The organism is Brevibacterium sp. MGP-B1, assembly GCF_057766545.1.
The window spans coordinates 3,090,489-3,205,331 of the sequence record NZ_CM173407.1; the positions used below are offsets into that span (position 1 = coordinate 3,090,489).

Sequence of the window (114,843 nt, forward strand, 5' to 3'; positions counted from 1 at the left end):
AAGTTGAATCAGGAGCTAGGAAGGTGACGAGGATGTCAGCAACTGTCCGCGAATTGGTCGACGAAGCCTACGACCGGCGTGAGTCCACCTGGAGGGCCGCCCTCGAGACGGTCAACGACTGGGTCGAGTCCGTCCGCGCTCCATCCGCACTGCTCTCCGGGGATCGAGTGCGCGTCGTCGACGGTCGGATCAAGGATCGGCTGCGCACGGGCGAGAAGCTGCGCCGCAAGCTCGCCGATGCCAACGACGAGATCCACGAATCCGTCGAGGTCGAGAACCAGGTGATCGATGTCGTCGGCGCCCGCGTCATCTGCCGCACCGAACGCGAACAGTCGGCTCTGTGGGACCTGCTCACCGAGGTGAGTGACGACACCAACCTCTCCATCGCCGAGGTGCGCGACTACTCCGCGACCCCGAAGCCGTCTGGATACCGCGGCCGCCACCTCATCGTCGAGGTTCCCTTCGACTCCGAGCCTTCCGTCCTCGTCGAACTCCAGCTGCGCACGATCATGCAGGACGCGTGGTGCGTGCTCGCCGAGGAGCACCTCTTCAAACCCGGGCAGGCCCTGAGATCCGATGCCCAGCAGGAACGGCTGTCGGTGATCCTCGCAGGGCTGTTGGCGCAGGCCGACTCCGTGGCCGGCTACATCGCCGATGACGTCGGCGCGTATCTGGGCATGGGCAATTCCGCCCCGCCCCGAGCCTTCGCCGAGGCGGACGAACCGACCGATCCGGCCATCGAGGTCACGATCCGCGAACTCAACCACTCCTATGTGCTCGCCGCCGACGAGGTGGGCCGCCACGGCATCATCCGCTTGGAGACGCTCGGGCTGACTCCCGACAACCCGGAGCGCTCTGCGTTCCCCCATCCGGGCGACAAGCTGCAGGTGCGCATGGACGAGTCGAACAACACGCGCTACTTCATCCCCGTCGGCCACGACCGCTGAACGGCGGCGCATCAGCCCGGACCGGCTTCGCTCAGTCGCGTTCGACGCATCTGACCCCACCGGCACAGGCACGCCTGCGAACCCAACAGCCCGGCAGGCGCTGCACCGACTAGACTTGCGTCCTATGGGAAAGAAGTCGAAGCGCTCCAAGGAAGAACTCATCGCCAAACGCCTCGCCAGGGCGCAGGCCACGGCATTCGTCGCACGTCCGTTCGCGGACCTGCCGTTCGAAGCCGACCTCATCTGCCTGCGTGAGCTCGTGCCCGCGGCCACCGCGACCGCGAAGCTCACCGAGGAATACGGCGGCCACGAAGTGACCATCACCTCCCTGCTTCCTGCCGCATGGCAGGCCTGGCGTCGCGACGACGGTGAGATCCTGGCCGGAATGCAGGTGCCCGTATCCTCGACCGACGCCTCCCGCGACGTCGCCCGCGGCCTGCTGGCCGCCGTCGACGCCGAACCCGGCACCTCCATCGAGGCGACGACCGAACCCGGTGAGGGCCCGCGCCTGCAGGACATCCTCGACACCTCTCACCCGTTCGACGTCCGCGTGCTCGAGAACTTCGACTACTGGGCCCTCCCCGAAGCCGAATCCGACGCCGACGTCGCCGCCGCCCTCCAGCAGGCCAACGACTCCGTGGCCCCGACCGAGAAGCTCGCCTCCGTCGACTCCGCCTACTGGACCGAGATGTCCGGCCGCACCTACGTTCGCTGGGCCCGCCCCGAAGGTGAGGACCGCGTCGTCGATGCGATGGCCTGCCTGCAGGCAGAGAACGCCAACGACCTCGGCGGAATCGGCACCTTCCTCGGCTACTTCCGCGCCCACGGCATCATCGTTCCCGTCTGGGAACTCGAGTTCGGCACCCAGGTCGACGACGTCGAAGAGACCATCGCCGCGTTCGGCAAGCGCCTCGACGAAGCGCTGAACACGACCGAGCCGATGAGCACCGAGGCCCGCCGCGTCCGCTCGGGCATCGTGTCCCGCCAGCTGACCATCCACTGATATCCGTCACCACTCCATCACCGAGGCGGGACCCGAAAACGGTGCCCCGCCTCGGTGATGGTGACGGACAGGAGAACCGACATGAGCGCACAGCCGCACCCCGCCCCCGAGGCGGTCGCCGCCATCATCCCCGCGATGAACGAATCCCAGCGGATCGGTGCCACCGTCGCTGCGGCCAAGCAGATCCCCGGGGTCGACATGGTCCTCGTCGTCGACGACGGATCGGCTGACGACACGGGGACTCGGGCCCGCCGGGCCGGTGCCGAGGTCATCACCCACCCGAAGAACAAGGGCAAGGCTGCGGCCATGATGACCGGGGCCTTCGCTCTGCGCAATCGGGAGATCTCCGACGCCGATCCGGGCGTCGACCCGCACCACCGGGCGCTGCTGTTCATCGACGGCGACCTCGAGGACTCAGCGATGAACACCGCTCCCCTGACCGAGCCTGTGCTCGCTGGTCGGGCGGACATGACGATCGCGATCCTGCCCGCGCAGAAGCGCAAGGGTGGGGGCTTCGGCTTCGTCGTCGGACTGGCGAAGAAGGGCATCGCCGAGCTCTCCGGATTCGAAGCCACCCAGCCCCTGTCGGGCATGCGCTGCCTGTCGAGAGAGGCCTTCGATGCGGCCCTGCCGTTCGCCGCAGGCTGGGGCGTCGAGGCGGCCATGACCATCGACGTCGTCAACGCCGGACTGCGCGTGGAAGAGGTCGAATGCGACCTCCACCACCGCGTCACCGGCCGCGATCTGAAAGCGCAGCTGCACCGTGCCGCCCAGTATCGCGACGTCGCCCGCGCGATCCTCGTCCGCCGCCTCCGCGCGAAGCGGAATGGCGGGACGCCGGGCGGCGGCGCCTCCTCCACCCCCGCCGATTCCGGGTCGTCCGAATCCACGCAGAATTCCTCCGATCCACACAAGGAGACCGGCAAGTGAACCTCAACCGTTTCGCGTACCTCGGCCCTGAGGCCACTTTCACCGAGGCGGCTCTGCTCAGCTTCCTCGACTCCCGGAACCTGCGCGCCGAGGCCACGACGCACCCGATGCGCAATGCCCCCTCGGCACTCGACGCGGTGCTCGAGGGCGACTGCGATGCTGCTGTGGTGCCGATCGAGAACTCACTGGAAGGCGGAGTGCCCGCCACGATCGATGCGCTCACCGAGAACGGACGCCTGCAGATCATCGCCGAGGTGGTCGTGCCCGTCCGCTTCGTCCTCGCCGTCAAGCCCGGCACCACCAGGGAGGAGATCTCCTCCTTCGGTTCGCACCCGCACGGCGAGGCGCAGGTGCGGGCGTTCATGAACGAGAACTTCCCCGAAGCCGTCTACCTGCCGACGTCCTCGACTGCCGCGGCTGCCAGGGACCTGGCCAATGACGCCGGCGACCATATGGCCGCCGTCTGCCCGGCCCTGGCCGCGCAGCGCTATGGACTCGAGATCGTCGCCGAGGACATCGGCGACCGAAAGGACGCCGTCACCCGATTCGTCGTGGTCACCCTCCCGGGTCCTCTGCCCGCCCCGACCGGCGCGGACAAGACGACCGTCGTGGCGGCCCTGCGCTCGGACCGGGCGGGTTCGCTGCTCGAACTGCTCGAACAGTTCTCCAGCCGCGGGATCAATATGTCGCGCATCGAATCCCGTCCGACCGGTGACGGGTTGGGCCTCTACCAGTTCTCGATCGACCTGCTCGGACACATCCACGAGGCACGCATGGCCGAGGCCCTGCAGGGTGTCCACCGGGCGGCCCTCAAGCTGCACTTCCTCGGCAGCTACCCGAGCTCCGACGGAGCAGTTGTGCCGGTCGACCCGACGACGACGGATGAGTCCTTCGCCGCAGCCGCCGATTGGCTGGAACGCACCCTCGAAGGCTGATGGACACCGACCGAAATTGCGCCTGACTTCGGACCGCTTGCGCCTCTTCACACCGGGAAAATCTGCAATACTGAAACTTACTGGTAGGTAAGTGTGCGCAGATTGCCAGAATCCGGCCGGTTCTGGGCAATCTGCGCACACTTGACGTCGGTTCACTGGCCGACAGAGACGACAGAGGAGTCGACGATGAGTTCTTTCGACAGCACGGGCTCGTCCCACGCACCTGGTGACGGCGGAGACAGCGCCGGACCCGGTGATCGTTCCGCCCCGGATCGCCGCTCCCCAGATGCGATCATCGTCGGTGCCGGACTCGCCGGTCTCGTCGCCGCCCACGAACTCACCAAGGCCGGCAAGCGCGTGCTCATCCTCGACCAGGAGAACCGCGCGAACCTCGGCGGACAGGCGTTCTGGTCCCTCGGCGGACTCTTCCTCATCGACTCTCCCGAGCAGCGGCGACTGCGCGTCCACGATTCGCTCGAGCTCGCCAAGGACGACTGGGCCACCTCGGCGGGATTCGACCGCGACGAGGATCATTGGCCGCGGAAGTGGGCGGAGGCATACCTCGAGTTCGCGGCCGGGGAGAAGCGCCAGTACCTGCGTGACCTCGGCTTACGCCTGACACCGATCGTCGGTTGGGCCGAACGCGGTGGGTCCGGTGCGGGTGACCACGGCAATTCCGTGCCCCGGTTCCACCTCACCTGGGGCACCGGCCCCGAGGTGGTCCGAGTCTTCCGTGAACCCGTCGAGACCGCGGAGGCCGCCGGACGCGTCGAGTTCGCCTTCCGTCACCGCGTCGACGAGCTCATCACCGACGGCGGAGCCGTCGTCGGGGTCCGCGGGCGGACACTCGCCCCCAGCCACACCGCCCGCGGAGTCGAATCGAACCGCGACGAACTCGCCGACTTCGAACTCCGAGCGCCCGCAGTCATCGTCACCACCGGCGGCATCGGTCACAATTTCGAACTGATGAAGAAGTACTGGCCGGTCGACCGCCTCGGCGAGTTCCCGGACCCAATGCTCGCCGGAGTGCCCGCTCATGTGGACGGACGGATGCTGCAGATCGCCGAGGATGCCGGAGCCAGCCTCATCAACCGGGACCGGATCTGGGCGTATACGGAGGGCATCGAGAACTGGAATCCGATCTGGCCGAGGCACGGAATCCGCATCATTCCGGGACCGTCGTCGATGTGGTTCGATGCCGAGGGCAATCGGTTCCCGGCGCCGAACTATCCCGGCTTCGATACGAATCGGACGATGCGCACGATCCTTGAGACCGGGCACGACTATTCATGGTTCGTGCTCAATGAGTCGATCATCCGCAAGGAATTCGCGCTCTCCGGTTCGGAGCAGAACCCGGACCTCACGGAGAAAGACATTCGGATCACGCTCGATCGCGTGCGCTCCTCCGATGCTCCGGGACCGATCGAGGCCTTCAAGAAGTACGGCTCCGACTTCGTCGTGGCCGAGACCACCGAGGAACTGGTGGCGGGAATGAACGAACGCTCCCGCGGACCGGTCATCGATCACGACCACCTCGTTGAGCAGATCCGGCAGCGGGACCGGCAGACCGAGCACGCTTTTTCGAAGGACGCGCAGGTCCAGGCCATCCACAATGCGCGGTCCTACCTCGGTGACAAGATCGTGCGTGCGGTCAAACCGCACAAGATCCTCGACCCTGCACACGGTCCGCTCATCGCGGTGCGTCTGAGCCTGCTGTCACGAAAGACCCTCGGCGGGCTGGAGACGAACCTCGACGGGCAGGTGCTGGCGGGATCCGTCACTGGTGACAGCGCAGATGGCAGAGACTCGAACACACCGATCCCTGGCCTGTACGCCGCCGGCGAGGTCACCGGTTTCGGGGGCGGCGGAATGCACGGGTACAACGCGCTCGAGGGAACGTTCCTCGGCGGGTGCATCTTCTCCGGCCTGCGCGCCGGACGCGCTGCCGCCGAGCAGGCGGGCCGTGCGGTGACATCTTTGCGACGGGAAAGCGGGTCTGCACAAGGCGGAGGAGCGCACACATGACCGGCAGCGCGCGTTCAGCCCTCACCGCCTTAGTCACCGGCGGCACCTCGGGAATCGGCAGGGCCGTCGCCGAGGCGCTGGCGGCGAAAGGCTGCACGGTGCTGGCAACCGGCCGGAACCCGGACCGCACTTCCCCTGCCGATCGGATCCCCGGTGTCCGCTATCTTCCGTTGGACCTCACCGACCCGGATGGTCCGGACCGGCTGGCCGCAGAGCTCGAGGAGCTCGGCCTGCTCGACGGCATCGACGTGCTCATCAACAATGCCGGTGAGAGCCAGTCGGGTCCGTTCGAAGAGCTGCCGGCCGATGCCGTCGAACGGCTCTTCCGCACGAACGTGTTCGGACCCGTTCGACTGAGCCAACTCGTCCTGCCCGGGATGCGTGCGCGGCGGGCGGGACGCATCATCATGGTCGGGTCGATGCTCGCCAGCTTCCCTTTGGCCCACCGCAGTTCGTATTCTGCGGCGAAGGCGGCTCTGCGCGCTTTCGCCACGGCGGCTCGGCAGGAGCTCTCACCCTTCGGCATATGGGTGAGCACCGTCGAACCGGGATCGATCGCCACAGGTATCGGGCTGCGGCGGACGAAGTACCTCGAAGAGGGGTCGCCCTATACGCAGGACGTGACCACGATGCTCGAGCACCTCGACGCCAACGAGCGCGGCGGCATTCCGGCCGCCAAGGTTGCGGCCACGATCGTCGATGCGATCATCGCGCCGAGGCCACGGGAGTTCTACGCCGTCGGCAGCAGAGCACCGCTGCCGTTCCTGCTCAAGCGTGCGCTCCCGCGCGAACTCGTGTCGAAGATCGTCGCCGCCCAGCATGGCCTCAAGCGGTGACAGGAACCGCAGCCGGCTCAACCCCAGCCTGAGCTGCGGGCAAGACTGACACGATCGGCGGCCTGGCCCCAGGGCAGACGTGCACCTGCGGCTCGAACCGGAACCGCCTCTGAGCGCTGGCGCCCTACTGGAACCGGGACGGGACGAGGTGCTGGGTGGTCGAGATGCCGAGCACCCGCTGCTGCCGGGACAGGTTATATGTCCGGTCCGACTGCAGGTATCTGACGAGGAAGAGCTTCGCTCGGTCCCCGCGCTTGAACACGCCCTTGATCTTGAGTCCCAGCTTCGCCGACACCAGCGCCTTGTCCTTCGCGACACCCTCGATGACGACCTGGTCATAGCCCATCCGAGCGAAGTGAGTGACCACGGCCTCTTTGAGCCGGTACGGAATCGGATCACCGATATTGAAGGGCCCCGCTGCCGAAGGCACGTCGAGGCAGGCAAGCGCGGCCCGCACCACATTGTCGACGTGGGTGAGGGTGATCTTCTGTCGTCCGCCGCCCGGCAGCCGCAGCACACCTTTCTTCGACATCCGCGACAGGAACGGCATAAGCATCGTCTCCCCCGGACCGTAGACAGCCGCGGGACGCAGGATCGCAGCATCGGGACGGAGCCTCATCACGAGCTGCTCGGCGAGAGCATGGGTGCGAGAGTACGCGTCGGCGAAGTCGTTGGGATCCTTCGGCCCGGCTTCCTCCCACAGCTCGGCGTGGGGTTCGGACTCGGAGTACACCGTCGTCGAGGACACGTGCACGATGCGGGCCTTCGGAAACGCATCGAGGACATGACGTGTGCCCGTCACCTTCACGCTGTAGAGAGCGTCGTCATCGGCGCTGACGGAGGCGATTCCAGCACAGTGGAAGACCGCGGTCACATTCTTGGCCAGCGAGGTCACCGAGGCGGACGCGGGTTCGGTGATGTCCCAGTGCTGGAAGTTCACCCCGGGGATCTCGGGATCTCGCCGGGACAGCGCGTAGACCGTTTCGTCCCTTTCGGCGAGCGCTCGTGCAATGGCACCACCGATGAAGCCGCTGGCTCCGGTCACTATCACCGCCACGAGGTTCCCTCTCTCATCTTCACGCCCACCGCCTCAGCGGCGGTGTTGCCACTGCGGCTCCCTCTTCGTCAGAAAGGCGTCGATCCCTTCCTGCGCATCGGCCGCGACGGCATTGTCCGCCATCGCCTGCGACATCCGCGCATAGGCGTCGGCCACAGGCAGCTCCCGCTGTTCGTAGAACGCGGCCTTTCCTAGGGCAACTGTAGCCGACGAGGCGGACGCGACTTTGAGAGCCAATTCCAAGGTGGCGGACTCGAGGTCGGCGTCGGCGACGACATCGGAGACGAGACCGAACTTCAGCGCATCCTCGGCGGTCACGAAATCACCGGTCAGCAGCATCCGCATCGCCTGCTTCGCCGGCACCGCACGCGACAGGGCCACCATCGGAGTCGAACAGAACAGACCGATCTTCACTCCCGGAGTTGCGAATCTGGCGGACTCGGCGGCAACGGCCAGATCGCAGGTCGCCACCAGCTGGCAGCCGGCCGCCGTGGCCACACCCTGCACCTGCGCGATGACCGGCTGCGGGATGGATTGGATGAGCTGCATCAGTCGGGCACAGGCGTCGAACGTGGTCTGCTGCGTCTCCAGATCCGCCCCGCGGATCTCGGTGAGGTCATGACCGGAGCTGAACACATGACCGGCGGTGATGAGGATGACCGCGCGCACATCGGTGCGCTGCCCCACCTCGGTGAGGGTGTCGATGAGGTCTTCCATGACCGCCAGCGACAGTGCGTTGCGCGTGGACGGCCGGTTGATCGTCACGGACGCGACTCCGTCGTCGAGCTGCGCGAATACAATTGATTCCGACATAGCCTCATTCTGCCAAAGGTCGCCGGGCCGGCGCGGAATCTGCGCAGACGATTTCCGCCCGCCTCCGGACACATCCGCCCCGGTGGGAGCGGTTCGGAGGGACTGGCATGACCACATTGCTGATGATCATCGGATTCGGTGCCGCCACCTCGGTGGTGGTCGGATTGGGGCAGAAGCTCAAGCTTCCGTGGCCGGCGCTCATGGTCCTCATCGGCATCGCCGGTGCGTTCATCCCCACCTTCGCCGAGGTGGCCATCGATCCGGAGCTCGTCCTCCCTCTCTTCCTGCCGCCCCTGCTCTTCGCCGCCGCACAGAAGACATCGTGGGCGCTGTTCGCGATCCGGTGGCGCACTATCCTCGGTATGTCCGTGGCTCTCGTCGGTGTGACCGTGGCCGCCGTCGCCGGGTCCGCGGTCTTCCTCATCCCCGGAATCACCATCGCCGCGGCCATCGCGCTCGGCGCCATGCTCGCCCCACCCGACCCGGTCGCTGTCGAAGCCGTGGCCAGCACCGTGTCGATCCCCCGCCGCATCATGTCGACCCTGCAGAGCGAGGGCCTGTTCAACGATGCTGCCTCCCTGGTCATCTTCCAGACCGCGATGGCCGCGGTATTGGCCGGCACCGAGGTGGACTACGCAGATCTGGCCGTGTCGTTCGTCGTCTCCGCCGTCGTGGCGATCATCGTCGGCCTGGTGCTGTCCTTCGCCGCCTGGTGGGTGATGGAGAAGATCGATCACACGATCGCTCGCTCCTCCCTCATGCTCGTCCTGCCCTTCGGCGTCTACCTCGTGGCCGAGCACTTCCACGCCAGCGGGGTCATCGCCGTCGTCGTCGCCGCCCTCGAAGTTCGCCGCCGCGATGTCGAGGGGAACTCGGCGGAGCGGGTGACGCAGAATTCGACCTGGCAGGTCCTCGAGATGCTCATCACCGGAATCGCCTTCGGACTCATCGGCCTCGATCTGCGTCTCATCGTCGAATCCGAGCATGCCGACCTCGGGCGAGCGCTGCTCGTCGGCGCGCTCATCGCTCTCATCGTCGTGGCCGTCCGCTTCGTATGGCTGCTGCTCGGCACTGTCATCGAACGCAAGCGACGCGAGGAGGATCCGGATGCCGCACCGTTGAGCGTCCGCGATGCCACGCTGATGACCTGGGGCGGGATGCGCGGCCTCGCCACGGTCGCCTTGGCTCTGTCGATCCCGGCCACGACGAGTTCCGGTGCCCCGTTCCCCGGTCGGTCCTATGTCGTCGTCGCGGCCGCGGTGGTCCTGCTGGTCACTCTGGTGCTGGCGGGCCTGAGCTTTCCGACCGTCGTCGCTCTCCTCGGCATCGACGACGAAGCGGAGAAGGAACATCAGGCGACCAGGGACATTGCTCTGCGTGCCTACAAGGCTGCGATGCGCGAGATCAAGAACGATGACAGTCTGCCCGACGACGTCATCGAACCCCTGCGGGCGAGGTTCAAAGTCCTGCACGATCAGCTCAGCGGAACCACCGATGACCAGGCGAGCTCGGAACAGGCGATGGCATTCAAGGAACACCGGGAGCAGATGCTGGCCGTGCAGAAGAAGGCCATGCAGTCCGCCCGTGCCGAGGTGCTCAAGGCCCGGCGCGAACGCGGGACCGATCCGGAGATCGCCGACCGCGTGCTCCACCGCTTCGACCTCCAGTCGGTCATCACGAGGTAGGGGCGGGCCGGCCCCGGCTGGGTTTCCGGGCCGGCCCCGGCTGGGTTTCCGGGCCGGTCCCGACTGGGTTTCCGGGCCGGTCCCGGCTGGGTTTCCGGGCCGGTCCCGGCTGGGTTTCCGGGCCGGTCCCGGCTGGGTTTCCGGGCCGGCCCCGGCTGGGTCGGGACACGCATCCGGGCGGGCCGCCTCGGCGAAATACTTCTCGATTTTCAAAGTTGAGCGGAATAGACTCAACTTTGTCGGTGTTGTTCTTTTCGAGAGCTGGAGTCAGCACAGAATTTGAAAAGGAGATGCGTACATGGACGCACAGATGACAACCAAATCCCGGGAGGCGCTGCAGACCGCGGTCAACGACGTCGTCGCCCGGAAGAACAATCAGATCGAACCGGCTCACCTCGTCGCGGCCCTGCTCGGCCAGCCGGATTCGCTCGCCGCGACCCTGCTGACGAAGGTCGGTGCCGACCCGCAGACCGTGCTACGGTCCATCGAATCCGTGATCAGCGGATTCCCCACCGTCAGCGGTTCCACCGTCAGCCAGCCGGGACTCTCCCGCGCCGGTCTGGAGATGATGAACCTCGCACAGGAGGAGATGACGGCGCTCGGCGACCAGTTCGTCTCGACCGAGCACCTGCTGCTGGCCGCTGCGGCCGGCAAGGACGGTGCCGGTGAGGCGCTGCGCGCGAATGGGGCCAACAGGGACGCACTGCTTGCGGCCCTGCCCGAACTGCGTGCCGGAAAGAAGGTCACCTCGGAGAACCCGGAGGAGACGATGCAGTCGCTGGAGAAGTTCGGCATCGATCTCACCGCCGTTGCCCGGGAAGGCAAGCTCGACCCGGTGATCGGCCGCGACAAAGAGGTTCGCCGCGTCGTCCAGGTGCTCTCGCGCAGGACGAAGAACAACCCCGTCCTCATCGGTGAACCCGGCGTCGGCAAAACCTCCGTCGTCGAGGGCCTGGCCCAGCGGATCGTGGCCGGAGACGTGCCCGAATCGCTGCGCGACAAGACGCTCATCAGCCTCGACCTGTCCGCCATGGTCGCCGGCGCGAAGTACCGCGGTGAGTTCGAGGAGCGGTTCAAGGCCGTGCTCGAGGAGATCAAGAACGCCGACGGCCGGATCATCACCTTCATCGACGAGCTCCACACGATCGTCGGTGCCGGTGCCGGCGGAGACTCCTCGATGGACGCAGGCAATATGCTCAAGCCGATGCTCGCCCGCGGTGAGCTGCGGATGATCGGTGCCACCACGCTGGACGAATACCGCGAGAACATCGAGAAGGATCCCGCCCTGGAACGGCGGTTCCAGCAGGTCTTCGTCGGTGAGCCCAGTGTCGAGGACACGATCGCGATCCTGCGCGGGCTCAAGGAACGCTACGAAGCTCACCACAAGGTCTCGATCAACGACGGCGCCCTGGTCGCGGCCGCGACGATGTCGAACCGGTACATCACCGGCAGGCAGCTGCCGGACAAAGCCATCGACCTCGTCGACGAGGCGGCTTCCCGCCTGCGCATGGAGATCGATTCGGCTCCGGTCGAGATCGATGAGCTCCGCCGTGCCGTGGACCGCCTGAAGATGGAGGACATGGCGCTGGCGAAGGAGACCGACTCCGCGTCGATCGAGAGGTTGAGCGCCCTGCGTGCCGATCTCGCCGACAAGGAGGAGGAGCTGCGCGGACTCGAGGCGACGTGGGAGTCCCAGCGTGCCGGCCTCAACCGGGTCGGTGAGCTGAAAACGAAGCTCGACGAGCTGCGTTCGGCCGCCGAGAAGGCTCAGCGCGACACGGACCTCGAGACCGCATCCCGTCTGCTCTACGGCGAGATCCCTGCCGTGCAGAAGGAGATCGCCGAGGCCGAAGCCGCAGAGGCCCAGGCCGAGGCGGGAGCGGAATCCGATCAGATGGTCTCGGACAAGGTCTCGAGCAACGACATCGCCGAGGTGGTCTCCTCGTGGACGGGCATCCCTGCCGGACGCCTTGTCCAGGGCGAAGTCGAGAAGCTGCTGGGAGCCGAGGGCATCCTCGGTGAGCGTCTCATCGGTCAGAAGAACGCCGTCGCCGCGGTCTCCGATGCCATCCGCCGTTCGCGGGCCGGTGTCGCGGACCCGGATCGTCCGACCGGTTCGTTCCTGTTCCTCGGACCCACCGGCGTCGGCAAGACGGAGCTCGCGAAGTCTCTCGCGGACTTCCTCTTCGACGACGAGAAGGCCCTGATCAGGATCGATATGAGCGAATACGGTGAGAAGCACACCGTGTCCCGCCTCGTCGGTGCCCCTCCGGGCTACGTCGGATACGACGAGGGCGGTCAACTCACCGAGGCGGTCCGCCGTCGCCCGTATTCCGTCGTCCTGCTCGACGAGGTGGAGAAGGCACACCCGTCCGTGTTCGACATCCTGCTGCAGGTCCTCGATGACGGACGGCTCACCGACGGTCAGGGACGCACGGTCGACTTCAGGAACACCATCCTGATCCTGACCTCGAACCTCGGTTCGCAGTTCCTCGTCGACAAGAGCCTGTCGACCGAGGAGCAGCGGTCCAAGGTGCTCGATGTCGTGCATGCGACGTTCAAGCCCGAGTTCCTCAACCGTCTCGATGACATCGTGCTCTTCGACGCGCTCAGCCAGACCGAGCTCGCGTCGATCGTCGATCTGCAGATCTCGCACATGTCGCGCCGGCTCTCCGACCGTCGAGTCTCGCTCGAGGTCACTCAGGGAGCCGAGGACTGGTTGGCGCTCGAAGGCTACGATCCGGCGTTCGGTGCCCGGCCGTTGCGCAGGCTGGTCCAGCGCGAGATCGGCGACAAGCTGGCCCGCGCTCTGCTCGCCGGGGACATCGTCGACGGGGACACTGTGGTCGTCGACCTGCCCGAAGACCCCGAGGCCACCGGCCTGGAGCTGCGCCCCAAGCGGTAAGGCTCACCGCCGGGGCGTGTTGCGCGGATTCAGCCCAGTTTGAGTCGGATAGCTCCTGTTTGAACATGGGCTATTCAACTCAAACTGGGCTGTTTCGCTGACCGCAGCGCGGCACAGCACAGAAATGGGACACCCTGCTCTGGATCGCTCACTTTCTTCGGTGAGCATTTCAGAGCAGGGTGTCCCATTCCAGCATCTGCCGGTTGCTGAGCGCTATGCGCGACGGTTACTTGCCGCGAGAGCCTGCGGACGACCGCGCACGAGTCTTCGCAGACCCGCCCTTGGCAGCACCCGAACCACCGCGAGCACCCGAACCACCGCGACCACCAGCGGAACCGCCACCAGCCCCACCAGCACCCCGCGGTGCCGATGACGTCCACCAATGCCGCAGGTAGGCGCTGACCTTCGCGAAAGAACGGTCGCGGATGAAGATCGCGTCGACGGCGATCATCGTCAGCGAGAACCACGGCAGGCCCATGAGCAGCGCGATGCCCAAGTGGAAGGACAGGATGCCCAGCAGCGCGATGATGCGCGTGTAGCGGTTGAACAGCATGAACGGGAAGGCGCACTGGAAGAGGATCGATCCCCACGAGATCGCCACGACCATCGGCCCCCACGCCGTCATCAGGTCCGACAGCACCGGCCACGTGCCGAACTGCTGAGTGTGCAGCGGGTTGTACACGGCGAATCCGTGCTGCCAGGCCTCGCCTCCGGCCTTGTACAGACCGCCGGACATGTAGATCGCGCACACCTGGAACGCGAGCACGACGATGGCGAGATTATTGGCCATGATGAGCGCCCAGCGCCACTGCCCGCCGTCGTTGTCCGGGAATTCCGGGTTCCGCGCGCGCCGCCTGGCGTCGAGGGACCATCTGCGAGTCGTATCGGCGAAGAGCATGGCGATCATGAACATCCGGTAGGCGTTGTCGCCCTGGTCGCCGGCCCCGTCGTTGAGCTCGATGAAGCTCACCCACAGCACGAGGTAGATCGGCAGGACGATCCTTGTGCGCCACCCGAGGATGATGACGATCGCCAGCAGCGCGAGCCCGATCATCATCGCCGTGAACAGCGGCGGCATCGTCACCGCTCGGTGGAAGAGGGAGAAGAGCCAGATGGTCGGGAAGTCGCTCTTGGGTTCGGCGATCTCACCGTTCCAGGCCGATCCCACACCGAAGGTGTAGTGCCGCGCGCTGAAGTTCGTGAGGATGAGGCCGAGTCCGGTGAAACCGATGAGGATCCGCGTCACCGCCAGCCCATATGTCGCGTGGTACCGGCCGGTGAGCATCTCCTCGAGCCAGTTCCACCCCTGCGCGAGCTTCGTCCACACCAGGGTCGTCACCGGGACCAGCCCGAACTCGGGAGCCGAATCACTCGCCGAGGCGGCCGTGCCGGTCCGCTGGTCAGTGACCTCTGCGTCGCGGTCGTCCCCGCCTGTGCGGGTCGTGTCATCACTGTTCACCGACGCACCTCACTTCGTCCGAGGCACAGAAGTACTTCGTGAATTCCTCTTGGGACTGGTGGTCTTCGACGACGAGTGCGCGCCATCCCACGGGGACGGGTTGGATATTCGGACGCTTGGCGTCTTTGTCGTTGCGTTCGGCGAAAGGCACGACGTTCTGACGGGCGGCCTGGTATTGGACGCGCTGGACGTCGTCGCCCCAGATGGCCTTCGCCACCTGCGTCGCATACGCGGTGGCCAGATGTTCGCTCTCCAGGTAGGCGGGAATCGCGTTCTCCGGGTCGTCGTACTCCTTGAGCTTCGTCTCCAGCCGGTCCACGGAATCGTCGCCCTTGAAGTAGTCGAGTTTGACGATCGCTTTCTGATCGTCGGGCAGCTCTTCCCACGAGCCCTTGATGTCCGAGGCCACTCCGATGCCCAGCCCTGCCGACCGTGGCGGGAACAGCTTGTACGTCGAGTGGTCGAGTTCGACATCGGTGGCCCGCACCCACTGAGTGATCTCTTCGCCGCTGTCGGTCTTGATCACCGCGCGCACGTCGAAGTAGTAGTCGCCGTTGATCGGCTCGGGGGCGAACACGCTCCACGACTGCCCCCACAGCGGGATCATGTATTTGGACAGCAGGTCACCGGGAATCACCTCCCGCATCGTCGACGCAGGGGCGATCCACAGAAAGCTGGCGAAGATATGGAACCCTGTGATCGCCATCGCGATGACCATCAGGGTCCGTTTCACCGCCGAACGTCTCCGAGGTGTGACCTCGGTCGGCTCATTGTCCATCTCGGTTCCGGAATTCTCTTGGGAATACGACTGCTGTCACCGCAGGTCCCGCGCCTCATCGGTCGCTTGGCAGATCTCTCGGTGACAACGCACAGTGACTAGGGTACTTCAGCTGTGGCACTGCCCGCCCGGGCAGCGGCAGAATCATTCGCGGTCATCAGACGCACGATGACTTCCGCACGACGACTTGCCGATTCGCGGCGCACGCCCGAGGTCTACTCGGCCGCCCGCAGCCAGGCCTTGACCGCTTCCGTGGAATCGCCGAGCGTCGGCGGTGCCAGTTCGTAGCTGGGCGGGGTCTCGGACAACCGGATCGGGTTGCGGACCGTGGGGATGACGCGATCACCCTGACCCGCCTCGGCGACGGGCTCGAGGCCCAGCGACGATGCCAGGTCCACACCTTGGGCGATCGAGTTGATCGGCGCGCAGGGCAGCCCCGCCTCGGTGAGGATGTCGAACCATTCCTGGTTCGTCTTCTCACTCAGCGCGGCGATGAGCTCGGGTTCGAGGTCATCGCGGTTGACGTTGCGGTCGGCGAAGTTCGCGAACCGTTCATCGGCCGCCCATTCGGGGTGGCCGAGCACCTCGGCCAGCCGGGCGAACTGTTTGTCGTTGCCACACGCGATGATGATCTGGCCCTCGGCAGTGGGCATCGGCTGGTACGGGTAGAGGCTCGGGTGCTTGTTGCCCATCGCCTGCGGAACCACGCCGCCGGCCACGTACGCCGAGGTCTGGTTCGCCAGCCCGGACAGCGCCGAGGACAGCAGATTCGTCTCGACCAGCTGACCGACCCCGGTGTCCTTCCGATGATTGAGCGCGCCGAGGATGCCGACTGCCGTGTGCAGTCCCGTGATCACGTCGACGACGGCAACACCCGCCTTCACCGGGCCCGACTCCTCGGAGCCGGTGACCGACATGAATCCGGACAGACCCTGGATGAGCAGATCGTAGCCCGGCTGCGGATTGTCGCGGCCGAAACCCGTCACCGAGGCGTAGACGATGCCCGGATTGACCGCGCTGACCGTCTCATAGTCGAGGCCGTACTTCGCCAGTCCCCCGGCCTTGAAGTTCTCCACGAGTACGTCCGCACGAGCGGCGAGCTGCAGGGCGCAGGCGAGGTCGTCGGAGTCCTTGAAATCGAGGACCACGGAGTGCTTGTTCCGGTTCGCCGTGAGGAAATACGTCGCATCATCCCCTCGCCGAGGCGGCGCCCAGTGACGTGTATCGTCCCCGGTCTTCCCCTCCACCTTGATGACCGTGGCACCCAGATCCGCAAGCATCATCGTCGCGTAGGGGCCGGCGAGGACTCGGGAGAAATCGGCCACGATGGTTCCGGCCAGCGGCCCCGTCCCCTGCCGTCCGAATGCTGCGTCTGCTGCTGACACTTGATGCCTCCTTTGGCACGTTCTGCTTGCCTGTTCTTCGCCTGACTATACGGAATCGACATGGCCGCCCTGGCCTGTGGGGTGAGCGTCCGCGGAAACGAGCCGAGAGCCGGGCGGGCGGCAACGAAATCCGTCGACCGCCTCGGCGAGATTCTGGCTACACTCGGCTCAGCGACAGTCCACCAGCGAAGGGACGAACGATGACGTTGCACATGCCGGCGGAGACCGCCGCCCAGGACCGAGTCTGGATGGCGTTCCCGTCCTCCGGCTACGCGCTCGGCGACACGGAAGCCGAGGCCGAGGCGGCACGCGCCACGTGGGCCGCCGTTGCCCGCGCCACCAGCGAATTCACCCCTGTCACGGTCGTCGTGACCAGTGCACAGAGCGATCATGCCAAGCGCCACCTCGGCGAGGGGATCAACCACGAGATCACGATCGTCAACGCCGAACTCGACGATGCGTGGATGCGCGATATCGGGCCGAGCTTCGTCGTCGACGAGGCGGGTGCGCTGCATGCTGTGGACTGGGTGTTCAACGGGTGGGGTGCGCAGGAATGGGCGAGCTGGGATCACGATGAGCACATCGGAGAATTCGTCGCGGGCCTCGCCGGGACTCCCGTGATGTCCTCGGATCTGCGCAACGAAGGCGGCGGATTCCACGTCGACGGTCAGGGCACGGTGCTCGCCACGCGCAGCGTCCAGCTCGATCCCGGCCGCAATCCGGGACTGACCGAAGCCGATGTAGAAGCCGAATTCGCGCGCACGATCGGGGCGAAGAAGGTCATCTGGCTCGACCGCGGACTCCACCGGGACAATCAGACTTTCGGCACCCGGGGACACGTCGACATCGTCGCCGCGATGCCGAGCCCCGGGGTCGTCCTCGTCCACGATCAGCGCAATCCCGACCATCCGGACTACGAATTCAGTCGTGCGCTCAAGGAGCAGTTTGCGGCCGAGACCACCGCCGACGGCACGCCCTTCGAAGTGGTGCCGATCCCGGCCCCCGAGGTGCTGCGCGACGAGGAGGGCTGGGTCGACTATTCGTATGTCAATCACCTCGTCACCAACGGCGGGGTCATCGCCTGCACCTTCGACGATCCGATGGACGCCGAGGCGGCCGCCGTGCTTGAGCGCGTCTACCCGGGGCGGAAGGTCGTCGGGATCGATGCGCGCGAACTCTTCGCCCGCGGCGGCGGAATCCACTGCATCACCCAGCAGCAGCCGAGTCTCGGCTGAGTCGAGTCTCGGCTGAGTCGAGCCTCGACTGAGTCGAGCTGGGACCTGCTGCAGGTCCCACTTTCCAACCCCGGGCCGCGCGTGCCGAGCCGGGATCCCGCGTGCCGAACCCGGGATCGTCGAGAATCTGCGATGACGGCGCGGGTGAATCCATACCCGTACGAGCACGACTCGGTATAAGCTGGATCTTGAGGGCACAGTGCCCGTGCGCTGCCACATCGCTGCCCGGACCTGTGCCGCACAGCAGAGCCGAATACGGTGACGTCGAGTTGCGAAGAGGAGCAAGACCATGAAGAAGAGATTGATTCTCCTGGCCGGTCTCGGAGTCGGATTCATTCTGGGATCACGCACCGGGCGCCAGAGCTACGAACGGCTGAAGGCCCAGGCTCAGGATCTGTGGACCGACCCGCGCGTCCAGGACACCGTCGAGAAGGCCAACCAGTCCATCCGCGAGAAGTCCCCGGCCGTCGCCGATGCCGTGCAGACCGCGGCCGACAAGGTCAATGCCGCCGCTGCCACGAACACTCCCGTCTCCGAATTCGACGGTGACGAGGATTCGGCTGGTGCGAAGGCAGACACGACGGCGAAGAGCACCACGGCCGCGCAGGAAACAGCGAAGTCGAACACCACGGCGAAGCACAAGTCGTCGCCGAAGGCCAAGGACTCGATCACCGATCCCGAGCGTCACCTCGATGACGAAGGTCCGGCCGGAGTCGCCGACGACGACTGAGAGTCGGCGGACTTGCTGAGTCGCCGCGCCCTTCGGTCAGCGCGACTCCGTCCTAGTTCGCTACGGCCCAGAAATAGGCGTATAGCCCGGTTTTGAAACTGGGCTATACGCCTTTTTCTGTGCTGTTTGCGGATCCCACTGCTTTCGACGTCCGCGGCTTCCACCCGCTCCCACCCGCAGCGACGACGACAGCACCCCAGTTCGCGGGTACCACCGCTCCCACCGGCAGCCACGACGACAGCGTCCCCTCGCGCGCTTACAGCAGTGAGCTCGTCAGGCGGGCCACGTTCTCCAGATACTTCTTCAGCAGCGGCCGCGCCTGCCACTCCTCGGCATTGAGCTCGACGGAGTTCGGGGCGTAGTGTTCGGCTTCGAGTTCGTACATGCGCTGCGCGAACTCCTCGTTGACGATGAACATCGTGACTTCGAGGTTCATGGCAAACGACCGTTCGTCCATATTCGACGAACCGATGATCGAGACGTCGTCATCGATGATGAGGAACTTCGAATGCAGCACCGTCGGCGCGTGGTACATGAAGATCCGCACTCCGGCCCGCACCAGGTCGTCGTAGTAGGACTGCTGTGCTTTGTGAGTGAGCGAATGGTCACTCGTCTCACCGACGTAGAGGCGCACGTCGACACCCGAGCGCGCTTCGGTCGTCAGCGCGTGTAGCAGCGACTCGTCGGGCACGAAGTACGGCGAGCACACGACGATGCTCCGGTTCGCGTTGTAGATGAGGTGGTTGAACAGCCGCAGATTGTTCTCGTCTTCGAAGCCCGGCCCCGAGGGCACGACCTGGGCTTGGATCCCGCCGGATTCGGGGGCATTGAGTTCGAAGCTGTCGGGTTCGTCGAGGATCTCGTCGGTCTCCGAATACCAGTCGGTGATGAACACCGCATCGAGCTCTTCGACGACCGGCCCTCGACATTCGAGCGAGAGGTCCTTCCACTGGAAGCCCTTCCGCCGATTGCGTGCTTTGTTGTAGGAGCGATCGATGATGTTTTGGGAACCGGTGAATGCGACGTCGCCGTCGACGATGAGGATCTTGCGGTGATTGCGGAGGTCAGGCCGCTGATACTCACCCCTCCACGGCCGGATCGGCAGCGCCCGGCGCCAGCTCACTCCCGAGGAGTCGAGCCTCTTGACGAGTTCCGAATACCCGGGATAGCCGAGCGATCCGACGTGGTCGATGAGGATGCGCACACTCACACCGCGCCGGTGCGCGGCCAGGAGCGAATCAAGTAGCCGCCTCGTCGTGTCATCGATGGCGACGATGTAGAACTCGAAGTGCACGAACCGCTGTGCCCGGTCGACGGCCACGGCCATCGCATCCATGCAGGCGTGGTTGTCGACGTGGAGATCGAAGGAGTTGCCATGGGTCATCGGCAGTGCGCCGAGGTCGAAGTTGAGCTGCGCGGCGGTGCTCAGCGGTTCGGGCATATGGTCGTAGCGCCCGACGATCGCCTGGTGGCGGATCTGATCGCGGAAGAGGTCATTCATCTTCGCCTGTTTGTCTCGCCGCCGCTTCGGGAGCTTCGCCGAACCGAGCAGCAGGAACGCGGCGATGCCGACATAGGGGATGAGGAAGATCGCGAGCAGCCACCCGAGTGCGACCGACGGCTTGCGGTTGTGCGGGATCCAGCCGAGCGCGATGATGCGGATGATGAGATCGAGCAGCAGAAGGGTGATGATCACCCAATTCGGCCATGCCGAATCGATGTCGATGAACGGATAGATCCCGAAGCTGCTCATAGATCGCCTGTTCAGTCCCGCCCTTGATCGTCACCGGTTGGGTCTTGCACCTCAGGTTGAGGTTCTGCATCGCCCACCATCGTATCCTGATCGGGTTCGCGCCCGGACCGGCGCATGACCTCTGACCACGGGTATCGCCCGTCCGGGCCTGCCCACGCGACCCCGGCTCCGCCTCGGCGAGGGTGCGCGGGCATACTGGGAGGCGACGACTATTGGCAAAAGCGAAGGTGCTGAACGTGATCCGAGATATCAACCCCGAGGGTTCCGACCGTTCGGACAGGGCCGACAGCGCGAGCCGCGGTCCCGATATCACCGACCCCGAGGCGGTCCCGATCAGGCCCGCCGTCAGCGTGCTCATGCTCCGTGACGGGGACGAGGGACTCGAGGTGTTCGTCCAGCATCGTGTGTCGACGATGGATTTCGCCGCCGGCGTCGTCGTCTTCCCCGGCGGCCGCGTCGACCCCATCGACTCCACGATCGCACCGACCATCACCGTCCCCGATCCGCAGGTGCACACCTCCGCATGGTCCGATTCGACCATCGCCGAGGATGCCGAAGGGTGGCGTGTACTCCTCGCCACCGCTGTGCGCGAGGTCGAGGAGGAGACAGGTGCGGTCCTCGACCCGGCCGGGCTCAAACCGTGGGCGAACTGGGTGACCCCATTGGGTCGGCCCAAGCGCTTCGATACGTACTTCTATACGATCGCAGCCACCGAGCTCCTCGCCGCCCAGCATCAGACGACGGAGGCGCACACGAGCGAGTGGCGTTCGGTGACCGGGATTCTCGCCGATGAGGGGGCCGGACGGCTGAAGCTCATGCGCCCAACGTTCGTGCTGCTGCGTGAGCTCGCCGAGTTCTCCACCGTCGCCGAGGCGGTCAACGCCGAGAGGCTCATCGATCCCGTCCGCCCGGAGTTCCCCTCCAATCGAGGTTCTTAACCGGCCCTTCGACTGAGTTCTGCTTCCCGCTCCTGAGTCCAGCACCCCCACTGTTCGCAGCAGGACGCGGACGGCCCCGACCTCACCCTTTGGCGCGAGCCTTCATCGCGGCCAGGCGAGTAGCGACGACCTGCTTCTGCTCGTCGGTGCCCAACAGCGCGGCGAGTGCTTCCTGCTCGGCGTCGAGGCCGGTGGTGAGGTCGGAGTCATAGGACAGGTCGACGAGCCGCTTCGCCCACACCAGCGCCGACCGTGACTGGCCCGCGATCTGCCCGGCCAACTCGAGAGCACGGGCCAGAGGGTCCTCGGCGATCTCTTCGACGAGGCCGATGCGCAGAGCTTCTTCGGCACCGATCGTGTCGGCGGTGACGATGAGCTTCTTCGCCTGAGCCGGTCCCACGAGTCGCGGCAGCAGCTGGGTGCCGCACATATCGGGGATGATCCCCCAATTGAGTTCCATGAGTGAGAGCTTCGCATCGGGTCCGGCCACACGCATGTCCGCACCGAGAGCGATCTGCAGCCCGCCGCCGAGCGCCGCTCCGCGCACCGCCGCGATGACCGGAACCTCGACGAGCGACCACACGTGCACGGCCTTCTGCGCCACGGCCCGGGCCGAACCGAGCCGCTTCCCGATGTCGACTGCGGTGGCCACGGAGTCCGCCGCACCCGACTCACCGGCATCACGCTCGGCCGCTTCCTCAGCCTTCTCGGCCGCTTCCTCAGCGGATGAGCGGGTCGCGGCTCCCGCCTCGGCGATCCGGGCCATCTCGGTGAAGTCGAGTCCGGCGCTGAAGGCACGACCGCGACCGGACAGGACCACGGCCTTGACCTCGCTCGAATCCTTCAGTGCCAGACCCGCCTCGACGAGGTCTTCGAAGACCTCGCGGGTGAGAGAATTGAGCTTCTCCGCACGGTCGATCTCGACGTGGGCGACACCGTCGGTGATCGCGTAGACGGCGGTCGAGTTGGTGGTCTCGGACATGAACTGGCCTTTCGACGACGATGCCGGCGCGGAAGCCACCGGCGGATGAGCAACACGACGAAACCGCAGGCGACAGGCCGCCGACGCCGGCGAGACTGAACGAGCGATCAGCTGCGTTTCTTGAAGCCTAGCGGAGCACCGGTCAGGGTCAAGACGAAGACCACGATGAGGGAGCTCGCGCACATGGCGACGACTCCCGGCCAGGCGAAGTCGACGAAGAGGACCGCCGAGAGCCAGGCGCCGAGGCTCGTACCCAGGTAGTAGACGGTGAGGTAGATGGCCGCGGAACGGGTCGAGTCGACTCCCGGCCGGGCGGCACTCGCCGCCGCGGAAGCACCCGTATGTCCGAGGAAGAACCCGGCGGTGAGCAGCGACATGCCGATGATGATCACCACGAGCGAATCGACGAGCGTCAGCCCCGCACCGGCGAGCGCGATGACCATTCCCGCCAGGGTGATCCGAGTGCGTGAGTACTTCGTGGCCAGACGGCCGTAATACGTGGTCACGACGGTGCCGACGAGGTAGATGAGGAAGAACAGCGCGACCGCGCCCTCGCTCAGGTGCCACGGATCCTGCTGCAGGCGGGTGCCGAGCATCGTGAACGATCCGCCGAAGACGATCATGCACAGGAACCCGGTGAGGTAGATCCGCCACAGACCTCCGCGCAGCGGAATCGCTCGCCGAGGCGGCTGCGCGCTCCCAGCCCCACCGTCGTCGGCGGCGTCGACGGCAGAGTTGGCATCGTCGTCGACGGACCCATCGGCGGCGTCACCTGCGGTGACAGCGTCAGGGTCGGCCGCCTCGGCGAGGGTGGGATTCATGTCGGACGGAGCGGAGTCGTCCGTGTCGAGGACGGCCCGGCTGCGGGCGGTGGAGAAGAGATCGTGGCGCAGCAGCCAGACGACGATGAGCCCGAAGACCAGTGACACGGCCGCAGTGAACGCAAGCCCGCCGTGCCAGCCGAGGAATTCCGATGCCAGCCCGGTGAGCAGCCTCGAGCAGAGCCCGCCGATCGTGTTTCCGGCGATGTAGACCCCGATCGCTCCGGGCAGCGCGGCCGGCGGCAGACGCAAAGAGAGATAGGCCATGGCCGTGGCCGGCACCGAGGCGATCGCCAGGCCCTGGAGGAACCGGACGACGATGAGCAGCTCCGGGGTCGGAGTGAAGGGAAGGACGAGCGCGAGGATCGACGCGACGATCACTCCCGCACCGATCTGGCGGGCATGGCCGATGCGCGGGGCGAGCATGGAGAACGGAATGAGGAAGCAGGCCATGGCCACGTTCGTCGCGGACACAGTCAGGCTTGCGGTCGGACCGTCGATTCCGTAGGCGTCCCGGATCGCCGGCAGCAGACCCTGGGTCTCGTAGAGGACGAGGAAGACGGAGACTCCCGCGAGGAAGACCGCCGCTACGGTACGCCGAGTGCTCGTCGGACTCGGCTCACCTGTGCTCATGAGTCCTACGCTATGCCTCCGATAAGCGCGGCTCAAACGATTCCGGGACCTCGACCGTGTGAGTCCGGACACCGCGGGTGGCTGTGGGCGTGCGGCGCCGGTGTGCCCCCGCGTGTACCTGCGCGATCGCAAGGCACCGCGGGGATGTGGAGGATAACCCCATCGTCGAGGCGGCCCTGCGACTTCTAGGCTGAAGACCAGAAGTTCGACGAGCAGTGAATGGACGTGCCAGCGATGACGGCGACCAGCGAGATTCCCGCACTCAGCGCAGACCCCGCGAACCGCCCTGCCGTGCCCTCTGACTCGCCCATTGCTCCACAGAACCCAGCAGCGCCCTCCCCCGGTGTCACCACCTCGTCCCTGGAATCCCTGGCCCCGCCCGAAAGCCAGCCCGCGGACGTGCCCGGCAACCGCTCCTTCGTCATCACCTGGCTGCTGTCGATGCTCTTCGGGGTCCTCGGTCTTGATCGTTTCTACACCGGCCGATACCTCACGGGCGCGCTCAAGCTGCTCAGCCTCGGCGGATTGGGGATCTGGTGGCTCATCGATCTCGGCATCGTCCTCGCCGGCGGCCTGCGCTATCGGCGGGAGCCGCTGCGCGGTTACGCGCAGGACAAGGAGATCGCGTGGATCGCCACCGGATTCACCCTCATCGTCGCCTATTCGATGCAGGTCGACGAGCTCGTGACAACGCTGCTCAGCGGTCTCTTCTGAGACGATTCAGCCTCCGGTTCTGACGCATCTCGGCAGCTTGTTCTGAGACGGTTCGCCGTCATTTCACGACAGTCTCAGGTCTGCCTTTCCTGAAAACTGCACGTTCTCGGTCTAGGCTCGAGATCAGGACAGTTCAAGGAGGCACAATGAAACGGCAATTCCCCATTGTCCGGATGGTCACCGGCGAATCGGCAGGCAAGCAGATCGCCGGAGCGGCGGCGGCCGCCTCGGCGCTCGGACTCGGCGCACTCGCCGCATGGGATCTCACGCAGAAGAAGCACTCGATCCTGCGCAACTATCCGATCGCCGGGCACGCCCGGTTCCTGTTGGAGTCGATCCGACCGGAGATCCAGCAGTATTTCATCGAACGCAACTGGGACGGGCGCCCGTTCAATCGCGACACCCGCACCACCATCTACGAACGAGCCAAAGGCACTCACTCCGAACACGCGTTCGGCACCGAGCACGATGTCGACCGAGCCGGCTACGAGGCGCTCATGCACTCGAACATGCCGATCCCCAATCCGCCCAGGCCACCGCGCGTGCGCATCGGCGGGGACGAATGCACTCAGCCCTACGACATATCGCTGCTCAACGTCTCGGCGATGAGCTTCGGCTCGCTGAGCAACAACGCCATCCGAGCCCTGAACAAGGGTGCGGCGCTGGGCGGATTCGCCCACGACACCGGTGAGGGATCGATCTCGCCGTATCACCGTGAGCACGGCGGCGACCTCATCTGGGAGCTCGGCACCGGATACTTCGGCGCCCGCAGCGAAAACGGCAGATTCGATCCCAAGACCTTCGCCGAGAAGGCGCAGGACCCGCAGGTGAAGATGGTCTCGCTCAAGCTCTCCCAGGGTGCGAAGCCGGGCATCGGCGGCGTGCTGCCCGGGCCGAAGGTCACCGAGGAGATCTCCGAGATCCGCGGCATCCCCGTCGGCCAGACCTGCATCAGCCCTCCCGGGCACAGCGTGTTCTCGACCCCGATCGAGCTGCTCGAATTCATCCGGCAGATGCGTGAGCTCTCCGGCGGCAAACCCGCCGGATTCAAGCTGTGCATCGGCTCGCGCACGGAGTTCCTCTCGATCGTCAAGGCCATGGTGGAGACCCAGATCCTGCCGGACTTCATTATCGTCGACGGCTCCGAGGGCGGCACCGGTGCGGCACCGTTGGAGTTCGAGGACAATGTCGGTCTGCCTCTGACCCAGGGGCTGATGATCGTCCACAACGCGCTCGTCGGCGCAGGCCTGCGGAAGAAGATCAAGGTCGGCGCCTCGGGCAAGATCGCCACCGGCACCGACATCGTCAAACGCCTCATCCAGGGTGCCGACTTCACGAACTCGGCCCGAGCGATGATGATGGCCGTCGGCTGCATCCAGGCCCAGGTCTGCCACACGGGCAAATGCCCCGTCGGCGTCGCCACACAGGATCCGAGGCGAGCGCGCGCCATCGACGTGCCCACCAAGGCCGAACGTGTGCGCAACTACCACGACGGAGTCGTCGCCGAGGCGGTCCGCCTCATGGCATCGATGGGTGCGGCCGCACCGGACGAGCTGGAGCCCACGATGCTGCGACGCAATGTCTCGGCCTCCGAATCCTGGTCCTATGCTCGCCTCTACGACTGGCTGAAGCCCGGCGAACTCCTTGATGACACCCCCTCGGAGTGGGCCGACGACTGGGCCACGGCCCGCGCGGACACCTTCACCATCCCCCGCGGACACAGCCGCTGAGCCGCCGAGGCGGTCGCTCGGCGCCGACCGAATGGTCGGCACCGGCCGCCTGATCTGTTCCGGAGCCGACCACCTGATCGGCCCGTCATCTCTCGAAAGGATCGCCTATGACCACCCTTGTCCTTCTCCACTCGGCATTGGGGCGGACGTCCGGGATGGATGCCATCGCCGAACGCTTCGCCCTGGCCGGACATGCCGTCCACACTCCCGACGTCTACGCGGGCAGGACCTTCGACGACGCAGCATCGGGAGTCGCTCACTCCCAGGAGGTCGGGTTCTCGACCCTCGTCGATCGGGTGAAGGACGCCTGCGAGGACCTCGGCGACGATCTCGTCTTCGGCGGATTCTCACTCGGAGCCGCGCTCGCTCAGCAGATGGGCAAGAACGATCCGCGCGCCCGCGGCGTCCTGCTCTTCCACGGCGGCGGCTTCCCGAAGCCGACGCGCTGGCAGGCCGGGGTTCCGGTGCAGGCTCATTTCGCCGTCGATGACTCCTGGCGCAGCCCGGGAACGATCGAGACGCTCATGGAGTCTGCGACGAAGGCGGGTGCGCAGGCGGAGTACTTCCTCTACCCGGGCAGCACCCACCTGTTCAGCGACCCGACCACCCCGGACTACCGCGAAGACAGCGCAGAACTGCTCTACGAACGGGCTTTGGCTTTCCTCGACCGGTTCTGAAATCCATTCCCCGACTCCGGGGCCACCCTTGCACGCAGGCCATCGGTTGCCCAGCCTCGTCGACGCTGGCGGGCGCGGCCCGCCCATGTCACGGTCGGCCGCCTCACCCCATGACGAGGCCGTTGTCGACGATGAGGTTCTGGCCGGTCACCGCACGCGAAGCGGGAGAGGCGAAGAACACCACCGCCGAGGCGAAGTCCTCCGGAGTCGTCACCCGTCGCAGCGCACTGGCGGCGGCGATCTGGTCGAAGACCTCTTCGGGCGTCGCCGAGGATGCATCGGTGGTGCGCAGCAATCCGCCGGAGACCATGTTCACCCGCACCCCGGCCGGGCCGAGATCCTTCGCGAACGTCCTGGTCAGCGACAGCAGCGCCGCCTTGCCTGCTGTGTAGTCGTGGTACGGCACGACCGGGTCCTGGAACAGGTTGGTGCCGATGTTGATGACGCGACCGGAACCGAGCTCACGGAAACCGTGCATCGCGGCTTGGATCGTGTTGACCGCGCCCTCGACCGAACCGCGGAACTGATCGGCGAAGTCCGAATAGTCGATCTCGTCGGCCGGTTGGCGCTCATCTCCGTTGAACGAGAAGTCTGCGAGAGCGTTGTTGACCACAGTGGATACGGGAGTACCGAACTCGGCGGCCGCGGTTTCGAACATGGCGTCGACGGCGCGGGAGTCCGTGACATCGGCCTCGATGGCCACTGCACGTCCACCGCGAGCGCGGACCGCCTCGGCGAGCTCATCCGCGGTCTCGGCAGAGTACCGGTAGTTGATGACCAGCGCCGCACCTTCCGGAGCGAAGGCCTTCGCGATCGCAGCGCCCAGGCCGCGCCCGGATCCGGTGACGAGCACGACCTGCTCATCGAGAGGCAGGGCCTCGGAGGTGAATGCCTGTGGGTTGCTCATCGCGTGTCTCCTTCGGACGTCGGTGGGCGGATCCTGACCCCACCATACCCAGGAACCGCCAGCACCGAGGCCGAGCGCCGCGAGACGGTCTGCAGCGCGACAGATGTTGGGTCGATCCACGGTGATGTCGCGGCTCAGAACACCGTGGATCGACCCAACAATCGCGCGGTGGCCGTGTCCGCACCCAACTCAGGCAGGAGCGGACCGCCGGAACGATTTCCTGGTCGATCCAGATCGTTTTCGACGTCCAGAACACCGTGGATCGACCAGCAAATCGCTCCGAACCGCGCGCACATGGGCCACGGAACGTGCTCTGAGCGGCATGAGTCCATAGACTGAAAAGAAGACCACCATTGTCCATCCCCAGGAAGTCACCCTTATGAACGAGCTCGGCGCCGGCATCTCCATCGGAGTCCTCGCGGCTCTCGTCGTCTTCGTCATCTACTTCATCGGAGCGAAGCTCGGACGATGGCAGCCCAGGAACTCCGCCAGTGGAGGCGGCGCCCAGGGCGGCTACCCGCAGACTCAGTACGGTCAGAACCCCTACGGCCAGCCCGGCTACAACCAGTCCGGTCGCCAGTGGAGCAGCGAGGACGAGACCCGCGTTCTTCCCAACAACGCGCAAGGCTACAACGCACAGGGCTACGACGACGACGCCGATCTACCGCGGGCGACGAAGAACGAACTCGCCGCCAACGTCCAGCACTCCGGCCAGATGATCGAGGCCAACCGGCGGGCAGCCACCGCGGCCAACGGCGACACCGTCGCAGTGTTCACCTACATCCTCGGCGCCGCTCTCATCGCCGTCGTCGCCTTCGTGTTCTTCAACAACCTGCTGCTGCCGGCCACCATCGGCGCGCTGACGGGCGCGATCATCTGCGTGGCGCTGTCGGCGACCTACACGATCAAGCACCTGGACTTCTGGCCGGACAATGCGACGATCTCGATCATCAACCTGCTCGTCGCCCTGGCCGCGTCGATCTTCATGTACATCGGGTCCGTGCAGACGGTGCGCGACAACATCAGCCTGTCCACGATCACCGACTCGTTCGACGCCCTGCCCTTCGGCGACGGCTTCTCCGCCTTCGCCGTGGCCATCGGCGACCGGGTGGTGACGTTCTTCAAGGACTTCGGCTTCTTCGGCTTCGTGTTCCTGCTGTTCATGGGCATCGGCTGCATCATCGTCTTCACCCTCGCCGCGAAGTCGCTCGTCGACGTCATGGACTGGCGGATCTTCGCCCAGTTCGGCCACAACGTCACCGATCGTCCCATGTCGTATTCGCGTGCCGTGCGCTTCCAGACGTCGAAGGTCTCACACACTGTGACCTCGCTCGTTCTCGCCGTCATCGCTGTGCTCGCCGCCACAGGATTGCTCTATGACGGCTTCACCTGGTTCACACGCTGATGAACATCTCAGAAACCGGGCGGTAAGATAGGTCCGGAATTCCCCCGTCGTGACGCGTCACGCGCGCGCCTCTGCGGCCGATATCGACACCGACGAACGACCCGAAAAGGGATGAGTACTTCAATTGGCGAATGGCAACGCAACATTTCGGCACTCGAACGTGGCCCTGCTCGGCCTGACCGAGACCCTGGCCCCGAACGAAGTGACCTCGCAGGAATTCGACGAGCGCCTCGCCGATACGCTGTCATCCCTCAACCTGCCGCAGGGTCTGCTCCAACGCGTCGCCGGTGTGTACGCCCGCCGCAACTGGGATGAGCCCCACCAGTTCGCCGATGGTGCGATCACGGCCGGAAAGAAGGCCCTCGCCGAGGCGGGGGTCCCTCCCGACGCCATCGGACTGATGGTCAACACCTCCGTGACCCGCGAACACCTGGAACCGTCTGTGGCCGTCGGCGTCCACGCCGGCATCGGACTCGGCCCCCAGGCGATGAACTTCGACATCGCCAACGCCTGCCTCGGATTCGTCAACGGAATGACCCTGGCCGCGAACATGATCGACGCCGGGCAGATCGAATACGCCCTCATCGTCGCCGGCGAAGACGCCTCCCGTGTTCAGGAGGCGACGCTGCGTCGCCTCAACCGTCCGGGCATCACCCGCGAGGAATACCTCAACGAATTCGCGTCTCTGACCCTGGGCTCCGGCGCTGCCGCCGCCGTCCTCGGCCCTGCCGACAAACATCCGGAGGGCCACCGCATCCTCGGCGGCATCACCCGTGCGGCCACCCAGCATCACGAGCTGTGCGTCGGCGACCACAACGGAATGTTCACCGACACGAAGGGCCTGCTCTCCGGCGGCATGGAACTCGTCGTCGCTGCGTGGGAGGAAGCCCACGAGACCGGTTGGGACTGGCGGGAGATGGACCGCTACGTCATGCACCAGGTCTCCGATGTGCACACGAATTCGATCACGAAGGCCGCGAACCTCGACCCCGACCGGATCCCCGTGAGCTATCCGGAGCTGGGCAACGTCGGCCCCGCCTCCCTGCCCATCACCCTGTCCCGTGAGGCCGAGAACCTCAAACCCGGCGACCGCATCCTGTGCATGGGCGTCGGCTCCGGCCTCAACACCGCCATGACCGAGATCGAGTGGTAGAGACTTCATGAGATTTCCTGCACGGCCGGCCACGACTCCCCCGCAGCTGCCCGAGTGGGACCCCGCCTGGTCCCGAATCGTCGAGGCGGAAACCTCCGACGGGATCCATGCGTTCCATGTGCTCGACACGCTGTCCGCCCTGACCGCCGCCGGGGTGGAGCCGGCGGGCACGATCGTCGCCCTCCACGGCAACCCGACCTGGTCGTATCTGTGGCGCAGGCTGGCACAGGCCACCGTTGATGCCGCACAGAACGGCGGCCGCGCCTGGCGGCTCATCGCCCCCGACCAGCTCGAGATGGGCTTCTCCGAACGGCTCGCCCACGCGTCGATGCCGACCCCGAAGTCTGATGAGGTGCGCCGCATCGCCGATCGCATCAACGATTTCGATGCGGTCGTCTCAAACCTGTTCGCCGAGGTGGCCGCCACCGGATCCGCCACCCACCCGATCGTGACGATCGGTCACGACTGGGGCGGAGTCCTCTCACTCGGCTGGGCTGCCCGGAACACCGACCGGGTGTCCGCGGCCATCAGCCTCAACACGGCCGTCCACCAGCCCGAGGACGCCCCGGTGCCCGCACCGCTGCGCGCGACCCTGGCCGGGCCCATGCTGCCGACGGCCACCGTTCTCACCGACTGGTTCCTGCGCGTGACCCTGGGCCTCGGTGACCTCGATGCCGAGACCAAGGACGCATTCCACGCCCCGTACCGGCGGGCAGAGGACCGGTGGGCGATCGGCAACTTCGTCGCCGATATCCCCGTCGATGACACTCATGCCTCCGATCCCGAGCTCCAGCGCATCGGCCGGGACATCGCTGCTTTCGACAAGTCGGCCCTGCTCGTCTGGGGCCCGAAGGATCCGGTGTTCCTCGAACGCTACCTGCGGGACCTGCGCCAGCGCCTGCCGCAGGCCGATGTGCACCGGTTCGAAACGGCCTCCCACCTCGTCAGCGAAGACCACGATGTCCCCGGTCTCGTCCTCGACTGGCTCGATGCGCAGTTCGATGCGCCCGACGCTGCGAACACCCCCACCGAGGCGGCCCCCGCGAAAGGATCGTCCGGGCGGAAGGGCACGGCCGCCTCGGCGAGAGGATCGGTCCCTGCCGCCGGCTCAGCGTCCGAGCGGTCGGGAACGCCCTCCTCTGCGAGCGGATCGACGTCCGATGTCGCGGACGACTCCGCCACCGGCAACGGATCCGCGGCGGTCCGCGCGGTGACGGCGATCCTCGATGCCCGCCGTGACGACGAGGCGATCGCCTCGGTCGACTTCGCGCAGAATCCGGCGCAGCAGATCACGTGGCGCCATCTGTGGCACGTCACCACGTCGATCGCGAACGGGTTGCTCGACCTCGGGGTGAAGCCCGGGGACCGGGTGTCCATGCTTGTGCCTCCGGGCAACAATCTCACCGCCGCTCTCTATGCGTGCCTGAAGATCGGTGCGGTCGCCGTCGTCGCCGATGCCGGACTCGGCCCGAAGGGAATGACCAGGGCGATCACCTCGGCCGATCCGCAGTGGATCATCGGCGAGCTGCCCGGACTCGCTCTGGCCCGCGCCTTCGGCTGGCCCGGCCGGCGGATCTCCGTGCGTCCGCTCGGACCCGTGCGCTCGCGCGTGTTCAAGGCAGAGACGAGCCTGACCGAACTCTCCCGCACCCCGCACCGGGCCGAGCTGCCGGCCCCGTCACCGGATGCCGACGCGGCGATCCTCTTCACCTCCGGGTCGACGGGACCGGCGAAGGGCGTGCGCTATACGCATGCGGACATCTCCGCGCTGGCGGCCGTGCTGACCAGGACCTTCAACGTCACCGAAGGCACCGGACTGGTGGCTGGGTTCCCACCGTTCGCCCTGTTGGGACCGGCCATCGGAGCCACCTCGGTGACACCGGACATGTCGGTGACGAAACCGAAGACGCTCACGGCCACTGCGATCGCCGATGCGATCATCGCCGGACGGGCCACCATGGTCTTCGCCTCCCCGGCCGCATACACGAATGTCGCCGCGACCGCCGGCGAGCTCGACGAGCAGCAGCGGGAAGCGTGCGCCGGGGTCGAACTCGTGCTCTCGGCGGGTGCGCCCGTGCCGCTGGAGCTTATGGATGCCATTGCCGAGGTATTCCCGAACGCGTCCATCCACTCCCCCTATGGCATGACCGAGGGGCTCCTGCTCACCGACATCGACCGTGACGGCGTGGCCGCCGCCGATGCCACCGGTGGTCTCGGGGTCTGCGTGGGGCAGCCGATCGACGGCGTCGAACTCGCTCTGGCCCCCATCGATGAGTCGGGACGTTCGGCCGGTGAGCTGCTGCAGGGCGCGGCCGCGCAGGGCCGCCTCGGCGAATTCGTCGTCAGTGCCGCCCACATCAAGTCCGGCTACGACAATCTGTGGCACACGACTGCGGATTCGGCGCGTGATGATCTGCACGGTCTGACCTGGCATCGGACGAACGATATCGGCCACATCGATGAGAACGGTCGCGTGTGGCTCGAGGGACGTCTGCAGCATGTTGTCACGACCCCGCGCGGACCGGTCGGGCCCGGAGGCCTTGAAGCGCTCATCGACGCCGATGCCCAGGTCAGCCGCAGCTCCGTCGTCGGCATCGGTCCCGTCGGCACCCAGGCGCTTGTGGCCGTGCTCGATGCCGAGTGCACCTCGCTGTCTCCCGGTCTCGCACCCTTGGATCTGACAGCACGCCTGCGGGAGAAGGTCGCCGAGGCGGTCGGTCATGATCTGACCGCGGTGCTCGTGGCACCCGAGTTCCCCACCGACATCCGCCACAATTCGAAGATCGACCGCTCCCGCCTCGCCGCCTGGGCCGGCAGCGTCCTGGCCGGTGGGCCGGTGCGGGGAAGCGTCTAGAGGCATCGCCGATATCTGCGCCACCCCCGAATCTGCGTCGTCCCCGTTCACGAGGAGCTGAAGTGAGAATCACCGTCACCGGAGCCTCCGGGCTGCTCGGTTCGTCCGTCGCGCGTGCGCTCGTCACCGCCGGTCACGAGGTCACCACTCTGCAGCGTCGCCCCTCAGGGGTCGACGGCGCCGTCGATGTCATCGGTTCGGTAACCGATGCGGCTGCCGTCGATCAGGCCGCCACCGGCGCCGAGGCGGTCGTGCACTTGGCCGCGAAGGTGTCCATGATGGGTGATCCCAAGGATTTCGAGGCCGTGAACATCGGCGGCACTCGCACACTCGTCGATGCGGCACGGGCCGCCGGCGTGCAGCGGCTGGTCCATATCTCGTCGCCGTCGGTGGCACATACCGGTGAGTCGATCATCGGCGACGGTGCCGAACCGGCGTCTCCGGAGTCTGCGCGCGGCGAGTATGCGCGGACGAAGGGCGCCGGTGAGCGGATTGCTCTGGGCGCGGACTCGTCCGACTTCCGGGTGCTCGTCCTGCGTCCGCACCTCATGTGGGGTCCGGGTGATACCCAGCTCACTGAACGGGTCATCGACCGTGCCCGATCGGGGCGGATGCCGGTGCTCGGTTCGGGAGCGGCGCTGGTCGACACCCTGTTCGTCGACAATGCAGTGGAGGCGATCGTCGCGGCGGTGACTGCAGTCGATTCCACCCATGGTGAGGCGTTGGTGGTGACGAACGGTCAGCCTCGGCCGATCGGTGAGCTGATGTCACGCATCGCGATCGCCGGCGGTGCGGCGGAGCCGAAGCTGCGCATTCCGGTGGCACCGGCGCTGGCAGCAGGGTCTGTGGTCGAAAAGGTGTGGGAGTTCGGAGAGCATGACGACGAACCGCCGTTGACGAGGTTCCTCGCCGAACAGCTGTCGACCGCGCATTGGTTCGATCAGCGGCGGACGCAGGAAGTCCTCGGGTGGACTCCCCGCGTCAGCATCGAAGAGGGCCTGCAGATCCTCGCCGCACACTACGCCTGAGGGTTTGCTCGCCTGAGGGGCCGTTGACCTGAGGGTGTGTCTGCCCGAAGGCGACGCCGGCTCAGAGCCGGTACTGGTTGTTCTCCTCGGCCGACGGTTCCTCGCGTTCAGGAGCCTGGGCTTCCTCGGTTTCGTCTTCGGCAGGCTCTCCTTCGGCCGAGTCCGCGGACTCCTCGACCTCGTCCGGCATCTTGCCGGAGAGCGCATCGGCCGACATTCCGGGTTCACCGGTCGGCGGTGCCTCGAGCGAGGAGCCGCTGGCGGATTCGTCGAATTCCTCGGGGTCGAGCGTCGCCGGGTCTTCGGCAGGTCCCTCGAGTTCGGGGTCGGACGCCGAGGCGGATCCGCTGTCACTGACATCGTCCTTGTTCAGCGACGGAGCTGCGGACATGGTCTCGTTCGTCGTATCCGCGACCTGTGGCGCAGCCGTATCTGCAGCCTGTGGCGCGGCGGCGGGCTGAGCAGGGAACGACGGCGGCATCGGCGGAGGCGGGGGCAGTTGGGACGATTCCCCTGACTGCTCGGCCGGCTTCCCAGCGGGTCGCGTGGGTGCAACGTCAGCAGCGCCGGTGTCTCCGGATTCGGTCTCACCGACGCGGGTGCCGGCCGCTTCGGTTTCTCCGGCGTGAGCGTTGGCGGCTTCGGAGCCGCCGAACGGTGCGGATGACGGTGGCTGCGCGGAAGCGACGGGTGCTGCCGGCTGTGCGGGCTTCACGACCACTGCGGGCTTCGCAGCATCGGCGGGGCGTTCCTCATCTTTCGAAGCCTCGTCGCCTTCGGTTCCGTCAGATTCCAGGGACGAGTCCGTCTCGCTGTTCTGCTCAGCTGCGTGCTCGGCCGCGTCGGTCTCAGGCGCTTTCGACCCGGCGGTCGTCGCCTCATCCGGCGCAGCGGTCGCCGCGCCGTCGGCAGCAGCGCTGGTCTCAGCAGTTTCCTCGCCCTCGGTCTTCGCCGCGGCCTCGGCTGCGTCCGAACCCTCAGCTGTCGCACTGTCAGCGGACTCGCTCACAGTGGGAACCGCCTCGGTGGGTGTCGCCTGAGCCGATGCACCCTCGGCGGAAGCCCCCTCGGTGGAAGCCTCCTCGGCTGACCCATCGGCCGAGGCCGCTTCGGACGATCGGGCGGTCGACCCCGGCAGGGCACCGTCGATGCCTTCGAGGCTCACTCCCGCCTCGGCGGCGAGTCGGGCACGTCGTTCGGCACGGGCCTTCGTCCGCTCGTCTTCGCTCTTCTGCGCCTTCGCCTTGGCCTTCGCCGATTCGCCCTTCGGCTGGGTCGGGCGCACGGCCTCCCAGATGAGCAGGACGACGAGCATTGTCAGCCCGACGATGACGCCCATGAGGATCGAACCCCACGGTCGCGCCATCGCGAAGAAGTCGAAGATGGCGTTCAGACCGAACATGACGGCGAGGCCGAGGATCAGTGCAACCAGGAATCTCATATCCCCATTGTGCCCTCTCCTGGTCCGAGTGCAGGGAAATGGGTCCACTTTCGTGCCGGTGGCGATCCCCGAGGATGTGCCCCACCTCGGCATATAACTGTGCCATGCGTCACAATGGGAACATGAACACCACCACCGAGAACTCCGCAGAAAGCTACGAAGGCATCGTGGCCCGCATCGCCGAGGACGCGCACGGCTTCTGGCTCGAGCAGGCCAAGAACCACATCGACTGGGTCACCGAACCGACGAAGGCCGTCGACGATTCGAATGCGCCGATCTATCGCTGGTTCCCCGACGGCGAGCTCAACGTCTGCTACAACGCGCTCGACCGACATGTCGCGAACGGCCGCGGCGACCAGGCCGCCATCATCTACGATTCGCCGGTCACCGACACCGTCCGTTCGATCACTTACGCCGAGCTTCTCGACGAGGTCTCCCGCTTCGCTCGGGCTCTGGCCGACCGAGGGGTGACCAAGGGCGATCGCGTCGTCATCTACATGCCGATGATCCCCGAGGCGGCCGTGGCCATGCTCGCGTGCGCCCGCCTCGGCGCGATCCACTCGGTCGTCTTCGGCGGCTTCGCTCCGAACGAGCTGGCCGTGCGCATCGACGACACCGCCCCGAAAGCCGTCATCTCCACTTCCTGCGGAGTCGAGAAGAGCCGAGTCCTCGAATACAAGCCGATGCTCGATGAGGCCATCGAGATCGCTGAGAACAAACCTGACTTCACCGTCATCGTCCAGCGCGACGAACATCGCTGCGAACTCGGCGAGAACGACCTCGACTACGCCGAACTGCTCGCCCAGACGCCCGAGGGCATCGACCCGGTGACCGTGAAAGCCACCGACGAGCTCTACGTCCTCTACACCTCGGGCACCACCGGCAAACCGAAGGGAATCGTCCGCGACTCCGGCGGATATGCGGTGGCCGGAGCCTTCTCAATGCCGACCGTCTTCGGCCTCCACCCGGGCGACACGATGTTCACAGCCTCCGACGTCGGGTGGGTCGTCGGGCACACATACATCATCTACGCACCCCTGCTGGCCGGCGTCACCTCGGTGCTCTATGAGGGCAAACCCGTGGGCACACCCGATGCCGGGGCCTTCTTCCGCGCCATCGAGCAGCACAAGGTCAACGTCCATTTCACCGCCCCGACCGCCATGCGCGTGGTGCGCAAGGAGGACCCGAACGGCGAGCTGATGAAGAAGTACGATCTGTCGAGTCTGCGCGCGGAGTTCCTCGCCGGCGAGCGCCTCGATCCCGACACGTATGAGTGGACGACGAAGATCCTCGCCGAGGCGACCGGACGCGACGTCCCTGTCGTCGACAATTGGTGGCAGACGGAGACCGGCTGGCCGATCACGGCGAATCCCCTGGGCCTGACTCGGTTCCCGCTCAAGGCGGGGTCCTCGACGAAGCCGACTCCCGGCTTCCACGTCGAGGTCGTCGACCCCGGCGGTCAGCCCGTTCCGTCCGGGGAGGAAGGACTCATCGTCATCCGGCTGCCGCTGCCTCCGGGCACCATGGCCACGGTGTGGGGTGACGACGAGCGGTTCATCTCCTCCTACCTCGCCGCCTTCGACGGCTATTACCTCACCGGCGATTCCGGCTATCTCGATGAGGATGGATACGTCTTCGTCATGGGTCGCACCGACGATGTCATCAACGTCGCCGGCCACCGCCTGTCCACCGGCATCATCGAGGCGGTCGTCGCCTCCCACCCGGCCGTGGCCGAGGCCGCTGTCATCGGCGTCCACGATGACATGAAGGGGCAGATCCCACGTGCGCTGGTCGTGCTCGGGGATTCCGCCGAGGCGGCCGATCCGGACACTGTCATCGACGAACTCGTGGCGCTCGTCCGCAAAGAGATCGGGCCGGTCGCCGCGTTCAAACGTGTCGACATCGTCGCGGGTCTGCCGAAGACCCGATCGGGCAAGATCCTGCGCAAGACGATGCGGCAGATCGCCGATGGCGTCGACGACCCGGCAGTGCCGTCGACGATCGAGGATCGCAGCGTGCTCGATGATCTCGGGACGGTGCTCTCGCGCAGCTGAGCGGTCAGCGGCCCGCACTGTCGCGTGATCGCTGCGCCCGCGGCGATGTCGTGGACACGCAAGCGCACCACGCCGGGAGTCTCGGCGCACAGACGCAGACGCGATCCGGTGCGAACCGTGGAGGTGCGCACCGGATCGCGTCGATGGTTCACGGTGCCGTTCTGTTGATGGACAGCGCGGGTGTGCGGGCCGGCATCGCGTTCTCGGGTGGTCGGGAGAGTGTCTTCGCACGACCCAACGGTCGGCCGCCGGCGGAGAGCACTCCACCGGCGGAGTCACTTATGAGTTGCGCCCCTGTTCGAAGCCCGCGGCGAATCCGCGCTCGAAGGCCTCTTGGACCTCCTGTTCGCGGCTGCGGCGCTCATCGGCCCAGCCGAAGGGGTCGAATCCGCGTCGGCCCGGACCGAAGCCGGGACCGAAGTTCGGGCCGAAACCGCGCCGTCCGCGGCCTCCTGCGCGGCGGCGGTCGCGGTCGCCGTTGCCACCACGGGGTCCATGGGCCTCGTGATGGTCAGGGCCGCCTCGGTGATCGTCATGGTCGTGGGGGTGTTCGCGGTCGTGCGGTCCGTCATGGCGGGCCGAGTCATCGCCGCAGCCGTCGGGACCGAAGTTGTCGACGATCTTCGACAGCGAGGCCTTGAGGTTCTCGAACTCTTCGGAGGTGAGCACCTCTTCGATGCGATCGCCGACTCCGTCGCGCATATCACGGAAGCGCTGGCGCAGCTCTTCGGGATCGATGTTCTTCGACGGTCCCCATCCACCTCGGCCACGCGGCGGACCGTAGGTCACAGGCTCTTCCGGGTAGGCGGCACCGTCGGCGACGACCTCATCGGAATCCCAGCGGCGACGTCCTCGCCGCATACGCCCGAAGTCGCGAGGGTCGAATCCGGAGTCGACCGCAACCGAGCGGAATTCGCGACGCAGCACGTGGCTGAACTCGCGCAGCAGCTGCGGCAGATCGGCGTCGGTGTCTTCGCCCTTGCCGTCGCCGGAATCGGCATCGTTCACGGGCTCAGTGCGTGCGGCCGAATCATTCTCCGCCGCATCGGTCTTGCCCGCTTCGCCCGGCTGTTCGCGATCGGAGCCGAGGCTCGAGGCGCTGCCGGCGACGGTGTTCTCGTCGGTGTTCGGCGAGTCCGTCCGGTCATCGGCACCTGCTGCGCCGGCTCCTCCGGTCGGAGTGGTGAAGTCGTCGTTGTCATCGTTGAAGTCTTTGTTTTCAGTCATGTCATCTCCTTAGTTGTCATCTGACATGTACATGCAGAATGACATGCAATTCAATTGCATGTCAAGTGGCATGTAAAATCGAATCATGAGCACGAACGATGACATTCAGGCGATCGCCGAGGCGCTCACCCGCCTGCAGTGGCGGCGCGGGCCCGGCGGTCCGCGCGGATTCGGCCCCTTCGGCGGGTTCGGTGAGCACGGCGGCCCTGGCCAGCGCGGGGGCTTTGGTGAACGCGGTGGGTTCGGAGACCGTGGTGGATTCGGCGGCGGTCGGAACTCAGACGACTTCCCCTTCGGCGGCAAGCGTCACCCCGGTGGGCCGTTCGCCGCACACGGCCGTGGGCGTGCGCTCATCCGTCTGCTCATCTCACTCGTCCAGGCGGGCACGGCGCTGGGAGTCAGCGCACTCGGCGATGCGATCGGCGTCGATCAGCCGCGCGCGTCCAGGCTCGTATCCCAAGGCGTCGAGCTCGGCCTCCTGCGTCGCGAGGCAGACCCGGATGATGCCCGGCGAACCCTCATCGCGCTGACGGACAAGGGCCGCACGATCACCAACAGATTCCGCGGCGCCCAGCGTGACAACGTCGATCAGGCATTGAGCACATTCACCGAGGACGAACGGGCACAGCTGGCATCGCTGCTCACGCGCCTCGCCGACGCCTGGCCGAAGTGAGTGCCTCTGTCCGTCTGTTCTGACCGGACTGTTCTGACCGGACTGCTGTCCCGGCGGGACGGGCACTCGGATGCGGTAAGCAGTCAGGCCGCGGCTGTCTGCCAGGCGCCTGATCTCAGCCTTCGGCGAGCTGTTTGAGTCTCTTGAGCGAGGCGAGCAGATTCGCCGCGGTCGTCGACTGCGCCCGCGACAGACGCTTCGGATCGCGCAGCTCGGTCCAGTCATAGGTGTGACGAACCAGGACCGAGTCGTCCCCGGTCGGTTCGATCTCCCACACCCACTTCTGACCGAACGGCTCTCCACGCACTTCGGAGGGCTTCCAGGCGATGAGCCTGCCTTCGGCGAAGTCGACGATGTGGTTCTCCCGGTCCACGCCCTTGGTCAGAGTCGTGACGAACGAGCCCCCGGCCCCCTGCACTCGCTGGCCCTCGACGGCCGAGCCGAGGTTGTCATTGCCGTCCCATTCCGGCTGTCGCTGCGGGTCGGCGATGAGTTCGAAGACCGTCTCGGCGGGAGCTGAGATCTCGATCTCGGCGGTGACGACCTTGAGGACCGGGTCGATCGAATCGAAGACGGAAGCATCGGGAGTCTGGTCGGTCATGGAGTCCGGCCTTCGTGTGTGAATCAGTCTCGGCGTCGAGCTGAAGTGCGGAGTGCGGAGTGGATCGGACACGGTCAGAATACACGGACCCGCCGCCCCGGGCCTCCCAGGTGGGGCCCTCCGCGTCAGTCCTCGAGGGCGCGGTCCTGTCGCTCGGCACGCAGGGCTGCCGTGCTGAAGCGGGTGAACATCCGGGAGGAGTCGCTCGACAGCGCCAGCAGCACCGCCACCTGCATGGCGATGGTCGTCAGCGCATACATGTTCGTCGCCAGGTCGCGGTCTCCGGTGAAGTAGTTCGTCATCGACACGATCACGGAGATCGTCGAGAGCGTGAGGATCCACAGCCTGGCCCGGTTGCTGCCGCGGAACACCGCAGTCGACGCGATGACCTGCAGGCACCCGATGAGAAGGCTGACGCCGATGAGTAACCCCGCGACGATGCGGGTGGCCGTGTCATCGCTGACGGCCGCGATGTCCGAGCTGTAGCCGACGACTTCGGACCGCAGACCGTTCCAATCGAGGAGCATACTGATCACATCCCACGCCTGGAAGAGCAGCAGAACGAGCACGAGGGCAGCTCCGACGACGGTCTGCAGCGGGCGCTGACGCCACAGCGTCTTCGTCACTTCGGACACGCTGCGCGAATCGGAGTAGATGCGGGTGGCGTCGAGCGCCAGCTCCAGGCGTTCGGGGTGATCGGCTTCGTCGGCGACCACCTCGGTGACGTCGACGATCGGCAGGTGCCCGTCGGTGACGATCGCATCGCCGCCGCCGTTGCGGGAGTGGTACCCCGTGGAGAAGTCCTTGATCCGATCGACCGCGATCACATCGTTGGCACCGGTGACCGTGTCGACGATATGGTCGCGTTCGACGTCGGTGTTCTCTTCGATCTTGTGGGTGAACTGGAGGGTGAACAGGGAGATGCCGACGGCTTTGTCATAGGTTCCGGCGGCCAGCCAATCGGCTTGGTGCCCGCCGGGCAGCAGCCATCCGCGCGGGCATTTCCAGAACCGCACATGGTGACGCTGGCCCGGATCGCCGTCGACTTCCTGCTGGTAGGCGAAGTCCTGACGGCGACCGAACAGCAGCAGCGGGGGCACCGGCGCCTGCGGGTAGCTGCGCTTCGTCACCGTCGACCGGATGATCTCCCACGTCGATGCGGGAGTGATGCCGTCGGCGAGGATCCACCCGGCTTCGCGCATCGCATGGTGGATCTGGGCTTCCTCACCGCGCCAGGCGAGATTGACCGGATCGCCGAGCAGACCATCGGAGGTGCGAGTGCGGCCGATGAAGTAGTTCGGCACATAGATCTGAGACAGGATGCGATGCAGTCTGGGCAGAGCCAGATAGGACACGACTCCCCAGAACACGAGCAGCGTGAGCACCTGCCACCAGCCGAGGCTGAATCCCTTGAGCAGGATGAGCAGCGCCAGCCAAGTCGAGGCCGCCCCGGCGAACAGGAAGAACAGGTAGTCGAGCACCCCGGTGGGTGTGAAGTGGTGTCGCCGATAGACGAACGGCTGCCTCAGCCGCCGCTTCTGCCCGACCGCCGCACCGGCCGCATCCGTTCCGTCCGTCGTCCCGCCCGTTGTCATGAGGGCCAGTTTAGTGATCCGTGCTCAGCCACCGGAATGAGGAAGACCCGACATCCCTTCGCCGCGGCGGTCGGAACGCGGATTCCCACCGTCCCCTCACCGAGGCGGCCCGACCGGATTCGGTCAGGTTCGTCGCTTGCCCGATGTCTGCTCCCGTCGGCGGCGGTCGAGTGCGGCGAGAGCGGTGGCTGCGAGCTCCGGGCTGTCATCGTCGCTGAGCTCGGCAATGAGGTCACTGCTGCGGTCGCCGGAGATCTCGAGGAGGACTTGGAGCACCCGGAACCGTATCTGGGGATCGTGTGAGTCCGCTTGTCTATGCAGTTCGGTGAGGACCCGTTCGCCGATGTCGGCAGTCGGTCCGGTCGCGTCGACGATGAAGCCGAGGGTCTCGGCCGCCTCGATGTCCTTCGGTCCATTCATCGCCATGTCGAGCAGCACGGGCACAGCTTTCTCATCACCTGAGCGGCCGAGGGTGAGTGCGGCGATGCTGCGGATATCAGGGTCGACATCGTCGAGTCCCTTGTCCAGCGCCTGCCGGATCATCGAAATCGAGCGTGAGTCGAGTTTTGCATCCGGTGTGGTCCTGCGGATCTCGTCGAGGGCCAGCAGTGCATTGCGACGCACTTGGGCAGATGCGTCGTCCATTCCGACCACCACATGAGGCACGGCCTCGGCACCGGCCTGGGCGAGCGCCCACCGCATGGCCCCGGCCGCGTTGAGCACGGTCTCCTGCAGGACCGCCTGCGACAGGGCCTCGATCGGCATTCCTCCGTCGACTCCGCTGCCGAGTGCGGCCTTGTGCCGCTGGATGACATCGCCGGATTCGAGAGAGCGCATGAGATCGATGGTGTACAGGAGCGACTCGCCGTCGGCTCGACCGAGCCGAGCGACGGACTGGAGGTGGTCGAGCAGACGTTGCTCGGCCGCGATCCGCTCACGTGCCTGGTCGATGAGGTCCCCGAGCACTGTGCCGGGGTCGAAGCCCGGCTCGGACAGCACCCGACCGACTTCGGTCAGAGACATCCCGAGTTTGCGCAGACCCTCGAGGTGGAAGATGCGCCCTATATCGGCATCGGAGTACTCGCGATAGCCGCCGGGCGTCCGCTGGCTGGGCGAGACGAGGCCCAATGATTCGTAGTGGCGCAGCATGCGTGCGCTCACACCGGAGCGCCGCGCCACTTCGCCGATGAGCATTGCCACCTCTTCTCTGCTGTCAGCCACTTTATGCCGTAGCTGCCGCTCGTTGAAGGAAGGGATCCGAGACCTCGGCCGTGTGCCGACGGGCTTGCCCCACCCGTCGGCACACGCACGATCGGACCTTCCCTGTGCCGATCTAGACCGTGGCCTCGGACCCCAGTGCGACCACCCGCTTGGCTGCGTCCAAGGCGTGGGCGAAGCCGGCATCCGGGTCATCGAACATGTCCCGGGTCGCCATGGCGTGAGCCCGCACTGTGTCGTCCTCTGCGTGAAGCCTCTCATCGACCACTGACACGAGATCCTCACCGAGGGCCACCAGCGCCCGGCTGAGGCTCTTCTGCATCTCGAGATCCCCTCGTCCCAACTGTGTCACCAGGGCGGATGCCAATTCTTCACGATCTTCACCGGGCACAAGGGCAACGGCGGCTCTCCACGCGCTGCGGGCCACCTCGGTGTCGGCATGCGCGATGAATGCGGTGCCGATCCGGGCCGGGTCCATGGCCGGCCAGGCGCGGACGTCACCGATCTTCGACAGGGTGTGCAGGGATTGGCTGATCGCCTGCGGCAGCGGCGAGTCGAGTTCGGCGACGAGGCGGGCAACGGTGTCGTCGGCGGGCAGCCGAGTGAGCGCCCAGGTGAGCATGTCGCGGACGAAGAAGTCCGGTTCGATGCGGCACCGGGCGATGAGCACGTCGAGGTCACGGGGCTCGGCCCGGGTGCCGATGGCCATCGCCGCTTGCAGGCGCTGCTGCGGGGTCGACGAACTCAGCGCGTCGATCATGGGGGCGCCGGTGTCGTTCCATCGGCCACTTGGCTCGATCAGACGATCGCTGGTGTCGCCCCTGCCGCCGCTGGAGTCATTCCGGCGGCTGTCGGTCTCTGTCGAAAGCGCCGGCTCGGAAATATGGTGGTGTTCGAGTGGATGTGTCATGGTGTCCACCTCCTTGCCACCCAGTGAAGACCCTGACATCGTGTCAAGGTCAAGCGGATCAGACTCATCTCATTCCCAGCCCTGGAGCGGAGCCTCGTATGGACAAGATCGATTTCAAGAGATCGCTGCCGAGTTTCCGCGCGAAGCAGGGACGATTCGACCTCATCGAGGTGCCGGAATCGCAGTACCTCATGATCGATGGCCACGGGAACCCGAACACCTCGCCGGATTTCGCATCGGCGCTGACGACCCTCTATCCGCTCGCCTATGGGCTGAAGTTCCTCAGCAAGCTCGAACTCGGCCGCGACTATGTCGTGCCTCCGCTCGAAGGCCTGTGGTGGGCCGATGACATGACGGCATTCACGAGCGCTCGGGACAAGTCAGCGTGGGACTTCACGCTCATGCTGTTCGTCCCGGACTGGTTGGATGCAGGCCACGTCGACGGAGTCATCGACACGGTCCGGGCGAAGGGTTCGGCGCCCCGCCTCGGCGAGATCCGATTCGACGCTCTGCGGGAGGGAACGTGCGTCCAGACCCTGCATGTCGGTCCCTTCGACGACGAAGGGCCGGTCCTCGAGCGCATGCACACCGATGTCATTCCCGACGCCGGGATGACGATGGCGGGGAAGCACCACGAGATCTACCTCAGCGATGTTCGCCGGACCGCGCCGGAGAAGCTGCGCACGATCCTCCGGCAACCGGTGGCCCCGCAGGATCACCGAGGCTGATCCGGATCGGTGATCTGGACGGGTTCCGACGATGCTGCTCGCCCGTCCTACCAGGGACTCAGCCGCGGCCCGAAACTCAGCCTCCGCTCGTCCAGCCTCCGGACACCGGAGCAGTGGTGCTCGGACCGGGGCCGCCGTCCGAGTCGGAATCGGAGGGTGAGGAACCGACCGACGAGGAGTCCGAGGTCGGCGATGAGCCCGTCGACGACGATTCCGCGGAAAGGAAGATGACGGCGACGAGGATGCCGGCAACGGTCAGGATGCCGACGGCGACGAAGGAGAAGACCACAATGAGGCAGGTCATCAGAGGCGGGCGGTTGTTGCGCCGAACGATTCTCACCATGGTTCAAGCCTAAGCTGTGCGGGGTCATCCGAAATCGGTCCGCACTCGGCTCCGCTCGCACCCTCACCGCCGCCCGGCCGTGACCTTCCTGTGATAAAAACCTCGGCGTTGCCCCATGCACTCTTAAGTTTGTTGCATTATCGTTATATTCATGCCTCGTCTGACCTCATCTCGCAAGGGCCGCCGGTCCATGCTCACTGGTGCTCTCATCGGGCTCGGGGCAGCAGTGATGGCACTGGTCGTGGGCGCCGTCATCATCCTCAATTCTCCCATTTCGTTCGGTTCCACGAAGATCAGGCAGATGCAGATGGCTTCGGTCAACCAGCTCAGCGAACAGCAGATCGACAATGCTCGGCTCATCATCGGCGTCGGCCGCGGGGGCAACTTCGACGACCATGCGATCCGGATCGCCCTCATGACAGCGCTGCAGGAGTCCTCGCTGCGCAACCTGGATTCCGGCGACCGTGATTCAGTCGGCCTGTTCCAGCAGCGCCCGTCACAAGGCTGGGGCGAACCTCATCAGCTCACCGATCCCATCTACGCGGCCAAGGCGTTCTATGGGATCAACCCCGAGGTCGAGAACCCCGGCCTCAACCAGATCGACGGCTGGGATTCGATGTCACCGACCGAAGCGGCACAGTCCGTGCAGCGCTCAGCATTGCCGGATGCCTACGGTCAGTGGGAGACCTTGGCCGACGACCTCCTCGGCTCGCAGGCCGACGTCGAAGCCCTCGACTGAGACGCTGACAGCCCCGACCGCCCGAACCCCGCGACAGCCACGACCACCCCACGGTGCCGGATATCGCATGACCCCGCCGGTTGTCCGGTAATCTGCACTCATGGCTTCCATTCCCGATTCCGTCCCCGTCAATGACGATGTCGAGCAGCTCCTGCTCAACCCCGAGGACCATCTCGAAGCCATCACCGAGACCGCCGACCTCTTCAAGGCACTTGCCACACCCTCCCGGCTGAAGATGCTGCTCGTCCTCACCCACGGCGAGGCCACTGTCACCCACATCGTCGAGGCGACCGGCCTGTCCCAGCCGCTGGTGTCCCAGCACCTGAAGTTCCTCCGCGGACTCCACCTCGTCGGAGTCAATCGGATCGGCCGCGAAGCCTACTATTCGCTCAAGGACGACCACGTCGCCCACATCATCGTCGACGCCATCGCCCACACGATCGAAGCCCACGAACACTGAGTCCCACCCGGGACGCTGCTTCCGCAGCGATTCCTTCGCCGAGGCGGCCCACCGTTCCCAGCCCACCGCGGCGATCCTTCGCCGAGTACTCCTGAACTACCGACGTCGCCGACGTGTCAGAGCCTCGGGTCCTCCACCGACGACCCAGACGATGAGGGCTACCAGGACGGCGCCGATCCACTGACCTGCCTGCAGCCGCTCCCCGGCGATGAGGGATCCGAGCACCACTGCGGACAGCGGTTGGAGCAGCATGAGCGCCGCGGTCATCGGCACCGGCACCAGCGGGCTGGAGATGCTCAGCAGCACCCACGACAGCGCCTGACCGCAGACGGCCAGGGCGATCATCCAGCCCCAACCGGCCCAGCCGAGGTCGAAGTCGAGTCCGCCGAGGGTCAGCCCGGCGACCGCGGTCATCACCCCGGCGGCGATCGTGCCCACCTGGACCGGGGCGACGACGAAGTCTCCGGCGACCTTCCGGCTGTGGCGGATGCCGAAGATGTAGACGCCGTAGAGCACACCGGACAGGACACCGAAGATCGCTCCCCGCGTCGGATTCGCCGCCGTCTCGTCGGTGCCGAACACTCCCCCGGTCAGCAGCATGCCGATGATCATGATCGGCACGCAGCCGATGAACAGCCATCCCGGCCTGGAACCGCCGAACGCCCACACCAGTGCCGGGAATACGATCACTTGAACGCTGATGAGGACCGTGGACACGCCCAGACCGGCGTCGAGCACGCTCTGCGCCCACAGCACATAGTCGATTCCGAGCGCCGCTCCGGAGACCGCGGCGATGAGGATCGCCTTCGGCGGGAAACGCCCGTACCTGCGCAGCTCGAGCACCGCCAACGGGGCGAGCACAATGACCGCTATCCAACACCGCAGGAAGGCGGCGGTGGGGGCGGTCGCCTCGGCGAGGATGACGAACAGTCCGGCCGATCCGAGCAGGACTGCGGCCAGGATGATGCCGAGCACCGGCAGGGCCTTCGGCGTCGGAGGCGGCCCGCCCGCCCGCACATCCTCGGCGCTCATCGGATCCCCTCCACAGAGCTCATCCCACGATGTTCAGGGCTCATCCCATGAAGTCGAGGATGCGGTCGATGGCTTCGGCCGTGCGGTCCGCTCCGACGGCCAGCGACAGGCGCACCGAACGGGAGCCGTCGACGGAGTCGAAGTCGTCACCGGGGGCGAGCGCGACACCGGTGGCCTCGAGCACCTGCCCGCACCACTGGCCGGCGGTGGCAATTCCCGCGCGGTCGAGGATGTCGTCGACTCCGGCGTACATGTAGAAGGCGCCGTCGGGTGGGGCCATCTCGCCGAAGCCGAGGTCGTCACGTGCGCCCAGGACGTGTTCGCGGGCACCGGCGAACGAGGCCACGGCGGCCTCGCATTCGGCATAGGACTCATCCGTGAAGGCCGCGACCGCCGCATACTGTGCCGGGACCGGGGCGCATAGGGAGAGGTTGCCGGTGACGTTCTGGGCCGGGGCGACGAGCGCTTCGGGCAGGATCGCCCAGCCGAGGCGCCACCCGGTCATGCCCCAGTATTTGGAGAACGAGGAGATGACGATCGCAGTGTCGTCGTGGGCGAGTGCGCATTCGCCGCGGGTGCCGATATAGCTGATGCCGTGGTAGATCTCATCGGAGATCACCTGCACCCCGTTGGCCCGGCACCAGTCGACGATCCGGCCGAGCGCCTCGGGGCCGATCATCGTGCCGGTCGGGTTCGCGGGTGAGGCAAGCATGAGCCCTTTGAGCGGGGCCTTCGCATGGGCGGCGGCCAAGAGGTCGACGGTGGGCTGGAACCCTTCATCGGCACCGCAGTCGAGTTCGACGACCTCGCAGCCGAGTGCGGCGAGGATGTTCTTGTACGCGCCATACCCGGGTCGGGCCAGAGCCACCCGATCTCCGACGTCGAAGCAGGTGAGGAACGTCGTCTGAAACGCGCCGGAGGATCCGGTCGTCACGGCGATGCGGTCGGGTGCGATGTCGAGTCCGTACCAGTCGCGGTAGTGGGAGGCGATGGCTTCGCGCAGTTCGGGGATGCCGAAGATCGGCGAGTATCCGAGTCCAGTGCCGTCGGTCATGACCTCGGCGGCACGGGCGAGCACGGGACCGGGCGCGCCCTGGGTCGGTTCGCCCAGGCACATGGCGATGGTGTCACGACCGGCGCGCTGCATCTGCCCGACTGTGGCGACGATGCCCATCGCGGCGAACGGTTTGACGAGCCCGGACCGGGCGGAGGCGGCCGGGATGGTTTTGGCGGAGGCGGCCGGACCGGAAACGGCGAAGGCGCGGGTGGTGGGGTCCGCCTCGGCGGGGGTGGATGAGGTCATCGGTTCACTTCTTCTCACGCGGGAGGCGGCCGAGGGTGTAGAACTCCGGGTTCGGGAGCATTCCGGAGATGTGGGCCATGCGGTTGGACAGGCCGAAGAAGCCGGTGATCGCGGCGATGTCCCAGGCATCTTCGGCGTCGAAACCGTGGTCGGCAAGCCTCTGGTGGTCGGCGTCGCCCACTGCCCACGGTTCTTCGCAGACCTTGACGGCGAAGTCGAGCATGGCCATCTGACGTGGGCTGATATCGGCCTGGCGGTAGTTCGTGGCGACGACATCGGCGATGAGCGCGTCCTTCTGGAAGATCCGCAGCATCGCTCCGTGCGCGACGACGCAGTAGAGGCAGTGATTGATCGCCGAGGTGGCCACGACGATCATCTCCCGATCGGCCTTGGTCAGGTTCCCTGTCTCCTTCTCCATGAGCGCGTCATAGTAGGCGAAGAAGGCGCGGAATTCGTCCGGCCGGCGGGCCAGGGCGAGGAAGACGTTGGGCACGAAGCCCGACTTCTCGGCGACCTCGAGGATCTGGGCGCGGATGTCATCGTCGACATCGTCGATGTCAGCAAGTGGGTATCGCATATCACTCATGCTAGCCCGGGTGGATCGATTCAAGTCGAGCCCGTTCAGCGCGATACAGTGAGGGCGTCAGGTCCGTCCCGGCTTCTGCCGCAGGCCGCTCGCGTATCGAAGGAGATCACCATGACCGCAGACAATGCAGCAGACACCGGTTCGACCGGCGAGGTCCAGCTCGACAACGGAGTGTTCCGGGTGACGAAGTGGACGATCCGCCCCGACGGCGTCATCCCGATGCACAAGCACGAGTACGAATACGTCGTCGTGCCGATGGTCACGGACACGATGCTTGTGCGCAATTCGGACGGCACAGAGATCCGCGCCGAACTCGAGGCCGGCGTCTCCTACACGCGCCCGGCGGGGTCCGAGCACGAGGTCTCGAACCCCGGAGGCGGCGCCGACGTCGTCTTCGTCGAGGTCGAACGCCTCTGAGGCTCGTCGCCTGAGCCCGAGAATAGGTCGCTATCGGATACTTTCTGCGTCGCGAAGTATCCGATAGTGACCTAGTTTTGGCGCTGAGTATCCGATGGTGACCTGCATTTGGCTCCGAACGGCCATCAGCGGGTGGGAATCTCCCAGGTGTGTACGGGCTTCCCTGTCGCCTGGTTCGCGAGGTAGGCGTCCATCATCGCCGTGATGCCCTCGGCGCGTTCGGGTGAGTCCTGCCGGCTTCCGGGCGCGAGGCTCTCGAGGGCCTTCAGCTGCCAGGTCGCACCATTGACGCGGTTCTCCGCACGGCCTTCGATGATCGACATGTATTCGTCGATGACGTCCTTGTCGATGTTCAGTCGCGAGAGTCCGCGCCTGGCCTGCGGTGCGAGCACATCGGTGACGAGGTCGGCCACGCCGATGCGTCCGATCTTCGGCCAGGTCACCCGGGCCTCGATCCCGTCTTTGGCGCAGGCGTTGAAGTTCTCCTCCGCCTCGGCGAATGACATCCGCGACCACACGGGACGGTTCTCCCCGACGAGGAACTCGGCCAGACCGTAGTAGAAGGCGGCGTCGGCAACCATGTCGACAGGTGTCGGACCGGCCGGCAGCAGTCGGTTCTCGACACGGATGTGGGCACCGCCGTCACCGGAGTTGTAGATGGGACGGTTCCAACGCCACACCGTGCCGTTGTGCAGATTGAGTTCGAAGAGCTTCGGTGCGTCGGCGGCACGGAATTCGACGAAGTCCTTGATCTCGGGCAGCAGCGGCGGGAAGTAGCGGACGTTCTCCTCGAAGAGGTCGAAGACGCTGGTGATCCACCGTTCGCCGAACCATACGCGGGGACGCACGCCCTGGTTGACGAGTTCGGGTGTGCGGGTGTCGATGGACTGCGCGAAGATGGGGATTCGGGATTCGTGCCACAGCTTGCGGCCGACGAACAGCGGCGAGTTCGCTGCCATCGCCACCTGCGCCCCGGCGATCGCCTGCGAGGCGTTCCACGCGTCGGCGAAACGGTTCGGCGCCACCTGCAGGTGCAGCTGCATCGACGTGCAGGAGGACTCCGGAGCGATATCGGCGAACTCCGCCTTGTACCGCTCTTCACGGCCGAGTTCGATGCGGACGTACTCGCCGCGGGCGTCGATGACCGAGTTGCTCAGCGCCTCGTAGCGGTTCTCCTCGGTCATCCACTTCTCGTCGGTGAGGAATTCGGTGGTCAGGGTCGGCAGGGTGCCGATCGACACCACCTTGAGTCCGTCTTCCTCGGCGGCCTTCTGCGCTTTCTCCAAGCGATGGGCGACACCGGCCTCCAAGGTCTTCAGCCCCCGCCCGGCCACTTGGAGCACCGGGTGGTTGAGTTCGAGGTTGAAGCCGCCGATCTCGGACTGATACTCGTCATCGAGTCGATCGAGCACCTCCTTGTTGCGCAGGCTCGGCTGATTGTCCTCGCCGACGAGGTTGAGCTCGAGTTCGAGCCCGATCGTGCCCGCCGATTTGAAATCCGCATGACGAAGGTAGGTATCGAAGAGCTCGAGGTTCTCCGCGAGCTTCTCCCGATACAGTGTGCGTTCCTCCGGCGTGTACCGCTTCGAGCTGACTGCCTCACCCATAGGACTAGCAAACCACAGACGGCCGGGTTTGTGCGCGGCCGCCGTCCACAGGCCATTCCGCACGGAGACCGCAATCCTTCCCACGGCGCACCGCGCACCGATTCGGCCGCGGTGTGGACGAGCTGCGCATCGGGTCCGTCCTGCATCATTCGGACACCTGCGTTGTCGGCAACCGGCCTTCCGTAGACTCGCCCTATGACTTCGACCACATCATCTTCGCCCCAGCCCGCTGACTTCGTCGAACAGGCGAAGCGACGTCTGCCCGACATGCTCGCCGACATCGAACGGGTCATCTCCGTCGAGACCCCCTCACACGACAAGGCGGCCGTGGCCGCAGGAGCACGGGACTTCGCCGCGCTTCTGGGGGACCGCCTCGGTGCCGAGGCGGAACTGCTCGAGGTCGACGGCACCGCCCACCTGCGCCTGCGCTTCGGCACCGGGCCGGCCCGCGTCGTCCTGCTCAACCACCAGGACACGGTGTGGCCGCACGGCACCCTCGAACGCATCCCGTTCTCCACCGAGGACGGCATCCTCCGTGGTCCCGGCAGCTTCGACATGCTCACCGGGGCGATCATGAGCGTGCACGCGACCGCGATGGTGGCCGACCACCTCGGCGAAGGAGGGCTGGACGGTCTGTCGATCCTCGTCACCGGTGATGAGGAGATCGGCTCCGTGTCCTCGTCGGACCTCATCCGCGCCGAGGCGGCCGAGGCGAAGGCTGTGCTCGTCATGGAGGCGAGCGCCGGCGGGGCGCTCAAACTCGAGCGGAAGGGCACGAGCAACTACGTGCTGAAGTTCACCGGCAGGGCCTCGCACGCCGGCCTCGAACCGGAGAAGGGCATCAACGCGGGCATGGCCCTGGCCCTGACTCTGCCGTTGGTGGCGGGACTCGCCGACGCCGAGGCGGGGACGACGGTGGTGCCGACCGTGATCAGCGCGGGGACCACGTCGAACACCGTACCGGCCGAAGCCCGGATGGACATCGATGTGCGGGCCCGGACTGCGGCTGAGCTCGAACGCGTGGATGCGCAGATCCGGGAGTTGGCTGCGAAACCGCAGGTGGAGGGCTCGACGACGGAGGTGCTCGGTGGAATCAACCGGCCTCCGTTCGAACCAGAACAGTCGGCTGCTCTCTTCGAGCGAGCGACGGCTCTCGCCGGCGAACTCGGACTGCCCGCGCCGCAGGGAGTGTCCGTGGGCGGCGCCTCGGACGGGAACTTCACCGCCGGTGACGGCATCGCCACACTCGACGGTCTGGGCGCCGTCGGCGATGGGGCGCACGCCGAACACGAACACGCCGTCATCGACGAGATCGCCCCGCGCACCGCTCTGCTGGCTGCTCTCATCGCCGATCAGCTGCAGGGCTGAAGCGGAGCGGCGAGCTGCTGCCTTTCGCTGCTGCCGTAGTTCCCAGACGCCGACAGTGCGCCGGGGCCTCCCCTACGCAGTTAAATGTGCGCAGATTGCCAGTTTCGAGCAGAAAATGTGCAATCTGCGCATACTTAACTGTCGGTAGCAGGGCTTCAGTCGATGGGGTAGCCCGCCGCGCGCATCTGATCCGGTGACTTCAGCGTGAACAGCCAGTCGCGCAGCTGCGGATCCGGCCGAATCGTTGTCCGCGCGTACAGTCGATCCTCGCCGACGAGGTAGTAATGGTAACCGTGCTCGCCGAGGTGGCCCATGAGCTCCCGCGGCTTCGCGCGGTCATCGAGGACTTCGCAGAGGATGTCCGGGTGCAGCGCGGCGAGGAAATCCTGCCCGTGGGCGAAGACGTCGTTCTCACCGCCTTCGACGTCGATCTTCACCGTCACGTGCGGCGCCTCGCCCCGACCTGAAACGTCGGGAACACCTTCCCCGGCGTCTAACTGCGCGTCGCGCCCCGACGCCTCGGCCAGCACCTCGGGCAGGAGCGCGTCGAGGGAGGTGAAGCGCACCTCGGCGTCGGAGTCGAAGTGCATATCGGAGGAGTAGAACGACGGCAGCGCCGATCCTCCGTCCTCGGTGGGCACCTTCATCCAGGTGTCGGGGCTGCCGACTCCGGTCGGGTGGACGGTCACGCGGCTGTTGACGCCATTGCGTTCGACGTTCTTCTCCACACCCGCGACGACGGCGGGGATGATCTCGAAGACGTGGGCGCGCACATTCTCGTTCGCGGCGAGAACGGCCATGGTGAACACTCCGGTGTAGGCGCCGATGTCGAGGAAGACATCCGCATCGGCGCTGAGCGCGACCATGAGGTCGAGGGCGAACGCGTCTTCGGGTTCGGTGCGTCTGCCCCTTCCCCAGTAGAACTCCTTGGCGATCTCGCAGCGGAAGGGCTCGACGAGGATGAAGTCCGCTCCGCCCGCTCTTCCGCGGATTTCGGTGAGTTCGATGGGGGCGGGGAGGCGACCGATCTTCAGCCCTCTGATCCGGGGCGCGATCGTTCGCAGCAGCGGATGGAGCGCCGGTTGCGCAAGGGCCGTCTTGATCGGCAGCTTGAGGCCGAACCAGGACTGTCTGCGCGCGGTGAAAGTGCGCAGGTGATCATTCACGACGGTGGCCCCCTTGCTGACAGGAAGACTTTTGTTCACACTATCAATCGCCGGACCGCCGCTCCAGGGTTCTTCCGGACCTGATTCGCGATACTCGCCGCCTCTTCGCGGACCGCTGGCATAAGGTGGAAGCGAAGACCCATCCGCCCCGTTGCGAAGCAGGAGCCCGGCATATGAAGCTCAAGTCAGTCACCCTCCACCAAGTCTCGATTCCTCTCGTCACCCCGTTCGAGACCTCGTTCATGCGGGAGACGGAGAAGGACTGCTACCTCGTCGAGGCTGTCTTCGACACCCCGCAAGGTGAGATCACCGGGTGGGGAGAGTCCGTGGCGATGATCTCTCCGCTCTACTCCTCCGAATATGTGGCCGCCGGCATCGACGTCACTCGCCGCTGGCTGGCACCGCTGCTCTTCGACGTCGACAACCTCACTGCGGAGACCGTCGGCTGGCACCTGCGTCATGTCATCGGCCACCCGATGGCGAAGTCGGCTCTGGAGATGGCCGTCATCGAGGCTCAGCTCAAGCTCAACAACCAGTCGTTCAAGGACTACCTCGGCGGAGTGGTCGACTCCGTGCCTTCAGGAGTTTCGGTGGGCATTCAGGATTCCGTCGAGGAGACCGTCAAGGTCATCGGCGGCTACCTCGAAGAGGGCTACGCTCGGATCAAGCTGAAGATCAAACCCGGCAAGGACATCGCCCCGGTGGCCGCGGTGCGCAAGGCCTTCGGCGACGATTTCGGCTTCCAGGTCGATGCCAACGCCGCTTACACCCTGGTCGACGCCGCACACCTGCGTCGCCTCGACGAGTATGGTCTCTTGCTCATCGAACAGCCCCTCGGCGAGGCCGATATCCGCCAGCACGCCGAACTCGCGAAGCTCATGGACACCCCGATGTGCCTCGACGAGTCGATCGTCTCCGCCGAGGCTGCCGCGGACGCGATCATGTTGGGCGCCACCTCGGTGATCAACATCAAGCCCGGACGGGTCGGCGGGTTCATCGAGGCGAAGAACATCCATGATCTCGCCGCCGCCCACGGCGTCGCCGTCTGGCACGGCGGAATGGTCGAAACCGGTCTGGGGCGGGCGGCGAATGCGGCTCTGGCCTCACTGCCGGGCTTCACCCTGCCCGGCGATATCTCCGGGTCGAATCGGTTCTTCCACGAGGACATCACCGAGGAGATCGTCATGTACGACGGCAAGGTCGATGTGCCCACCGGCGTCGGCTTCGGCGTCTCCATCGACCCGGCCAAGCTCGAACGCTTCCGCACGGATTCGCTGGAGATCCTGCCCGGACAGTGATCCACCTTCGCCGAGGCGGCCCTCCCTTCGCCGGTCACTGACCGGTACAGGGAAGGCCGCCTCAGTCGTGGGTGTGAGTCTCCTCGGCGGCGTCCTTCGCCCGATCGAACTGGAACGTCGAGTGTTCGATCGCGATCTTGTGGTGCTCCGTCAGGCATTCCTGCAGAGCCTTGAGGATGCGCGGAGCATGCCCGTCATAGAAGCATTCATCCGCGAGAACAACATGAGCGGTGAGCACCGGCAGGTTCGAGTCGATCCGGGTGATGTGGAGGTCGTGGACTTCCTGCACATGCTCGACCGCCTCGAGATGCTCGCGGACCTTGTCGAGGTCGAGCTCCTTCGGCGCCTCTTCGAGCAGGATCGATCCGGTCTCGCGCAGGATGGCGAACGCTCTGGGAACGATGAGCGCCGCGATGACCAGAGCTGCCACCGCGTCAGCGCGCTCCCAACCGACGAGCCAGATTGCCAGGGCGGCAAAGATCACGGCCACCGAGCCGAGTGCATCGGCGATGACCTCGAGGAACGCCGCCTTGAGGTTGAGGGAGTCTTCCTTCGATGAGCTGAGGATGACGATGGAGACGAGGTTGCCCACGAGGCCGATGGCACCGAAGAGCAGCAGGCCCGGGCCGGGCACCTCCGGCGGGACGAAGAATCTCCGGATGCCTTCGATGAGGCTGTAGACGCCGAGCCCCAGCAGCAGGGTCGCCTGGGCACCGGCCGCGAGCACTTCCGCCCGACGGAACCCCCAGGTCTTCTGTCCACCCGTCGGCTTGCTGACCAAGCTCGCCGCGAAGAGTGCGATGCCGATGCCGATGAGATCGACGGCGTTGTGGCCGGTGTCGATGAGCAGCGCAAGACTACCCGTGACCACCGAACCGATGAGCTGAAACACGAAGATCGTCGCGACGATGCCGAAGACGATCCGCAGCTGCCGCCGCGAACCTGAACCATGCGCATGATCGTGAGCCATTGATACCTCCTCGACTCAACACATTAACATATGCACATTTGTTTATGCATCTGATCGACCTCGACAAAGAATCGGAGCACACCAGATCCCGGCTGCGTCTCCCGCAGGTGGATCCACCTCGAAATCGTTCGGGAAATCGAGGTGGATCCACCCGCAGGGCACTTCACCGCCAGGTCGGTCGGCACCTCGGCGTAATCGACGAAAGAAGCGGCCGCCGAGGATGTCCTCGACGGCCGATTCCTGCGTGAGCTGGGCGCCCCTCGCCTAGGGCGGCGGTCAGCCCTGGGAGCCCTTGCCGTCGTCGTCCTGACCGTCGCCCGGCTCATCGCCGTCGGGCGAGGCGCTGCCGTCGCCCGAGTTCGAAGCCGAGCCCGGACCCGCCTCCGAGCCGGCCCCGGACGCGCCTGAACCGCTCTCGTCGAGGCGACGCTTCGCCTCGTCGATATAGGCCTGCACATCGAAGCCGGTGGCCTTCTTCACCTCGTCGCCGATCCGGTCGAGGTCGACGCCGCTGTCATCGAGGAAAGCCTTCGGGTCGAATCCCGTGCCTGTCGATCGCGGACCGGCAGCCGCGTCGTCCGCGACGACCCCGTCGACGATCTCGTCCGAGGCGCGGTCCGCTCCAGATGAACCATCGGGAGCAGTCCCGCCAGGCCCGCCCGAGCCGCCGTCTCCACCGGGCTCGCCCGGACCATCACCACTCGAGCCGGCTCCGCCGGAGCCCTTCGCCTTGGCCACGAGGTCGGTGAGGTCGACACCGGTCGTTCCGCGCACGACCTCGAGGACCTGCGAGAGGTTGTTCGACACGGAGTTCGCAAGTTTCGACTCGCCATCGGTGGACACGATCGAGAGGTCCTTGATGTTCGCGTACGGAGCGACGAGTTCGCCTGCCACGCTCGGCAGCACCTCGAGCACCTTCGACAGCACGGCCGCGTCGTTGAACTGCTTGTAGGCCTCGGCCTGTGCACGCAGCGCCTCGGCTTCGGCCTCACCGCGGGCACGAATCGCATCGGCCTCGGCTTCACCTTCGAGGCGGATCGCCTCGGCGTCCTTCGACCGACGGTGGAGCTCGGCGGCGGCCTCGGCCCGGCCCTGCGCCTCGATCTCATAGGCGCGGGCATCGGCCTCGGCCTGCTGCCGGTAGCGTTCGGCGTCGGCCGGTCGGCGCACCTCGGCGTCGAGCTGTTCGGCACGCAGCTCCGCGGCTTCCTTCGCCACGATCCGGTCCTTCTCGAGCAGCTTCTGCTTCTCAGCTGCCGAGGCCAGCGGGCCGGCGTTGTCTGCCGTGGCCTGTCGCTGATCGGCCTCTTCCTTCAGCGCGGCCCGGCGCAGCGCCAGCTGCTGCTGCTGTTCGGCGATGGCCTGGTCGGTCAGCGCCTGCTGCTTCTGGGTTTCCTCGTTCTGCTGCGCCTGCTCGACGGCCGATGCGCGGCCGGCGTTCGCCTCGGCGATGGCGGCGTTCTTCGCCACTTCCGCGGCCTGCGGACGGCCCCAGTCGCGCAGGTAGCTGCCTTCGTCCTCGACCGCAGAGATCTGGAACGTGTCGATGATGAGGCCCTGATTGTTCATCGAGTGCGCGGACTCTTCCTGCACCTGCGCGGCGAAGGAAGCGCGGTCCTGGATGATCTGCTCGACGGTGAGCGTGCCGACCACGGCGCGCAGGGTGCCGGAGAGGATCTCCTTCGAGTAGTGGTCGATCTGGTCCTGCTGATCGAGGAAACGCTGCGCGGCCTTGCGCACGTCGTCTTCGGTGCCGCCGACCTTGACCTGCGCGACGCCGCGCAGACGCAGGGCGATGCCGTTGATGGAGATGCCGTCGATCTCGACGGAGATCTGCCGCGAGGACAGTGAAAGGATGAACGCCTTCTGCACGATCGGATAGACGACCGAGCGGCCCCCGATGACGATGCGACCGGTACCCGACGCACCCGAGGCGTTCCGACCGGTGATGATGAGCGCCTCGGACGGTGACGCGATCTTGTAGGAGCGCAGGATCACGAACAGGGCGATCAGAATGATGAGGACGAGGACGCCGATTCCTCCGGCGCCGAAGAGCAGGTCCATCAGTGGGCCTTTCATCGCGGTGGGGTGTGCCGACCGACCGATCGCCGGCCGATCCCCTCCATCCTATGCGAGCGCTCTGACACGCGACAGGGCAGAATCTCGCCGAGGCGGCCGTCCCGACCGTCAACCGTGCGGTGGAAGTCCGCCCTCACCCCGCCGCTGCAGTGATCAGGTTCACTTGCCCCAATCGCCTGGAGGGCCTACCAGGAGCAGCCCCGAGAAGACGAGGATGACGAAGATGATACCCAGCCCGATCGCCAGCCAAGGCGAGCGGATGCACCAGGAGGTGAGCTTCTCGAACCAGGTCTGCGGGGTGCGGCCGTTGCGTCCCAGACCCCAATCGCCTTCGAGAGATCCGGTCTTCTCGACGGAGCGTTCGAAGGGAATCGTGGCGTAGGGAACGATCGCCGACCCCAGTCCGGTGGCGATGCGCCGTTTGCTCCACTGCTGCGAGGTGCCGACGCCGATCACGGCGATGACGAAGCAGATGAAGATGAAGCCGTGGATGCCTCCGCCGATCCGCACACCCACCTCGGTGGTGTGGGTGACGTATTTGAGGAACATGCCGATCAGCAGCAGAGTCCATGTCACGGTCTCGGCGATGGCGAAGAAGGTGAAGAAGCGTTTGGGAGTCACAGAAGACCATTGTGCCCGGACAAGGTGAACGACCCCTGAGGAGTGCCGACAGATGAGTCGCTCGATCTCAGATCCGGTTCAGGGCAGACTCAGCTGCGTCATCCGTCCGCCGTCGACCGTATAGACCTGACCGGTGACGAATCCGGCCTCCTCGGCGGCGAGGAATGCCGCTACGGCAGCGACCTCCTCTGCCCGACCTGTTCTGCCGATCGGATGGATCCCTCCGATATCGCTCCGGAAGCGACTCGGATCGGGCGAAGCCGCGATGAAGCGGTCATTGAGCTCGGTGTCGATCCATCCGGGTGCGACCGCATTGCACCTGATCCCCTCATGCCCGTGGTCGACAGCCACGGCTCGGGTGAGCCCATGCAGTCCGGACTTCGCCGCCGAATACGCCGCATGGCCGGGATTCGAACCGAGCCCTTCGATCGAGCCGATGTTGACGATAGTGCCGTGGGTCCGGCGCAGATGCTGCAGTGACGCTCTGATCATGAGGAAGGGGCCGGTGAGATTCACGTCGAGGTTGGACTTCCAGTCCTCGAGCGACATCTCCTCGACTGTCGCTTCCTGCATCATCCCGGCGCAGTTGACGAGGACATCGAGGCGACCGCAACGATCGACCACCTCAGCGACTGCGGATTCGACACCGGACGGATCGGTGAGGTCGACGACGACCGAAGGGAACTCGTCGTCCACCCTGCGCTGTGCGGTGCAGACAATGGCTCCTTCCATCCGCAGACGAACAGCGATAGCGTGGCCGATTCCGGTTCTGCCGCCGGTGACCAGCGCGACCTTGCCCTCGAAACGATTCATACCCCTGCCTTTCCGCCTGTGACGCCGTCCACGATGCGCCATCTGATTCTCACCATGGCCATGGTCATGGTCATCTTCGCAGACGAGAACGGCCCGATGCGGGCCGGTGACCGTCTCCAGTCACCGGCCCACGTCGGACCGTCCGTGCCGTTCAGGGCACGTCGTCTCGGCTGCCGCTCAGCTGCGGCGGCGGCGTGAACCCAGCGTCATAGCCAGCCCGAGCACGATGAGCGCTCCCGCCGACAGAATCAGCGGCAGGGCTTCGTTACCGGTGCGCGGCAGATCTCCTCCGCCGCCACCGTTGCCGCCGTCACCGGCCCCCGGTCCGTCGCCCTCGGCGACGACTTCGAATGACCCCGTCAGCGGATCCCCGCCTTCACAGTCGACCGTGACGTCGTAGGTGCCGATGTAGCTGTCGACCATCGACGCATCGAGTCCGCGGACTCCGAATCGAGCGGTGCCGTCAGCTCCGACTTCGGCGGTCTGCTCGAACGTCTCGATCTTCCCGTTGTTCGGGGTCACCGTCATCGTCGCGGTGGAGTCGGCGGTGCAGCCGGTGGCCGCAACCTGGACTCCCTTCTCGCTGACGAAGTCCGGTGCCTCGATCGTCTTCGGATCGATGCTCAGAGCTCGTTCGTCAGGAGCCTCGGTCGGCGTCTCCGTGGGCGGATCAGTGGGATCCGTGGGCGGAGTCGTCGGATCGGTCGGAGGATCCGTCGGCGCGTCGGTGAGGTCATAGGCCAGCGTGTGGACGGCGAAGCCGATGGCGGGAGCGAAGATGTCGATGGACTCTTTGCTCACGTTGTCGATCGTGTCCGTGGACTGGTGGTAGTTCGTGTCGTGCTTCTCACCGACGGTGCCGCCGAACATCTCAGCTTCCTCTGCGGTCTTCGTACCGTCGGCGCCGGAGAACAGGCCGCTGGCCGGGATGCCGTTGTCGATGAACGCCTGATAGTCCGAACGTCCGGAGAAGTCGGTGCCGACGTTGGGCTGGTCGATATCGGCGAAGTAGTCGGTGAAGACCTTCTCAAGCTCGGCCGAGCCTTCGGGGACGTTGACGCCGTCGGGAATCGGCACATCTGAGCCGTCGGAGTCGAGCGTGCCGACGATGTAGTTGTCGGACCCGATCATGTCGAAGTTCATGTACGACTTGATCTTGCCCAGCTCGGCATCGTCGAGGCTCGCGACATACTCCGTCGAACCGACGAGTCCGACCTCTTCCGCGCCCCACCAGCCGAAACGGATGGCATTGTCGACATCGGTCGGCTGGTCGGCGAGCGCTTCGGCCGAGGCGAGGAGTGCCGCAGATCCCGAGCCATTGTCGTTGACTCCAGGGCCTTCTTCGACACCGTCGAGGTGGGCACCGAACATCTGGACGTTATCGTGGTCGCCGGCCTTGGTTTCGGCGATGACGTTCCATGTCGTCGAGGTCACATACTCGGTCTCGAGCGTGAAGTCGGCCGTGAGCACGGCGGCCGCTGCGGCATCATTGCCGGCCTCAGCTTCGTCGTCCGTCGCCTCGTCTGCGTCGTCGGCTTCACTCGCCTCGCCTCCGCCGGCGAGGCCGCTGCCGGCCTCGGTGCCGTCGTTCTCAGCCGCACCCTCGGCCTCTGCTGCGTCCTCGACCTTGGAAAGGAGATCCTGGCCGACCTTGTAGGTCACCGTCACGGTCGGGGTGCCATTCTCAATCCGCTCGCCGAGGGTGGCGTTGAGCTCCTCGTCGGGATTGTCGGCGTCATTGTTGTAGATGATGAGCGCGGCGGCACCGGCATCGGTGGCGGCCTGCGCCTTCTCGCCGAATGAGCACTCTCCGCGGGAGGCGAGGACGAGCGCGCCTTCAGCAGACTCATCGTAATCATCGGCAGAGCAGCCGAGCTGCCCGCCCGCAAGGTCGCTGTTGTCATCGTCGACCGGCAGGACCACGGGTATGCCAGTCAGCGGTTCTTCGGTCGCCTCGGTGTAGCTTGCGGTGTTGACATCGACCTTCTCGCCGTCGACGACAACCTCGACTGTGCCGTCCTTCTGCTGTTCGTGCTCGAACGCCTGACGCTTCACATCGAAGGCACCGGTCGCTTCGAGGGTGGATTCGACATATTCCACGGCTTCTTCGTAGCCGGGCGTGCCCAGCGCGCGGAATCCTTCGTCCGCGTGCGAGGTGGAGATGTCGGAGATCTTCTGCAGATGCTCCATCACGGCGTCGCCGTTGACGCCCATATCGGTGTGTTCAGTCGGTCCCGCGGTGCCCGCCGCCAGTGCCGGGCTCACGCCGCCGAGGACCAGTCCGGCCGTGGCAGTGACCGCCCGCCAGCTCTTCGTGCGCAACTTCATGGAGTTCCTTTCGCTCCTTTGTCTGTGTCCAGAGGAATCGCACATGACGGCGCGCCGGAAGTGACCGCCACGGTATGACTGTTTGCCCATACCGGTGCCGGCCCATCTACGGCTGCACTTGCGGGGAAGCTCGATTCTGACGTTTCGCCATGATTCGTCGTTGGTAACGAATCACATGCTTCTATAACGAAACGGTGACACAACTCACATTGGTCATTAATCTAACGCACCCCAGCGGGCTTTCGTATTACGAATTGATAACAACCGGTCACTGATTGATTTCGCACGCGCGGACTGTCTGCGGTTCACATGCGGATTCTCTGCGGCGACTGCGATCACATCACCGGGCGCTCCCACGACGCCCCGGCCTCACCTGCTGCCCGCCCGCGCGCATCCCACCGCGCAACCCTGCCCGATGTCGCAGCCCCTCACCGCCGCCCACCCAGTGCCGGAATCAGACCGCACGACTAGACTTGGACCAGTGACGACCAACGATTCCGCGGGAGGGACTCCGCCCGCCGCGCCCGACCGGCGGACCATTCGCCGCTGGCAGCGCTACCTCGCCAACGAACGGCTCGAGGAACGGGTGTATCGCAACCTCGCCGAACGCCGCAAGGGCGAGGACCGCGAGATCCTGCTCAGCCTCGCCACAGCGGAATCCCGGCATCAGGAGCATTGGATCTCCCTCCTCGGTGAACACGCCCAGAAGCGCCGTTCCGCCGATCTCGTCACCCGTTGCCTGGCGTTCCTCGGCCGCATGTTCGGCTCTGTGTTCATCCTGGCCCTAGCTCAGCAGTCCGAGACGAGTTCGCCGTATGACGAGGAAGAAGCCGCCTCGGCGGAGATGGCCGCCGACGAACGCATTCACGCCGAGGTGGTCCGTGCCCTGGCCGCCCGTTCCCGCGCTCGCCTGTCGGGGAACTTCCGTGCCGCCGTCTTCGGTGCCAACGACGGCTTGGTCTCGAACCTCGCCCTCGTCCTCGGCGTCGGCGCGGCAGGAGTCTCGAACACCGTCATCCTGCTCACCGGCGTGTCCGGCCTGTTGGCCGGTGCCCTGTCGATGGGGGCCGGCGAATACATCTCGGTGCGCTCCCAGCGTGAACTCCTAGACGCCTCCACCCCGGACCCCGAGTCCCGGCACGCTCTGGCCGATCTCAACATCGACGCCAACGAGCTCGCCCTCGTCTTCCGCGCCCGCGGAATGGAAGCCCGCGAAGCCGAGGCCCGCGCCAACCGCACGATCGCGGCTGCGAAGAACAAACAGGCACCGAGGCTGCCGAACCTCGACTCCGACGTCGACCGTGACGAACTGGGCACCGGCCTCGGCGCCGCCCTGTCGAGCTTCTGCTTCTTCTCCTCCGGCGCGCTCATCCCGATCCTGCCCTACATCTTCGGCATGTCCGGGCTGCCCGCCGTGTTCCTGTCCGCCGGTCTCGTCGGCATCGCGCTGCTGTTCACCGGCGGCATCGTCGGACTGCTCTCCGGGAAATCGCCCGGCCCCCGCGCCCTGCGCCAACTCGGCATCGGCTTCGGTGCCGCCGCCGTCACCTACGCCCTCGGCCTGCTCTTCGGAGGTACCGCATGACCGATCCGCTCATCCTCGTCGACCCCACCGAAGCGACGTTCGAACTCACCGACCTGCGTGCTGCCCAACTGCCCGTCACGGACCTCTCCGCTCATCGCGGGGATGGGATCTTCGAAACCGTACTGGTGAGCGTGGACGCGCACGGTGCCACCGTGGTGTCGCGGGAACGGCACTTCACCCGGTTCCGCGCATCCGCATCGGCGCTGGATCTGCCCGATCCGGACCAAGGACTGTGGGATCGGGTCATCGATTCCCTCATCGCCGAGGTGGCCGCCGCCGATCCCGAGAATGTCGAGTTCGGGATCCGCTACGCCCTCTCCCGCGGGGAGCAGGACGCGAACGGCGCATTCCGGGGCCGCGGGTGGGCCTTTCCCGTGCCCGTGGACGACCACATCCGTGCAGCTCGGGAGCAAGGTGTCACCGCCGTCAGTCTCGACCGCGGCTTCGACGCCTATATCGGCAGCAAGGCCCCGTGGCTGCTCATCGGCGCGAAGACTCTGTCCTATGCGGTCAATCAGGCCGCCGGCCGGTATGCCGCGGCCAACGACGCCGATGAGGCGCTTTTCGTCTCCCATGACGGAATCGTGCTCGAAGGACCGACCGCGAATCTCATCATCCGCCGAGGCGACCACCTGCTCACTCCGAATCCGGAGGCGGGTCTGCTGTCGGGAACGACGCAGCGCCTCATCTTCGATCATGCGGAGGATCTTGGTCTGCGCGCCGAATATGCCGACCTGAGCCTCGACGACGTCAAGGCGGCGGATGGGGCTTGGTACGTCTCGTCGATGCGGACGGCGGTCGCGCTGCGCGAACTCGACGGGAACGCGATCTCAGTTGATCAGACTCTGACCGACAGGTTCCAGGAGATCATCCGCGGACGGTGAGGCCGTGGGAGCCGCCGGCTCCGAGCGGCGGCAGGCGCCTTCGGGGATGCACAGCTCTGGGGTGGCCGGACTCTGGGCGCCTTCGGGGATGCGCTGCCCCGAGCCCTCAGGCTCGGGGCAGAGCGTCGGCGGGTTTCGCCGAGGGGAGAGTGAAGGCGAGAACGAGCCCGAGGATGCAGGCGGCGCAGCTGATCAGCCACACCGGCCAGAAGACGCCGGACATTCCCGGCAGCAGCGCAAGCAGGAATCCGAGGGCGCCACAGACGAACAGTCCGGTGACGACGCGCGTCTTCCACTTCCTCAGCATCGTGTGCCTTTCTCTTCACGTTTCGACCCAGACCTTCCCTTGCCCGATCGAAGCGTGCTCTCACGCTATCTCTCCCGGTCGGCCCGGCACATCCCCCAAAAGTATGAAATGAGCGAACTTTCTCGACCTCGTTCAATCGCGGGTGGCCTCGCGCGCATCGTCCTGCGTTAGTGTTGACTTCGACGGAATACGTTCCCGCGACTTGTGAGAGTCGTGGGACTCAATGTTCAAAGGAAAGGACACGAGCATGGGAAAGCTCGCTTGGCAGATCATCGGCGTGGGAGCGCCCATCGCAGCTGCATTCGTCGCTCGCAAGACCCTGACCTTCGCGTGGGAGAAGTCGACGAAGCGCCCGGCGCCGTCGAACCCCGTCGATGACGAGATCTCGATGTCCGAGGCCCTGGCCTGGACGATCGTCTCCGGTGTCGGTGTGGCAGTGGCTCAGCTCGTGGTTCAGCGCATCGCCGCGAACACCGTGCGCAACAACTTCGGTGATGAGGCCCTGCCGAAGAAGTTCCGCAAGCAGATCGAAGAGGTCACCGACTGATCTTCTGCTGCTTCTGCAGCAGCGAAGCGGCCCGTGAAGCTCATGCTTCGCGGGCCGCTTCTTCTCTGGCGTTCAGCCGGTGATGCGGTCGAGGATCTCGGCGAGGACCGATGCCTCGATCTGTCCCGGCGCCGAAGCCTGTCCGATCTGCGCGAAAGTGGCACAGCTGCCGAAGTCGGCACCCATGATCCTGCTCGTCCGCCCCAACGATCCCATCGAGATTCCGAGCACGGGAACCGGCAGCGAGGCATCCGCCGCGGCAGTCGCCCCCAGGAGACGCAGAACATCGGCCGGTGCCTGCGGCATCATCGCCACCTTGGCCACATCAGCTCCGGCCTCGCTCATCGCAGTGAACGTCTTCAGCAGGCGCTCGGCAGAGTCCGTGGACTCGAAATTGTGGTGCGAAGCGACGACGGGCACGCCGGCCTCCCGCGCCGAGGCGATGAGGGAGCCCGACTCGGCCCGATCGATCTCGACGTCGATGGCCATGGGAACGCCCCATGATGCGCTGCCGGAAACTCCCGAGGAGGCGGTGCCGGTGGGACCGGGGCCGGCAGCGGTTCCGGCGTCCGCCTCGACGTCGGAGACCCCGGCGATGAGTTCCCGCACCACTTCGGCGTAGTCCTCCTCCGTGATCTCCACCTGCCCGCCCTCGAAACCGGTGCGGACGGTCAGGAGGATCGGCAACCCCGCTGTGAGTGCACTCGGAAGCAGACGAAGGGCCGCCTCGGCGAGGCTATGCGCACTCCTGTGCGCCCCACCCTGCGCGGCACCGGGGGCGACGACGAGCAGCGGATCGATGCGCCATTCGACGGCGTCGACGATTCCGGTCGCGGCGGCCGCGGCGCATTCGGCAGTGAGCTCATCAGCATCGATCGCCTGTGTCGGCACGATGACGGCAGGTCGCCCAGGATTGCGCACCGCGGGCGATCCTGCGGCAGGATTGAGGAACGGCAATGATTTCATTTCTCAAGCGTAGGCGGTGACCAGGCGCGCGCGGGCAGGAGGACACGGGTGGAGACGATGCAGGTGGACAGGATCAGCGCACGCGATGGCTTCCCCCTCGAGGTCCAGGTCAGCGGGCCGGAGGACGCTCCTGCACTGCTCCTCCTGCAGGGCCAGTCGAATTCGCACGAGTGGTGGGACGATCTGCGCGGGGACTTCGAACCGGACTTCCGCACGATCACGTTCGACTATCGCGGAACGGTCGGCAGCCGGGGTGAGCTCGGGGAACTGTCGACAGCGAGCTTCGCCGATGATGCCGCGGACGTGCTCGACCACCTCGGCGTGGATCGGACCGCGGTCTACGGCACGTCCATGGGCGGGCGGATCACGCAGATGCTGGCACTCAACCATCCGAAGCGGGTGAGCGCTCTGGTCCTCGGGTGCACCTCGCCCGGCGGACCGCATGCCGTCAAGCGTCCGCGTGAGGTCGGCCAGGCACTGGCGAGGCTGCGCGGCGATGAGCACACGCAGTACCTCTTCGACCTCTTCTACACCCCCGAATGGACGGTATCGGCGGAGTACAGCAAGATGCTCGGCGACGACACGATGACGGCCGCCGAGTCATCCGCCCATCTGCGCGTGAGCGCCAACCACAATGCCTGGGACCGGCTGCCCGAGATCTCCGCCCCGACGCTGATCATGCACGGCGATGCCGATCGGATGAACCCGGTCGGCAACGCCCGCATCCTCCACGAGCGCATTCCCGGATCTCAGCTGCGAATTCTGCCGGAAGGCCGGCACGGATTCTTCGAAGAATTCGCCGAGGTGGTCACTCCGGCCGTGGTCTGCTTCCTCACGGAATCGCTGCAGAAATCCTGAAGGCAGGAATCCTGAAGGCAAGGCCGCCTACAGCATCAAAATCCCACATCCGTTAGCAAATCCATTAACGGCATAACTACATGCTCCAATCGATGATTATAACAATCAAGTAACGCACGACCATCTATTTGCCCAGGTCAGAGCGGTAGTCAAGGGTGACGCGCCGCATAATCCCAACAAGATCTCTACCGAAAACCCTGAACAAAACTACAATGGTGGATCAGATATCCGTGTGCGGTGAGGCGCGTGCGCAATTGAGCTATTCGGATCTGATCTGCGAGCACCGAACCGTGCAAACGGGGGTGAAGCCTCTCGTTCTTGCGGACTGCCAAGAATGCAAGGAGGAAGCACGTGAGCGTTGTCAAAGCGTCACACGTCTACAAAGTTTTCGGAAAGCGCGAAAACGAAGTCGTCAAACGACTCGAAGAGGGCGCCGACCGAGATGATCTGACGAAACTCGGAACGGCCGCCGTCATCGACGCGAGCTTCGAAGTCGAGGCCGGCGAGATCTTCGTCGTCATGGGCCTGTCAGGCTCGGGCAAGTCGACCCTGATCCGCACTCTCAACGGACTCTGGGCACCCACCGCCGGATCCGTCGAGGTGCTGGGCACCGACATCGCGAAGATCGATCCGGCCGCACTGCGCAAGGTCCGCAGCGAACACATCTCGATGGTGTTCCAGCACTTCGCACTGCTCCCGCACCGCACCGTCCGGGACAACGCCGCCTATGCGCTCGAGATCCGCGGAGTCGCGAAGGCGGAGCGGGACAAGGCCGCCGACCGTTGGCTCAAGGCCGTCGGCCTCGAAGGCTGGGGCGACAAGTTCCCCGAGCAGCTCTCCGGCGGTATGCAGCAGCGCGTCGGCCTGGCCCGCGCGCTGGCGGCTGAGACCGACATCCTCCTCATGGACGAAGCCTTCTCCGCCCTCGACCCGCTGATCCGGCGCGAGATGCAGGAACAGCTCGTCGAACTGCAGCGGGAGCTGAAGAAGACCATCATCTTCATCACCCACGACCTCAATGAGGCGATGTTCCTCGGTGACCGGATCGCGGTGATGCGCAACGGGCGCATCGTCCAGGTCGGCACCCCGGAGGACATCCTCACCGACCCGGCCAACGACTACGTGGCACAATTCGTCCACGACGTCGACCGGGCACGCGTCCTCACCGCGAACAACGTCATGGAGAAGGCACGGCAGACCGTGAGCAATCAGAACGGTCCCCGAGTCGCACTGCGCACCATGCGCGACAACGGCGCCTCGGGCGTGTACGTCACGAACAGGGACCGGAAGTTCCTCGGCCTCGTCAGCGACCGCGACTGCATCGAACACATCCGGACCGGCGCCACGACTCTCGACGAGATCATCAAGCCGGTTGCCCACCCCGCTTCTCCGGATGACCTGCTCATCGACCTCTTCCTGCCGACCGCGGAGATGCCTCTGCCGGTGCCCGTCACCGACGCCGACGGTGAGCTCGTCGGCGTTGTGCCCAGGGCCACTCTGCTCGCCGCGCTCGGCACGCAGAACGGCAATGACGAGGCCTCGGCGGAAGCCTCTGTCGAAGACTGGCCCGAGCCGGTCGATACCGGAATCATCGACCAGGTACTCGCCGAAGGTGATGATGCCGTCGCACCGCAGGCCACCGGTGAAAGGAGTGAGCGCTGATGGAGAACATCCGAATTCCGATCGGAGCCTGGGTCGACACCGTATTCGACTGGCTCAAAGACAACGTCGCATGGTTCTTCGACGCCGTCACCTGGCTGTTCAACTTCCTCATCGAAGTCCTCACCGACGTGCTCGTCGACCTCCACCCGCTCGTCATCATCATTCTGCTGGCGCTCATCGGCTGGATCTTCCGCTCGTGGCAGATGGCGGTGGGCACACTCATCACCCTGTTCTTCATCATGACGATGGACCAATGGGTGGCCGCGATGCAGACCCTGGCGCTGATCATCATCGCCGCTGTCATCGCCATCATCATCGCCGTCCCGGTCGGAATTCTGGCCGCACGCAGCAACAGAGCCTCGACGGTCATCAAACCGATCCTCGACTTCATGCAGACGATGCCGGCATTCGTCTACCTCATTCCGGCGGTCACCTTCTTCGGCATCGGCGTCGTTCCCGGCCTCGTGGCAACGGTGATCTTCGCTCTGCCCCCGGGTGTGCGGTTCACCGAGCTCGGCATCCGCGGGGTCGATTCGGAGACGGTCGAAGCCGGACAGTCCTTCGGTGCGACCCCCGGCCAGATCCTCCGCGGAGTCCAGCTGCCCTTGGCCACCCCGACGATCATGGCCGGCATCAACCAGGTCATCATGCTCGCACTGGCGATGGCCGTCATCGCCGGCATGGTCGGCGCCGACGGACTCGGAAAGAACGTCGTCGAAGCGATCGCCACCCAGAACCTGCCGCTCGGCGTCGAAGCCGGACTCGGTGTCGTGATCATCGCGGTCTACCTCGATCGCGTCACCGCGGCCCTGGGCAACGCGAAGGACTACCCGCACTCACTGGTTGCGGGCATGCGTCGTCGCAGCGCGAAGAACAAGGCGGCTGCGGCAGCCGCCTGAGGCGATGGACCACACAGTCTGAATTGTCGATCACTAGAGAAAAGGAACACACAATGAAGAGAAGATTCCTCACCCCGATCGTCGCTGCAGTCGCAGCCCTCGGCCTTGCTCTGACCGGTTGCTCGCAGGAAGCGGCGAAGGACGACGGTGGAGGCGGCGACAAGGGCGACATCAAGCTCGGCTACGTCACCGGCTGGACCGACGGCCAGAGCATCTCGCTCCTGCTCGAAGACCAGCTGGGCAAGATGGGCTACAACGTCGAGACCCAGACCTTCAACGACGCCGCCGTCCTGTACGCCGGTGTCGCCAACGGCGATATCGACATGTATCCGTCCTCGTGGCCCGAGGTCACGCATAAGCAGTACATCGATGAGTACGGTGACGACCTCGAAGACCTCGGCGCCTACTACGACAACGCCGTCCTCACGATCGCCGTCCCGAAGTACATGAAGGACATCAACTCGATTGAGGACCTCAAGGGCAAGGGCAAGGACTTCGGCGGCGAGATCATCGGAATCGAGCCCGGTGCCGGTCTGACGAAGGCCACCAAGGCGATGATTCCCGAATACGGTCTCGACGACGAATACGAACTCGTCACCTCGTCGACCGCTGCCATGCTCACCGAGCTCGGCAATGCGACCGATGCGGAGAAGGACATCGTCGTCACCCTGTGGCGTCCGTTCTGGGCCAACAACGAGTACCCGGTCAAGGACCTCGAGGACCCGAAGGGCGCGATGGGTGACCCCGAGAAGCTCCACTTCACCGCGACCAAGGGCTTCGGCGAAGAGTTCTCCGATGCCGCCGACTACATCGGGAAGATCAAGCTCGATGACAAGCAGTACGGAGACCTCGAGGACTTGGTCGTCAACAAGCACAAGGATGATGGCAAGAAGGCCATCGCGGAGTGGCTGAAGGCCAACCCCGACGCCTACGAAGGCGAGCTGCCGGACGAGAAGTGATCCTGCCGCCGCGGCAGCAGCCGCACTGAGGACGACATCGTCGGCTCAGCTGCGGGCTTCCCCGTTGCCCGGCGTGCGGTCATGAAGATGCTGTGCCCTCCCGACTCGGACGAGTCGGGAGGGCACAGCTGTATGAGTAGACTCGGCTGGGAATCGCCGTGGACACCGTTTTCGGTGTGCCGGCCCGAACGGAGGACATCCCATGACGACCGATTCGGCAACCGTCGACACCTTCGTCGGACCGCTCACTGTGACAAGTGACGGCCGGTCAGTCGTCCGACTCGAATGGCACATTTCCGCCGAGGCGACCGCCGCCGCCGATCCGATCCTCACTGAGGCAGCCGCCGCCTCGCGACCCACTGTTTCGATCCCCACCGAGGCGGCCGCCACCTCGGATCCGATCCTCGCCGAGGCGGTTGCCCAGTTGCGAGCATACTTCGACGGCCGCCTCGGCGATTTCGATCTGCCCGTGGACTTCGGTCAGATCTCGGACGTCGCAAGGACCGTACTGACGACCTTGGCCGAAGAGGTCCCGGCGGGGACCACGGTCACCTACGGACAGCTCGCCGAAGCCAGCGGCACCGGCATTCCGGCGCGTGCTGTCGGCGGGATCATGGGGCTCAATCCGATCCCGATCATTGTTCCCTGCCATCGCGTTGTCGCCGGTGACGGGCTCGGCGGGTACTCGGGCGGGCTGCCCGGGCACGAGCTCGAGACCAAGCGTCGCCTGCTCGAGTTCGAAGACGCCCTGCCGCAGCCGCTGTTCTGACGCTGCCGAAGCGTTCTTGGCCCGCGTCTGGCTCGCTTCGGTACCGCGTCTGGCTCGCTTCGGTCCCGCACCGGGCTCGTTTTGGTCCCGTTCCGTGCCGGTAGTCTGCCGCATTCAGCTGTCCGCCGGGCGGAGCTCTCCGGACACCGGTCGGGGGCTACGGCAGATCTGGAGGACACCACTGGAAGTTACGCGAATAATGTGATTACATTGCCGTACCAACTTTTGTGATCACAAATGATCCTGCATTCACATGTTCCTGCTCGGACGATCGGAATTGCCAGAGTCGGCGGTTTCACCACGCTCGAGCAGCCACCACGAAGAGGAAACTGATGAAGTCACGCACAATCACCACCGTCGTCGCCGCCTGCGCGACGCTGGGCCTCGCCCTGACCGGGTGCTCGCAGGAGGCCGGTAAGGACTCCGGCTCCGACGGCGACAAGGGCACAATCAAGATCGGCTACATCTCTTCGTGGTCCGACAGCCGCAGCACCGCGTTCCTGCTCGAGGACCAGCTCGAGAAGCTGGGATACGAGCCCGAGCTGGAGACGATCTCCGAGGCCGCGATCCTCTATGCGGGAGTGGCGAACGGCGACATCGACATCTACCCCTCCGCCTGGCCGGAGAAGACCCACAAGCAGTACATGGATGAGTACGGCGACAAGATCGAGGACATCAGCACCTATTACGACAAGGCGCAGAACACGATCGTCGTCCCCGAGTATGTCGACATCGATTCGATCGATGAACTCAAAGACAACGCCGAGAAGTTCGACGGCAAGATCGTCGGCATCGAACCCGGAGCCGGTCTCACCAAGGTGACGAAGGATTCGATGATGCCAGCCTACGACCTGGAGAAGGACTTCGAACTCGTCACCTCCTCGACCCCAGCCATGCTCACCGAGCTGGGCAATGCCATCGATGCGAAGGACGACATCGTCGTCACCCTGTGGCGTCCGTTCTGGGCGAACAACGCCTACGACGTCAAGGAGCTCAAGGATCCGAAGAACGCCATGGGCGATCCGGAGAAGATGCACTTCCTCGGCACCGACGGCTTCAGCGACGAGTTCCCTGAGGCGTCGGAGCTCATCAAGGGAATCAAGCTCGACGACAAGACGTACGGAGAGCTCGAGGACCTCATCGTCAACGAATACAAAGAGGGCCAGGAGGGCGACGCCGTCGACCAGTGGGTCAAGGACAATCCGAAGGCCTTCGACTCCGAGATCACCGACTGAGGCACTGCGCGAACATACGGCGCGGCCGCCGCACCCGCTTCTGCGGGATCGGCGGCCGCACTCTTTGGGGTGAGGACGCGGCCATTCCTGCGGGTCCGGCGGCCGCGCCGCTTCCTCAACCGTCGAACAGCTCCTGCCCGACGTACCCGTCCTCGGTCGCTCCGGGCGGGATCGCCCACACGGTCGACCCGATCGGGGTCGTCCATTCGTTGAGCAGGTCCACCTCGGCGAGGCGGCGCTGGATCGGCAGGAACTGCCGTTCGATATCGGCCTGGAAAGACGCGAACAGCAGTCCCGAATCCCCACCCGCACCGGTCTCGTAGTTGAACGTGCGCCGGTGGATCTGCACCTCCGGACCCAGTCCGTCGCGAGCCCGGGCGATATGTGCGACCTGCGAGATCTTCGTCAGTCCGCGCTTATCGACAGCGGTGAAGTCCGGAACGTCGAACTCGTCCTCACCCGACAGCGGCGCCCCGGAATCCATGGTCCGCCCGACCGAGAACTCCCGTGCGGGTCGATCGGCCTGATCCCAGGTGTCGAGGTTCATCGCGATATCGCGCAGAACCAGCGTCGTTCCCCCGCGCATCCACACCGGCAGATGCGCACCGAGGTCGGACGGCGGCTCCCCGCGGGCGGAGAACACCGGGTTCGCGGTCTCGGTGCCCTGCCCCCAGATGATCCGCGCGAAGTCCTCGGATCCGGGCCCCGGATTCGCAGTGCCGTCGAGCTGACCGAAGAGGTTCCGCTGAGTCTTCCCCTCCCCCGCGCTGCCGTAGGCGCGTCGGAATCCGTCCCGCTGCCAGGCCACCTCAGCGAACGATCGCGAATCCTTGAACAGCATGCGCCGGGCATGTGCCAAGGTCAGCGGGTCGTCGCCGCAGATCTGCAGGAGCAGGTCGCCCTTGCACCGATCCTCGTCGAGGCGATCGATCGAGAACGCCTCCAATGGCTTCAGCCAATCCGGGACGTGCTCCTTTCCGGCCAACGCCACCAGCCCGGCTCCGAACCCGAAGGTCACCGTCAGCCGGGCAGGGTCGACGGCGAGCTCGGATTCGGAGTCGGCCAACGGCGCCTGCCCCTGCGTCAGCGCGGCTGCATCCGCGGTGAGCAGGCGCAGCCAGCGCACCGCCTCGGCGGCCTTGATACCGGGCCCCAGCGTGAACGCGATGAAGTGTGCGAAGGCCTGTGGCGGGGTCTCGACCCCGGATTGATGAGTGCCGTAGAACGGCTCGGTCTGCGGCCCGTTCGCCCCATCCAGATCTCGCCGAGGCAGCCCGCCGTCACCGGCGCTCGTGCCCTGAGATCCGGGACCGCGGCCGAGCGCAAATCCGGCCGTGGCACCGACGACACCTGCACCGCCGGCCGCGGCCGCCGAGGTCAGGAGACCTCGGCGGCTGAAGCCGGTGCGACCGGGCTCAGTGGTCACCGTGGTCTCCGTGGTCGGAGTCCTCGTGGTCTTCGCTGTCGGCACCGGTGTGTTTGCCGTCGTCGCCGTGGTCACCATGGTCGCCGTGGTCGTCACTGGAGCCTTCGGCCTCACCCGGTGCGTAGTCTTCCTGGGCTCCGGAGTACTCCTTGGCAACGGCCCTGACCTCGACGGTCTCGTCATCGGCGGTGACGAGATCGAGCTTGATCTGCTCGCCCGGCTTGATCGCCTTCTTCAGTCCCATGATCATGATGTGATCGCCTCCGGGCTCGAAGCGGAGGCTCTCCCCGGCCGGGATGGCGAAGCCGCCCTTCTTCTCCTGCATGGACATTCCGCCCGAGCCGTCGCCTTCGGTTTCGTGGAGTTGGACCATCTCCGCGTCCGCGTATTTCGCCTCGACGAGGTTGATGTCGGCGTCGGTGTTGTTCTTCAGCTCCCCGAAGACTGCGGTCATTCCGTCGTCGGCGGCCTTGACCCAAGCGCCGTCGAAGCTGAGCGCTTCGGCGTCGACCGCGCTTTCCGAGGATTCCGCCGAGGTGGTGCTGCTGCCATCGGTCTGTGTCGAACCGGCGGCCTTGCTGTCGTCTTGGCCGCAGCCTGCCAGGCCGATGGCGACGGCGATGGGCAGGGCAAGGGCCAGGGTGATGTTCTTTCGCATGATGTCTGCACTTTCGTCATTCAGGTGCTGTCGAGCACATGTCGGCGCGCGCCGCGGTCGCCTGTTGGCGCAGGCAGCAGCGCTTTCGTGAGCCTTTGCGCAGGTCACAGTGGCCTGCGCGCAGCTCGTGCGGGTGCAAGTGCGCAGGGCACGTGCTGGCCAGGGTGCGGGGCACGTGTCCTCTGCGCGCAGCGGTGTGCGCGGACGTGTTCGACTGTCACCGAGGGGCGGCCCGCCGCTGTCCAGGCGGTCGCCCGAGGATGGATGGTCACCCGAGAAATCGGGTGCGGGTCGGCGGTGCAACCGCCGAATGGGATGTCAGACGAGTGCGGGCGGGCCGCGGCGGTAGTTCGGGCCGACCACCGCTGATGTGACCGGCTGCGGCACCCGGAACGAAGCGCAGAGCTTGCGGAACGGTTCGTCGGCCAGGATTCCGGCCGCCTCGGCGAGGGCTCGCAGTGCGCCGATCACTGGGCCCAGTGCCAGCTGCAGAATGCTGAGGACGATGTCCTCACCGCGTTTGAGGATCACGGCGGTGACGAGGACGGCGACGACGTGGGCGATGACCATCCCCACCGAGGTTGCCCCGTGACTCGTATGTCCGAGCGCGGTTGCGGCAGGACCGAGGTCAAGGGAGCCGGAGGCTGGGACGATGTGTCCGGCGTGGGCATAGAGGGCCGCCTCGGCGGAGGTGGATCCGGCACCTGCAGCCCCGGCCTGCCCGCTTCCGGATTGGGCGGTTGCCGCGTGGGACCCCGCATGGGCGAAGGTGTGCGCGGACCAACTCATCGTCAGGTGCATGAGCACCTGTCCGAGGCCGAGCAAGCCGGCCAGAGTGAGGTAGCCCAGGCGCCTGCCGGCGACGATCATCGCCGCCCAGAGGACGAGGACGAAGACGACCACAGTGCCCGGAATCGAGACTCCGCCACCGGCACCGAGGTGCATGAGCAGGGCGAGGAGAGTCGTGAAGAGGGCAGCGAAGAGCGCACGTACGGATTTCGTCCATCCGGTCATGGGCCCTCCTCTCAGCTCGCTCCCACATTCTACTCAATGTAGAACTATTTCGGGAAGGCGGCTGAGCCTACATCCGCAGCCAGGTATCGGCGGTCTTCTTGACCATGGCACCGGCATCAACGGCAGCATCGCCCCAGGCGACGAGGTTGCCATCGGGGTCAGTGGTGGAGTCGGAGAGGACGACGACGTCGAAGTTGCACACAAGACCCGCCATCGCCGAGGCGTAGACGGCTCCGGGGGTGTCCGCCGAGGACGCGTCGGCGCCGGCATCGCCTCCCGCCCGGGCTGCAGGGTCAGTGGCGACTTGGCCAGCTCCAGCGCGGGGCACGCCTGTGGTGGCGTCGGCGCCGGCGATGATGATCCGGTCGACGGAGAGGTCATGCAGACCTGCGGCCAGATCGTCGACGCCTTCGAACACATCCGGACTCTCGGACCGGAGCACAAGATCCTCTTCATCCGGGACGAAGATGCTCAGCTCCTCATCGGGAGTGTCGACGAGGTCGGCCTTCGTCGACGCGAAGATGAGCACACCGCCCACAGCGCGGGTGCGGGTGACGATATCGCCGAGGGTCTCCATGGCGTCATCGCTGGGGTAGCTGGCGTCGTCGGTGTCAATGAGGAGCAGGGCATCCATACTCCAATCGTGCCACGACCGGCTGACACATTCGAAGCCGGTTCACCTCGGCCGCAACCGACACCAACCCTGACCTGCACGGACTCAAAGAGTTTCGTCATTATTCTCGAACTGTGACGAACACTGGAGTTGTGTTCGAAACTTTTTTCGATCACCTATGGCTTTCCGCATAATATGAGCGTACACTAGATTCCAACAACAACGATGTTGGTGAACGGAATTCATCCCCATGACCCTCACTCCCGAACGCAGCTCCGATCATTCCGATCGGAACTCCGACAACTCCCCGCAGACCAGCGGTCACCCGCTGCTGGCCGACGAGGAGTGGGCAGATCTCAGCCGCTTTGCGCCCGAGGTCACCTCTTCGATCACTCAGCTGATGGGCCTCAAAGATGAGCTGCGCTCGTTCGATCGCCCCATGGGGCCGGATCAGGCCATCATGCTCGCCGATGGGGTCGAGGCGATCACACGCATCAACGATGCATTGTCGACGCTCGCGCTCTCCGTCTGCGAACGCGTCGGAACACCCAGCGATTTCGGCGCCAAGTCGACGAAGTCGCTCATCGAGAACCGGTTCAACCTCACCGGCGCGGAGGCGAATCGCCGCACCGATATGGCCAAGAACCTCGGCGGACGCGTCGACATGGCCGGACAGGCTCTGCCGCCTCTCTACCCTGTCGTCGCAGATGCGCTCCATGCCGGCACGATCTCCGCCGCCCAGGCGTCTGTCATCGAAGACTGCATGCGCAAACTGCCCACGTGGGTCAGTCAGACGGTCCGCACCGACGTCGAGACGCGCTTGGTCGACAACGCACCCAAGGTCCGTCTCAAGGATCTGCGCGAGATCTTCGGCAAGCTCATGGGCTATATCGACCCGGACGGCGCAGAGCCGAATGACTCGGCCGACCGCTCTGCGTACAACATGTCCATGCGTGCCAAGACCAACGGCGACTGGGAGCTGCGTGGACTGCTCGACCCCGTCACCGGCGGCACTCTCAACGGACTGCTGACCTCGCGGATCCAGTCTGCGGGAGAAGACGACAAGGCCGGTGCCGACAAGGCCGGTGCCGACTCGGCGACCGGCGCCTCTGGGATCGCGGCCGCGGGCAATCCCGCCACCGTAACCGCTGCTTCCGATGGAACGAACTCGCCGCTTCCTGACAAAGAGCTGCTTGAGATCGTCGATGCGGTGCTCTCCGGTGACCGATATGACGCGAAGCGAGTTCCAGAACCCGATCTCAATGCAGCCCGCACGAGCGGGAATCCGGCTGCCGTCCCCGGCGTCGGCATTCGTGAGGACGGCGGTTTCGTCGACGTCAGCGCCGAACAGCCCTCGGCACGCGAATGGATCTACGAACGATTCGCCGGCCTCGTTACGACGATCGACAAGCAGCGGACGGCAGCAGGAGCGCCTTATGCTCTCGTCATCAACGCCACCGCCGAAGATCTGGCCAAAGGCACAGGACACGGCACCACGGGCGCCGACAATCCCATTCCCATCAAGGAACTGATGAGAAACGGCCTCAACGGCTCGCTGTTCTTCCACCTCATGAGCGACAGGGCCAAGACGATGCAGGTGGCCACAGAACAGCGCTTCGCCAATCGCAAACAGCTGGCAGTGATCACCGCCCGTGACCGAGGTTGCACCTTCCCCGGCTGTGACGCCCCTCCCGGTTGGTGCGATGCCAACCATGTGTTTCCATGGTCGCTCGGCGGCAAGACGGAGATCAACAATCTCGCGCTGCTGTGCAGCTATCATCACCACCTGCTCGACCGCACCGCCTGGGACACGGTGATGCTCTTCGACGGGCGACCCGCCTACATTCCGCCCGCCGCAAAGGACCCGGCTCGTAAGCCGATCCTCCACGCCCGCTTCATCGCGGACGATATCGTCGACTCTCTGTTCGACAAATAGCCGCCCCTCCTTTCAGGGGACAGCTGTGCCCACTTTCCAGGTTCGGCCGGGTTCAGCCCACTTTCCAGGTTCAGCCGGGTTCAGCCCGGTTCAACTCGATTCAACTCGGTGCAGTCCGGTTCGGCCCGATTCAGCCCGGTTCAGGCGGGTTAAGCCGCCGAACCGCGAGCCCGGATGCTCATGTCCTCATCGAGGAGCAGGAGGTCAGCCGGCATTCCGGGAGCCAACAGGCTGCCGGCACCAGCGGCACCGCCCGCCGCCTGCAGAGAATCACCCGGCTCCGGCACTCCGCCCACTGCACGCAATGGAACGAATCCTGCGGACTGCACAGCATCGAACGGGCTGAGTCCCACCTCGGCGACTGCCCGCTTCACAGCCTCGTCCATCGTCAGCGTGGACCCCGCGATGGCGCCCTGAGTGCCATCCGCGGTGACCAGGCGCGCCACCGAATCCTTGACCACGACCGGGAGCGAACCAAGGTGATAACTCCCATCGTGCAGCCCGGTCGCCGCCATGGCGTCAGTGATGAGAGCGATGCGCCCGGGCACGAGTTCGTGGAGCATGCGCGCCACCGGGGCGACGACGTGGACGCCGTCATTGATGAGTTCGACGGTGACATGCTCGGCCTCGGCCGCGGCGAGGACCGGCCCCGGAGCTCGGTGATGGATTCCGGGCATCGCATTGAACGCGTGGGTGAGGATGCTCGCGCCCGCTTCGAAGGCCTGCGCGGTCAGCGCATAATCGGCAGCCGTGTGACCGATAGCCACACGCACCCCTGCCGCAGAGAACCGGCCGATCGCCTCGAGAGCTCCGGGCACTTCGGGCGCGATGGTGATCTGCACAAGAGTTCCATCGGCCGCTTCGAGGATCGCTTCGACTGCCTCCGGAGTCGGCGATGTGAGCACTTCGGGCGCATGCGCACCTTTGAAGTCTGGGGACAGGAACGGGCCTTCGGCGTGCAGGCCCATGACCATGGCCCGGTCACGGACGATCCCGGCCCCCGCGCGCAAGGACTCACACAGCCCCTCGATCGTGTCCGAGACGTAGGACAGCGCGAGCCTGCCGGTGCCGTGGGCTCGATGCACGTCAAGGATCGCATCGATCGCCTCGACCCCGTCCTCGGCGCTCGCACCGCCCGCACCATGACAGTGGATATCGACGAACGCGGGAGCCACGTATCCGCCTGCCGCGTCGATGATCTCGCCTCTCGCCGAGGCGGCCCCGTCCTTCCAGCCGTCCCCGCGGCCCCGGGCAGTGACCGTTCCCTCGGCGACCGCGATCCAGGTGTCCGCGCCCTCCTCGGTGAACGTGGCCCGATCGCCGTCGAGGATGCACGCATTGTGGATGACCGCCTCGGCGGGGATCTGTTCGGTCTGTGTCATCAGGGTCCTTCCATCGCTCTGAGCAACCCTCACCCCAGGGTGCGGACTCGATTCGCGTCGATGTCGAGCACATGCGTGTCGAGGAACGCGAGGACGGTGCGGTACCAGACCTCGGCGTTCCCGCGGCCGAGGATCCAATGCCCCTCGTCGGGGAAGTAGAGGAACCGATGCTGAGTGTCGCCATCGGCATCGAGCGGAGTCTTCGCCCGAGTGAGCAGGTCCAGCCACAGCTCTTGACCCTGACCGATCGGCACCCGGTAGTCCTTGTCGCCATGGATGACGAGCATCGGGACTTCGATCTCATCGGCGAACAGGTGCGGCGAATACTGCGCCGACTGCTCCCGCATCGCCTGATCCCACGACGAATTGTCCGTCGTCCGCCCCATCGACGTGGTGTTCCACAGAGAGGCATGGGTGACGATGCACTTGAACGCGCTGCCCGTGTGCCCGGCCACCCAGTTGGCCATGTATCCGCCGTAGGACCCGCCGGCCAGGGCGACGCGTTCGGAATCGATGTCCTCCCTCTCCCCTGCGGCCTCGGTCAGCGCCATGATGTCGGTGAAGGGAGTGCCGCCGAGCTGCTGCTGACCGCGGTCGATCATCGCCTGCCCGTAGCCGGTGGAGATCGCCGGGTCCGGCAGCAGCACCGCATAGCCGGCAGCCGCGAAGGGACCCGGATTCCACCGGTAGGTCCACGCGTTCCACGACCCCCACGGTCCGCCATGGGCGAAGACGACGAGCGGATGCGGCCCCTCCCCCTCCGGGAGCACCAGCCACGCGCGGATCTGTGTGCCGTCCTCGGCACGGACCTCCACCTCGGTGAGGGTGCCTTCTTCCTCGAGCACCGTCGCCGGGTTGGCAAGCTCGCTGATGACCCCGGTTCCGAGGTCGACGGAGATCGGCAGCGGTGCGACATCGATCGCCGAGGCGGTCGCCACGACCGTGTCCTCGCGCAGAGCCAGCCCCGAGAACGAATACTTCTGATCGGTTCCCCCGACGAGCCGCCGCGGCTGCGCATCATTGATGTCACCGATGAAGATGCTGCCGCGACCGTGATCATCCGAGGTGGCCACGATGGTCGAATCGTCCGCCCAGATCGGGGAGAACCAGAAATCAGCATCCGGCCACACAGGATTCAGTTCCGCGGTCTCGAGATCGAGGACCATGAGTTCGGCCGCGAGGTTTGTCTGCGGAGTCCAGTTCTGTACGCGAGTGACCAGTGCTTTCGTCCCGTCTGGGCTGATCGCCTCGATGTCGAAGCTGTGATCGGCAGCCGGTTTCGTCAGACGGTGCAGTTCGGGTTCCCCGTCAAGGTCCACGCGCCAGATCTCACTGGCCTCGAGCTGTCCGGGGATCGGCTTCTCGAGCTGGACGAGGGCGAAGCGGGCCCCATCGTCGACGGCCCAATCGACAAGTCGGCCAGACGGCAGGGACAGGTACTGGAAGTCCAAGCCCGCCGGGGCGCTCAGCTCGTCACTGACTTCGGGGAAGTCGGCGGCCGCCTCATCGAGGGTGGCCACAGCCAGGGTCTGCCGACCCGGCCCCAGATCATGATCCCAGCGACGGACGGGGAAACCGGTGTGGAGGATTCCGCTGACCTTCGCGTCGCTGCGTTCGGAGGTGAATTCCTGATGGTCGTTCTCGTCGGCGGCCCATGTATGGACGGGAAACTCGACGATGATGGTCTCGCCCTTGACCTCGATTCGGGAGAAACCGCCCTCATGATCGGCAAGCTTGCGGGCCTCACCGTTGTCCGGCAGGGCCCACAGGCTCGGGGACTCGGCATCCTTGCCGTCCTCGCCCTTGCGTTTGGAGGCGAAGACGATCGTGCCGTTCTCGCTCAGTGCGGCCGGTCCCACGGACTGATCGCCGCGAGTGATGCGTCGGGGCGTCTCCCCGCTGATATCGGCGAGGTGGCTGAGGGAGGAATTCCCCTCGGAATTGAGGAACGAGTACTGGGCGATGACGCGGCCGCTCTGATTCGTCAAGAGGCCTTGCAGGCGGCGGGCGTCGAGGAGTCGGGTCACTGCGTCGTGGGTCGTCATCTTCCCATCCTAGATCCCCGCGCAGATTCCGGGGTGAAATCCAGAGAAACCCCTGATCGCCGAGGTGGCTGGACGGATCCCAAGGGCGTGATCCCCGAGGCGGCCGGACGGATCCCAGGGGCGTGATCGCCGAAGCTGCCGACCGGGACCGCGGGCGCATGACCTTCGCATCACGGGTGCCCGACCGCGACATCGTTCGGTGCTCACTGGCACGTCAGTGGAAGCTCGGTGACGGGACTTTCTCACCATCGATCGTCACCGTCGGCAGCATCTTCTTGAAGTCCTCCGCCACTTCGGTGTTCGTCTTCGGTGTGCGCATCTCGATGGACAGATTCACCAGGCGCCCGTTGATCTTGTACCCCGTCTGCACCCCGAAGGCATAAGTCGGTTCGTTGTTGATAGCGAGGATCTCGGTCGGACCGAGTTCACCCTGATAGCTCCAGAACTCGCCCGCGGCCAGAGACCCTGTCTGCTCGGCCAACACCTGTGAGTCCTGTTCGGAGAAGTTGTACCGCCTCTTCTGATCAACGACTTCCTGAGCACTGTCACCGTATTCGTCGGTGCAGTTGACGAGGATGGTATCGCCGCGAGTGGTGTCTTCGCCGTGGTTGAAGACATGGAACTGCTCGGTGCTCCCGGTGCTGTCTCTCCAGTCATCACCGATTGCGAAGGTGAGTTCGACCGGGCAGCTGCTGCCGAACGTCACTGAAGTCTTCGTCATCCCCTCGGGGATGCCGGCTTCGGTGGGCTTGCCCGTAGGCTCGGGACCGGCGGTCTCCTCCACGCCGATCCGCACCGGCTTTGCGGACTTGTCTTCCGTGCGGATCTGGAGGACCGAGCATCCGCTGAGGAGGACGGTCAGTGCGAGTGTGCCGGCGGCCGCGGCTCGTCGCGCCGAGGCGGGTCTGCCCGCGTCGGGACTCCCCGCGGCACGACTCCCCGAAACGGGTCTCTTCGCTGCGAAGATCCCCACGGATGAGGTATCCGATGCCGTGCGCCCAGTCACTGGTCTCACTGCTGGTCACCTCGGCGGCGACGGTCTGGGTACCCCGCTTCCGGGCCGTTCTGATTCGGCTGAGCCGGCCCGTACCCGTGCTGAGGCATCTGCGGACCGGATCCGGGCTGGCTTCCGACAGGTGGCTGACCGGTGGACTGGTGGCCGCTGGCGGGCTGACTGCCCGCAGGCGGCTGACCGTTGTACGGAGCACCGGGCTGGCTGCCGACGGGCTGCTGGCCGAAGTTCTGGGGTCCCGAATTGGGCTGACCGCCCGCGTAGGGCTGGCCGAAGTTCTGCGGACCGGAATTGGGCTGACTGCCCACAGGTGTCTGCCCGAAGTTCTGCTGACCCGAGTGCGGCTGACTTCCGACCGAAGGCTGCCCGGTCTGTTGCAGGCCGGAACTCTGCTGACCCGAGTGCGGCTGACTTCCGACCGGAGGCTGTCCGGGCTGTTGCGGGCCGGAACTCTGAGGACCCGAGTGCGGCTGGCTGCCAGCAGGCGGCCGCCCATAGCCCGAGTTCTGTCCGCCGGCGTTCGGGGCCTGCCGCGGCGGTTTGAACTGCGAATGCTGACCGGAGTCCGGCGGGAGCCCACCGGAGACGGATTCTCCCGTCCGTCGATTGACCAGGTTCCCGTCGACCCTCTCGAGACGACGCTTCGACGTCCGCCGCGGAGTGCCGAGGATCCGTCCCTGCAGTTCGGCCTCATTGGGCTGACGCGGAGGCAGGAATCCGGGCGCCTGCCGCGAATCCGCCTGCTGCACCGGCTGCACCGCATGCGAACCGGCAGCGACCCGATCCATATGATCCGACATCTGCGGAACGGTCACGGGCGCGGCATCGGCGAGGACGGGGAGAACCATGCGCACCGAGGTGCCGACACCCTCCTGACTGAAGAGCTGCACGGATCCGCCGTGCCGAGTGACGATGGCGCGCACGAGCGAGAGGCCCATGCCCGAACCGGCGACCGCGCGCACACGTGAACCGCGAGAGAGCTCGTCCCAGACGTTCTCCTGTTCGGCCAGCGGGATGCCGCTGCCCGTATCCGCGACCTCGACGACGACCCAGCGGTGCCCGTCGATGATCTGCTCATTGGCACGCAGCTCGACGACTTCGGCCTGCGACGAGTATTTGAGTGCATTGCCCAGCAGGTTGAGGATCGCGGTGAGCAGCAGATCCTCTTCACCGGCGACATCGGGCAGCCGCCACGGAGCACGGGCGACAGTCGCCACGATCATCCGGTCCTCGGCTCCCGGCGCCGTCGATGCATCTTCGACGGCCTGATGGATGAGCGCATCGAGATCGACGCGGGCGTATTCGATGATGCGGGTCTCGACGTCGGCGAGCTTGCGCAGATCGGCCAGCAGTCGGGCGACCCGGCGCGAGGACACGTCGACCTGCTTGGCGGCCGGCTCGACCTCGCTCAGCGTGCCGCCGTCACGGACGACCTCCCGGATGCTCGCCGCCGAGGTGCGCAGCGCCGTCAGCGGATTCTTCAGCTCATGGTCGAGTCGGATGAGCATCCGATTGCGCTTCGTCATCGAGTCCTCGGCCGCGGCCGTCTCGATGGATTCACGCAGCGCGGCCTCACGCCTCTGCAGATACCGCCAGCCGAACCAGGCACCGACGGCGAGACCGCCGAGCACGATGACGAGCAGCAACAGGAACAGCCAGACCTGGATCTCGAAGACAAGGAAGTTCGTCATAGACGGCTCTGTCCGTCCTCGCCGCGGACCTCACCGACGAAACGATAGCCTCGCCCCTGCACAGTGGCGATCCACCGCGGTTCTGCGGCGTCCTCGCCGAGCACACGACGCAGCTCGGCGACCCGGGAGTCCACGGCACGGGTGCCCACGGCCTCTTCGAATCCCCACAGCACTTCGAGCAGGCGGGAGCGTTCGATGAGCTCGTCCTTGTGCACCATGAGGTACTCGAGCAGGGTGAAGCCCTTCGGGGTGATGACGAGTTCACGCTGCCCCAACCACGCCCGGCGTCCGACACGGTCGACGCGCAGGCCGAAGCTGGACACGAGCACCGGTGCCGTGGCCAAGGGCGGACCGTCATTGCGGGTCCTGCGCAGCACGGCACGGATGCGCGCGACGAGTTCGTGCGGATCGAAGGGTTTGTTGAGGTAGTCGTCGGCGCCCTCTTCGAGCGCCATCGCCCGCTCGACGCCCTCGCCGACCTGGGTCAGCAGCAGCACCGGAACCCAGTTCTCCTCTTGGCGCAGGCGGCGCAGCACCTGCCGACCGTCGGCTCCGGGCATGAGCACGTCGAGGACGCACACATCGGGTTTGTGACGATGGATCTCGTCGAGAGCGAGCAGCCCGTCGCTGGCAGGCAGCACCCGGAAACCGGAGCGCTCGAGGAACGGTACGACCGCGCCGAGGACGTCGGGCTCATCATCGGCGACTAAGACGAGTGGTTGGGGCTCGGTGTGATTGTCAGCCGTCATGGTGGTCTGTTCCGGTTCCTCTCTGGCGTTCCCAGGCGATCTCTCGGGCCTCGGCACGGTCGACCGCCTCGGCGAGTTCATCTCGGTACAGCATAGATCGACGCAGGTGCTTGGTGCGATATCCAGCGCGGCCGACCATATGGGTGGCGACGGGAATCGTCACGAGCTGGAAGGAGATGATGATCGCCAGAGTCGTCACCGTCGCCCACGTCGGGAACTGGATCGCGATCGCCACGGCGACGAGCACCAGGCCCAGCACCTGGGGTTTCGCACTCGCGTGCATGCGCGAGAGAAGGTCGCCGAAGCGGACGAGACCGACCGCGGCGGCCAGGGACAGGACCGCGCCGAGGAAGATGAGCACGGCCGAGATGATGTCAAGAACCACGATTGCTCTCCTCCCCGTCGCCATCCGACACGTACTCGGCGTCATCGGGCCCCGGGTCGGGACCGGTGCCCTCGCCCTCTCCGCCGCTGTCGGCGTGGGCATCGTAGGTGGGATCCGCGATCTCGGTGACGTCGTCGCTGGGTCGAGACTGGGGCACAGAAGTCGATCCGGGACTCGGCTCGTCCGCATCGCGGGGCATGTGCCAGTCAGAGGCGCTGAATTCGGACAGGGCCCCAGCCTCGGCGCCGGGGGTCATCGAATCGGACTTCGACACATACCGCGACACGCTCACCGAACCGACGAAGCCGAGCATCGCGAGCACGATGAGCACGGGCAGCAGATCCGTCCGGTCGGACAGAGCCATATACCCGCCGAGGCCGCACATGATCGCCGCCAGCACGACGTCGGTGCCGATCATGCGGTCGAGGATCGACGGACCGCGGACGATCCGGAAGAGCGCAATGACCACCGAGGCGGCCAACAGCACCGAACCGGCGACGACGAGGGAGTGAAGGACGATCTCACTCATGAGCGCCCTCCTTCGGTCTCGGCCAGCGGATCCGGTCTGGCCCGCAGGGCGGCGAGGTCACGGTGCGAACCGAGAGTGCGAATGAGCAGCTCTTCGATGTAGTAGACCTGCGCTTTCGCCTTGCGCACCTTCTCCTCGGAATCGCAGTCGAGGAAGTGCAGGTAGAGCATGCCCATGGCGCGATCGCTGTCGATGATGATCGACCCGGGGATGAGACTGGCGGTATCGGCGATGAGGGTGAGCACGAGGTCCGAGCTCGTGCGCAGATCGCAGGCGACGACGGACCCGGCACCGACCGCTTTGCGACGGAACGCATACCAGGCGACTTCGATGGAGGCGTGGAGGACCGAATAGAGGAACCACAGACCGAACACCAACGCATGCCAGACGTTGAATCGTCCGGAGAGCACAACGGGCGGGAGGTAGAAAACGCGCGTGATGACGAAGGCCAGCACGATTCCGGTGACCACGGTGACCACCGTGATCGAATCCCACAGCATCAGCCACAGCAGAACCAGCGAGACCAGCAGCACGAGCTGCTGGATGAATCCGCGGCCCCGGCTCATCCGCGCCCGGTTCGCCGGCACCCGGTCCTGGCCGTGGACTCGGTCCTGGCCGTCAGCTCGGGTCTGTCCCTGGTCTCGGTCAGGGCTCATCACTCATCACCTCCGAGCACGTTCGTGACGTAGTCGATCGGTGTCGAGAGGTTCTCGGCCGCCCGGTTCGACATGTCCCACAGAGGTTCGGCGGCGACGGTGAGCACGATGGAGGCGATCACCACCACCGAGGTGGCCGCCACCATGGCAGGGGGAACGCCGATCTGAGATTTCCACTTCTTCCCCGCCAGCAGCGTCTTCTTCCGCTCCGTGAACTCCTCGACGAGGTCCTCGTTCGGCTCCTCCGCATCGGCCGGATCACGCCAGAATGCGAGGTTGAAGGTACGTCCGATGACGTAGAGAGTGAGCAGACTCGTCACGGTGCCGGCGACGATGAGAACAGTCGGCAGCCACGCGTGGTCGTCGAAGCCCGCAAGGAAGAGTGCGACCTTGCCGATGAACCCGGAGAACGGCGGAATGCCGGAGAGGTTGAGAGCCGGGATGAAGAAGATGATCGTGATCACCGGCGAGAGCACCATGAGACCGCCGAGCGACCTCGTGGAGGTGGACCCGCCGCGCATTTCGACGAGGCCGATGGCCAGGAACAGCGCAGTCTGGACGATGATGTGGTGAACCGTGTAGTAGATCGCCGCAGACAGCCCGAAACTCGTGCCCAGCGCCACGCCGAAGAGCATATAGCCGATATGGGAGACCAGGGTGAAGGACACGATCCTCTTGATCTCCGACTGTGCGATGGCGCCGAAGATGCCCACGAGCATCGTCAGCCCGGCCGCGATGAGCAGCGGCACCCGCAGGGAGGATTCGGCGAACAGCAGGGTCTCCGTGCGGATGATCGCATAGATGCCGACCTTGGTCAGCAGTCCCGCGAAGACCGCTGTCACCGGGGCCGGTGCCGTCGGATAGGAGTCGGGCAGCCAGAACGACAGCGGGAAGATCGCAGCCTTGATGCCGAAGCCCAGCAGCAGGAGGACGTGGAGGATCATCTGCACATCGGCCGGCAGGTCCGAGATCCTCTCGGACAGCTGCGCCATGTTCACGGTGCCGCATGCGGCGTAGATGACACCGATGGCGGCGAGGAAGATCACCGAGGACACAAGCGAGATGATCACATAGGTGACTCCCGCCCGGATCCGCTCCGCCGTGGCACCGAGGGTGAGCAGCACATAGGAAGCGACGAGGAACATCTCGAAGCCGACGTAGAGATTGAACAGGTCTCCGGCGAGGAACGAGTTCGCAATGCCCCCGCACAGCACCAGATAGCTGGGGTTGAACACGGAGATCGGAGTCTCGTTCGAATCGTCGTTGGCGTCCTGACTCAGGGCGTAGACGAGCACGCACAGTGTGACCAGTGCAGACACGATGAGCATGAGAGCCGACAGCCGGTCGGCGACGAGCACGATGCCCGCAGGAGGCTGCCACCCGCCGATCGCCACGACCTGCGGCCCATGCGCATCGACTCCGAAGAGGATCATCGTGGCTATGACCATGACCGCGACCAGGATCGCGATCGACACGATGTTCTGCGCCCGCGTGTGCTTCGACAGGATGAGCGCGATTCCGGCGCCGATGAGCGGCAGCAGAACCGGCAGGGGAACGAGCACGGGCAGAAGATCGATCATGCGTCGTCTCCCTGCTGTTTCGCATCTTTGGCCTCTTCGGTGACCTCGGCCTCCTCGGCGCTGTGCGCTTCCGTCTGCGAGTCCGCGGCCTCCTCGGCGATGGCATCGGCCTCGGCCGGTGTCGACGCGTCCTCGATGTCGTCGGCGAGGTCCTCTCGCTCTGCGGGCGTGCCGTCGTCGTCGAGGTCGATGGCACCGGTGATCGGGGACTCCGCTTCGTCACCGAACTCGGTGTCGTCGTAGTCGGTGCTCGCCTCCGCCTCGGAGTCGATGAGCTTCGTGATCGCCACCTGGAGGTCGGTGTCGTCGTCCTGCAGCGAATCGGCGCGCATGAGCCTCCAAGAGCGGTAGATCATCGCCAGCAGGAACGCCGTCACGGAGAAGGTGATGACGATGGCTGTGAGGACGAGGGCATGCGGCAGCGGATCGGACATGCCTTCGGTCGACAGGTTCTCTCCGTCGGTCAGGGGTGGGGAACCGCGGCCGGCGGTGAGGATGATGAGCAGGTTCGCTCCGTTGCCGAGCAGGATGAAGCCGAGCAGAACGCGGGTCAGGGAGCGTTCGAGCATGAGGTAGATGCCGGCGGCGAAGAGGACGCCCATGGCCAGGACCATGATGAAGGGGACGCTCATAGGCGGCCACCTTCCGCACCGTTGTCGACGTCGAGTTCGTTGACGCGGTCGATGATCTCGGACACGGCCCGGTGTTCGGCTGTGGCGCCCATGTCCTCGGAGAAGTTCACATTGTCGTGGATGCGGTTGGTCAGCATCGCCTCGTCGCGCTCCTGGTGCAGATCGACCTCGGCTCCCAGCGAGCGGAGGATGTCGAGCATGAGGCCGACGACGATGAGGTAGACGCCGATGTCGAAGAACGTCGACGTACCGAAGGACAGGTGGCCCAGCACCGGCAGATCACCCTCGATGTAGACGGACTCGAAGACCGTCCCACCCCAGATCCACCCGCCGATGACGGTGAGGATCGCGGTGACCAGACCGGTGCCCAGCATTCCCGAGGGGGTGAAGGGGGCCGCTTCGGCGAGTTCGTACTTGCCTCCGGCAAGGTAGCGCACGACGAGCGCGAGCCCGGCGACGAGGCCGCCGGCGAATCCGCCGCCCGGATCGTTGTGGCCGGCGAAGAGCAGGTAGACGGAGAAGACGATGACGGCGTGGAAGATCAGGCGGGCAGTGACCTCGAGGATGATCGACCGATTGCGCGGAGCCAGGGTCCGTCCGGCGATGAGCCAGGACGCACGCTTCTGCGACAGCCCTTCCCCGCGGCCGGCGTGGTGGAGGTCGACGACGTCCTCGGCCACGGGTTGGAAGCGGATGCGACCGGCCGCCTCGGTGCCGTCCTTCTTCCGTTCGAACCGGTGCAGGTGGCCTTCGCGACCGCGGACGAAGATGAGGCCTGCGATACCGGTTCCGGCGGCTACGAGCACCGAGATCTCGCCCATCGTGTCCCACGCTCGGATATCGACGAGGGTGACGTTGACGATGTTCTTGCCGTGACCGAGTTCGTAGGCGAGCTGACCGAAGTCGACGGAGATCGGATCGGCCATGCGCACACCGGAGGCGATGAGGACCACGAGCATCATGGTGATGCCCACGGCACCTCCGATGATCGCCCGCCAGGCAGGGGTGAGTCGACCGGTCGACTCGCCGATGCGTGCCGGCAGTCGGCGGAGGACGAGGACGAAGACGACGATCGTGATGGTCTCGACGAGCACCTGGGTCAGGGCCAGGTCGGGAGCGCCGACGAAGGCGAAGTAGGCGACCATCGCGTAGCCGGAGATGCCGGTGACGACGACGGCGGTGAAACGCTTCTTGGCTCGGGTGGCACCGATCGCGACGATGACGAGCACGGCCGCGACGATGAGATCCAGCGGGGTGTCCCAGAGCCGGAACGTGATGTTCCACGTGTCGTTGGAGATGATCGCCAGCCCCAGCCCGGCGACGAGGACGAGGTAGACCACGCCCTGGTAGAACGGCAGCGAACCGCGCTGGGTGCGGGCGGTGACCCACAGCGCCAGGGCCTCCATCCAGCCGATGAGCATCCGGTAGAGCTCGTGGAAGTCCAGTCCCGACGGCAACGTCGCCTGGACCTTCGCGAAGGGTCGGCGGTAGATGAACAGAGCGAGGCCTGCGGCGACGGTGACGGCGGTGAAGGCGAGCGCCGGTTCGAACCCGTGCCACAGCGCGAGGTGGTAGTGCCCATCGCCTTCGGCCACAGCCGGCAGCCCAGAGGTCCACGCTGAGAAGTAGCCGTCGAGCAGTCCGACTCCCGGGCCGAGCGCCAGAGTCAGAGCGGTGAGGATGAGCGGGGAGACGACGAGGGTGAGCTTCTCGTCGCGGCGGGCGATGTCGTCGACTCCGGGCTTCGAGGAGAACGCGCCCCAGACGAAACGGGCCGAGTAGGCGACGGTGAGGATCGAGCCGATCATGATGCCGATGAAGGCGATAACCGAGGCCTTGTCCGGCGAGGACAGCAGGGTCGAGTACGCGGCTTCCTTCGCGGCGAAGCCGAGCAGCGGGGGCAGTCCGGCCATCGAGGCGGCGGCGATCGTCGCGCACACGGCGACGACGGGGAAGGCCTTCCAACCGCCGGAGAGCTTCGTCAGGTCACGGGTGCCGGCACGGTGGTCGATGATTCCGACGCACAGGAACAGGCACGACTTGAACAGGGCGTGGGCGATGAGCAGACCCAGGGCCGCCTTCGTGATGTCCGGGGTGCCGAACGAGGCCATGGTGGTGAGGAATCCGAGCTGCGAGACCGTACCGAAGGCCAGCAGCAGTTTGAGGTCGGTCTGCTTCAGCGCCTGCCAACCGCCGATGAACATCGTCAGCAGTCCCAGGGTGAGCAGCACCTCGGACCAGCCGGGAATGTTGTTGTAGCCCGGCGCCAGGCGCAGGACGAGGTAGATTCCCGCCTTGACCATGGCCGCGGCGTGCAGATAGGCGCTCACCGGAGTGGGTGCGGCCATGGCGCCGGGCAGCCAGAAGTGGAACGGCATGAGCGCGGACTTCGAGATCGCGCCGACGAGGATGAGGATGACGGCGGAGATGATGATGCCGCCGGTGTCCATGCCCGACTGGGCTCGGTCGACCAGGGTCGAGATCTGCCCGGTGCCGGTGGCGGTGATGAGCAGGATCATGCCCACGAGCATGGCCAGCCCGCCGGCAGTGGTGACGATGAGGGCCTGCAGTGCCGCCTGCCTGGAGCGACGGCGGGACTGGCTGTGCCCGATGAGCAGGTAGGAGAAGACGGTGGTGCCTTCCCAGAACAGGTAGAGCATGAGCAGTTCGTCGGCGATGACGAGCCCGTACATCATTCCGGCGAAGGCCATGAAGATTCCCGCGAATCGGGCCAGTCCCGGCTCGTCGGGCGGGAAGTAACGTGCGCAGTAGACGAAGACGAGGGCACCGACCCCGGTGACCAGCAGCGTCATGATCCAGGAGAGCACATCGAGGCGGAAGACCCCGGCGAGGCCGAGCTCGGGCAGCCAGTCGAGATTCTCCACGACCGGCTGGGCGGCGGGGCCGAAGATATCGGGAATCGTCGACAGGCTCCACAGAAGTCCCGCGAAGGGGACGAGAGCGAGGAAGAAGAAGGCGTTGCGGCCGAGCAGACGAACCAGAGGGTAGGCGATGACAGATGCCCCGAAGAAGGCCCCTGTCATGACTATCACCGGCGGCCACCTCCGTCATATGCCTGTTTGTGAGAAAGGTTCGTCATGTCATTTTCGCACGAACAGGTGTCGTTTCCCCAATTGCTGGGTGTGAGCTGAGACAGGCTCTGCCCCGGCACGACACCGATCACGCGTGTATCCGACGGCTCGTCACGCACGCAGCTGTCTGCTGGTCACGAGGAAGCCGTTCTCGTCGAGTCCGATGCCGTCCGAGCCGACGAGGAGCTCGGCTCCGATGGCGTCGGTCAGTTCGGCCACCCGACCGCGCATCCGTCGGAAGCGGCGCCCCTGGTTCGGCTGATAGCGCTTCGACTCGGCGTCCATCCAGTGCACGTGGTATTCGATCTGCGGGGCGTCGGTGTGGGCGGCGACGATCGGCGGAACCCACTCGGCTTCCATCACGCGGATCTCGAGGCTGCCGGCGGATTCATCGATCTCGCCGAGCGGGACGAGCAGGGCATAGCCGTCGAGGATGACCGGGGCGGAAGGGTCGAAGAGCGGATCGTCGATGCTCGCTTGGGCCAGCACATCCTCGTCGGGGGTGGGCAGGGCCTGCTGGAAGGCGTGCGGGGCATGGCGGCGGACGAAGTCGAGCGCGACCGACGGCTCCATCCAGTACGAGGAGTAGATGTAGAGGTCGACCTTCGCCTCCGGGTCGGGGATGATCACCCGCGTCGGCAGTCCGGGTTCGTCGGCCAGACGCACGCCCGTGTGGAGGCGGGAGGCGACGGAGAGAATGAGGCTGAGCATCCGCTCCTCCTCCCGGTCCGGCATTCCGCTGGGAAAGGCCTCGTGGAGTCCGTCGGCATCGGCGAACCAGTCCGGCGGCGGGCTCGGCTGCCGATCCCGGGGGCAGTCGATGACGATGGCATGACGAGCCCAGTCGGGGACTTCGAGCGCGGCGGCATCGGCCGGGTCGAGGGCAGCCCCGGAGCTCAGTCGGGAGTGCCGACTCAGGCGCAGCTGCCCGTGCTCGTCGAGCACGGGGCGCAGATCGGGCAGCTTGTTGTGGATGAGCGCGAGCACGTCGGAGACCTCGACCGCATCGTCGAGGAGGATGAGGTGGAAACCGCGCAGATCCGCCGAGGTGGCCGTGTCCTCGGGCGCGGACGTGTCACCGCCGTATCCGGGCCGTCCCGTCGACGGCATCCCGGTCCGCCGCCGGCTCGCGGCCTGAGCGTCGGAGGCAGGGGGCACGGGGGCGGAGGCGTCTGTCGGGGCAGAGGCATCCGTCGCTTCGGCGTCGGGGACCTGGTAGCGCGCGGCGTCGGCCTGTTCCCGGGCGGCGAGTTCAGCGGCTTCGCGTTGCAGCCGCAGTTCGCGGCGGGTGATCACATGTCCCTCCGATAGAAATTGAGGTGCGAACGGGAAGCGGTCGGGCCGCGCTGGCCCTGGTAGCGGTTGCCCGTGGCTTGGGAACCGTAGGGGTTCTCCGCCGCCGAGCTGAGTCGGAAGAAGCAGAGCTGGCCGATCTTCATCCCCGGCCACAGCGTGATCGGCAGCGTCGCGACGTTCGACAGCTCCAGGGTGACGTGGCCACTGAAGCCGGGGTCGATGAATCCGGCGGTCGAGTGGGTCAGGAGACCGAGACGCCCGAGGGAGGACTTGCCCTCGAGCCGGGCCGCGACATCGACGGGCAGAGTCACGAGCTCATGAGTGGATGCGAGGACGAACTCCCCCGGGTGGAGGACGAAGGGCTCCCCCGGAGCGGCTTCGACGAAACGGGTGAGCTCGGGCTGCTCGAGGCTCGGGTCGATGACCGCGTACTTGTGGTTGTCGAAGAGCCGGAAGCAGCGGTCGAGACACACGTCGACGCTGGCCGGCTGGATCAGCGACGGGTCGTAGGGGTCGAGGGCGATGCGTCCGGAGTCGAGCTCGGCGCGGATGTCGCGGTCGGAAAGGAGAGTCACGCTTCCGATGGTAGTCGTTGCGAGCCCCGTACGCTCGAGCGTTCTCTTCTCCTCCCTCCACCGAACCATGGGGTCGAGCACGCAGAATCGGTCGGCAAAGTCCACCGACACGCCGAAACTATGTCACAAAACGGTAACGATTTTCGGGAATTCTCCTGATTTTTACCCGTGTGTCTCCCCATAGCGGCGGATGAATGCTTTAGGGTAATGAGCTGTACGGACCCGCGCACGATGGTGCCTTCCCCTTCTTAAGCCAAGGAATGCCGGGAGTCCATCGTCTTTCGTGGGTAGACAACAATCGAAAGGCATTACTGTGAAGACCTCGCGTCTTGTGCTTGCCCCCGCAGTAGCCGTTGCATTGACAGGTCTTGCTGGCGCCCCGGCGTTCGCAGCGACAGAGTCCACCGCTTCGGTCCCTCAGCAACCGCTGTGCGCCCAGGGTGATCAGCAGTCATCGAGCAGCTCCGAATCGGATTCCTCGGTTCCCGACGAGTCGGATCCGCAGGCGACCCTTGCGCAGGCGCAGGTGACCCGCGCCGACATCGCTGACGACAAAAAGGGAATCGGCTTCTCCGGCACCGGATTCAGCCCGGACCAGAAGGCCACGGTGACCGTCGTCGGCACCGATGGCACCGAATACTCGCCGGACAAGAAGCTCACGGTCGACGAAGACGGAAAGGTCTCCGGCACCTACTTCTTCACCGTCACCGATGGTGCCAAGGTGCCCGTCGGCGAGTACTCGCTCTACCTCACCGATCTCAAGTCCGAGAAGAAGTCCTCGAAGGTGACCTTCGAGGTCGTCTCCAAGGCCTCCGAGGTCGACGAACCGGGCAAGGGCGACGACGATAAGTGCGACTCGGCCACCGGTCCCATCAAGACTCCGGACGAGACTCCCAGCGAAACGAAGTCCCCGGAGCCCTCCGAGACGAAGACCGAGGAACCCACCACCGAGGCGCCCAAGCCTTCGGAGACGAAGACCGAGGATCCGACCACGAAGGCTCCCGAGCCGACGGAGACCAAGACCGAGGAGCCCACTACCGAGGCGCCGAAGCCGAGCCCGTCGGAGACGAAGACCGAAGAGCCCACCACCGAGGCACCGAAGCCGAGCCCGTCGGAGACCGACAAGGCCGAGGACAAGGACGACAAGGCTCCTGCCGACGGTGTGAAGCCGGGACCCGCCGAGGGTCCGAAGGACGAAGCGCCGAAGTCCGACGAGCCCAAGGTCGATGAGACCGACGGTGCCGAAGACGACAAGAAGGCCGAGGACGAGGCTCCCGAGTCCACCGGTCCGGCCAGCCCCGGCACCGAGGACAAGAAGCCTGCCGCAGCCGCACAGGCGTCCATGTTCATCAACCCCACCGAGGTCAGCTCCGAGGACTTCCTGAACGACGGCATCAAGATCGGCGTCAGCGGGGCTCAGCCCGGCGAGAAGGTCTCGATCACGGTCGAGCATGCCCAGGGCAAGGTCGACCGCTACACGATGTCCAAGGAAGCCGATTCCGACGGCAAGGTCACGTTCGGTGTCCAGGCCAAGGTCAAGGCCGTGCTCGGCACCTACAACGTGCGTGCCCAGGCCGAGAGCTTCGATGAGCCCCAGGGCGGAAGCTTCACCGTGCTCACCAACGGCACCGCCGTCGACGAAGGCGGAAACGGGGCCGGGGCTGGGAACGGCAGCGGCTCGAACGATTCGGGCAGCGACCTGCCGCGCACCGGTGCCGAGATGACCGGACTGGCACTCGGTGTCGGTCTGCTCGCAGTCGGCGCAGCAGCTGTCATCATCACCCGTCGGCGGATGAACGCCTCCGACGATCCCGCGGAGTTCTAAGCCGCGTTGAACGATGAATTGTCCCTCGCGGGGCTGCAGCTCGACGGACGCGAGATCGACCTCGGACGTCTGCGAGCAGGGACAATGCTCGGACTCATGGGCAGCCCGGACAGCACCACCTCGGTGGTGCTGTCCGCGGCGGCCCTGCCCCACGTCGCACCACCACCACGCTTCCCGACCGGTCGCCGGTCGGGTCGCTTGCGTGTGCGCAGCTGGATGAAGAGCTATCTTCGCGAAGCCGATGCCGGATCTGGGGAGGCGGCATCGGCAGCGGATCCATCGGCTGCATTGACATCATTCGGACTGCGTCCCGATGTTCTGCGCAGTCGTCTCGACGACCTCGACACGACCGATCGTGCCCGCCTCGCCCTGGCCGCGGCCTGGGCGAGCGGCGCGAAGTGGCTAGCTCTCATCGACCCGTTCGGTTCGGTCCCCGGCCACCTGCGCACCGGGCTGCGGGGTCGCTTCGCCGAACTCGTCGCCCAAGAGGGCCGCGGTGTCGTCTTCAGCTCGAATTCGCTGACCGACCACACCATCGCCGAGGCGGGGGTGGCCGATATCGAAAAGGACCAACTCGTCGCGCTCGGCTCCTTGGAGCAGATCGTCACCGAACCGCGCGGTTCGCTGCCGGCCGAGCTCAGCGGCGTCAATGTCTATTCCGGGCTGGCCCGGAAGGGGTGGCTGTCCATCGGCCATTCTGCCGTGCGCGCCCGCACCGAACTCGACGGGAAGGTGTTCGTCACCCTCGGGTGGCGTGCCGCCCTCCTGTCACTGGACGAACACGACCCGGCGTTCACCTCGGCGACGGTGTTCGAAGCCATCGTCACGGGACTGCGCGATCGCGGTTCCTGTCTGCAGGCGAAGCTCTCACCGGTCGACACGGAGATGGGCCTCGCGCTCGACGTCGACCTCGCCGACCTCGCCGGAGTGCCGAAAGCGCAGCCGGATCCGAGCATCGGATTCGGGGTCCTGCACCCGGGACTCGGCGCGACGATCTCCGAACTGCGCACCAACGTCAAGGTCGGCACTCATGTCTTCGTCGAGGTCGACACCTCTGCCCTGCATGCCTACCCGGTCGAGTGAACCGCGGCAGATAGACTGAGACCTGCCCAGTCCCCTCAAGTACCCAACCGAATCAGGAGCGCCATGCGAACGTCGCGCAGACTTCTGATCTCAGCGCTGACGGTCGTCGTCCTCACAGTGGCAGCGGTCCCCCTCCTCAACGTCACCGTCTACACGCCCGCGCGAGCCGCCGAATCCTATATCTCGGCGATCGAACGCGGTGATGCGCAGAGTGCCTTCTCCTACCTGTCCACGCCGACTCCGACATCGACCTTGGCGCTCAGTGACGAGGTGCTCTCCGCGGCTCCCGACCTGCCGCGCGAGCCCGAGGCCGAGACCGTTTCCGTCGACGGCGATCACGCGAAGGTCAGCCTCAGCTACAACCTGTCCTCGCGGGAGCAGACCGTCGATCTCAACATGGTCCGCCTGCCTGCCAGCGCGGGACTCTTCAACCGCTGGGCCATCGAACAGGAAGAATGGCCGACCTTGACCCTGGACGTCTCCGGTTCGTCGACGGCGACGGTCAACGGATACGGGGTCAGCACGGGGAGTGTGCCCGTGCTGTTCCCGGCGAGCTACCTCGTCGGTTTCGATGCGACGTATCTGAAGTCGCGATCCCAACGCACCGAGGTGACCGCCCCCGGCGACTCCCCCACCGTGAAGCTCTCGCCCGAGCCCACGGCCAAGCTCGAGCAGACCGTGGAGGAGCAGGTCACCGACCATCTGCAGGACTGCATGAAGTCGAAGACGCTCATGCCGGCCGGCTGCGTCTTCGGCTACGACACGGACAACGAGATCATCGGCGATGTCTCCTGGTCGCTCGAGCGCAGTCCGCAGATCGGGCTGACCTCGTCCGGCAGCGATCTCGAACTCACTCCCTCGACGGTCGAGGTGCGGGTCAAGGGACGCTACCGGGACATCGTCACCGCCGCCGAACACGACTTCGACGAGAAGCTCTCCTTCGTCCTCGGCGGCTCGGTGGTCGTCAAGTCCTCGCAAGTGAGCTTCGAACCGCGCCGTCTCGGCGACGTCACCATCGCCTGAGCGGGCTCTCCTCCAGCAATTTGCCCCGCCACAGTGATTGTTGGGTCGATCCACGGCGTTCAGGGCGACGAAACCACCGTGGATCGACCCAACAAGCTGCGTGCATGGGCGATTCTGCGACTACCGTCCGCCTGATCGACAGCGGCCCTCGCTCCGGTGGCCGAGCGCTCAGGCGCCGCGGAGGTCGAGGGTGAGTGCGTTCGGAGCCGAATCCACGAGCTCGACGGGGATGCCCCAGTCCTGCTGGTAGAGGTGGCAGGCCGCGTGCAGAGGGATCTCTCCCCCGGGCTCACCGTCGCAGGCAGCAGCACGCGCTGTCACGTGCAGCACTCCCTCGGTGAACTCGGGATTGATGACGATATCTCTGCTGAGCCCCTCGGCTCCGCCTTCTCCTGAGGAGATGAGTTCCGGCGGCGTCGCAGACACCTGCAGGAACGTTGGATCACCCCACCGGTCGTCGAGCTTCTGACCAGCTGGGACAGTGAAACTCACGGTCAGCGACACCGGACCGGAGGCGATCTCCGTCGAAGGGCGCTTCGTCGTCAATGCGCCTTCGTCGACCTTCTGGGCGTCCTTGGGCAGCTTCACCCGGGTGAGTGCGTGTGCGGCGGACTCGACGACGATGAGTTCGGCGTCATCGGGGGTGCCTTCGTTGTCGATGAGGACGATGTCCGAGGGTTCGCGCAGGCCGCGCGCCAGGGTCGTGACTTCCTCGGTCCTCGGGTCGAAGCGGCGGATCGCACCGTTGTAGGTGTCGGCGATCGCGACCGACCCGTCAGGCAGGCTGCGCACTCCCAGCGGGTGCTGCAGGCGGGCTTCGGCGGCCGGTCCGTCGCGGAAGCCGAAGTCGAAGAGTCCGACGCCCACCAGCGAGGACACCTCACCGGTGGCGGGGTCGAGGCGGCGGATCGCCGAGGTCTCGGAGTCGGCGACGAACACCTCGCCCGCTGACCCGAGGTCGAGACCGGAGGATTGGGCGAACCAAGCTGACTCGCCGTCCCCGTCGACCAGGCCCTCGTTCATCGTGCCCGAGAGGATGCGGATCGTGCCGTCCTTCGGGTCGAAAGACCAGATGGTGTGGTTGCCTGCCATCGCCACGACCACCTCGGCGGTGGAGGGGACGAAGAGGACATCCCACGGCGACGACAGCTTCACGTCTACCGCGGGTCCGTCGTAGCGTCCCAGCTCACCGCGCTTGCCGCGGACGTTGTCGATGGCGCCGACCATGTGCTGTTCACCGGTGCCGGCGATGGTCGTGACCGTCTCGTTCGTCAGGTCGATCCCGCGCAGGGTGTGGTTGACGGTGTCGGCGACGACGAGGTCGTAGCCGACTTCAGCCGCCAGACCGGCGGGCAGCACGGTGATTCCGCCGGGTTCGCTGAAGCTCGCCGAGGCGAAGTCGCCGTCGTCCGCGCCGCGCTCACCGGTGCCGATACGGCGGATGATCGTGGCCGCATCGTCGTCGTATTCGACGAGGCTGTGGTGTCCGGAATCGGCGACGATGAGGTGGCCCGAGGGCAGCCGGGTGGCCTTTCCGGGGTAGAACAGGTCTGTCTCCGGGGCCGGCGGCGGAACGTAGGGCCCGTCGCCGGAGTGAAGGGTGCCTTTGGCCGAGTGCTCCTCGATGAGGCCCTCGATGATCTCGGTGAGACCGGCCGCGTGGCCTTCACCGGACATGGTCGATACAAGGTAGCCCTCGGGGTCGATGACGGCCAACGTCGGCCAGGCGCGGGCGGTGTAGGCCTGCCAGGTGACGAGGTCGGGGTCGTCGAGGACGAGGTGCTCGACCTGGTACCGTTCCACGGCCTGGTCGACGGCTTCGACGGTGCGTTCGAACTCGAATTTCGGCGAGTGCACGCCGATGATGACGAGCTCTTGTGCGTACTTCTCCTCCAACGGGCGCAGTTCGTCGAGGACGTGGAGGCAGTTGATGCAGCAGAAGGTCCAGAAGTCGAGGAGAACGACCTTTCCGCGCAGGTCGGCCAGGGTCAGATCCTTGCCGCCGGAGTTCATCCATCGGCGGCCGACGAGTTCGGGCGCACGGACCTTGACGTCCCGTGTCGAAGCCGTGCGCGTCGAGGTCCCGGGTGTCGAACCTGAGAGTGCGCCCGTCGCCGAGGCGGCCGCCGAGGCAGCGGAGGGAGCGGGGACGGTGGATTCTTCCGGGCTGGTGTTCATGCCTCAATGATCGCAGATCCTGGAGCCTTGCGGCCGGGCCGGTGTCATGATGTGACCGGCACCTCGCCCCGGCTGTCACACCGGGAGCCGGTGGGCGGCCGTTGTACGTGGCGCCGGTGGACTGTCGTTGTACGTGGCGCCCAGCGGGCGCTGGGAGCGGGCGGTCGTGCAGATGCCGTCACACGGGGATGAGGATCGGGTGGTCGATTCCGTCGGGCTGCACACGGTGCACGGGCTGCCCGTAGACCTCCTCGACGAGTGATTCCGTCAGTGCCTCACCCGGCCGGTCGTCGGCGACGACCCTCCCGTCTCCGAACACGAGGACGCGGTCGGAGTACCGCAGGGCGAGGTTGAGGTCGTGGAGGACGACGACGACGGTTGCCCCGTCACCGCGCACGCGGCGAACCGTTCTCAAGAGCGATTCCTGATGCCTGAGGTCGAGGGCGGCTGTGGGTTCGTCGAGGAAGACGATCGGGGTGGTCTGCACCTTCGTCCGCGCAAAGGACACCCGTGCGGCCTCGCCGCCGGAGAGCGTCGTGATGTCACGGCGCTCGAAGCCGCCCAGATCGGCGTCGGCGATCGCCTCGGCGACGAGTTCGGCATCATGGTCGGTGTCGAGGTCCCAGGGCAGGCGCCCCATGTGCACGGCTTCGTCGACGCTGAAGGCGAAGTTCGAGCTGTTGTGCTGGAGCATCACCGACCGGATGCGAGCCAGCGGTCCGGATTTCCACTCCCCCGCCTCGGTGCCGGCGATCTCCACCGACCCTCGTGTCGGGGTCACGTCCCCGGCCAACAGCGAGAGCATCGTCGATTTGCCGGCGCCGTTGGGCCCGACGAGGGCGACGACCTCACCTCCGTGCAGGTCGAAGGACACCCCGGAGACGAGCTCGCGGCCGTCGACGGCGAAGGTGACGTCACGGGCCCGGACCACCGCCTCGGCGGGAGTCGGTCCGGTCTCAGCCGTGCTCTCGGGTATCAATCTCACCATGAACTCTTCCTCATCCGCACGACCAGGAACAGGAAGAAGGGCGCCCCGACGGCGGCCGTGAAGAGCCCGATCGGAACCTCGGAGGGCGGGGCCACGACTCGGGAGGCGCAGTCGGCCGCGACGATGAGGATCGCGCCGGCGATCGCCGAGATCGGCAGAAGACCGCGATGACCGGGGCCGACGACGATGCGCACGATGTGCGGGACGACGAGTCCGACGAAGCCGATGGCGCCGGCGAAGGCCACGGCCGCACCGGTCAGCAGCGCGGTGGCGATGATGATGGTCAGTCGGCTGCGCTTGACGTTGAGGCCGAGGTGCTGAGCTTCGCGCTCACCGAGGGTGAGGACATCGAGGGTGCGCGCGTTGCACAGCACGATGACGAGACCGGCGACGAAGACCGGCAGGGTCGCCCAGAACTGCGGCCAGATCACCTTCGCCAGCGACCCCATCTGCCAGAACGTCAGGGTCTGGAGCTGCTGATCGTCGGCGATGAAGGTGAAGAATCCCGTCAGTGCCTGACACCCGGACCCGACCGCGATGCCGACGAGCAGCATCCGCGAGGTGCCGGTGTTCCGCCCAGGGCGGGCGAGGACGTAGATGAGGCCGGTCACCGCCAGTCCCGCGAGGAAGGCACCCAGCGGCAGAAGCCAGGTGACGCTGCCGCCGGCGAGCACGATGACGCCGACAGCACCGGCCGAGGCCCCGCCGCTGACGCCGATGATGCCCGGATCGGCCAAGGGGTTGTTGAACAGACTCTGCAGCGCCGCTCCGGAGATCGCGAGCGCGGCTCCCACGAGCACGCCCATGAGGACGCGGGGAATGCGCAGCTGCCACACGACGGATACGTCGCGCTGGCTCAGCCCGGCTCCGTCGCCCATTCCCAGCTGTGCCCCGACGATGCGGGTGACCTCGCCGAGCGGGATCCGCAGCGGCCCGACCGAGGCCGAGACGACCATGAGCAGGGCGAGGGCCGCGAGTCCGATGACCACGCAGGTCAGCAGCGGGAGCCTCCTGACACTGTGCCGTCTCTCCGCCTTCGCGGCAGCACTGCTGGTCGCCGGTGCCGGCACTGGCGTCCGGGTATGGTTGAGAACCTTCGATGTCACGAGAGCTGCGCGACCGCCTCGGCGAGGGCCTGCGCGCCGACGCCGATCTCAGGACTCGAGTACTTCAGCTGAGCGTCGGGCATGACGAAGATCGACGAGTTCTGGCCGGCGGGTGTCTGGTCGAGCGTCGGGAACGCCTTCCACAGGCCGTCTTCGCCGCCCCACTTCTCGTAGTCCGATTCGGCCATGACGATGACGTCCGGCGCCGAGGCGACGATGCCCTCGTTGCTGAACTCGCGAGAGTACCCGCGCAGCTTGGATTCAGCACCCACGCTCGTGTAACCGAGCCTTTCGATCATCTCGTTGCCGGGGGTTCCGGTGCCGGCGACGGCATTCTGACCGCCCGCACCGGTGGCCGTGACCTCGATGATCGAGAGATCCTTCGTCCCGGTCTCCTCGGCGGTCTTCGCCGCATCGGCGAGCTGGTCGTCGACCGTCTTCGCGAGCTCCTCTCCGGCCTCCTTCGCACCGACGTAGGAGGCGACGGCCTTGAGCTTGTCGCCCTGCGACTGCTGGTCGTCCATGACGACCGCGTCGGTCCCGGCGTCCCGGAACTGCTTGGCCACGTTACCGTGACGTTTGACGTTGTCGCCGATGAACAGCGAGCCGTCCATCGCCAGCAGACCCTCGACGCCGGTGCTCTTGCTGAACTCGAAGTGTTCCGGGGCGTCCTTGGCTTCGGGCGAGACGGCGTCCTCGGGGGCGGCCGCGATCTTGTCGGCCAGGCCCAGCGCACCCAGCGTCGAGGCGACGCCGTCACCGGCGACGATGATCTTGTCGATGTCCTTGACCTCGACGTCGGTGCCCGTGCCGTCTTCGACCGTGACGGGCAGCTTCGGCTTCGCCTCGATCGCGGAGAAGTCGCTCTTTCCCGAGATCTGCTTCCAGCCTTCCGGAAGCGGCACGGAGAGCTCGGAGCCCGAGCCCTGGTCGGCAGCGGAGTCATCCGCAGCTCCAGAGGACGGCCCTCCGCATCCTCCGACGAGTGCCAAGGCGCAGGCGGCTCCGATGAACGGCAGGACTTTTCTCATTGCTCTCCTTGAGGCGGTGCGGCGGCCGAAGGGGTTTCGGCCCGAGTCAACGTGGCGTTCGAGGTCGGCGGGCCGGAATTCCCTCCGACTGATTGGTAAGCCTAACCTAATCGTTTAGACTAGCAAGGCTGACAGTCGGCTTGTCCAATTGACTTGCCCGACTGTCCGATATGCGATATTCCTCCCCCATGGTGGGGCGCAGTTCCTCGCTGCGAGACGAGGCCCGTCGCCTCACCAGCCGACCTGCAAGGATCACGACGTGCGCTTCATCGACATCCTGGATGACTTCTCCGCTTCTGCCGCCGAGGAGCCCGGCAGTGCGGGCGAACGTCGGTTCTGGAATGAGATCGCCATGCGGGGCACACCGCTGACCGATCCGTGCGTCTCCGATCCTGCTCTGTGTGATGTCACGTTCCTCTATCGGTCCACCGACGCGCAGGTCCGCAGCGTCCGGCTCGTGGCGAACCGGGTCACGGACAAGGATCGGCAGGCAGCGGGCATCATGTCCCGAGTCCCAGGCACCGGCATCTGGGGTGTGACGCTGCGCCCGCCGGCCGACCTACGCTGCTCGTACGGCTTCAGTCCCTCACATGAGGAGATCGCCCCGCCGCTGGGCGGTCCGGGTCGGCCGGGGCCTCCTGTGCTCATCGACCCGTTCAATCCAGACCCTCCGCTCACCCGACCGGATCAGACAGGTCCCGGTGAGGGCTCATCGGTGTTCTCCGGACCGCTCGCCCCCGATCACAGCATGTGGCGGCTCGTCGGAACGCGAGTCGCGTCCGCTTCGAGGGACGCTGTCAAGGTCACTCCCGCCGAGGAAGGTGGGTCCCGCCTCGGCGAGGATCCCGGGGTACATATCGCTGCGCCGACCCTCATGGTCTCGGCCGACCGTGAGATCGGCGGCGGGACGTACCCGGTGCGGGTGTCGCTACCGGCCTCCCCAGCGGTCGGAGTCCTCGTGCTCTTCGACGGCCGACAGTGGTTCGACCACCTCGGCGTCGAACGGGCCGTGGAGGCCGCCGGACTTCCCGGACTCATCATCATCGGCATCGGCACATACACGACGGCCGAGCGGATACACACTCTGGCCGGCAACGAACAGTTCCTTCGCAGCGTCACCGCAGACCTCGTTCCCGAAATCGAAGCCGAAGCGGCAGTGTGGGGCTCTGCGCTGCCGTCGGTTGCCGTTCGGATCATCGGCGGGCAGAGCCTCGGCGGCCTTGCGGCCCTGCACATGGCTCAGACGTGCCCGGACGCTTTCGATGCGGTGCTCGCCCACTCCCCCTCGCTGTGGTGGAGCCCCGGTGGGACCGCGACTCCAGCGGATCTGGCGAGCATCGACGGGGACGATTGGACCACCAGGCGGTTTCTAGAGCCAGGTGCGGGGGCGGGCGCGCGGGAGTTCCATCTCGCCGTGGGTCGCCGGGAGGGACTCATGGTCGACCGTGCCCGCCGACTGTCCGAGGTGCTCGATGGCCGCGGGTACTCCACCTCACTGTCGGTCTACGAAGGCGGGCACGACTTCGCCTGCTGGCGCGGAGCGCTCATCGACGGGCTGCGGAGAGTGTTCGCGCAGGATTGATACGCGGCAGAGACTCAGGGTCGGCTCCTCGCAGGTGCGCGTGTCATAGGTGTCCGTGCCTCGGGCGGAGGCGTCGCCGACGGGCGTACGCGGCTCAGGCTATGGGGGCTCAGGAGTAGTCGCGGGCAGGGGTGCTTCGGCGTCTGCTGCTCAGGAGTAGTCGCGGGCGCCGAAGATGCTCGAACCGACGCGGACGATCGTCGCTCCTTCGTCGATGGCGAGTTCGAAGTCGTTGCTCATTCCCATCGACAGCCCGGTCGCCTCGGCGGGCATGACCCCGGACCCGCGCAGCTTCTCGCTGAGTTCGCGCAGGTCGGAATAGCTGGGCCGGATCTCTTCGGGGCTGCTGCCGGGCAGGCCGATCGTCATGAGTCCGCGCAGCCGCATCCGGCTGAACTCCCTGGTAGCGGCGATGAGCTCCTCAGCGTCTTCGGGCGCGACACCGAACTTCGAGTCCTCGCGAGAGGTGTTGACCTGGATGAAGTAATCGACGGTCTCGTCGAGGACGTCGAGGCGGTTGTTGATCTTCTCGGCCAGCGGGAGGTTGTCGACGGACTGGATGCAGTGAGCGTGCCGCAGGGTGTGGTTGACCTTGTTCTTCTGAAGGGGTCCGATGAGGTGGGTCTCGGGATTGAGGTCGGCGAGAGCCTCGGCCTTGCCGGTGATCTCCTGCACCTTGTTCTCGCCGATGAGGGTGAATCCGTGTTCGAGGGCTACGCGGATCTTCTCCGCCGGCTGCGTCTTCGTGGCCAGCAGCACCCTCACATCGTCTCCGCGGCGACCGCTGGATTCGGCGGCGGCGCGGGCACGGTCGGCCACCTCGTCGAGGTTGCCGGTGATGGCTGCGATGTCGTCGGCAGACAGTGAGGGGGAATCAGGCGTACTCATGTCTCCAGTCTTGCATGAGCCGCGCGAAGTTTCAGGTCGCCGAGGATGCCCGGACTGCTGTGTTTCGCGCTACGTATGGGGACGGAGTCGGCCCCACCTCTGTGCCGGGGACCGAATCCGGTCCACCGGGCCGGGAACATTGCCGGGCTCTCCAGCCTGGAAACGAAATGCGGACGATCCGGGTCGAAATCATCGTGATTCCTCGACCTGGATCGTCCGCAGCTCGGCGCTGCCGTGGTCGGCGGGCTGTGCTTGCTCCAACCGCGCCGGCGTCGATTCAGTGCTTACTTCGGCAGACCCTCGGCGTTCGGGTCGATGTTCTTGATCAGCGCGGAGGTGTCGAGTCCGCCGAGGTCTTCATCAATGAGCTTCTGCAGCTGTGCATGGACGAGGGTGGCCGCCGGGAGGTCGACACCCTGGGTCTCGGCTCCGGCGAGGGCCAGGCCGACGTCCTTGTGCATGAGCGCGGTGGCGAAGCCGGGCTTGAACTCGTTGTTCGCGGCGGCCGTGGTGGTCACGCCGGGCACCGGATACCAGGTCCGCAGCGGCCAGGAGTCACCGGAGGACACCTTTGCAATATCGTGGAAGACCTTCGGATCGAGGCCGAAGCGATCGGCCAGCACAGCGCCTTCGACGACACCCTGAAGGCTGATCGAGAGCATCATGTTGTTGACGATCTTCGCGGCCTGACCTGCGGCGTCACCGCCGGCGTGGAAGATGTTCCCGGCCATTGCCTCGATGACGGGTCGGGCCTCTTCGACATCCGCGTCGGCGCCGCCGAGCATGAAGGTCAGGGTGCCGGCCTCGGCACCGGTGACTCCGCCGGAGACGGGACCGTCGATGAGGCGGAAGCCCGCCTTCTTCGCCTCGGAATGGAGGAGGCGGGCCGAATCGAAGTCGATCGTCGAGGAATCGATGAGGAGGGTCTTCTGGTCCGCGTTGGCCAGGACTCCGTCGGGCTCGAGGTAAGCGGTGCGAGCGTGCTCACCCTTGGGCAGCATCGTGAAGACGATATCGGCACCGGCGACCGCCTCGGCGATGGAATTCACGGGGTTCACCCCGTTCTTCGCGGCTGCGTCCACGGCCTCGGGGACGAGATCGAAACCATTGACGGTGTGACCGGCCTTGACCAGGTTCGCAGTCATCGGGCGGCCCATGTTTCCCAGGCCAACCCATCCAATCGTCGACATAATATGCCTCCTCGCATCATGTTCAGCAACTCTTACGTGTTCCCTCTCACAGTACGCCAGTCGATCGCTGGAAGCCCGGCGGGGAGCCTCACCTCTTCCGCACCGGTTATGTGCGCGTACGCAGATAGAATGGGGCCACTATGGCTTCCTATGCACCTGGCAATTCCGGTCCGCAGATCGCCCCCGAGGATCTGCTGACTCTGCTCGCCGTCGCCCGGCTGGGGAAGTTCACGGCCGCGGCACACAGCCTCGGCCTCAACCACACGACCGTGTCCAGGCGCATCGCCGCGCTCGAGAAGGCATACGGAGATCGAGTGCTCGTGGCCTCCCCGGACGGGTGGGAGCTCAGCGCCGCCGGACGTCAGCTGCTGCCGATCGCCGAGGACATCGAGGCCGCTCTGGGGCGCATCGATGCGCATTCGAACTCTGCTCTGTCCGGAACGATCCGGCTGGCGTGCCCGCAGGCCTTCGCCCTTGAGTACGCCGTTCCGGCGCTTACCGAACTGCAGGGGCAGCACCCGGGACTGCAGATCGAACTGATCACCGCTACGCAGCGGGCCCGGCAGTATCGGTCGGGTGTCGATATCGAGATCGTCGTCGGACGTCCGGATGCTCCGCGCTCGATCGCCAAGCACATCCGCGACTACCGGCTGCAGCTCTATGCTTCGCAGGATTACATCGCCTCGCATCCGATGCCGCAGACGCTGGATGATCTGGCCGACCACCGGATGGTCTACTACATCGAGAATTCGCTGCGGGTCGATGATCTCGACGAGGCGGCCGACGCACTTCCGCGCGGGAAGGGATTCTTCCGGTCGACTTCGGTGCATGCACATGTGCTCGCGACCTCGCACGGGGCCGGGATCGGCATCCTGCCCGACTTCCTCGCCCACGGAAACTCCCGCTTGGTGCAGGTGCTGCCGGAGCTGTTCTCCAAGCAGGTGTCGTATTGGGCCTCGGTCCGCCACGAGTCCCTGCGCAACGCCGGAGTCCGCAAAGTCCTAGAATCCCTCTAATTGCTACCTGACGGCGGCCCAGCAACCTCGCGCGAGGTTGCTGGGCCGCCGTCAGGTAGTTCTGGGAGGGGGGGGGGAGCGAGCTGCGGGATAGTTCAGGCGGCCACCCAGCCGCCGTCGATGCTGTGAGCGCTGCCGTTGATGACCGCGGCATGGTCCCCGGCCAGGAAGGTCGCGATGGCCGCGACGTCCTCGGGTTCGGCGAGCTTGGGCACTGCTGAATGGCCGAGGAAGACCTGCTCGAGGACCTCGTCCTCGCTGATGCCGTGAGTCTTCGCCTGATCGGCGATCTGTCCCTTGACCAGTGGCGTGAGCACGTAGCCGGGATTGATCGCATTGCACGTCACTCCGTGCGGACCGGCCTCGAGCGCGGTCGTCTTCGTCAGTCCCATGAGACCGTGCTTGGCCGCGACGTAGGCGGACTTGTTCACCGAGGCACGCAGACCATGGACGGAGGAGAGGTTGATGATGCGCCCCCAGCCGCGTTCGTACATCTTCGGCAGCACCGCCTTGGTGAGCACGAACGGCGCTTCGAGCATGAGCGTATTGATCAGCCGCCAGTCCTCGAGCGGAAATTCCGTGATCGGGTTGATCCGCTGGATGCCGGCGTTGTTGACGAGGATGTCGACGTCGAGGGCGGTGCCGTCCAGCGCCGAGGTGTCCGCCAGGTTGACTGCCCACGCTTCGCCGCCGATCTCGTCGGCAACGGCCTGTGCCGAGTCGGCGTCGACATCGGCGACGATGACGGAGGCTCCGGCCCGTGCGAACGACTGAGCGATCGCTTTTCCGAGCCCGGATGCTCCGCCTGTGACGAGGGCGCGTTTGCCGGTGAGGTCTCCCATGAGATGTGCCTTTCGTGGTTCGAGTCTGTGGTACTTATCCATCTTCCACCCTGCGGAGGCCGAGGATTCATCGAGGTGGGCGCCGAGGCGGCTGCCGAGAGTAGGTCGCACTCCGACCTGTGAGCTCGGCTCGGTGCCAGGCAAAGGGGCGGTGCCGATTTTCACCGACACCGCCCCGTCACCTGGTCACCATCCGGCCTCAGCTGGCCGTGGCGACTCCGCGGCGCACCTTGTCTGCATGGTCGAGCGAGCGCAGGTCGATCCCCTTGGTCTCGCGGGTGAACATGAGTGCGATGAACGAGATGATCGCAGCGGCCAGCAGGTAGAGCGCGATCGGCAACGAGGAGCCGAAGGCGTCGAGCAGTGCGGTGGCGATGATCGGCGCGAAGGATCCAGCGACGATGGCCGTCACCTGGTAGCCGGTCGAGACGCCCGAGTTGCGCATGCGGGTCGGGAACATCTCGGACATGATCGCCGGCTGGCCCGCGTACATCAGTGCGTGGAAGACGAGACCGATGAGGAGGGCGAGGAAGATCATGCCGGCACTGCCGGTGTCGTACATCGGGAAGGCGAAGAAGCCCCACGTCGCGGTCAGGATGATGCCCACGGCGTAGGGCATCTTGCGTCCGATCCGGTCGGTGGCGGCACCGACGAGCGGAACGAGGACTGCGTGGATCGCGTGGGCGCCGAGGAGGAGACCGAGGATCTCGGCGGATTCGATCTTCACCTGAGTGGCGAGGTAGGTGATCGAGAAGGTCACCACGAGGTAGTAGTGGATGTTCTCGACGAAGCGCAGGCCCATCGCGGCGAAGACCTCCCGCGGATAGCGCTTGAATACGGCCTTGATGCCGTAGTCGACGCCTTCTTCGATCTCCTCGGCCTGAACCTCGTCGAAGATCGGCGCATCGGAGACTCGGGTGCGAATGTAGTAGCCGATGAGGACGATGACGGCCGAGAGCCAAAACGAAATGCGCCAACCCCACGACAGGAAGTGCTCTTCGGTCAGCGTTGCCGTGAGGACGAAGAGAACCGCGGTGGCCAGCAGGTTGCCCAAGGGAACACCGGACTGCGGGAATGACGCCCAGAAGCCGCGCTCTTTGTTCGGAGCGTGCTCGGCCACGAGGAGGACAGCTCCGCCCCATTCGCCGCCGACCGCAAAGCCCTGGACCACGCGCAGCAGCACGAGCAGGATCGGAGCGAGGTAGCCGATCTGGCCGAAGGTCGGCAGACAGCCCATGAGGAACGTGGCCACACCGACGAGAACGATCGAGAGCTGCAGCAGCTTCTTGCGTCCGTACTTGTCGCCGAAGTGACCGAAGACGATTCCGCCGACGGGGCGGGCGATGAATCCGACTGCGTAGGTGGCGAAGCCGGCCAGGATCGGGGTCAGCGGATTGTCGGAAGGCGGGAACAGAATGTGATTGAACACCAGCGTGGCGGCCGAACCGTAGAGGAAGAACTCGTACCATTCGACGACCGTTCCGGCCATCGAGGCAGCGACGACCTTGCGCAGCTGAGCGCGGATCGACTTCCTCTCAGCATTGTTCTGAGAACTCATGGGACTCCTTCGTTTCCACAATCCGCGTCACCGTTGAATGCGCGAATCGGCTTGCTCCGGCGCCGACCGGCTGACAGTCCGGGCACTCAGACCGCATCGGCGCGGCCGGCGAACCCCTGCTTCAGCGCAGTGTTTCGGGCGCTTGGATATTTCTCATCCAAGGATCAGTGTGCGCCACGTTACGGAGTTTTTGGTAACGACCTGGCCATAATCCGAGAATTTCCGGTGCACATTCGTGCACAGCCGATGTGCAGCAGTCAGTTGTGACTGCTGCGAGCCGGCAAGGCCCTTTGCGGCGCGATTTGTCCCCTTCGCACCAGGCCAGCACCCTCGCGTCGAATCCCCACGCCAGCCACCGAGGCAACACCGCAGTCACCGCACCGAGACGGACTGACAGCACCACCGTCTCCGCACAGTCCAGACCGGCATCCGCGAACTCACCGCCGGCGCGGAGGCGCCTTCGCATCGCGTTCAGCCATCGAAGCGAGCATCGCATTGTAGGCGCGCAGCTCGGCGTCGTCGGTGCGGTCTTCGCTGCGGTCGATGCGCTTGGCCTCCCGGTCCGAGGACTTCGCCCATTGGACGCACACCATGATCGCGATGAACAGGGTCGGGAACTCGCCGATGCCCCACGCGATGGAACCTCCGAGCTGCTGGTCGTCGATCGCCGTGTAGCCCCATCCGGCGCCGACGTTGCCGAACCAGTCTCCGGCAATCAGCACGTTCGAACTCATGATCGAGATGCCGAAGAAGGCGTGGAAGGCCATCGTCACCAGCAGCATCACGAGCCGCATCGGGAAGACAGGGCGCTTGACGCCCGGATCGATGCCGATGAGGGCCTGGGCGAACAGGTATCCGGCGCCGAGGAAGTGCGCGATCATCAGTTCGTGCCCGATATGAGTATCGAGCGCGTAGTACATGATTCCCGAGTAGTAGAAGACGACCAGCGAACCCGCGAAGTTCACACTCGCCACGATCGGGTGCGCGAAGAAGCGCAGGTACGGAGTATGGACGAGCCAGAGCACCCATTCGCGCAGGCCGACGGACCCGTCCGTGCGCGCCTTCGTTCCGCGCATGAGCATCGTGATCGGTGCCCCGAGCACGAGCGGCAGGGGCACGACCATGACCAGGAGCATGTGCTCGATCATGTGCGCGGAGAACTGCACCTCGCCGTATACACGAGGTCCGCCCGAGGTGACGTAGACGAGGAAGACCATGCCCACCAGCCAGCTGATGAGGCGCAGCACCGGCCATTTGTCGCCTCGGCGGCGGAGGTTGATGAACGCCACGACGTAGGCGATCGAGGCACCCGCTGCGATCGCGATCCACAGCGGATCCATCGACCATTCGCTGAAGTAGCGGGACAGGTTCGGCTTCGGCGGCAGCGGATCACCGGTGAGGATCTCGGCCGGGGTGGGGTCGCCCACCGGCTCCTGCGGCACGGGCGGCTGCGACCGGGCCAAGGCCACGGCCAATCCCATCGTGACCCCGAAGATGATGAATTCGACGGTGATGAGGCGCCAGAATTCCACCGTCGCCGAGGCGGCTGTGCCCAAGCGTGAAATGACGAACTGACGGTGCCAGAATCCGATCAGACCGAGCAGGACCGTAGCGAACGCCTTTGCGAGGATGACCTGCCCGTATGTGGTCATGAGGTCATCGAAGCCCTGCACGCGCAGGAGCGAGTTGACGACTCCGGAGAAGACGATGAGGCCGAAGGCAATGAGGGCGATCGTCGAATACCGTTCGACGGTCGGCTTGAGGTTCTTCGAAGCGGCCAGACGGGTGCCCAACAGGGCGATGACGAAGAGTCCACCGAGCCAGAGGACCGCGCCGAGGATGTGCAGACCGAGGCTGTTGACGGCCTGCGTGTGCCCGGAGGCCTCTGCGGAGTGGCCCATCAGAGCCAAGGGGAGGATCACGGCGACGCTGAGCACTCCGGCGGCGGCGATGCCGATATGGGAGCGGGTGCCGAAGCACAGGGTCGAGGCGACAGCGATGAGGACGACGATGAGCACCCACAGCTGCCCGTAGGCGATCTGAGTGACGAACACGCCGAGTTGGTTCGAGAAGTCGAGATAGGCCTGGGCGCCCACAGTATCGACGAATGAGAAGACGAGTACGGCGACCGCGGACAGCGTCCACACGACCGAGGAGTATTCGGCGATCTGAATGGCCTTCGTCCACAGCGGGTCGAGAGGCACGTCGTCGTTCGTGGCCTTGCGCCGGCGGGCGCGACCTCCGGCCGTGCGCGGGAGGATGAGGACGGCGAACATGAGGGCGCCGACGGTCAGCGACATCGCAATATTGAAGACGAACTTCGCTGCGGGAAGACCGAAACGGACGACAGAGCCGGGGTCATTGAGCAGAGTCGGGTTAGCTGCTCCCGTGAAGAAGAGTGCGGCCAGACCGGCGATCACCCCGAGGAAGACGACGATGGGCACCGTGGCACGTTGCACGAACCGTGTGATCGGCTCGAAACCTGAAGAACTCACTGCGCGCGGACCGCCCCTTCTGACATGACCCAAGGATATCGTTCGGCGTCGCGCCACTGCCAACCGGGAGATCTCTTCGTGGTCGAGATCTCGGGGAGCCGCCTCGGCGAGGATGAATTCAGTCGTACGGGACGACGATCCTCCACATTCGAAGGCGGTCTGAGACGCTTGAAGACGCTCAGAGACAGCAAATGGCCCGGATCGTACGATCCGGGCCATTCGACGCTGCTGCGTTGATCAGTTCGGGCTGCCAGCGGCACCCTTCAGCTTCGAACCAGCGGACAGCTTCACGGAGTAGCCGGCCTTGATCTGGATCTCTTCACCGGTCTGCGGGTTGCGACCCTTGCGAGCGGCACGCTCGGTGCGCTCAACGGAGAGCCAGCCGGGGATGGTGAGCTTTTCGCCCTTGGCCACGACGTCGGAGAAGACATCGAAGACACCATCGAGCACGTCCGAGACCTGCTTCTGGGTCAGGCCGGACTTCTCGGCAACTTCTGCAACGAGCTCACTGCGGTTCTTAGCCATAAAAGTGTCCTCCTTAGGACAAGTCGGTAGGTCACCGGTCCGTTTTTCCGATGACGAACTTCCTCGAGATTACCAGCTCGACTTGGTAACGCCGGGCAACTCGCCGTTGTGTGCCATTTCGCGGAAGCGAACTCGCGAGAGTCCGAACTTCCGGAGGTAGCCACGCGGACGGCCATCCACCTGGTCGCGGTTGCGAACGCGAACCGGCGAAGCATCGCGGGGAAGCTTCTGCAGTGCGAGACGTGCTTCCTCGCGCTGCTCATCGGTGGAATCGGGGTGGGTCAGCTGACGCTTGAGAGTCGCGCGGCGCTCTGCATAGCGTTCAACGATGACGCGACGCTGCTTGTCTTTTGCGATCTTTGACTTCTTAGCCATGTGCGCTCAGCGCTCCTCTCGGAAATCGACGTGCTTGCGGACTACGGGATCGTACTTCTTGAGCACGATGCGGTCCGGGGTGTTGCGGCGGTTCTTGCGGGTCACGTAGGTGAACCCGGTGCCGGCCGTCGACTTGAGCTTGATGATGGGACGAACATCCTGTGCCTTAGCCATCAGAGCTTCACTCCCTTGGCGATGAGTTCGTTGACCACAGCGTCGATTCCGCGAGCGTCGATGACCTTGATGCCCTTAGCGGACAGGGTCAGCGTGACGTTGCGGCGCAGCGACGGAACGTAGTAGCGCTTTTTCTGAATGTTCGGGTTGAAGCGGCGCTTCGTGCGGCGCTTCGAGTGGGACACGTTGTGTCCGAAACCGGGGACTGCCCCGGTTACCTGGCAGGTTGCTGCCATGTCTCTCCTCCAGTTCACAAGTTACCGACTCTCGAAACAAGCCCCTGCGGGTTTGCGCTTGCGCGCTCTCTCCGCTTGCTTGCGCCGATGTCGGAAGACATCAACAAATTTTCTCGACTGTCACCGTGAAAATTGTGTACGCCAAAACAGGTCTGCCCGTTCGGGCGAGATGTCTCACCAGCGCTGAAGCCGTAGCCTGTGAGAGATGGCCGAAGCTGGAGTGCAGCGGTGGGTGAGCACCATGCGTGTCCTAGCAGATCGATCGGTGACCTGGCTGCTACGACACAACAAGAATCAATCTTACTGAGATGGCGGGTCTAAGGGCAAATTCATCCTGGTTTCTGCGGTGGGGTCTTCGTCACTGACGTCGCCCGCCTGGAGGGGCTTGTACGGTCGTCATCGATGCTCGGAGGGACCTTCGTCGATGCCCGGAGGGACTTTCGTCGAAGCCCGGAGCGACTTACACAGCTGGGGCCAAGCCAACTCGGTGAATTCCGCAGTAGGCTTTCGTCGGCAACGCGTCCTGTCGGCGATCCTGTTGAACGACTGCTCGACTCGTGCCAAGGTAAGTAGATGATTGCCACCACATCTGGCATTCAGGAGGACTGATGAGCGACGTTCCACAGAGGCCGCGAATTCGTCCGGCGACTAGCGACGACTGGCACAAGGGTTCTGGTGAATCCGCTGGTCAGACCCCGTCGTACGGGAATGATGCGGACCGTTCGTCTGCCGTTTTCGACAACTCGACCTACTACGAGTACCTCGAACGGCACACGGGGGAACAGTCGATCTCGAAAGCTCGCAGCGGCAATGTCTTCGCCCCTGCCGGACGTTCGCCCTTCGATGACGCTCACTCTGCCGGTCCCCACCAGCCTGTGAATTCTCAGCAGT

General features: G+C 65.7%; 101 protein-coding genes (1 of these 101 cut by a window edge). 43 read left to right on the top strand and 58 right to left on the bottom strand.

From position 1 onward, the window contains the following. Positions 1-32: 32 nt before the first annotated feature. The 6 genes from AC3CD9_RS14100 (at position 33) to AC3CD9_RS14125 (ending at position 6,676) form a co-directional block, all read left to right on the top strand. Positions 33-947, top strand: a complete 915-nt coding sequence (locus AC3CD9_RS14100; RefSeq protein WP_488364516.1) for a GTP pyrophosphokinase — start codon at positions 33-35, stop codon at positions 945-947. Between the two features lie 124 nt (positions 948-1,071). Beyond that, positions 1,072-1,950, top strand: coding sequence for a DUF5926 family protein (locus AC3CD9_RS14105; protein WP_488364517.1), 879 nt, complete (start codon positions 1,072-1,074; stop codon positions 1,948-1,950). 81 nt (positions 1,951-2,031) lie between these two features. Continuing rightward, entirely contained in the window at positions 2,032-2,880 is an 849-nt protein-coding gene (locus AC3CD9_RS14110) for a glycosyltransferase family 2 protein (RefSeq protein ID WP_488364519.1), read from the top strand. Then, positions 2,877-3,815, top strand: coding sequence for a prephenate dehydratase (gene pheA, locus AC3CD9_RS14115; RefSeq protein WP_488364521.1), 939 nt, complete (start codon positions 2,877-2,879; stop codon positions 3,813-3,815). The genes AC3CD9_RS14110 and pheA overlap by 4 nt, the downstream gene beginning before the upstream one ends. Before the next feature lie 186 nt (positions 3,816-4,001). Continuing rightward, positions 4,002-5,840, top strand: coding sequence for an FAD-binding dehydrogenase (locus AC3CD9_RS14120; RefSeq protein WP_488364522.1), 1,839 nt, complete (start codon positions 4,002-4,004; stop codon positions 5,838-5,840). Continuing rightward, on the top strand, positions 5,837-6,676 hold the full coding sequence (locus tag AC3CD9_RS14125; RefSeq protein WP_488364523.1) for an SDR family oxidoreductase: 840 nt from the start codon (positions 5,837-5,839) through the stop codon (positions 6,674-6,676). The genes AC3CD9_RS14120 and AC3CD9_RS14125 overlap by 4 nt, the downstream gene beginning before the upstream one ends. A 124-nt stretch (positions 6,677-6,800) precedes the next feature. On the opposite strand, the gene AC3CD9_RS14130 is transcribed toward AC3CD9_RS14125, so the two are convergent. Continuing rightward, positions 6,801-7,733, bottom strand: a complete 933-nt coding sequence (locus tag AC3CD9_RS14130) for an NAD-dependent epimerase/dehydratase family protein (protein ID WP_488364525.1) — start codon at positions 7,731-7,733, stop codon at positions 6,801-6,803. Between the two features lie 33 nt (positions 7,734-7,766). Next, positions 7,767-8,546 (bottom strand): enoyl-CoA hydratase, encoded by a 780-nt coding sequence (locus AC3CD9_RS14135; RefSeq protein WP_488364527.1) that lies wholly within the window; start codon positions 8,544-8,546, stop codon positions 7,767-7,769. 107 nt (positions 8,547-8,653) lie between these two features. Here AC3CD9_RS14135 and AC3CD9_RS14140 point away from each other — a divergent pair, with 107 nt between their 5' ends. Further along, on the top strand, positions 8,654-10,231 hold the full coding sequence (locus AC3CD9_RS14140; protein WP_488364529.1) for a Na+/H+ antiporter: 1,578 nt from the start codon (positions 8,654-8,656) through the stop codon (positions 10,229-10,231). 298 nt (positions 10,232-10,529) lie between these two features. After that, the gene (clpB, locus tag AC3CD9_RS14145; RefSeq protein ID WP_488364530.1) at positions 10,530-13,136 is read left to right on the top strand and encodes an ATP-dependent chaperone ClpB; all 2,607 of its coding nucleotides are present in this window, start codon (positions 10,530-10,532) and stop codon (positions 13,134-13,136) included. 226 nt (positions 13,137-13,362) lie between these two features. Here the strand turns inward: clpB and AC3CD9_RS14150 are convergent, their stop codons facing one another. The 3 genes from AC3CD9_RS14150 to AC3CD9_RS14160 form a co-directional block, all read right to left on the bottom strand. After that, complete coding sequence (locus AC3CD9_RS14150) at positions 13,363-14,595, bottom strand: HTTM domain-containing protein (RefSeq protein ID WP_488364532.1); 1,233 nt, start codon at positions 14,593-14,595, stop codon at positions 13,363-13,365. Beyond that, a complete protein-coding gene (locus tag AC3CD9_RS14155) occupies positions 14,585-15,328 on the bottom strand; it encodes a DUF5819 family protein (RefSeq protein ID WP_488364534.1) in 744 nt (247 codons plus the stop codon). Before AC3CD9_RS14155 ends, AC3CD9_RS14150 begins: the two co-directional genes overlap by 11 nt. Before the next feature lie 260 nt (positions 15,329-15,588). Further along, positions 15,589-16,758, bottom strand: coding sequence for a CaiB/BaiF CoA transferase family protein (locus tag AC3CD9_RS14160; protein ID WP_488364535.1), 1,170 nt, complete (start codon positions 16,756-16,758; stop codon positions 15,589-15,591). A gap of 200 nt (positions 16,759-16,958) precedes the next feature. On the opposite strand from AC3CD9_RS14160, the gene AC3CD9_RS14165 reads away from it, so the two are divergent. Next, positions 16,959-17,993 carry an agmatine deiminase family protein gene (locus AC3CD9_RS14165; RefSeq protein WP_488364536.1) on the top strand — a complete coding sequence of 345 codons (1,035 nt, stop codon included), beginning with the start codon at positions 16,959-16,961 and terminating at the stop codon, positions 17,991-17,993. A 289-nt stretch (positions 17,994-18,282) separates the two neighbouring features. After that, positions 18,283-18,723 carry a hypothetical protein gene (locus tag AC3CD9_RS14170; RefSeq protein ID WP_488364537.1) on the top strand — a complete coding sequence of 147 codons (441 nt, stop codon included), beginning with the start codon at positions 18,283-18,285 and terminating at the stop codon, positions 18,721-18,723. Positions 18,724-18,979: 256 nt separating this feature from the next. Here the strand turns inward: AC3CD9_RS14170 and cls are convergent, their stop codons facing one another. Continuing rightward, positions 18,980-20,476: a cardiolipin synthase gene (cls, locus tag AC3CD9_RS14175; RefSeq protein ID WP_488364539.1), complete on the bottom strand. Its 1,497-nt coding sequence runs from the start codon at positions 20,474-20,476 to the stop codon at positions 18,980-18,982. A gap of 236 nt (positions 20,477-20,712) precedes the next feature. On the opposite strand from cls, the gene AC3CD9_RS14180 reads away from it, so the two are divergent. Continuing rightward, the gene (locus AC3CD9_RS14180; RefSeq protein WP_488364540.1) at positions 20,713-21,414 is read left to right on the top strand and encodes an NUDIX hydrolase; all 702 of its coding nucleotides are present in this window, start codon (positions 20,713-20,715) and stop codon (positions 21,412-21,414) included. Between the two features lie 82 nt (positions 21,415-21,496). On the opposite strand, the gene AC3CD9_RS14185 is transcribed toward AC3CD9_RS14180, so the two are convergent. Together AC3CD9_RS14185 and AC3CD9_RS14190 are read right to left on the bottom strand one after the other, a co-directional pair. Continuing rightward, positions 21,497-22,396 (bottom strand): enoyl-CoA hydratase-related protein, encoded by a 900-nt coding sequence (locus tag AC3CD9_RS14185; RefSeq protein ID WP_488364542.1) that lies wholly within the window; start codon positions 22,394-22,396, stop codon positions 21,497-21,499. Positions 22,397-22,503: 107 nt separating this feature from the next. After that, a complete protein-coding gene (locus tag AC3CD9_RS14190; protein ID WP_488364543.1) occupies positions 22,504-23,850 on the bottom strand; it encodes an MFS transporter in 1,347 nt (448 codons plus the stop codon). A 234-nt stretch (positions 23,851-24,084) separates the two neighbouring features. Here AC3CD9_RS14190 and AC3CD9_RS14195 point away from each other — a divergent pair, with 234 nt between their 5' ends. From AC3CD9_RS14195 to AC3CD9_RS14205, 3 genes are all read left to right on the top strand, one after another. Further along, positions 24,085-24,564, top strand: a complete 480-nt coding sequence (locus AC3CD9_RS14195; protein WP_488364545.1) for a TM2 domain-containing protein — start codon at positions 24,085-24,087, stop codon at positions 24,562-24,564. A 146-nt stretch (positions 24,565-24,710) separates the two neighbouring features. Further along, positions 24,711-26,294, top strand: a complete 1,584-nt coding sequence (locus AC3CD9_RS14200; RefSeq protein ID WP_488364546.1) for an FMN-binding glutamate synthase family protein — start codon at positions 24,711-24,713, stop codon at positions 26,292-26,294. A 107-nt stretch (positions 26,295-26,401) separates the two neighbouring features. Further along, a complete protein-coding gene (locus AC3CD9_RS14205) occupies positions 26,402-26,971 on the top strand; it encodes a dienelactone hydrolase family protein (RefSeq protein ID WP_488364547.1) in 570 nt (189 codons plus the stop codon). Positions 26,972-27,074: 103 nt separating this feature from the next. Here the strand turns inward: AC3CD9_RS14205 and AC3CD9_RS14210 are convergent, their stop codons facing one another. After that, a complete protein-coding gene (locus AC3CD9_RS14210) occupies positions 27,075-27,878 on the bottom strand; it encodes a 3-oxoacyl-ACP reductase (RefSeq protein ID WP_488364549.1) in 804 nt (267 codons plus the stop codon). Positions 27,879-28,257: 379 nt separating this feature from the next. Here AC3CD9_RS14210 and AC3CD9_RS14215 point away from each other — a divergent pair, with 379 nt between their 5' ends. The 4 genes from AC3CD9_RS14215 to AC3CD9_RS14230 all read left to right on the top strand — a co-directional run bounded on the left by AC3CD9_RS14215 (position 28,258) and on the right by AC3CD9_RS14230 (position 34,318). Continuing rightward, complete coding sequence (locus AC3CD9_RS14215) at positions 28,258-29,283, top strand: hypothetical protein (protein ID WP_488364550.1); 1,026 nt, start codon at positions 28,258-28,260, stop codon at positions 29,281-29,283. Between the two features lie 124 nt (positions 29,284-29,407). Continuing rightward, positions 29,408-30,436 carry a 3-oxoacyl-ACP synthase III gene (locus AC3CD9_RS14220; RefSeq protein ID WP_488364551.1) on the top strand — a complete coding sequence of 343 codons (1,029 nt, stop codon included), beginning with the start codon at positions 29,408-29,410 and terminating at the stop codon, positions 30,434-30,436. 7 nt (positions 30,437-30,443) lie between these two features. Next, complete coding sequence (locus AC3CD9_RS14225; RefSeq protein ID WP_488364552.1) at positions 30,444-33,290, top strand: alpha/beta fold hydrolase; 2,847 nt, start codon at positions 30,444-30,446, stop codon at positions 33,288-33,290. Positions 33,291-33,352: 62 nt separating this feature from the next. After that, a complete protein-coding gene (locus AC3CD9_RS14230; RefSeq protein ID WP_488364554.1) occupies positions 33,353-34,318 on the top strand; it encodes an NAD-dependent epimerase/dehydratase family protein in 966 nt (321 codons plus the stop codon). Between the two features lie 61 nt (positions 34,319-34,379). On the opposite strand, the gene AC3CD9_RS14235 is transcribed toward AC3CD9_RS14230, so the two are convergent. After that, positions 34,380-35,759, bottom strand: coding sequence for a hypothetical protein (locus AC3CD9_RS14235; RefSeq protein WP_488364555.1), 1,380 nt, complete (start codon positions 35,757-35,759; stop codon positions 34,380-34,382). Positions 35,760-35,881: 122 nt separating this feature from the next. On the opposite strand from AC3CD9_RS14235, the gene AC3CD9_RS14240 reads away from it, so the two are divergent. Beyond that, positions 35,882-37,813: an acetate--CoA ligase gene (locus AC3CD9_RS14240; protein ID WP_488364556.1), complete on the top strand. Its 1,932-nt coding sequence runs from the start codon at positions 35,882-35,884 to the stop codon at positions 37,811-37,813. A 279-nt stretch (positions 37,814-38,092) separates the two neighbouring features. On the opposite strand, the gene AC3CD9_RS14245 is transcribed toward AC3CD9_RS14240, so the two are convergent. After that, the gene (locus tag AC3CD9_RS14245; protein WP_488364557.1) at positions 38,093-39,040 is read right to left on the bottom strand and encodes a hypothetical protein; all 948 of its coding nucleotides are present in this window, start codon (positions 39,038-39,040) and stop codon (positions 38,093-38,095) included. Positions 39,041-39,125: 85 nt separating this feature from the next. Here AC3CD9_RS14245 and AC3CD9_RS14250 point away from each other — a divergent pair, with 85 nt between their 5' ends. Continuing rightward, a complete protein-coding gene (locus tag AC3CD9_RS14250) occupies positions 39,126-39,713 on the top strand; it encodes a MarR family winged helix-turn-helix transcriptional regulator (RefSeq protein ID WP_488364559.1) in 588 nt (195 codons plus the stop codon). Between the two features lie 115 nt (positions 39,714-39,828). Here the strand turns inward: AC3CD9_RS14250 and AC3CD9_RS14255 are convergent, their stop codons facing one another. The 4 genes from AC3CD9_RS14255 to AC3CD9_RS14270 form a co-directional block, all read right to left on the bottom strand. Next, a complete protein-coding gene (locus AC3CD9_RS14255) occupies positions 39,829-40,314 on the bottom strand; it encodes an SRPBCC family protein (RefSeq protein WP_488364560.1) in 486 nt (161 codons plus the stop codon). Positions 40,315-40,439: 125 nt separating this feature from the next. Further along, complete coding sequence (locus tag AC3CD9_RS14260; RefSeq protein ID WP_488364561.1) at positions 40,440-41,909, bottom strand: LssY C-terminal domain-containing protein; 1,470 nt, start codon at positions 41,907-41,909, stop codon at positions 40,440-40,442. A gap of 123 nt (positions 41,910-42,032) precedes the next feature. Further along, the gene (locus AC3CD9_RS14265; RefSeq protein WP_488364563.1) at positions 42,033-43,130 is read right to left on the bottom strand and encodes a MerR family DNA-binding transcriptional regulator; all 1,098 of its coding nucleotides are present in this window, start codon (positions 43,128-43,130) and stop codon (positions 42,033-42,035) included. Between the two features lie 112 nt (positions 43,131-43,242). Further along, on the bottom strand, positions 43,243-44,037 hold the full coding sequence (locus tag AC3CD9_RS14270) for a HEAT repeat domain-containing protein (protein WP_488364564.1): 795 nt from the start codon (positions 44,035-44,037) through the stop codon (positions 43,243-43,245). Between the two features lie 98 nt (positions 44,038-44,135). Between AC3CD9_RS14270 and AC3CD9_RS14275 the strand changes: the two genes are divergently transcribed. Next, positions 44,136-44,765: a GyrI-like domain-containing protein gene (locus tag AC3CD9_RS14275; RefSeq protein WP_488364566.1), complete on the top strand. Its 630-nt coding sequence runs from the start codon at positions 44,136-44,138 to the stop codon at positions 44,763-44,765. 76 nt (positions 44,766-44,841) lie between these two features. Here the strand turns inward: AC3CD9_RS14275 and AC3CD9_RS14280 are convergent, their stop codons facing one another. Then, positions 44,842-45,108, bottom strand: a complete 267-nt coding sequence (locus AC3CD9_RS14280) for a hypothetical protein (protein WP_488364567.1) — start codon at positions 45,106-45,108, stop codon at positions 44,842-44,844. 151 nt (positions 45,109-45,259) lie between these two features. On the opposite strand from AC3CD9_RS14280, the gene AC3CD9_RS14285 reads away from it, so the two are divergent. Together AC3CD9_RS14285 and AC3CD9_RS14290 are read left to right on the top strand one after the other, a co-directional pair. Next, entirely contained in the window at positions 45,260-45,847 is a 588-nt protein-coding gene (locus AC3CD9_RS14285; protein WP_488364568.1) for a peptidoglycan-binding protein, read from the top strand. A 100-nt stretch (positions 45,848-45,947) separates the two neighbouring features. After that, positions 45,948-46,307 (top strand): ArsR/SmtB family transcription factor, encoded by a 360-nt coding sequence (locus AC3CD9_RS14290; protein WP_139909298.1) that lies wholly within the window; start codon positions 45,948-45,950, stop codon positions 46,305-46,307. A gap of 96 nt (positions 46,308-46,403) precedes the next feature. On the opposite strand, the gene AC3CD9_RS14295 is transcribed toward AC3CD9_RS14290, so the two are convergent. From AC3CD9_RS14295 to AC3CD9_RS14305, 3 genes are all read right to left on the bottom strand, one after another. Further along, positions 46,404-47,339, bottom strand: a complete 936-nt coding sequence (locus AC3CD9_RS14295) for a DMT family transporter (RefSeq protein ID WP_488364570.1) — start codon at positions 47,337-47,339, stop codon at positions 46,404-46,406. A gap of 40 nt (positions 47,340-47,379) precedes the next feature. Further along, the gene (locus tag AC3CD9_RS14300) at positions 47,380-48,513 is read right to left on the bottom strand and encodes a pyridoxal phosphate-dependent aminotransferase (protein ID WP_488367558.1); all 1,134 of its coding nucleotides are present in this window, start codon (positions 48,511-48,513) and stop codon (positions 47,380-47,382) included. 133 nt (positions 48,514-48,646) lie between these two features. After that, positions 48,647-49,219 (bottom strand): peroxidase-related enzyme, encoded by a 573-nt coding sequence (locus tag AC3CD9_RS14305; protein WP_376904549.1) that lies wholly within the window; start codon positions 49,217-49,219, stop codon positions 48,647-48,649. Between the two features lie 120 nt (positions 49,220-49,339). Between AC3CD9_RS14305 and AC3CD9_RS14310 the strand changes: the two genes are divergently transcribed. After that, positions 49,340-49,645, top strand: a complete 306-nt coding sequence (locus AC3CD9_RS14310; protein ID WP_458310442.1) for a cupin domain-containing protein — start codon at positions 49,340-49,342, stop codon at positions 49,643-49,645. 125 nt (positions 49,646-49,770) lie between these two features. Here AC3CD9_RS14310 and AC3CD9_RS14315 read toward each other — a convergent pair whose 3' ends face one another. Further along, the gene (locus tag AC3CD9_RS14315) at positions 49,771-51,252 is read right to left on the bottom strand and encodes a glutamate-cysteine ligase family protein (protein ID WP_488364571.1); all 1,482 of its coding nucleotides are present in this window, start codon (positions 51,250-51,252) and stop codon (positions 49,771-49,773) included. Between the two features lie 195 nt (positions 51,253-51,447). On the opposite strand from AC3CD9_RS14315, the gene AC3CD9_RS14320 reads away from it, so the two are divergent. Then, the gene (locus AC3CD9_RS14320; protein WP_488364572.1) at positions 51,448-52,620 is read left to right on the top strand and encodes a M20 family metallopeptidase; all 1,173 of its coding nucleotides are present in this window, start codon (positions 51,448-51,450) and stop codon (positions 52,618-52,620) included. Positions 52,621-52,775: 155 nt separating this feature from the next. Here AC3CD9_RS14320 and AC3CD9_RS14325 read toward each other — a convergent pair whose 3' ends face one another. Next, on the bottom strand, positions 52,776-53,786 hold the full coding sequence (locus tag AC3CD9_RS14325; protein WP_488364573.1) for an FkbM family methyltransferase: 1,011 nt from the start codon (positions 53,784-53,786) through the stop codon (positions 52,776-52,778). A gap of 173 nt (positions 53,787-53,959) precedes the next feature. On the opposite strand from AC3CD9_RS14325, the gene menC reads away from it, so the two are divergent. Then, the gene (gene menC / locus AC3CD9_RS14330; protein WP_488364575.1) at positions 53,960-55,084 is read left to right on the top strand and encodes an o-succinylbenzoate synthase; all 1,125 of its coding nucleotides are present in this window, start codon (positions 53,960-53,962) and stop codon (positions 55,082-55,084) included. A 61-nt stretch (positions 55,085-55,145) separates the two neighbouring features. On the opposite strand, the gene AC3CD9_RS14335 is transcribed toward menC, so the two are convergent. From AC3CD9_RS14335 to AC3CD9_RS14350, 4 genes are all read right to left on the bottom strand, one after another. Beyond that, positions 55,146-56,054, bottom strand: coding sequence for a cation diffusion facilitator family transporter (locus AC3CD9_RS14335; protein WP_488364576.1), 909 nt, complete (start codon positions 56,052-56,054; stop codon positions 55,146-55,148). A gap of 276 nt (positions 56,055-56,330) precedes the next feature. Continuing rightward, entirely contained in the window at positions 56,331-58,118 is a 1,788-nt protein-coding gene (locus tag AC3CD9_RS14340; RefSeq protein ID WP_488364578.1) for a flotillin family protein, read from the bottom strand. A gap of 174 nt (positions 58,119-58,292) precedes the next feature. Further along, positions 58,293-58,754, bottom strand: coding sequence for a DUF3817 domain-containing protein (locus tag AC3CD9_RS14345; RefSeq protein WP_488364579.1), 462 nt, complete (start codon positions 58,752-58,754; stop codon positions 58,293-58,295). A gap of 78 nt (positions 58,755-58,832) precedes the next feature. After that, positions 58,833-59,567: an SDR family NAD(P)-dependent oxidoreductase gene (locus AC3CD9_RS14350; protein WP_488364581.1), complete on the bottom strand. Its 735-nt coding sequence runs from the start codon at positions 59,565-59,567 to the stop codon at positions 58,833-58,835. A 33-nt stretch (positions 59,568-59,600) separates the two neighbouring features. Between AC3CD9_RS14350 and AC3CD9_RS14355 the strand changes: the two genes are divergently transcribed. Next, positions 59,601-59,765: a hypothetical protein gene (locus AC3CD9_RS14355; RefSeq protein WP_488364582.1), complete on the top strand. Its 165-nt coding sequence runs from the start codon at positions 59,601-59,603 to the stop codon at positions 59,763-59,765. Here AC3CD9_RS14355 and AC3CD9_RS14360 read toward each other — a convergent pair. Beyond that, the gene (locus AC3CD9_RS14360; RefSeq protein WP_488364583.1) at positions 59,745-61,895 is read right to left on the bottom strand and encodes a M28 family peptidase; all 2,151 of its coding nucleotides are present in this window, start codon (positions 61,893-61,895) and stop codon (positions 59,745-59,747) included. The genes AC3CD9_RS14355 and AC3CD9_RS14360 overlap by 21 nt on opposite strands. A gap of 481 nt (positions 61,896-62,376) precedes the next feature. Here AC3CD9_RS14360 and AC3CD9_RS14365 point away from each other — a divergent pair, with 481 nt between their 5' ends. Both AC3CD9_RS14365 and AC3CD9_RS14370 read left to right on the top strand, forming a co-directional pair. Beyond that, positions 62,377-63,480, top strand: coding sequence for a VIT1/CCC1 transporter family protein (locus AC3CD9_RS14365; RefSeq protein ID WP_488364585.1), 1,104 nt, complete (start codon positions 62,377-62,379; stop codon positions 63,478-63,480). Then, the gene (locus tag AC3CD9_RS14370) at positions 63,477-64,364 is read left to right on the top strand and encodes an aminotransferase class IV (protein WP_488364586.1); all 888 of its coding nucleotides are present in this window, start codon (positions 63,477-63,479) and stop codon (positions 64,362-64,364) included. Before AC3CD9_RS14365 ends, AC3CD9_RS14370 begins: the two co-directional genes overlap by 4 nt. A 106-nt stretch (positions 64,365-64,470) precedes the next feature. On the opposite strand, the gene AC3CD9_RS14375 is transcribed toward AC3CD9_RS14370, so the two are convergent. After that, the gene (locus tag AC3CD9_RS14375) at positions 64,471-64,671 is read right to left on the bottom strand and encodes a hypothetical protein (protein WP_139468999.1); all 201 of its coding nucleotides are present in this window, start codon (positions 64,669-64,671) and stop codon (positions 64,471-64,473) included. A 247-nt stretch (positions 64,672-64,918) separates the two neighbouring features. Here AC3CD9_RS14375 and AC3CD9_RS14380 point away from each other — a divergent pair, with 247 nt between their 5' ends. Then, the gene (locus AC3CD9_RS14380) at positions 64,919-65,218 is read left to right on the top strand and encodes a DUF4235 domain-containing protein (protein WP_092010107.1); all 300 of its coding nucleotides are present in this window, start codon (positions 64,919-64,921) and stop codon (positions 65,216-65,218) included. Between the two features lie 72 nt (positions 65,219-65,290). Here the strand turns inward: AC3CD9_RS14380 and AC3CD9_RS14385 are convergent, their stop codons facing one another. Next, positions 65,291-66,184 (bottom strand): type I 3-dehydroquinate dehydratase, encoded by an 894-nt coding sequence (locus AC3CD9_RS14385; RefSeq protein WP_488364587.1) that lies wholly within the window; start codon positions 66,182-66,184, stop codon positions 65,291-65,293. A 57-nt stretch (positions 66,185-66,241) separates the two neighbouring features. Here AC3CD9_RS14385 and AC3CD9_RS14390 point away from each other — a divergent pair, with 57 nt between their 5' ends. From AC3CD9_RS14390 to AC3CD9_RS14415, 6 genes are all read left to right on the top strand, one after another. Then, on the top strand, positions 66,242-67,042 hold the full coding sequence (locus tag AC3CD9_RS14390; RefSeq protein WP_488367559.1) for an alpha/beta fold hydrolase: 801 nt from the start codon (positions 66,242-66,244) through the stop codon (positions 67,040-67,042). A 351-nt stretch (positions 67,043-67,393) separates the two neighbouring features. Then, positions 67,394-68,704, top strand: a complete 1,311-nt coding sequence (locus AC3CD9_RS14395) for a quaternary amine ABC transporter ATP-binding protein (RefSeq protein WP_488364589.1) — start codon at positions 67,394-67,396, stop codon at positions 68,702-68,704. Beyond that, positions 68,704-69,603, top strand: a complete 900-nt coding sequence (locus AC3CD9_RS14400) for an ABC transporter permease (protein ID WP_488364590.1) — start codon at positions 68,704-68,706, stop codon at positions 69,601-69,603. Before AC3CD9_RS14395 ends, AC3CD9_RS14400 begins: the two co-directional genes overlap by 1 nt. A 53-nt stretch (positions 69,604-69,656) precedes the next feature. Next, positions 69,657-70,562: a glycine betaine ABC transporter substrate-binding protein gene (locus tag AC3CD9_RS14405; protein ID WP_488364592.1), complete on the top strand. Its 906-nt coding sequence runs from the start codon at positions 69,657-69,659 to the stop codon at positions 70,560-70,562. Positions 70,563-70,764: 202 nt separating this feature from the next. After that, a complete protein-coding gene (locus tag AC3CD9_RS14410; protein WP_488364593.1) occupies positions 70,765-71,331 on the top strand; it encodes a methylated-DNA--[protein]-cysteine S-methyltransferase in 567 nt (188 codons plus the stop codon). A 332-nt stretch (positions 71,332-71,663) separates the two neighbouring features. Continuing rightward, on the top strand, positions 71,664-72,566 hold the full coding sequence (locus AC3CD9_RS14415; protein WP_488364594.1) for a glycine betaine ABC transporter substrate-binding protein: 903 nt from the start codon (positions 71,664-71,666) through the stop codon (positions 72,564-72,566). 115 nt (positions 72,567-72,681) lie between these two features. Here the strand turns inward: AC3CD9_RS14415 and AC3CD9_RS14420 are convergent, their stop codons facing one another. The 4 genes from AC3CD9_RS14420 to AC3CD9_RS14435 form a co-directional block, all read right to left on the bottom strand. Continuing rightward, entirely contained in the window at positions 72,682-73,992 is a 1,311-nt protein-coding gene (locus AC3CD9_RS14420; RefSeq protein WP_488364596.1) for a Dyp-type peroxidase, read from the bottom strand. Continuing rightward, a complete protein-coding gene (locus AC3CD9_RS14425; RefSeq protein WP_488364597.1) occupies positions 73,982-74,650 on the bottom strand; it encodes a copper chaperone PCu(A)C in 669 nt (222 codons plus the stop codon). Before AC3CD9_RS14425 ends, AC3CD9_RS14420 begins: the two co-directional genes overlap by 11 nt. A 318-nt stretch (positions 74,651-74,968) precedes the next feature. Then, on the bottom strand, positions 74,969-75,664 hold the full coding sequence (locus tag AC3CD9_RS14430) for a hypothetical protein (protein WP_488364599.1): 696 nt from the start codon (positions 75,662-75,664) through the stop codon (positions 74,969-74,971). 67 nt (positions 75,665-75,731) lie between these two features. Continuing rightward, complete coding sequence (locus AC3CD9_RS14435) at positions 75,732-76,298, bottom strand: hypothetical protein (protein ID WP_488364600.1); 567 nt, start codon at positions 76,296-76,298, stop codon at positions 75,732-75,734. Positions 76,299-76,527: 229 nt separating this feature from the next. On the opposite strand from AC3CD9_RS14435, the gene AC3CD9_RS14440 reads away from it, so the two are divergent. Continuing rightward, complete coding sequence (locus tag AC3CD9_RS14440; RefSeq protein WP_488364601.1) at positions 76,528-78,213, top strand: HNH endonuclease signature motif containing protein; 1,686 nt, start codon at positions 76,528-76,530, stop codon at positions 78,211-78,213. A 149-nt stretch (positions 78,214-78,362) separates the two neighbouring features. On the opposite strand, the gene AC3CD9_RS14445 is transcribed toward AC3CD9_RS14440, so the two are convergent. The 13 genes from AC3CD9_RS14445 to dcd form a co-directional block, all read right to left on the bottom strand. Then, positions 78,363-79,595: an N-acetylglucosamine-6-phosphate deacetylase gene (locus tag AC3CD9_RS14445; protein ID WP_488364603.1), complete on the bottom strand. Its 1,233-nt coding sequence runs from the start codon at positions 79,593-79,595 to the stop codon at positions 78,363-78,365. A 29-nt stretch (positions 79,596-79,624) separates the two neighbouring features. Beyond that, positions 79,625-81,640 carry a S9 family peptidase gene (locus AC3CD9_RS14450; RefSeq protein WP_488364604.1) on the bottom strand — a complete coding sequence of 672 codons (2,016 nt, stop codon included), beginning with the start codon at positions 81,638-81,640 and terminating at the stop codon, positions 79,625-79,627. Positions 81,641-81,854: 214 nt separating this feature from the next. Next, a complete protein-coding gene (locus tag AC3CD9_RS14455) occupies positions 81,855-82,655 on the bottom strand; it encodes a hypothetical protein (protein WP_488364606.1) in 801 nt (266 codons plus the stop codon). Then, positions 82,652-84,343 carry a sensor histidine kinase gene (locus AC3CD9_RS14460; protein ID WP_488364607.1) on the bottom strand — a complete coding sequence of 564 codons (1,692 nt, stop codon included), beginning with the start codon at positions 84,341-84,343 and terminating at the stop codon, positions 82,652-82,654. Before AC3CD9_RS14460 ends, AC3CD9_RS14455 begins: the two co-directional genes overlap by 4 nt. After that, positions 84,340-85,092, bottom strand: a complete 753-nt coding sequence (locus AC3CD9_RS14465) for a response regulator transcription factor (RefSeq protein ID WP_139468984.1) — start codon at positions 85,090-85,092, stop codon at positions 84,340-84,342. The genes AC3CD9_RS14460 and AC3CD9_RS14465 overlap by 4 nt, the downstream gene beginning before the upstream one ends. Then, positions 85,082-85,477: a monovalent cation/H(+) antiporter subunit G gene (gene mnhG / locus AC3CD9_RS14470; protein ID WP_101546653.1), complete on the bottom strand. Its 396-nt coding sequence runs from the start codon at positions 85,475-85,477 to the stop codon at positions 85,082-85,084. The genes AC3CD9_RS14465 and mnhG overlap by 11 nt, the downstream gene beginning before the upstream one ends. Beyond that, positions 85,467-86,006: an MrpF/PhaF family protein gene (locus AC3CD9_RS14475; protein ID WP_488364610.1), complete on the bottom strand. Its 540-nt coding sequence runs from the start codon at positions 86,004-86,006 to the stop codon at positions 85,467-85,469. Before AC3CD9_RS14475 ends, mnhG begins: the two co-directional genes overlap by 11 nt. Next, positions 86,003-86,662 carry a Na+/H+ antiporter subunit E gene (locus tag AC3CD9_RS14480; protein WP_488364611.1) on the bottom strand — a complete coding sequence of 220 codons (660 nt, stop codon included), beginning with the start codon at positions 86,660-86,662 and terminating at the stop codon, positions 86,003-86,005. The genes AC3CD9_RS14475 and AC3CD9_RS14480 overlap by 4 nt, the downstream gene beginning before the upstream one ends. After that, positions 86,662-88,242, bottom strand: coding sequence for a Na+/H+ antiporter subunit D (locus AC3CD9_RS14485; RefSeq protein ID WP_488364613.1), 1,581 nt, complete (start codon positions 88,240-88,242; stop codon positions 86,662-86,664). Before AC3CD9_RS14485 ends, AC3CD9_RS14480 begins: the two co-directional genes overlap by 1 nt. Next, positions 88,239-88,874: a Na(+)/H(+) antiporter subunit C gene (locus tag AC3CD9_RS14490; protein ID WP_139909328.1), complete on the bottom strand. Its 636-nt coding sequence runs from the start codon at positions 88,872-88,874 to the stop codon at positions 88,239-88,241. The genes AC3CD9_RS14485 and AC3CD9_RS14490 overlap by 4 nt, the downstream gene beginning before the upstream one ends. Further along, positions 88,871-91,918, bottom strand: coding sequence for a Na+/H+ antiporter subunit A (locus AC3CD9_RS14495; protein ID WP_488367560.1), 3,048 nt, complete (start codon positions 91,916-91,918; stop codon positions 88,871-88,873). Before AC3CD9_RS14495 ends, AC3CD9_RS14490 begins: the two co-directional genes overlap by 4 nt. Positions 91,919-92,077: 159 nt before the next feature. Next, positions 92,078-93,262 (bottom strand): hypothetical protein, encoded by a 1,185-nt coding sequence (locus AC3CD9_RS14500; RefSeq protein WP_488364614.1) that lies wholly within the window; start codon positions 93,260-93,262, stop codon positions 92,078-92,080. Next, a complete protein-coding gene (gene dcd / locus AC3CD9_RS14505; RefSeq protein ID WP_488364615.1) occupies positions 93,259-93,837 on the bottom strand; it encodes a dCTP deaminase in 579 nt (192 codons plus the stop codon). The genes AC3CD9_RS14500 and dcd overlap by 4 nt, the downstream gene beginning before the upstream one ends. A 313-nt stretch (positions 93,838-94,150) precedes the next feature. On the opposite strand from dcd, the gene AC3CD9_RS14510 reads away from it, so the two are divergent. From AC3CD9_RS14510 to AC3CD9_RS14520, 3 genes are all read left to right on the top strand, one after another. Continuing rightward, positions 94,151-95,662: an LPXTG cell wall anchor domain-containing protein gene (locus AC3CD9_RS14510; RefSeq protein WP_488364616.1), complete on the top strand. Its 1,512-nt coding sequence runs from the start codon at positions 94,151-94,153 to the stop codon at positions 95,660-95,662. A 6-nt stretch (positions 95,663-95,668) separates the two neighbouring features. Then, positions 95,669-96,745 (top strand): ABC transporter, encoded by a 1,077-nt coding sequence (locus tag AC3CD9_RS14515; protein WP_488364617.1) that lies wholly within the window; start codon positions 95,669-95,671, stop codon positions 96,743-96,745. Positions 96,746-96,808: 63 nt separating this feature from the next. After that, positions 96,809-97,768 carry a hypothetical protein gene (locus AC3CD9_RS14520; protein WP_488364618.1) on the top strand — a complete coding sequence of 320 codons (960 nt, stop codon included), beginning with the start codon at positions 96,809-96,811 and terminating at the stop codon, positions 97,766-97,768. 168 nt (positions 97,769-97,936) lie between these two features. Here the strand turns inward: AC3CD9_RS14520 and AC3CD9_RS14525 are convergent, their stop codons facing one another. From AC3CD9_RS14525 to AC3CD9_RS14540, 4 genes are all read right to left on the bottom strand, one after another. Then, entirely contained in the window at positions 97,937-99,946 is a 2,010-nt protein-coding gene (locus AC3CD9_RS14525) for an NHL domain-containing thioredoxin family protein (RefSeq protein ID WP_488364619.1), read from the bottom strand. Between the two features lie 178 nt (positions 99,947-100,124). Further along, positions 100,125-100,934 carry a heme ABC transporter ATP-binding protein gene (locus AC3CD9_RS14530; protein ID WP_488364621.1) on the bottom strand — a complete coding sequence of 270 codons (810 nt, stop codon included), beginning with the start codon at positions 100,932-100,934 and terminating at the stop codon, positions 100,125-100,127. Further along, complete coding sequence (locus AC3CD9_RS14535; RefSeq protein WP_488364623.1) at positions 100,928-101,923, bottom strand: FecCD family ABC transporter permease; 996 nt, start codon at positions 101,921-101,923, stop codon at positions 100,928-100,930. Before AC3CD9_RS14535 ends, AC3CD9_RS14530 begins: the two co-directional genes overlap by 7 nt. 113 nt (positions 101,924-102,036) lie before the next feature. Then, the gene (locus AC3CD9_RS14540) at positions 102,037-103,071 is read right to left on the bottom strand and encodes an ABC transporter substrate-binding protein (protein ID WP_488364624.1); all 1,035 of its coding nucleotides are present in this window, start codon (positions 103,069-103,071) and stop codon (positions 102,037-102,039) included. A gap of 259 nt (positions 103,072-103,330) precedes the next feature. Here AC3CD9_RS14540 and AC3CD9_RS14545 point away from each other — a divergent pair, with 259 nt between their 5' ends. After that, entirely contained in the window at positions 103,331-104,653 is a 1,323-nt protein-coding gene (locus AC3CD9_RS14545; protein ID WP_488364626.1) for an alpha/beta hydrolase-fold protein, read from the top strand. Between the two features lie 150 nt (positions 104,654-104,803). Here the strand turns inward: AC3CD9_RS14545 and AC3CD9_RS14550 are convergent, their stop codons facing one another. After that, the gene (locus tag AC3CD9_RS14550; protein ID WP_488364627.1) at positions 104,804-105,541 is read right to left on the bottom strand and encodes a YggS family pyridoxal phosphate-dependent enzyme; all 738 of its coding nucleotides are present in this window, start codon (positions 105,539-105,541) and stop codon (positions 104,804-104,806) included. Between the two features lie 284 nt (positions 105,542-105,825). Beyond that, positions 105,826-106,731 (bottom strand): 3-hydroxyisobutyrate dehydrogenase, encoded by a 906-nt coding sequence (gene mmsB, locus AC3CD9_RS14555; protein WP_488364628.1) that lies wholly within the window; start codon positions 106,729-106,731, stop codon positions 105,826-105,828. Positions 106,732-106,871: 140 nt separating this feature from the next. Between mmsB and AC3CD9_RS14560 the strand changes: the two genes are divergently transcribed. Next, complete coding sequence (locus tag AC3CD9_RS14560) at positions 106,872-107,747, top strand: LysR family transcriptional regulator (protein WP_488364630.1); 876 nt, start codon at positions 106,872-106,874, stop codon at positions 107,745-107,747. A gap of 95 nt (positions 107,748-107,842) precedes the next feature. Here the strand turns inward: AC3CD9_RS14560 and AC3CD9_RS14565 are convergent, their stop codons facing one another. The 7 genes from AC3CD9_RS14565 to rpmB all read right to left on the bottom strand — a co-directional run bounded on the left by AC3CD9_RS14565 (position 107,843) and on the right by rpmB (position 113,952). Continuing rightward, positions 107,843-108,589 (bottom strand): 3-hydroxybutyrate dehydrogenase, encoded by a 747-nt coding sequence (locus AC3CD9_RS14565; RefSeq protein ID WP_488367562.1) that lies wholly within the window; start codon positions 108,587-108,589, stop codon positions 107,843-107,845. Between the two features lie 199 nt (positions 108,590-108,788). After that, positions 108,789-110,147 carry an MFS transporter gene (locus tag AC3CD9_RS14570; protein WP_488364631.1) on the bottom strand — a complete coding sequence of 453 codons (1,359 nt, stop codon included), beginning with the start codon at positions 110,145-110,147 and terminating at the stop codon, positions 108,789-108,791. Between the two features lie 437 nt (positions 110,148-110,584). Further along, a complete protein-coding gene (locus AC3CD9_RS14575; protein WP_488364634.1) occupies positions 110,585-112,642 on the bottom strand; it encodes a bifunctional copper resistance protein CopD/cytochrome c oxidase assembly protein in 2,058 nt (685 codons plus the stop codon). A 237-nt stretch (positions 112,643-112,879) separates the two neighbouring features. Further along, positions 112,880-113,167: an HU family DNA-binding protein gene (locus AC3CD9_RS14580; RefSeq protein ID WP_025779153.1), complete on the bottom strand. Its 288-nt coding sequence runs from the start codon at positions 113,165-113,167 to the stop codon at positions 112,880-112,882. A 69-nt stretch (positions 113,168-113,236) separates the two neighbouring features. Then, the gene (rpsN, locus tag AC3CD9_RS14585) at positions 113,237-113,542 is read right to left on the bottom strand and encodes a 30S ribosomal protein S14 (RefSeq protein WP_025779151.1); all 306 of its coding nucleotides are present in this window, start codon (positions 113,540-113,542) and stop codon (positions 113,237-113,239) included. 6 nt (positions 113,543-113,548) lie between these two features. Further along, positions 113,549-113,716, bottom strand: a complete 168-nt coding sequence (gene rpmG / locus AC3CD9_RS14590; protein ID WP_039211931.1) for a 50S ribosomal protein L33 — start codon at positions 113,714-113,716, stop codon at positions 113,549-113,551. Then, a complete protein-coding gene (rpmB, locus tag AC3CD9_RS14595) occupies positions 113,716-113,952 on the bottom strand; it encodes a 50S ribosomal protein L28 (protein WP_025779147.1) in 237 nt (78 codons plus the stop codon). The genes rpmG and rpmB overlap by 1 nt, the downstream gene beginning before the upstream one ends. A gap of 608 nt (positions 113,953-114,560) precedes the next feature. Here rpmB and AC3CD9_RS14600 point away from each other — a divergent pair. Continuing rightward, on the top strand, positions 114,561-114,843 hold the beginning of the coding sequence (locus AC3CD9_RS14600) for a protein kinase (RefSeq protein WP_488364636.1). Its footprint extends 677 nt past the window's final position; only the first 283 of its 960 coding nucleotides appear in the window; it begins with the start codon at positions 114,561-114,563; its stop codon lies beyond the right edge, outside the window.

Bases quoted from the DNA above. Each gene is read 5' to 3' on its own strand.
- AC3CD9_RS14100 (WP_488364516.1), top strand. From the start codon at position 33: ATGTCAGCAACTGTCCGCGAATTGGTCGACGAAGCCTACGACCGGCGT.
- AC3CD9_RS14105 (WP_488364517.1), top strand. From the start codon at position 1,072: ATGGGAAAGAAGTCGAAGCGCTCCAAGGAAGAACTCATCGCCAAACGC.
- AC3CD9_RS14110 (WP_488364519.1), top strand. From the start codon at position 2,032: ATGAGCGCACAGCCGCACCCCGCCCCCGAGGCGGTCGCCGCCATCATC.
- AC3CD9_RS14120 (WP_488364522.1), top strand. From the start codon at position 4,002: ATGAGTTCTTTCGACAGCACGGGCTCGTCCCACGCACCTGGTGACGGC.
- AC3CD9_RS14125 (WP_488364523.1), top strand. From the start codon at position 5,837: ATGACCGGCAGCGCGCGTTCAGCCCTCACCGCCTTAGTCACCGGCGGC.
- AC3CD9_RS14135 (WP_488364527.1), bottom strand. From the start codon at position 8,546: ATGTCGGAATCAATTGTATTCGCGCAGCTCGACGACGGAGTCGCGTCC.
- AC3CD9_RS14140 (WP_488364529.1), top strand. From the start codon at position 8,654: ATGACCACATTGCTGATGATCATCGGATTCGGTGCCGCCACCTCGGTG.
- clpB (WP_488364530.1), top strand. From the start codon at position 10,530: ATGGACGCACAGATGACAACCAAATCCCGGGAGGCGCTGCAGACCGCG.
- AC3CD9_RS14165 (WP_488364536.1), top strand. From the start codon at position 16,959: ATGACGTTGCACATGCCGGCGGAGACCGCCGCCCAGGACCGAGTCTGG.
- AC3CD9_RS14170 (WP_488364537.1), top strand. From the start codon at position 18,283: ATGAAGAAGAGATTGATTCTCCTGGCCGGTCTCGGAGTCGGATTCATT.
- cls (WP_488364539.1), bottom strand. From the start codon at position 20,476: ATGAGCAGCTTCGGGATCTATCCGTTCATCGACATCGATTCGGCATGG.
- AC3CD9_RS14185 (WP_488364542.1), bottom strand. From the start codon at position 22,396: ATGTCCGAGACCACCAACTCGACCGCCGTCTACGCGATCACCGACGGT.
- AC3CD9_RS14190 (WP_488364543.1), bottom strand. From the start codon at position 23,850: ATGAGCACAGGTGAGCCGAGTCCGACGAGCACTCGGCGTACCGTAGCG.
- AC3CD9_RS14195 (WP_488364545.1), top strand. From the start codon at position 24,085: ATGACGGCGACCAGCGAGATTCCCGCACTCAGCGCAGACCCCGCGAAC.
- AC3CD9_RS14200 (WP_488364546.1), top strand. From the start codon at position 24,711: ATGAAACGGCAATTCCCCATTGTCCGGATGGTCACCGGCGAATCGGCA.
- AC3CD9_RS14205 (WP_488364547.1), top strand. From the start codon at position 26,402: ATGACCACCCTTGTCCTTCTCCACTCGGCATTGGGGCGGACGTCCGGG.
- AC3CD9_RS14210 (WP_488364549.1), bottom strand. From the start codon at position 27,878: ATGAGCAACCCACAGGCATTCACCTCCGAGGCCCTGCCTCTCGATGAG.
- AC3CD9_RS14215 (WP_488364550.1), top strand. From the start codon at position 28,258: ATGAACGAGCTCGGCGCCGGCATCTCCATCGGAGTCCTCGCGGCTCTC.
- AC3CD9_RS14225 (WP_488364552.1), top strand. From the start codon at position 30,444: ATGAGATTTCCTGCACGGCCGGCCACGACTCCCCCGCAGCTGCCCGAG.
- AC3CD9_RS14235 (WP_488364555.1), bottom strand. From the start codon at position 35,759: ATGAGATTCCTGGTTGCACTGATCCTCGGCCTCGCCGTCATGTTCGGT.
- AC3CD9_RS14240 (WP_488364556.1), top strand. From the start codon at position 35,882: ATGAACACCACCACCGAGAACTCCGCAGAAAGCTACGAAGGCATCGTG.
- AC3CD9_RS14245 (WP_488364557.1), bottom strand. From the start codon at position 39,040: ATGACTGAAAACAAAGACTTCAACGATGACAACGACGACTTCACCACT.
- AC3CD9_RS14250 (WP_488364559.1), top strand. From the start codon at position 39,126: ATGAGCACGAACGATGACATTCAGGCGATCGCCGAGGCGCTCACCCGC.
- AC3CD9_RS14255 (WP_488364560.1), bottom strand. From the start codon at position 40,314: ATGACCGACCAGACTCCCGATGCTTCCGTCTTCGATTCGATCGACCCG.
- AC3CD9_RS14260 (WP_488364561.1), bottom strand. From the start codon at position 41,909: ATGACAACGGGCGGGACGACGGACGGAACGGATGCGGCCGGTGCGGCG.
- AC3CD9_RS14270 (WP_488364564.1), bottom strand. From the start codon at position 44,037: ATGACACATCCACTCGAACACCACCATATTTCCGAGCCGGCGCTTTCG.
- AC3CD9_RS14275 (WP_488364566.1), top strand. From the start codon at position 44,136: ATGGACAAGATCGATTTCAAGAGATCGCTGCCGAGTTTCCGCGCGAAG.
- AC3CD9_RS14280 (WP_488364567.1), bottom strand. From the start codon at position 45,108: ATGGTGAGAATCGTTCGGCGCAACAACCGCCCGCCTCTGATGACCTGC.
- AC3CD9_RS14285 (WP_488364568.1), top strand. From the start codon at position 45,260: ATGCCTCGTCTGACCTCATCTCGCAAGGGCCGCCGGTCCATGCTCACT.
- AC3CD9_RS14290 (WP_139909298.1), top strand. From the start codon at position 45,948: ATGGCTTCCATTCCCGATTCCGTCCCCGTCAATGACGATGTCGAGCAG.
- AC3CD9_RS14295 (WP_488364570.1), bottom strand. From the start codon at position 47,339: ATGAGCGCCGAGGATGTGCGGGCGGGCGGGCCGCCTCCGACGCCGAAG.
- AC3CD9_RS14300 (WP_488367558.1), bottom strand. From the start codon at position 48,513: ATGGGCATCGTCGCCACAGTCGGGCAGATGCAGCGCGCCGGTCGTGAC.
- AC3CD9_RS14305 (WP_376904549.1), bottom strand. From the start codon at position 49,219: ATGCGATACCCACTTGCTGACATCGACGATGTCGACGATGACATCCGC.
- AC3CD9_RS14310 (WP_458310442.1), top strand. From the start codon at position 49,340: ATGACCGCAGACAATGCAGCAGACACCGGTTCGACCGGCGAGGTCCAG.
- AC3CD9_RS14315 (WP_488364571.1), bottom strand. From the start codon at position 51,252: ATGGGTGAGGCAGTCAGCTCGAAGCGGTACACGCCGGAGGAACGCACA.
- AC3CD9_RS14320 (WP_488364572.1), top strand. From the start codon at position 51,448: ATGACTTCGACCACATCATCTTCGCCCCAGCCCGCTGACTTCGTCGAA.
- menC (WP_488364575.1), top strand. From the start codon at position 53,960: ATGAAGCTCAAGTCAGTCACCCTCCACCAAGTCTCGATTCCTCTCGTC.
- AC3CD9_RS14335 (WP_488364576.1), bottom strand. From the start codon at position 56,054: ATGGCTCACGATCATGCGCATGGTTCAGGTTCGCGGCGGCAGCTGCGG.
- AC3CD9_RS14340 (WP_488364578.1), bottom strand. From the start codon at position 58,118: ATGGACCTGCTCTTCGGCGCCGGAGGAATCGGCGTCCTCGTCCTCATC.
- AC3CD9_RS14350 (WP_488364581.1), bottom strand. From the start codon at position 59,567: ATGAATCGTTTCGAGGGCAAGGTCGCGCTGGTCACCGGCGGCAGAACC.
- AC3CD9_RS14355 (WP_488364582.1), top strand. From the start codon at position 59,601: ATGCGCCATCTGATTCTCACCATGGCCATGGTCATGGTCATCTTCGCA.
- AC3CD9_RS14360 (WP_488364583.1), bottom strand. From the start codon at position 61,895: ATGAAGTTGCGCACGAAGAGCTGGCGGGCGGTCACTGCCACGGCCGGA.
- AC3CD9_RS14370 (WP_488364586.1), top strand. From the start codon at position 63,477: ATGACCGATCCGCTCATCCTCGTCGACCCCACCGAAGCGACGTTCGAA.
- AC3CD9_RS14375 (WP_139468999.1), bottom strand. From the start codon at position 64,671: ATGCTGAGGAAGTGGAAGACGCGCGTCGTCACCGGACTGTTCGTCTGT.
- AC3CD9_RS14380 (WP_092010107.1), top strand. From the start codon at position 64,919: ATGGGAAAGCTCGCTTGGCAGATCATCGGCGTGGGAGCGCCCATCGCA.
- AC3CD9_RS14385 (WP_488364587.1), bottom strand. From the start codon at position 66,184: ATGAAATCATTGCCGTTCCTCAATCCTGCCGCAGGATCGCCCGCGGTG.
- AC3CD9_RS14390 (WP_488367559.1), top strand. From the start codon at position 66,242: ATGCAGGTGGACAGGATCAGCGCACGCGATGGCTTCCCCCTCGAGGTC.
- AC3CD9_RS14400 (WP_488364590.1), top strand. From the start codon at position 68,704: ATGGAGAACATCCGAATTCCGATCGGAGCCTGGGTCGACACCGTATTC.
- AC3CD9_RS14405 (WP_488364592.1), top strand. From the start codon at position 69,657: ATGAAGAGAAGATTCCTCACCCCGATCGTCGCTGCAGTCGCAGCCCTC.
- AC3CD9_RS14410 (WP_488364593.1), top strand. From the start codon at position 70,765: ATGACGACCGATTCGGCAACCGTCGACACCTTCGTCGGACCGCTCACT.
- AC3CD9_RS14415 (WP_488364594.1), top strand. From the start codon at position 71,664: ATGAAGTCACGCACAATCACCACCGTCGTCGCCGCCTGCGCGACGCTG.
- AC3CD9_RS14425 (WP_488364597.1), bottom strand. From the start codon at position 74,650: ATGCGAAAGAACATCACCCTGGCCCTTGCCCTGCCCATCGCCGTCGCC.
- AC3CD9_RS14430 (WP_488364599.1), bottom strand. From the start codon at position 75,664: ATGACCGGATGGACGAAATCCGTACGTGCGCTCTTCGCTGCCCTCTTC.
- AC3CD9_RS14435 (WP_488364600.1), bottom strand. From the start codon at position 76,298: ATGGATGCCCTGCTCCTCATTGACACCGACGACGCCAGCTACCCCAGC.
- AC3CD9_RS14440 (WP_488364601.1), top strand. From the start codon at position 76,528: ATGACCCTCACTCCCGAACGCAGCTCCGATCATTCCGATCGGAACTCC.
- AC3CD9_RS14445 (WP_488364603.1), bottom strand. From the start codon at position 79,595: ATGACACAGACCGAACAGATCCCCGCCGAGGCGGTCATCCACAATGCG.
- AC3CD9_RS14450 (WP_488364604.1), bottom strand. From the start codon at position 81,640: ATGACGACCCACGACGCAGTGACCCGACTCCTCGACGCCCGCCGCCTG.
- AC3CD9_RS14460 (WP_488364607.1), bottom strand. From the start codon at position 84,343: ATGACGAACTTCCTTGTCTTCGAGATCCAGGTCTGGCTGTTCCTGTTG.
- AC3CD9_RS14465 (WP_139468984.1), bottom strand. From the start codon at position 85,092: ATGACGGCTGACAATCACACCGAGCCCCAACCACTCGTCTTAGTCGCC.
- AC3CD9_RS14475 (WP_488364610.1), bottom strand. From the start codon at position 86,006: ATGAGTGAGATCGTCCTTCACTCCCTCGTCGTCGCCGGTTCGGTGCTG.
- AC3CD9_RS14480 (WP_488364611.1), bottom strand. From the start codon at position 86,662: ATGAGCCCTGACCGAGACCAGGGACAGACCCGAGCTGACGGCCAGGAC.
- AC3CD9_RS14485 (WP_488364613.1), bottom strand. From the start codon at position 88,242: ATGATCGATCTTCTGCCCGTGCTCGTTCCCCTGCCGGTTCTGCTGCCG.
- AC3CD9_RS14490 (WP_139909328.1), bottom strand. From the start codon at position 88,874: ATGAGCGTCCCCTTCATCATGGTCCTGGCCATGGGCGTCCTCTTCGCC.
- AC3CD9_RS14495 (WP_488367560.1), bottom strand. From the start codon at position 91,918: ATGACAGGGGCCTTCTTCGGGGCATCTGTCATCGCCTACCCTCTGGTT.
- AC3CD9_RS14520 (WP_488364618.1), top strand. From the start codon at position 96,809: ATGCGAACGTCGCGCAGACTTCTGATCTCAGCGCTGACGGTCGTCGTC.
- AC3CD9_RS14525 (WP_488364619.1), bottom strand. From the start codon at position 99,946: ATGAACACCAGCCCGGAAGAATCCACCGTCCCCGCTCCCTCCGCTGCC.
- AC3CD9_RS14530 (WP_488364621.1), bottom strand. From the start codon at position 100,934: ATGGTGAGATTGATACCCGAGAGCACGGCTGAGACCGGACCGACTCCC.
- AC3CD9_RS14540 (WP_488364624.1), bottom strand. From the start codon at position 103,071: ATGAGAAAAGTCCTGCCGTTCATCGGAGCCGCCTGCGCCTTGGCACTC.
- AC3CD9_RS14550 (WP_488364627.1), bottom strand. From the start codon at position 105,541: ATGAGTACGCCTGATTCCCCCTCACTGTCTGCCGACGACATCGCAGCC.
- mmsB (WP_488364628.1), bottom strand. From the start codon at position 106,731: ATGTCGACGATTGGATGGGTTGGCCTGGGAAACATGGGCCGCCCGATG.
- AC3CD9_RS14560 (WP_488364630.1), top strand. From the start codon at position 106,872: ATGGCTTCCTATGCACCTGGCAATTCCGGTCCGCAGATCGCCCCCGAG.
- AC3CD9_RS14565 (WP_488367562.1), bottom strand. From the start codon at position 108,589: ATGGGAGACCTCACCGGCAAACGCGCCCTCGTCACAGGCGGAGCATCC.
- AC3CD9_RS14570 (WP_488364631.1), bottom strand. From the start codon at position 110,147: ATGAGTTCTCAGAACAATGCTGAGAGGAAGTCGATCCGCGCTCAGCTG.
- AC3CD9_RS14580 (WP_025779153.1), bottom strand. From the start codon at position 113,167: ATGGCTAAGAACCGCAGTGAGCTCGTTGCAGAAGTTGCCGAGAAGTCC.
- rpsN (WP_025779151.1), bottom strand. From the start codon at position 113,542: ATGGCTAAGAAGTCAAAGATCGCAAAAGACAAGCAGCGTCGCGTCATC.
- rpmG (WP_039211931.1), bottom strand. From the start codon at position 113,716: ATGGCTAAGGCACAGGATGTTCGTCCCATCATCAAGCTCAAGTCGACG.
- rpmB (WP_025779147.1), bottom strand. From the start codon at position 113,952: ATGGCAGCAACCTGCCAGGTAACCGGGGCAGTCCCCGGTTTCGGACAC.